This window comes from Rufibacter sp. DG15C (genome assembly GCF_001577755.1).
Classification (GTDB): Bacteria; Bacteroidota; Bacteroidia; order Cytophagales; family Hymenobacteraceae; genus Nibribacter.
In genome coordinates this window covers 1,668,502-1,783,844 of the sequence record NZ_CP010776.1, presented here as the reverse complement: position 1 = coordinate 1,783,844, position 115,343 = coordinate 1,668,502, and the positions used below count along the sequence as shown (strand labels likewise).

98 protein-coding genes and 1 tRNA gene (2 of these 99 only partly in view) are annotated in these 115,343 nt (G+C 50.7%); 44 read left to right on the top strand and 55 right to left on the bottom strand.

What is annotated here, in order from left to right; all coding sequences use genetic code 11:
- Positions 1-1,548: the 5' portion of a ferrous iron transport protein B gene (gene feoB / locus TH61_RS07585; protein ID WP_082780331.1), read on the bottom strand. 612 nt of this gene lie to the left of the window's left edge; 1,548 of the gene's 2,160 nt are visible here — the first part of the coding sequence; it begins with the start codon at positions 1,546-1,548; the stop codon falls past the left edge of the window.
- A gap of 3 nt (positions 1,549-1,551) precedes the next feature.
- Positions 1,552-1,785: a FeoA family protein gene (locus TH61_RS07580; RefSeq protein ID WP_066507943.1), complete on the bottom strand. Its 234-nt coding sequence runs from the start codon at positions 1,783-1,785 to the stop codon at positions 1,552-1,554.
- A gap of 165 nt (positions 1,786-1,950) precedes the next feature.
- On the opposite strand from TH61_RS07580, the gene TH61_RS07575 reads away from it, so the two are divergent.
- The 3 genes from TH61_RS07575 (at position 1,951) to TH61_RS07565 (ending at position 6,238) form a co-directional block, all read left to right on the top strand.
- Complete coding sequence (locus TH61_RS07575) at positions 1,951-2,697, top strand: Bax inhibitor-1/YccA family protein (RefSeq protein WP_071887808.1); 747 nt, start codon at positions 1,951-1,953, stop codon at positions 2,695-2,697.
- A 558-nt stretch (positions 2,698-3,255) separates the two neighbouring features.
- Positions 3,256-4,641 (top strand): SAM-dependent methyltransferase, encoded by a 1,386-nt coding sequence (locus TH61_RS07570; RefSeq protein WP_066507941.1) that lies wholly within the window; start codon positions 3,256-3,258, stop codon positions 4,639-4,641.
- A complete protein-coding gene (locus TH61_RS07565; protein WP_066507938.1) occupies positions 4,634-6,238 on the top strand; it encodes a hypothetical protein in 1,605 nt (534 codons plus the stop codon). The genes TH61_RS07570 and TH61_RS07565 overlap by 8 nt, the downstream gene beginning before the upstream one ends.
- A gap of 22 nt (positions 6,239-6,260) precedes the next feature.
- On the opposite strand, the gene TH61_RS07560 is transcribed toward TH61_RS07565, so the two are convergent.
- A complete protein-coding gene (locus TH61_RS07560; RefSeq protein WP_066507936.1) occupies positions 6,261-8,729 on the bottom strand; it encodes a bifunctional UDP-N-acetylmuramoyl-tripeptide:D-alanyl-D-alanine ligase/alanine racemase in 2,469 nt (822 codons plus the stop codon).
- A 245-nt stretch (positions 8,730-8,974) separates the two neighbouring features.
- Between TH61_RS07560 and TH61_RS07555 the strand changes: the two genes are divergently transcribed.
- Both TH61_RS07555 and TH61_RS07550 read left to right on the top strand, forming a co-directional pair.
- Complete coding sequence (locus TH61_RS07555) at positions 8,975-9,874, top strand: EamA family transporter (RefSeq protein WP_066512640.1); 900 nt, start codon at positions 8,975-8,977, stop codon at positions 9,872-9,874.
- Positions 9,875-9,974: 100 nt separating this feature from the next.
- On the top strand, positions 9,975-10,445 hold the full coding sequence (locus tag TH61_RS07550) for a hypothetical protein (RefSeq protein WP_066507934.1): 471 nt from the start codon (positions 9,975-9,977) through the stop codon (positions 10,443-10,445).
- A gap of 266 nt (positions 10,446-10,711) precedes the next feature.
- On the opposite strand, the gene TH61_RS07545 is transcribed toward TH61_RS07550, so the two are convergent.
- The 5 genes from TH61_RS07545 to TH61_RS07525 form a co-directional block, all read right to left on the bottom strand.
- Positions 10,712-11,206: a VOC family protein gene (locus TH61_RS07545; protein ID WP_066512638.1), complete on the bottom strand. Its 495-nt coding sequence runs from the start codon at positions 11,204-11,206 to the stop codon at positions 10,712-10,714.
- A gap of 170 nt (positions 11,207-11,376) precedes the next feature.
- Positions 11,377-11,946, bottom strand: coding sequence for a DUF2867 domain-containing protein (locus tag TH61_RS07540; protein ID WP_066507933.1), 570 nt, complete (start codon positions 11,944-11,946; stop codon positions 11,377-11,379).
- 61 nt (positions 11,947-12,007) lie between these two features.
- Complete coding sequence (locus TH61_RS07535) at positions 12,008-12,463, bottom strand: nuclear transport factor 2 family protein (protein ID WP_066507932.1); 456 nt, start codon at positions 12,461-12,463, stop codon at positions 12,008-12,010.
- Positions 12,464-12,586: 123 nt separating this feature from the next.
- A complete protein-coding gene (locus tag TH61_RS07530; RefSeq protein WP_071887807.1) occupies positions 12,587-15,202 on the bottom strand; it encodes a DUF5686 and carboxypeptidase regulatory-like domain-containing protein in 2,616 nt (871 codons plus the stop codon).
- 229 nt (positions 15,203-15,431) lie between these two features.
- The gene (locus tag TH61_RS07525) at positions 15,432-16,301 is read right to left on the bottom strand and encodes a DMT family transporter (RefSeq protein WP_231862319.1); all 870 of its coding nucleotides are present in this window, start codon (positions 16,299-16,301) and stop codon (positions 15,432-15,434) included.
- Positions 16,302-16,444: 143 nt separating this feature from the next.
- Here TH61_RS07525 and TH61_RS07520 point away from each other — a divergent pair, with 143 nt between their 5' ends.
- Positions 16,445-16,948 carry a regulatory protein RecX gene (locus TH61_RS07520; protein WP_231862318.1) on the top strand — a complete coding sequence of 168 codons (504 nt, stop codon included), beginning with the start codon at positions 16,445-16,447 and terminating at the stop codon, positions 16,946-16,948.
- Between the two features lie 178 nt (positions 16,949-17,126).
- Here TH61_RS07520 and TH61_RS07515 read toward each other — a convergent pair whose 3' ends face one another.
- The 5 genes from TH61_RS07515 to TH61_RS07495 all read right to left on the bottom strand — a co-directional run bounded on the left by TH61_RS07515 (position 17,127) and on the right by TH61_RS07495 (position 22,817).
- The gene (locus tag TH61_RS07515; RefSeq protein WP_066507928.1) at positions 17,127-17,765 is read right to left on the bottom strand and encodes a DUF4230 domain-containing protein; all 639 of its coding nucleotides are present in this window, start codon (positions 17,763-17,765) and stop codon (positions 17,127-17,129) included.
- A 518-nt stretch (positions 17,766-18,283) separates the two neighbouring features.
- Entirely contained in the window at positions 18,284-19,204 is a 921-nt protein-coding gene (locus TH61_RS07510; protein ID WP_066507926.1) for a 1-aminocyclopropane-1-carboxylate deaminase/D-cysteine desulfhydrase, read from the bottom strand.
- Between the two features lie 80 nt (positions 19,205-19,284).
- Complete coding sequence (locus TH61_RS07505) at positions 19,285-21,714, bottom strand: YfhO family protein (RefSeq protein ID WP_071887932.1); 2,430 nt, start codon at positions 21,712-21,714, stop codon at positions 19,285-19,287.
- A gap of 60 nt (positions 21,715-21,774) precedes the next feature.
- A complete protein-coding gene (locus TH61_RS07500) occupies positions 21,775-22,065 on the bottom strand; it encodes a DUF4834 family protein (RefSeq protein ID WP_066507924.1) in 291 nt (96 codons plus the stop codon).
- A gap of 2 nt (positions 22,066-22,067) precedes the next feature.
- Complete coding sequence (locus tag TH61_RS07495) at positions 22,068-22,817, bottom strand: FkbM family methyltransferase (protein ID WP_157600640.1); 750 nt, start codon at positions 22,815-22,817, stop codon at positions 22,068-22,070.
- A gap of 374 nt (positions 22,818-23,191) precedes the next feature.
- On the opposite strand from TH61_RS07495, the gene TH61_RS07490 reads away from it, so the two are divergent.
- From TH61_RS07490 to TH61_RS07480, 3 genes are all read left to right on the top strand, one after another.
- The gene (locus TH61_RS07490) at positions 23,192-24,601 is read left to right on the top strand and encodes a hypothetical protein (protein ID WP_066507918.1); all 1,410 of its coding nucleotides are present in this window, start codon (positions 23,192-23,194) and stop codon (positions 24,599-24,601) included.
- 264 nt (positions 24,602-24,865) lie between these two features.
- Positions 24,866-25,987, top strand: a complete 1,122-nt coding sequence (locus tag TH61_RS07485) for a serine hydrolase (RefSeq protein WP_066507916.1) — start codon at positions 24,866-24,868, stop codon at positions 25,985-25,987.
- Between the two features lie 95 nt (positions 25,988-26,082).
- Positions 26,083-26,694 (top strand): transposase, encoded by a 612-nt coding sequence (locus TH61_RS07480; RefSeq protein ID WP_066507915.1) that lies wholly within the window; start codon positions 26,083-26,085, stop codon positions 26,692-26,694.
- Between the two features lie 55 nt (positions 26,695-26,749).
- Here the strand turns inward: TH61_RS07480 and TH61_RS07475 are convergent, their stop codons facing one another.
- Entirely contained in the window at positions 26,750-27,796 is a 1,047-nt protein-coding gene (locus tag TH61_RS07475; protein WP_066507914.1) for an LLM class flavin-dependent oxidoreductase, read from the bottom strand.
- A gap of 280 nt (positions 27,797-28,076) precedes the next feature.
- Here TH61_RS07475 and TH61_RS07470 point away from each other — a divergent pair, with 280 nt between their 5' ends.
- The 3 genes from TH61_RS07470 (at position 28,077) to TH61_RS07460 (ending at position 31,439) form a co-directional block, all read left to right on the top strand.
- Positions 28,077-28,994, top strand: a complete 918-nt coding sequence (locus tag TH61_RS07470; RefSeq protein ID WP_066507913.1) for a pirin family protein — start codon at positions 28,077-28,079, stop codon at positions 28,992-28,994.
- 360 nt (positions 28,995-29,354) lie between these two features.
- On the top strand, positions 29,355-30,158 hold the full coding sequence (locus TH61_RS07465; RefSeq protein WP_066507911.1) for a helix-turn-helix domain-containing protein: 804 nt from the start codon (positions 29,355-29,357) through the stop codon (positions 30,156-30,158).
- Between the two features lie 462 nt (positions 30,159-30,620).
- A complete protein-coding gene (locus tag TH61_RS07460) occupies positions 30,621-31,439 on the top strand; it encodes a hypothetical protein (protein ID WP_066507910.1) in 819 nt (272 codons plus the stop codon).
- A 130-nt stretch (positions 31,440-31,569) separates the two neighbouring features.
- Here the strand turns inward: TH61_RS07460 and TH61_RS07455 are convergent, their stop codons facing one another.
- A complete protein-coding gene (locus TH61_RS07455) occupies positions 31,570-32,481 on the bottom strand; it encodes a hypothetical protein (RefSeq protein WP_066507909.1) in 912 nt (303 codons plus the stop codon).
- Between the two features lie 808 nt (positions 32,482-33,289).
- On the opposite strand from TH61_RS07455, the gene TH61_RS07450 reads away from it, so the two are divergent.
- The 6 genes from TH61_RS07450 to carB all read left to right on the top strand — a co-directional run bounded on the left by TH61_RS07450 (position 33,290) and on the right by carB (position 45,189).
- Complete coding sequence (locus TH61_RS07450) at positions 33,290-35,242, top strand: LTA synthase family protein (protein WP_157600638.1); 1,953 nt, start codon at positions 33,290-33,292, stop codon at positions 35,240-35,242.
- 149 nt (positions 35,243-35,391) lie between these two features.
- On the top strand, positions 35,392-36,606 hold the full coding sequence (locus tag TH61_RS07445; RefSeq protein WP_231862317.1) for an alpha/beta hydrolase: 1,215 nt from the start codon (positions 35,392-35,394) through the stop codon (positions 36,604-36,606).
- A 165-nt stretch (positions 36,607-36,771) separates the two neighbouring features.
- Positions 36,772-37,224 carry a MarR family winged helix-turn-helix transcriptional regulator gene (locus TH61_RS07440; protein ID WP_066507908.1) on the top strand — a complete coding sequence of 151 codons (453 nt, stop codon included), beginning with the start codon at positions 36,772-36,774 and terminating at the stop codon, positions 37,222-37,224.
- 59 nt (positions 37,225-37,283) lie between these two features.
- Positions 37,284-38,396, top strand: coding sequence for an alkene reductase (locus TH61_RS07435; protein ID WP_066507906.1), 1,113 nt, complete (start codon positions 37,284-37,286; stop codon positions 38,394-38,396).
- A 334-nt stretch (positions 38,397-38,730) separates the two neighbouring features.
- On the top strand, positions 38,731-41,691 hold the full coding sequence (locus TH61_RS07430) for an ATP-dependent DNA helicase (RefSeq protein WP_066507904.1): 2,961 nt from the start codon (positions 38,731-38,733) through the stop codon (positions 41,689-41,691).
- A 684-nt stretch (positions 41,692-42,375) separates the two neighbouring features.
- Positions 42,376-45,189, top strand: a complete 2,814-nt coding sequence (gene carB, locus TH61_RS07425; protein ID WP_066507903.1) for a carbamoyl-phosphate synthase large subunit — start codon at positions 42,376-42,378, stop codon at positions 45,187-45,189.
- 176 nt (positions 45,190-45,365) lie between these two features.
- Here the strand turns inward: carB and TH61_RS07420 are convergent, their stop codons facing one another.
- On the bottom strand, positions 45,366-46,787 hold the full coding sequence (locus TH61_RS07420) for an alanine/glycine:cation symporter family protein (RefSeq protein ID WP_369796931.1): 1,422 nt from the start codon (positions 46,785-46,787) through the stop codon (positions 45,366-45,368).
- A gap of 218 nt (positions 46,788-47,005) precedes the next feature.
- Positions 47,006-47,476, bottom strand: coding sequence for a thiol-disulfide oxidoreductase DCC family protein (locus TH61_RS07415; protein ID WP_231862316.1), 471 nt, complete (start codon positions 47,474-47,476; stop codon positions 47,006-47,008).
- Between the two features lie 126 nt (positions 47,477-47,602).
- Between TH61_RS07415 and TH61_RS17810 the strand changes: the two genes are divergently transcribed.
- The 3 genes from TH61_RS17810 (at position 47,603) to TH61_RS18230 (ending at position 49,922) form a co-directional block, all read left to right on the top strand.
- A complete protein-coding gene (locus TH61_RS17810) occupies positions 47,603-47,971 on the top strand; it encodes a hypothetical protein (RefSeq protein WP_157600636.1) in 369 nt (122 codons plus the stop codon).
- Positions 47,972-48,072: 101 nt separating this feature from the next.
- The gene (locus TH61_RS07405) at positions 48,073-49,584 is read left to right on the top strand and encodes an HTTM domain-containing protein (protein ID WP_066507901.1); all 1,512 of its coding nucleotides are present in this window, start codon (positions 48,073-48,075) and stop codon (positions 49,582-49,584) included.
- A 161-nt stretch (positions 49,585-49,745) separates the two neighbouring features.
- The gene (locus TH61_RS18230) at positions 49,746-49,922 is read left to right on the top strand and encodes a hypothetical protein (RefSeq protein ID WP_197464114.1); all 177 of its coding nucleotides are present in this window, start codon (positions 49,746-49,748) and stop codon (positions 49,920-49,922) included.
- A gap of 82 nt (positions 49,923-50,004) precedes the next feature.
- Here TH61_RS18230 and TH61_RS07395 read toward each other — a convergent pair whose 3' ends face one another.
- Positions 50,005-50,745: a hypothetical protein gene (locus TH61_RS07395; RefSeq protein WP_066507895.1), complete on the bottom strand. Its 741-nt coding sequence runs from the start codon at positions 50,743-50,745 to the stop codon at positions 50,005-50,007.
- 98 nt (positions 50,746-50,843) lie between these two features.
- Positions 50,844-51,392 (bottom strand): hypothetical protein, encoded by a 549-nt coding sequence (locus TH61_RS07390; protein ID WP_231862315.1) that lies wholly within the window; start codon positions 51,390-51,392, stop codon positions 50,844-50,846.
- Between the two features lie 216 nt (positions 51,393-51,608).
- Here TH61_RS07390 and TH61_RS07385 point away from each other — a divergent pair, with 216 nt between their 5' ends.
- Positions 51,609-52,985, top strand: a complete 1,377-nt coding sequence (locus tag TH61_RS07385; protein WP_066507894.1) for a DEAD/DEAH box helicase — start codon at positions 51,609-51,611, stop codon at positions 52,983-52,985.
- Between the two features lie 85 nt (positions 52,986-53,070).
- Here TH61_RS07385 and TH61_RS07380 read toward each other — a convergent pair whose 3' ends face one another.
- Positions 53,071-53,556 (bottom strand): hypothetical protein, encoded by a 486-nt coding sequence (locus tag TH61_RS07380; RefSeq protein WP_066507892.1) that lies wholly within the window; start codon positions 53,554-53,556, stop codon positions 53,071-53,073.
- 252 nt (positions 53,557-53,808) lie between these two features.
- Here TH61_RS07380 and TH61_RS07375 point away from each other — a divergent pair, with 252 nt between their 5' ends.
- Both TH61_RS07375 and TH61_RS07370 read left to right on the top strand, forming a co-directional pair.
- Positions 53,809-54,942: an AI-2E family transporter gene (locus TH61_RS07375; RefSeq protein WP_066507891.1), complete on the top strand. Its 1,134-nt coding sequence runs from the start codon at positions 53,809-53,811 to the stop codon at positions 54,940-54,942.
- A gap of 71 nt (positions 54,943-55,013) precedes the next feature.
- Positions 55,014-56,306, top strand: coding sequence for a M20/M25/M40 family metallo-hydrolase (locus TH61_RS07370; RefSeq protein ID WP_066507889.1), 1,293 nt, complete (start codon positions 55,014-55,016; stop codon positions 56,304-56,306).
- 540 nt (positions 56,307-56,846) lie between these two features.
- Here TH61_RS07370 and TH61_RS07365 read toward each other — a convergent pair.
- From TH61_RS07365 to TH61_RS07355, 3 genes are all read right to left on the bottom strand, one after another.
- Positions 56,847-57,614 carry an RDD family protein gene (locus TH61_RS07365; RefSeq protein WP_066507885.1) on the bottom strand — a complete coding sequence of 256 codons (768 nt, stop codon included), beginning with the start codon at positions 57,612-57,614 and terminating at the stop codon, positions 56,847-56,849.
- A 9-nt stretch (positions 57,615-57,623) separates the two neighbouring features.
- Positions 57,624-60,032 carry a TonB-dependent receptor domain-containing protein gene (locus TH61_RS07360; protein WP_066507884.1) on the bottom strand — a complete coding sequence of 803 codons (2,409 nt, stop codon included), beginning with the start codon at positions 60,030-60,032 and terminating at the stop codon, positions 57,624-57,626.
- A gap of 71 nt (positions 60,033-60,103) precedes the next feature.
- Positions 60,104-60,583, bottom strand: a complete 480-nt coding sequence (locus tag TH61_RS07355) for a GNAT family N-acetyltransferase (protein WP_066507879.1) — start codon at positions 60,581-60,583, stop codon at positions 60,104-60,106.
- A gap of 182 nt (positions 60,584-60,765) precedes the next feature.
- Here TH61_RS07355 and TH61_RS07350 point away from each other — a divergent pair, with 182 nt between their 5' ends.
- Positions 60,766-61,965, top strand: a complete 1,200-nt coding sequence (locus TH61_RS07350; protein WP_066512619.1) for a C40 family peptidase — start codon at positions 60,766-60,768, stop codon at positions 61,963-61,965.
- A 96-nt stretch (positions 61,966-62,061) separates the two neighbouring features.
- Here TH61_RS07350 and TH61_RS07345 read toward each other — a convergent pair whose 3' ends face one another.
- The gene (locus TH61_RS07345; protein ID WP_082780328.1) at positions 62,062-63,453 is read right to left on the bottom strand and encodes a D-alanyl-D-alanine carboxypeptidase/D-alanyl-D-alanine-endopeptidase; all 1,392 of its coding nucleotides are present in this window, start codon (positions 63,451-63,453) and stop codon (positions 62,062-62,064) included.
- 186 nt (positions 63,454-63,639) lie between these two features.
- On the opposite strand from TH61_RS07345, the gene TH61_RS07340 reads away from it, so the two are divergent.
- Together TH61_RS07340 and TH61_RS07335 are read left to right on the top strand one after the other, a co-directional pair.
- Entirely contained in the window at positions 63,640-64,701 is a 1,062-nt protein-coding gene (locus tag TH61_RS07340; RefSeq protein WP_066507877.1) for an LD-carboxypeptidase, read from the top strand.
- 88 nt (positions 64,702-64,789) lie between these two features.
- Positions 64,790-67,861: a glycoside hydrolase family 3 N-terminal domain-containing protein gene (locus tag TH61_RS07335; protein WP_066507875.1), complete on the top strand. Its 3,072-nt coding sequence runs from the start codon at positions 64,790-64,792 to the stop codon at positions 67,859-67,861.
- A 198-nt stretch (positions 67,862-68,059) separates the two neighbouring features.
- Here TH61_RS07335 and TH61_RS07330 read toward each other — a convergent pair whose 3' ends face one another.
- The 3 genes from TH61_RS07330 to TH61_RS07320 form a co-directional block, all read right to left on the bottom strand.
- On the bottom strand, positions 68,060-68,947 hold the full coding sequence (locus TH61_RS07330; protein WP_082780327.1) for a carboxypeptidase-like regulatory domain-containing protein: 888 nt from the start codon (positions 68,945-68,947) through the stop codon (positions 68,060-68,062).
- 103 nt (positions 68,948-69,050) lie between these two features.
- Positions 69,051-70,163, bottom strand: a complete 1,113-nt coding sequence (locus tag TH61_RS07325) for a DUF3616 domain-containing protein (RefSeq protein WP_066507872.1) — start codon at positions 70,161-70,163, stop codon at positions 69,051-69,053.
- A gap of 138 nt (positions 70,164-70,301) precedes the next feature.
- Positions 70,302-71,159: a hypothetical protein gene (locus TH61_RS07320; protein WP_066507870.1), complete on the bottom strand. Its 858-nt coding sequence runs from the start codon at positions 71,157-71,159 to the stop codon at positions 70,302-70,304.
- Between the two features lie 104 nt (positions 71,160-71,263).
- Between TH61_RS07320 and TH61_RS07315 the strand changes: the two genes are divergently transcribed.
- Together TH61_RS07315 and chrA are read left to right on the top strand one after the other, a co-directional pair.
- Positions 71,264-72,238, top strand: a complete 975-nt coding sequence (locus TH61_RS07315) for an isopenicillin N synthase family oxygenase (protein ID WP_066507868.1) — start codon at positions 71,264-71,266, stop codon at positions 72,236-72,238.
- Positions 72,239-72,339: 101 nt separating this feature from the next.
- Complete coding sequence (chrA, locus tag TH61_RS07310; protein WP_157600634.1) at positions 72,340-73,515, top strand: chromate efflux transporter; 1,176 nt, start codon at positions 72,340-72,342, stop codon at positions 73,513-73,515.
- 95 nt (positions 73,516-73,610) lie between these two features.
- On the opposite strand, the gene rfbA is transcribed toward chrA, so the two are convergent.
- From rfbA to prmC, 7 genes are all read right to left on the bottom strand, one after another.
- Positions 73,611-74,474: a glucose-1-phosphate thymidylyltransferase RfbA gene (gene rfbA / locus TH61_RS07305; protein WP_066507866.1), complete on the bottom strand. Its 864-nt coding sequence runs from the start codon at positions 74,472-74,474 to the stop codon at positions 73,611-73,613.
- 6 nt (positions 74,475-74,480) lie between these two features.
- Positions 74,481-75,488: an SDR family oxidoreductase gene (locus TH61_RS07300; protein ID WP_066507864.1), complete on the bottom strand. Its 1,008-nt coding sequence runs from the start codon at positions 75,486-75,488 to the stop codon at positions 74,481-74,483.
- Between the two features lie 136 nt (positions 75,489-75,624).
- Positions 75,625-76,671 (bottom strand): dTDP-glucose 4,6-dehydratase, encoded by a 1,047-nt coding sequence (gene rfbB, locus TH61_RS07295; protein WP_066507858.1) that lies wholly within the window; start codon positions 76,669-76,671, stop codon positions 75,625-75,627.
- Positions 76,672-76,685: 14 nt separating this feature from the next.
- On the bottom strand, positions 76,686-77,702 hold the full coding sequence (galE, locus tag TH61_RS07290) for a UDP-glucose 4-epimerase GalE (protein WP_066507856.1): 1,017 nt from the start codon (positions 77,700-77,702) through the stop codon (positions 76,686-76,688).
- Between the two features lie 9 nt (positions 77,703-77,711).
- Complete coding sequence (locus TH61_RS07285) at positions 77,712-79,001, bottom strand: nucleotide sugar dehydrogenase (protein ID WP_066507853.1); 1,290 nt, start codon at positions 78,999-79,001, stop codon at positions 77,712-77,714.
- Between the two features lie 11 nt (positions 79,002-79,012).
- Entirely contained in the window at positions 79,013-79,603 is a 591-nt protein-coding gene (locus TH61_RS07280) for an acyltransferase (RefSeq protein WP_066507851.1), read from the bottom strand.
- Positions 79,604-79,741: 138 nt separating this feature from the next.
- On the bottom strand, positions 79,742-80,596 hold the full coding sequence (prmC, locus tag TH61_RS07275) for a peptide chain release factor N(5)-glutamine methyltransferase (RefSeq protein ID WP_082780446.1): 855 nt from the start codon (positions 80,594-80,596) through the stop codon (positions 79,742-79,744).
- Between the two features lie 64 nt (positions 80,597-80,660).
- Between prmC and ribD the strand changes: the two genes are divergently transcribed.
- Positions 80,661-81,698, top strand: a complete 1,038-nt coding sequence (gene ribD, locus TH61_RS07270; protein WP_066507846.1) for a bifunctional diaminohydroxyphosphoribosylaminopyrimidine deaminase/5-amino-6-(5-phosphoribosylamino)uracil reductase RibD — start codon at positions 80,661-80,663, stop codon at positions 81,696-81,698.
- A gap of 189 nt (positions 81,699-81,887) precedes the next feature.
- Positions 81,888-82,370: a GAF domain-containing protein gene (locus TH61_RS07265; protein WP_066507844.1), complete on the top strand. Its 483-nt coding sequence runs from the start codon at positions 81,888-81,890 to the stop codon at positions 82,368-82,370.
- Between the two features lie 161 nt (positions 82,371-82,531).
- Here TH61_RS07265 and TH61_RS07260 read toward each other — a convergent pair whose 3' ends face one another.
- The 4 genes from TH61_RS07260 to TH61_RS07245 all read right to left on the bottom strand — a co-directional run bounded on the left by TH61_RS07260 (position 82,532) and on the right by TH61_RS07245 (position 86,536).
- Positions 82,532-83,197 carry a phosphatidylserine decarboxylase family protein gene (locus TH61_RS07260; protein ID WP_066507843.1) on the bottom strand — a complete coding sequence of 222 codons (666 nt, stop codon included), beginning with the start codon at positions 83,195-83,197 and terminating at the stop codon, positions 82,532-82,534.
- A 114-nt stretch (positions 83,198-83,311) separates the two neighbouring features.
- A complete protein-coding gene (locus TH61_RS07255; protein WP_066507841.1) occupies positions 83,312-84,586 on the bottom strand; it encodes a Glu/Leu/Phe/Val dehydrogenase in 1,275 nt (424 codons plus the stop codon).
- Between the two features lie 100 nt (positions 84,587-84,686).
- The gene (locus TH61_RS07250; protein ID WP_071887805.1) at positions 84,687-85,520 is read right to left on the bottom strand and encodes a phosphatidate cytidylyltransferase; all 834 of its coding nucleotides are present in this window, start codon (positions 85,518-85,520) and stop codon (positions 84,687-84,689) included.
- Between the two features lie 71 nt (positions 85,521-85,591).
- Complete coding sequence (locus tag TH61_RS07245; RefSeq protein WP_066507837.1) at positions 85,592-86,536, bottom strand: CPBP family intramembrane glutamic endopeptidase; 945 nt, start codon at positions 86,534-86,536, stop codon at positions 85,592-85,594.
- A gap of 56 nt (positions 86,537-86,592) precedes the next feature.
- On the opposite strand from TH61_RS07245, the gene dusB reads away from it, so the two are divergent.
- On the top strand, positions 86,593-87,597 hold the full coding sequence (gene dusB / locus TH61_RS07240; RefSeq protein ID WP_066507831.1) for a tRNA dihydrouridine synthase DusB: 1,005 nt from the start codon (positions 86,593-86,595) through the stop codon (positions 87,595-87,597).
- Positions 87,598-88,350: 753 nt separating this feature from the next.
- A complete protein-coding gene (locus TH61_RS07235; RefSeq protein ID WP_082780326.1) occupies positions 88,351-89,250 on the top strand; it encodes a DMT family transporter in 900 nt (299 codons plus the stop codon).
- 3 nt (positions 89,251-89,253) lie between these two features.
- Here TH61_RS07235 and TH61_RS07230 read toward each other — a convergent pair whose 3' ends face one another.
- Together TH61_RS07230 and TH61_RS07225 are read right to left on the bottom strand one after the other, a co-directional pair.
- On the bottom strand, positions 89,254-89,694 hold the full coding sequence (locus TH61_RS07230) for a hypothetical protein (protein WP_066507829.1): 441 nt from the start codon (positions 89,692-89,694) through the stop codon (positions 89,254-89,256).
- Between the two features lie 87 nt (positions 89,695-89,781).
- Complete coding sequence (locus tag TH61_RS07225) at positions 89,782-91,518, bottom strand: amino acid permease (protein ID WP_066512609.1); 1,737 nt, start codon at positions 91,516-91,518, stop codon at positions 89,782-89,784.
- Positions 91,519-91,822: 304 nt separating this feature from the next.
- On the opposite strand from TH61_RS07225, the gene TH61_RS07220 reads away from it, so the two are divergent.
- Together TH61_RS07220 and TH61_RS07215 are read left to right on the top strand one after the other, a co-directional pair.
- The gene (locus TH61_RS07220) at positions 91,823-92,248 is read left to right on the top strand and encodes a carboxypeptidase-like regulatory domain-containing protein (RefSeq protein WP_197464113.1); all 426 of its coding nucleotides are present in this window, start codon (positions 91,823-91,825) and stop codon (positions 92,246-92,248) included.
- Between the two features lie 59 nt (positions 92,249-92,307).
- Complete coding sequence (locus TH61_RS07215) at positions 92,308-93,057, top strand: carboxypeptidase-like regulatory domain-containing protein (protein ID WP_066507826.1); 750 nt, start codon at positions 92,308-92,310, stop codon at positions 93,055-93,057.
- Positions 93,058-93,100: 43 nt separating this feature from the next.
- Here TH61_RS07215 and TH61_RS07210 read toward each other — a convergent pair whose 3' ends face one another.
- Complete coding sequence (locus TH61_RS07210) at positions 93,101-94,288, bottom strand: HAMP domain-containing sensor histidine kinase (RefSeq protein WP_066507825.1); 1,188 nt, start codon at positions 94,286-94,288, stop codon at positions 93,101-93,103.
- Between the two features lie 204 nt (positions 94,289-94,492).
- Here TH61_RS07210 and hemA point away from each other — a divergent pair, with 204 nt between their 5' ends.
- Together hemA and TH61_RS07200 are read left to right on the top strand one after the other, a co-directional pair.
- Positions 94,493-95,767 carry a glutamyl-tRNA reductase gene (gene hemA, locus TH61_RS07205; RefSeq protein WP_066507821.1) on the top strand — a complete coding sequence of 425 codons (1,275 nt, stop codon included), beginning with the start codon at positions 94,493-94,495 and terminating at the stop codon, positions 95,765-95,767.
- A gap of 71 nt (positions 95,768-95,838) precedes the next feature.
- Positions 95,839-96,807 (top strand): phosphodiester glycosidase family protein, encoded by a 969-nt coding sequence (locus TH61_RS07200; RefSeq protein ID WP_082780324.1) that lies wholly within the window; start codon positions 95,839-95,841, stop codon positions 96,805-96,807.
- Positions 96,808-96,892: 85 nt separating this feature from the next.
- Here TH61_RS07200 and TH61_RS07195 read toward each other — a convergent pair whose 3' ends face one another.
- Complete coding sequence (locus TH61_RS07195; RefSeq protein ID WP_048921996.1) at positions 96,893-97,201, bottom strand: helix-turn-helix transcriptional regulator; 309 nt, start codon at positions 97,199-97,201, stop codon at positions 96,893-96,895.
- Positions 97,202-97,307: 106 nt separating this feature from the next.
- On the opposite strand from TH61_RS07195, the gene TH61_RS07190 reads away from it, so the two are divergent.
- Together TH61_RS07190 and TH61_RS07185 are read left to right on the top strand one after the other, a co-directional pair.
- Positions 97,308-98,381: an anhydro-N-acetylmuramic acid kinase gene (locus tag TH61_RS07190; RefSeq protein WP_066507818.1), complete on the top strand. Its 1,074-nt coding sequence runs from the start codon at positions 97,308-97,310 to the stop codon at positions 98,379-98,381.
- 152 nt (positions 98,382-98,533) lie between these two features.
- On the top strand, positions 98,534-99,760 hold the full coding sequence (locus tag TH61_RS07185; protein WP_066507816.1) for a Glu/Leu/Phe/Val dehydrogenase dimerization domain-containing protein: 1,227 nt from the start codon (positions 98,534-98,536) through the stop codon (positions 99,758-99,760).
- 507 nt (positions 99,761-100,267) lie between these two features.
- Here TH61_RS07185 and TH61_RS07180 read toward each other — a convergent pair.
- On the bottom strand, positions 100,268-100,627 hold the full coding sequence (locus tag TH61_RS07180; RefSeq protein ID WP_066507814.1) for a hypothetical protein: 360 nt from the start codon (positions 100,625-100,627) through the stop codon (positions 100,268-100,270).
- Positions 100,628-100,701: 74 nt separating this feature from the next.
- On the opposite strand from TH61_RS07180, the gene TH61_RS07175 reads away from it, so the two are divergent.
- Positions 100,702-101,817, top strand: a complete 1,116-nt coding sequence (locus TH61_RS07175) for a mechanosensitive ion channel family protein (RefSeq protein WP_066507810.1) — start codon at positions 100,702-100,704, stop codon at positions 101,815-101,817.
- Between the two features lie 498 nt (positions 101,818-102,315).
- Here TH61_RS07175 and TH61_RS07170 read toward each other — a convergent pair whose 3' ends face one another.
- On the bottom strand, positions 102,316-103,143 hold the full coding sequence (locus TH61_RS07170) for a TerB family tellurite resistance protein (protein WP_066507808.1): 828 nt from the start codon (positions 103,141-103,143) through the stop codon (positions 102,316-102,318).
- Between the two features lie 187 nt (positions 103,144-103,330).
- Here TH61_RS07170 and TH61_RS07165 point away from each other — a divergent pair, with 187 nt between their 5' ends.
- Entirely contained in the window at positions 103,331-104,314 is a 984-nt protein-coding gene (locus TH61_RS07165) for a YafY family protein (RefSeq protein ID WP_066507806.1), read from the top strand.
- On the opposite strand, the gene TH61_RS07160 is transcribed toward TH61_RS07165, so the two are convergent.
- The 7 genes from TH61_RS07160 to TH61_RS07130 form a co-directional block, all read right to left on the bottom strand.
- A complete protein-coding gene (locus tag TH61_RS07160; protein WP_066507804.1) occupies positions 104,311-104,532 on the bottom strand; it encodes a hypothetical protein in 222 nt (73 codons plus the stop codon). The two genes, TH61_RS07165 and TH61_RS07160, sit on opposite strands and share 4 nt — an antisense overlap.
- A 16-nt stretch (positions 104,533-104,548) precedes the next feature.
- Positions 104,549-105,031: a DinB family protein gene (locus tag TH61_RS07155; RefSeq protein ID WP_082780323.1), complete on the bottom strand. Its 483-nt coding sequence runs from the start codon at positions 105,029-105,031 to the stop codon at positions 104,549-104,551.
- A gap of 204 nt (positions 105,032-105,235) precedes the next feature.
- Positions 105,236-105,694: a hypothetical protein gene (locus tag TH61_RS07150; RefSeq protein WP_066507800.1), complete on the bottom strand. Its 459-nt coding sequence runs from the start codon at positions 105,692-105,694 to the stop codon at positions 105,236-105,238.
- A 26-nt stretch (positions 105,695-105,720) separates the two neighbouring features.
- A complete protein-coding gene (locus TH61_RS07145) occupies positions 105,721-106,890 on the bottom strand; it encodes a serine hydrolase (RefSeq protein ID WP_066507798.1) in 1,170 nt (389 codons plus the stop codon).
- A gap of 64 nt (positions 106,891-106,954) precedes the next feature.
- Positions 106,955-107,947: a hypothetical protein gene (locus tag TH61_RS07140; RefSeq protein ID WP_066507796.1), complete on the bottom strand. Its 993-nt coding sequence runs from the start codon at positions 107,945-107,947 to the stop codon at positions 106,955-106,957.
- A 189-nt stretch (positions 107,948-108,136) separates the two neighbouring features.
- Positions 108,137-110,656 (bottom strand): AsmA-like C-terminal region-containing protein, encoded by a 2,520-nt coding sequence (locus TH61_RS07135; RefSeq protein ID WP_071887927.1) that lies wholly within the window; start codon positions 110,654-110,656, stop codon positions 108,137-108,139.
- Positions 110,657-110,803: 147 nt separating this feature from the next.
- Positions 110,804-111,307, bottom strand: coding sequence for a hypothetical protein (locus tag TH61_RS07130; RefSeq protein WP_066507792.1), 504 nt, complete (start codon positions 111,305-111,307; stop codon positions 110,804-110,806).
- A gap of 167 nt (positions 111,308-111,474) precedes the next feature.
- On the opposite strand from TH61_RS07130, the gene TH61_RS07125 reads away from it, so the two are divergent.
- The 3 genes from TH61_RS07125 to TH61_RS07115 all read left to right on the top strand — a co-directional run bounded on the left by TH61_RS07125 (position 111,475) and on the right by TH61_RS07115 (position 113,203).
- Positions 111,475-111,549, top strand: a tRNA-Val gene (locus TH61_RS07125).
- A gap of 202 nt (positions 111,550-111,751) precedes the next feature.
- Positions 111,752-111,958: a hypothetical protein gene (locus TH61_RS07120; protein ID WP_066507791.1), complete on the top strand. Its 207-nt coding sequence runs from the start codon at positions 111,752-111,754 to the stop codon at positions 111,956-111,958.
- Positions 111,959-112,036: 78 nt separating this feature from the next.
- Entirely contained in the window at positions 112,037-113,203 is a 1,167-nt protein-coding gene (locus tag TH61_RS07115; protein WP_066507790.1) for a hypothetical protein, read from the top strand.
- Positions 113,204-113,266: 63 nt separating this feature from the next.
- Here the strand turns inward: TH61_RS07115 and coaE are convergent, their stop codons facing one another.
- The 4 genes from coaE to TH61_RS07095 form a co-directional block, all read right to left on the bottom strand.
- A complete protein-coding gene (gene coaE / locus TH61_RS07110; protein WP_066507788.1) occupies positions 113,267-113,881 on the bottom strand; it encodes a dephospho-CoA kinase in 615 nt (204 codons plus the stop codon).
- A 3-nt stretch (positions 113,882-113,884) separates the two neighbouring features.
- Positions 113,885-114,769, bottom strand: coding sequence for a hypothetical protein (locus TH61_RS07105; protein WP_157600632.1), 885 nt, complete (start codon positions 114,767-114,769; stop codon positions 113,885-113,887).
- A gap of 118 nt (positions 114,770-114,887) precedes the next feature.
- The gene (yajC, locus tag TH61_RS07100; RefSeq protein WP_066507785.1) at positions 114,888-115,217 is read right to left on the bottom strand and encodes a preprotein translocase subunit YajC; all 330 of its coding nucleotides are present in this window, start codon (positions 115,215-115,217) and stop codon (positions 114,888-114,890) included.
- 6 nt (positions 115,218-115,223) lie between these two features.
- Positions 115,224-115,343, bottom strand: partial view of a DUF1573 domain-containing protein gene (locus TH61_RS07095; RefSeq protein WP_066507783.1) — the final stretch only. It continues 429 nt past the right edge of the window; 120 of the gene's 549 nt are visible here — the last part of the coding sequence; its start codon lies off the right edge, out of view; its stop codon occupies positions 115,224-115,226.

Genomic DNA, 115,343 nt, shown 5'->3' with positions numbered 1-115,343 from the left:
CCAGCGCGGCATTTTGTAGGTAGGGAACTCCATGATGAAATAGCTGCGCTCTTTGGTGCGCAAGACCATTTTCATGAGCGCCGCCGAGAAAATAGCCGCCAGGAAGCCAATCAAATACAAGCCCATCAAAACAATGCCCTGCAAACTCAAGATGCCCAACACATAGGTTTCTGGCACCACCAGGGCAATCATGACGGTATAAATGGGCAGACGCGCCGAACAGCTCATGAGCGGCGTCACGAAGATGGTAATGAGGCGGTCTTTAAAGGAGTCAATGTTACGCGTGGCCATGATGGCCGGCACGGCGCAAGCCACACCTGAAATCAAAGGCACCACGCTTTTGCCGTTCAACCCGAACTTGCGCATAATCTTGTCCATCAGGAAGGTTACGCGGGCCATATAGCCAGACTCCTCTAGAATAGCGATGAAGGCGAACAGGATGGCAATCTGCGGCACGAACATGAGGACCCCACCCAGTCCGGCCAAGACGCCTTCGGTGAGGAGGTCAATCAAGGGGCCTTCTGCCTTGCCTTGAATCCAGGAATTCAGCGTGGCTATGCCCAAATCCAGCATGTCCATGGGGTAGCTGGCCCAGGCAAAGATGGCCTGGAACATCAAAAACAGCACGCCAAAGAAAATGAGGTAGCCGTAGACCTTGTGCGTCAAGATCTGGTCCAGCTTGTTGCTTTGTTTCTCGTTGTTTTCGGCTTTGGTGACCTGCATAGCGTCCAGGAGCATCTCATTGATGCGCACGTAACGGGCAATGGTCTCATTGGCCTGCAGGGTGTTGGATTTGAAATCGTATTTCTTGACCAGCTCGGCTATGTATTCCTTGTCATCCTCAGAGAGGAACGACAGCTTCTGGTACTGGTGCGCGTAGTGCAATGCTAGGTAGTCATTGCTTAGCTCAAAGTAGTAGCGTATCTGGCGCACCATCACCACCAAATCCTCCGGAATCTCAAAGAAAGAAGACGTGGACACCTGTAAAGGCTGGGACAAAAGAATCTTGAGGGCCGCGATGCCGCTGCCGTTGCGGGCGTTCATGGGCACCACGGGCACACCCAGTTCGCGCTGCAACTCTTCTATGTCAATGGAGATGCCGTGCTTCTCTGCCAGGTCCATCATGTTCAGGGCCAACACCGCAGGAATCTTCAAATCCGCGAGCTGGGTGAACAAAAGCAGGTTGCGCTTTAAGTTAGAGGCGTCTGCCGTGATAATGAGGGCGTCTGGGTAGAAGTCTGATTTCTTGTTGTGGAGCAGGTCAATGATGACCTTTTCATCCAAAGATTTAGGATAAAGGCTGTAGGTGCCAGGTAAGTCTATGACCTGCGCGCGCAGGTTGGGCGTCAAGTGCGAGATGCCTGTCTTCTTGTCTACCGTTACACCCGGAAAATTGCCCACCTTCTGGTTTAAGCCCGTCAATTGGTTGAAGAGCGAGGACTTTCCCGAGTTTGGATTCCCGATCAACGCAATTTTGGCGACGCGCTCTGGTGCGTCTGCAGAAATGGAGGAGGCAGCGGCGGGGGCCGGCGCAAGAACTTGAGACATAGACTAAGCCTTTAGCATGATAGTAGCAGCTTCGTCTAAACGCAGGGACAGGGTGTAATCGTTCACGATGATGGTAATGGGATCCCCCAGCGGAGCGCGGCTGTTCAGCTTCACTTTCTCACCAGGTATACAGCCCATCTCCAATAATTTAAGAGACATTTCGGGGTCATTTAAACAACAGATGACGCCGCTTTCTCCAATCTTCAAATCCCGAACGCTCTTTTGCTCGCTTTCCACCTGGTCTGCTTTTATTTAGACTTGTTATAAACAGTTGCAAGGTACTAGGTGTTCCGGTTGAATCCAAAAAAGATGCGCTCTTTCCGTATTAACTCCTGCTTTTGCAACACATAATTGTTTTTTGATGGGCATTTCTCTAAATTTCACCTAGATAAACCAAAAACTATGTCATTATTCAGCTCTAACAACCCAACCCTTAAAGAAGAAGCCTTTGTCTCTGCGGCAGGCACTGAGGACATTGCCGGTGCAGGCGTCATGACCTTGCAAGGCACCATCGCCAAGTCGGCCATCTTGTTTGCCGTGGTGGTGGCGTTTGCCCTGTTTTCATGGGAGTTCCTGCAGTTTGTGGGCGAGCCCTTACCGTTCATGATTGGCTTGCCGCTGGTAGGCTTGGGTCTGGTGTTCCTGATTTCGTTTAAAAAGCACCTGGCTGCCTACATTGCGCCTATCTACTGCGCCATTCAAGGTCTGTTCCTAGGTACCATCTCTGGCATCCTGGAGATTAGCTACCCGGGCATTGCCAACCAAGCCATGTTGCTCACCTTCACGGTATTTGGCGGCATGTTGCTTTTGTACAGCACCGGGGTTATCAGAGCCACCGAGCGTTTTAAGTCCATCATCATGACGGCCACCCTGGGCATCTTTGCCTATTACATGATTGCCTTGGTACTCGGGTTCTTTGGCATTGAGGTGGCCTTGATTCACAGCAGCGGTATGGCCGGTATCATCTTCAGTCTTTTGGTAGTGGTGATTGCCGCCATGAACCTGATTCTGGACTTTGACACCATTGAGCACGGAGCTGAAATTGGCGCACCTAAGTACATGGAATGGTATGCGGCCTTCGGCTTAATGGTTACCTTGATTTGGCTCTACCTGGAGATTCTGCGCCTGCTTTCTAAATTACGCAGATAATCAAATCTGCCTCTAAGTGGCCAACGTACATACAGTAGGACCAAATTTCTACTGCTATGCCCAAGACCAAGAAAGAACAGAAGAAGGAGGACCCTTGCTGGAAAGGCTATGAACAGGCCGGCATGAAAGACAAAGACGGCAAGCAAGTCCCCAATTGTATAAAGAAGAAGTAAACGAAGAAGCCTTGCCTTAACGGTCAAGGCTTCTTTTATTTTAAGCCGTTTTTGGCCTCATTTCCAGAAATGAGGCCAAAAACGGCTACTCTCCACTAAAGCGAATCGAATCATGTATTTACAAAGCTCCATGTTAGTATAAATCCATGTTAGTATAAAATAGACACACTACACATTAAATAAGATAATCTTTGTAATTTCACATCTTTCTCATTACTTCAAGTTACGCCTCTATGCTTTTATACATTGATCCAGGATCTGGCAGCATGCTATTCCAAATTTTGCTGGCAGGCTTACTAGGTGGTCTTTACGCGATTAAAGCCTTCTGGCGCCAAATAGTATCCTTCCTCAAAAGAGTATTCAAGAGGAATCCTTAACAAAAGCTATGCAGGCAGAAGCTTTAGGTGGGTCCTTCCGGGACCCTGATGGGTTTGTCTTCAATAATGAAGCAGGTATTTTTAGGCAGGTAAACCAGTCATATAAGCAAGAGTACCAGCACCTAATGGACTCTGGCCTTTACGCTGCCTGTATTCGCCAGCAATTTCTTATTCCGCACACAGTGACAGCCCTTGCTCCCATTAAGGAGGCTGGCCACCTTGTTATTCAGCCCGAGCAGATTCCTTTTATTTCTTACCCATATGAATGGAGTTTCAGTCAGCTAAAGGATGCCGCGCTTCTAACATTGCAAATTCAAGAGGAGGCTTTAAAACATGGCATGACATTGAAAGATGCATCATCCTATAATATCCAATTTCTGAGGGGCAAGCCTATTTTCATTGACACTCTGTCATTTGCTTTTTACCAAGAAGGCAAGCCATGGGCACCATATAAGCAATTTTGCGAGCATTTTTTAATACCGCTTGCTTTAATGACACACACAGAAACCTCCCTTAATAAATTACTACTAACAGACCTAGAAGGTATTCCATTAAGCCTAGGAAGTAAGCTTCTACCGCTGCATACCTATTTACGTTTTGGCTTACTTTTACACGTGCATCTTCATGCTATAGCCCAAAAAAGAGCCTTTTCAAATTTAACTGATCAGTATAAAGGCACTAACCGCGTCATGCCCAAGAATGCGCTCCTGCAACTTTTTAGGAGTTTAAGATCAACTATAAGATCACTCACATGGAAACCTAGCCAAACCTTGTGGGCTGATTATTATTCCCATACTAATTATCAAATTGCTGCTATGTCGCAGAAAGAACAGGCAGTGGAATTTTTACTAAACAACGTTAAGCCGGCAACTGTTTGGGATTTAGGATCAAACACAGGCAAATTCAGTAAAATTGCTGCTGCATCAGGTGCAGAGGTGATTGCCATGGATTTTGATATTGGGGCCACTGAGTTACATTATTTGCAAAACAAAGAGCAAAACTTGCAGAAAATCCTCCCATTGATAATGGATATCACGCAACCTAGTCCTGCAATAGGGTGGCGAAATAAGGAAAGAGCTTCTTTGACTGACCGTAGCAAACCAGAAATGATTTTGGCACTGGCACTTATACACCATTTAGCAATTAGCCGGAATATCCCTTTATTAGAAATAGCTTCTTATCTGGCAGAGCTTAGTTCCAACATTATTATAGAATTCATTCCCAAGTCAGATTCGCAAGTGAAACGACTTTTGATAAGCAGAGAAGATATTTTTCCCCAATACACCCAATCTGAATTTGAAAAGGCCTTCTCTACCAAATTTAGTATCCTAGAAAAAATAGCTCTACAAGACAGCGAACGCACCTTGTATTTAATGACACGCCATCATGCTTAAAGGAAAGTGGTTAATCCATCCTTTTTTAATAGGTATATTCCCAATACTTTTCCTGTATGCTTATAATATAAGCTTTATTCATATAAAGGAAATAATTCAACCTACTTTAGTCGTAATCGTTTGCACATTTCTTTTACTAATAATTGCCAAGGTTCTTTTTAAGTCTTGGAACAAAGCAGGCATTATAACAAGCATACTATTGCTTTTGTTTTTCTCCTACCAGGCTATCCATCTAAGATTAATTTATTGGTTTGGCGAAGAAAACATCAAGCAGAGTGTTTTAATCCCTGCTTTTGCAATTCTGATTATTACAATTGCGTATTTCCTTATTAAATCAAATAGTTCTTTTACCCGATTAACGAAAACTATTAATTTTTTTTCAATTCTACTAGTTCTATTACCTATTAGTCAGATAGTCTATTTACATATAAAAAGATCTACACTACATGCTTCTGAAGCAAAATATAAACCCTTAGTATGGAAGCATCGTCCATTATCAGAACAACGCCCTGATATAGTATATCTAATTTTAGATGGATATGGGCGAGCTGATATTTTAAAGAAAGATTACAAAGTCGAGATGGATGGATTTACTTCTTTTTTAGAAGATGAGGGCTTCTTTATTGCCACTGAAAGTAATTCAAATTATTCTAGAACTCCAGCCTCTTTAGCGTCTTCTTTAAATTTAGATTATATACAAAATTTAGCGGGTTATCATCCTCAACAGTCGTATAAGGAATTACATGAAGCTATTGAGCACGCTCGCTTACCCAGATGGTTAGCCTCAGAGAATTATAATTTATTTAGTTTTACTTCAGGTGTAATTAATAAAAGCATGCTTGATTTTGCAACTTTGATTTCACCTTTTAAGGCTACACCTCCCTTTGTAGAACTTTTAGTAAATCTTACTCCCCTCAAATTACTTGAAGACAATGCGCTGTTAAACAGCAAATACTCTTTTTTCAAAAGCATTTTTATCAAGTATCCTGTTCAAAAACCTGGACTAGGTCACTATAAAGAAACATTATATATCCTTGAACATCTACCAACCTATATTGGTCAAGATAAACCCTCCTTTGTATTTGCAGATGTTTTCATTGCTCATCCTCCCTTTGTTTTTAACAAAAATGGTAGTTATCATAAACCTCATCCTGTGATTCCCAACTTAGTTTTTGATGGAAACCTTTTTACTGATCTTCACCCAGAAGGAAAGAAAGCGTACATAGAAGGTTATCGTAATCAGGTAGAATATCTAAATCAAAAGCTTAAGGAAATGGTTCTTCACCTCAAACGTAAGATGACTAGGCCAACTATCATTATCTTGCAAGGAGATCATGGCCCTGGAGCCAATTATCATCAAAAGGATTATAACAAAACAAACCTCAAAGAAAGGTTTGGAATAATGAACGCTATATATGTTTCTAATCAGAATAAAGCGCTGTTTCCAAAGAACCTCACTCCAGTAAATACATTCAGAGTTTTATTAAATCATTATTTTAATTCTGATCTAAAGCTGTTACCCAACCGCCAGTTTTACTCTCCCATTAATGAACCGACGAATGTTGTAGAGGTAACTCATCTTGTGCAAGATCAATAGTCCGGCAGTTTCGCACTAAACACTACTCATTATAAAACACGCGCTTGACGCGGGTGCTTACGTTGGTGAGCAATTCATAGGGAATGGTACCAATGCGAATGGAAAGCTCCGTCAACGGCAGTTCCTTCCCGAAGACAATTACCTCTTCTCCCGCCTGCACGTCTACTCCGGTCACGTCTATCATGCACATATCCATGCAGATGTTGCCGATGATGGGCACGCGCTGTCCGTTCACCTGCACCTCGCCCACCCCGTTGCCAAACCGGCGGTCATAGCCGTCTGCGTAGCCAATGGCGATGGTGGCAGTGACTTTGTCTGTGTCAGCGATGCCCTTGCGGCTGTAACCCACGGTATCGCCTTTGGTCACGCGCTTTACTTGGGAGATGGTGGTCTTGAGCTGGCCCACGGTCTGCAGTCCCTCCTGCTCGGTGCCTGAGGACTCTATGCCGTACAGCCCGATGCCCAGCCTTACCATGTCAAAGGCGGCCACTTGCCCGAAGCGCACAATGCCCGCCGAGTTGAGGATGTGCTTGGTCACTTTATACCCCAAGTCACTTTCCACCTGCTGGGCCATTTGGGTAAACGCGGCAATCTGCTGCCGGGAGAAGTCATTGTACAGGGCCTCATCGGCGCCAGCCAGATGACTAAAGACGCTTTCTACCTGCACGTGCGGCACCTGCACCAGTACTTCCAAGGCATCTGCCAGCTCTGTCGGGTCAAAGCCTAGGCGGTGCATGCCGGTGTCCAGCTTTAAATGGATGCGGGGCGTTTTTGGGCTGTTTTCGGGGAAATAGTCTAAAAACCGATGCAAGAGGTCTGGTGAGTAAATCTCAGGCTCCAGGTTGAATTGTTGCATCTTTAAGAAGCTGTCTGCGCTGGGGTTCATGACCATGATGGGTAGCGTGATGCCGTGCTCCCGCAAGGCCACGCCCTCGTCTGTGTAGGCCACCGCCAGGTAATCCACTCTATGGAACTGCAACAGATTGGCAATCTCATAAGAACCCGCGCCGTACGCGAAGGCCTTCACCATCACCATGATTTTGGTCTGCGCCGACACTTTGGACCGGTAGAAGTTGAGGTTGTGCACCAGCGCGTCCAGGTTCACTTCCAGCACCGTGCCGTGCACCTGCTGTTGCAAGGCGGCCACCACCTTCTCAAACTGGAACACGCGCGCACCCTTCACTAGAATGGTCTCCTGCCTGAACGTCTCGGGCCGCAACTGACCCAGAAAAGAGTCCGTCCCGAAGTAGAACTCGCTCCCCGCCGGGAACAGGTGCTGGTTTCTACTGATTAAATCGCCAATGCCAATGACCCGGTCCACGCCGTGCGCCTTGACGTCATAGGCCACCTGCTGGTAGAGCGTCTTCTCGTCCAGACCGGCTTCCAGCAAATCTGAGAGAATTAAGGTCTTTCTTCCGCGGCGCGCTTGTTGGGCCAATACGTCCAGGGCAATCCTGAGGCCGGCCAGGTCATTGTTGTAGGTGTCATCAATGACGTAGCAGCCGTTGATGGCCTCTTTGCGCTCCAGGCGCATGGCCACGGGTGCCAGGCGCTCAAAGGGCGTGCTCAACTTTTCGGGTTGCAGGCCCAGGTACAGCAGGAGTGTGAGGCAGTGCAGAGCGTTCTCCAGAGAGGCGTCGTCGGTGAACGGAAGCGTCAAGGTATGCTCCTGGTCCTGATAGGTGTAGGCTATCTTGGTTTTGTGGGTAGAAGTAGACTTGATTTTCACCTGCACATCGGCGGCGTTTCCTTTCAGGCTCCAGGTGAAGCCCGGAAGGTGCTGGTGCTGGATGGTGTGGCGCACCAATTCCTGGTCGGCGCAGTAGATGAGTTGGGAGACGTCTTGGAATAAGAGCAGCTTCTCCTCCAGCTTCTGCTGGTCAGAGTCGAAGCCCCCACTGTGCGCCGAGCCCAGGTTGGTGAAAATGCCGATGGTAGGCTGAATGACCCGGGCCAGCTTCTCCATCTCGCCGGGCTCAGAGATGCCGGCCTCAAACACGCCAATGGTGTGCGTCTCATTAATCTGCCAGACAGAAAGCGGCACGCCAATCTGCGAGTTGTAGCTCCTGGGGCTTTTGACCACGCGCTCGGTGGGGCTCAACAACTGCGACAGCCACTCTTTGACAATGGTCTTGCCGTTGCTGCCCGTGATGCCCACCACCGGCAAATGGTATTGGCTTCTGTGGAAAGCGGCCACGTCTTGCAGGGCCTTCACGCCGCTGGTCACCAAGAGAATATTGGCCTCCTTGTGGTCAGGCACCTCGGCAAACGCTCCCAAGTCTTCCACCACAAACTGTCTGACGCCCTGTTCATACAGGCTGGCCACGTAGTCATGCCCGTCATGGAAATCCCCGCGTATGGCGAAGAACACTGACGTGGCGGCGTTGACCAGTTTGCGGCTGTCGGTGAGCAGGTGCTGGACCGGGTACAGCTGGGCCCATTGAACCACATATCCGCCGGTGGCCTGAGAAATTTCTTGAAGGGTGAGCATAGGCGTAACGTTAGTCAAAACCAAAGATACAAGAAGAAACAGGACCCGGAAGCGAGGTCAGAGGGGAGCACTCCGTTTCTTACCCTCTTAAGGGCTGGCAAGTTTCACCGCGGAGGGACAGCCTTGGTAAAACTTCTGCTGCAGCGGGCAGAACCGTTTTTGGGCTGTTTTCCAGAAAAGAGGCTAAAAACGAGCCGTTGTCTGGGGCAAGCCCTACCTTTGCACTTTCTAAAGAACGACCGTACGTGAAAGTGAATAAATATTATGGCGCCGCTATCAGTGCGTTTATCATCTGGGGCTTCATCCCGTTTCCCCTAAAAGCCTTAGCCGACTACCCCAGCAGTCAGATTCTGTATTTCAGGATTCTGGTCTCCGTCCTGACCTTGATTGTGGTGTCCTTGCTGACGCGCCGCCAGCAGTGGAAGGAGACCAAAGCCCTCTTCAAGGGTCACGCACCCAAGGAGAAGCGCAAATTCCTGGCCTTTACCCTGCTGGGCGGCTTGCTGCTCACGGTCAACTGGCTGGCCTTTATCTACGTGGTAAACCACGTGGACATCCAGACGGGCTCCTTTTCTTACCTGCTCTGCCCCATTCTCACGGCGGTGCTGGGCTTCTTGATTTTGAAGGAGCACCTGCGCGTCAACCAGTGGCTTTCCGTTGCCTTGAGTTTAATGAGCTGTCTCTTGGTGGGCACAGATTCGTTGACCAACCTGCTGTTTAGTTTGCTCATTGCCTCTTCATATGCGTTTTATTTGATTACCCAGCGCCTGCTCAAGGACTATGACAAGATTGTGCTGTTGACCCTGCAGTTGCTGTTGGCGTTTTGCATCATCGGGCCGAGTTACTCTTGGTTTGTAGGCGCCGAGGACGTGCCCATCACGGGGCATTTTGTGCGGCAGATTGTGCTCTTGAGCTGGGTGTTCACGGTCATTCCTTTGTTTCTGAACCTGTATGCGCTCAAAGAAATCAAGTCGGCGACTATTGGTATTTTGATGTACCTCAACCCCATCATCAACTTCACCATGGCCTTCGTGTATTTTAATGAAGTGACTAGTACCCAAAAAGTTATCGCCTACGCGGTCATCTTTTTGTCGGTGATTTTGTACAACCTGCCCATCGGGAAAAAGAAGGCGGCGGAGGCCTAAAAAATATTTGAAAATTTTTCTGAGCCCGTGCAACCAATCATCAGTTTGAGGGCTCTTCATAGTAAAGGCGCCCATCAGGGCACTTTTTAAGGAGATGTTTATGAGAAAAAGTCTTTGGTTGTTTGCCGGAATGTTAGCCATGGGTTGTACCCGGGCAGATGTTTCGCCGGGGACGGAAAAAGAGGGAACCTCCCCCAAGGTAACTTCTGGATCTGGCCAGACCGCGCAACTAAAACTTAAGCAGGTAGTCACGCTAAACCAGCTCTCTGTACAGCTTCAAAGCCTAGAAGACAGTAGATGCCCCATGAATGCCATGTGCATTAGACAAGGTTCTGCCGTAGCCACGCTAGAAGTAAAGGACGCCGCCGGCAACAGCAAGTCTCAGATTCTATATCTAGGCGAGAAGCTGCCAGCGCCCAATGACAGAGGAGACCGGGCCGCCGACTCAGTGGAAGTATCCCTGGGCCAGAAGAACTACCGCTTGATTCTCCACTCCGTGGAACCGTACCCCAACACTTCTGCTGTGCCAGAAGAGACGCAGACCATCTCTGTGACGGTACGTTCCCTTTAGTTTGTCTTTATCGAGTTTATTGATAGAGGGTTGTTTGAAAGAGGTGAGCCCGCGGTCAAGGACCGCGGGTTTCGCTTTTCTAACTGGTTCGGTTGGCGCGCTCTGTCTTTGAATTGGATTACCTATAAAACGAAGAGGCCCTGATGTTGTATCTACATCAGGGCCTCTTCGTTTTTGGTCCGTTTTCTGGGAATTAGTCCAAAAACGGCAATTTCATGGCTTGAGTGAAGACTACTTATTCTAGCTAAATCTTCCACAAGAACACACTAGCTCTCTATTTCCTTCAATAAACTAGCTAAGTCAAGAGGTTTGGTGTACATCTCCAAGGAGCCGTCTGGTTTAGAAGGCCACTGTTCTTTGGGTCTGTCCCAATATAACTCTACGCCGTTGCCGTCAGGATCATTAAGGTACAAAGCCTCAGAAACGCCATGGTCGCTGGCACCTGTCATGGGATATTTTGCTTGGCGCAGTCGGTCAAAGATTTGGGCGAGGTCTTTTCTGGTTGGGTACAGGATGGCCGTGTGGTACAAACCTACTCCTTCTTGGGCCGCGGGTGCTGCGCCCTTACTATGCCAAGTGTTTAAGCCTATGTGATGGTGATACCCGCCCGCCGAGATGAACGCCGCCTGGCTCCCGTACAGCGTGGTGACTTCAAACCCCAGTAGGTCACAGTAGAACGCAAGAGCCCTGTCTAAGTCTGACACCTTCAGGTGTACATGCCCAATGCGCGTCTGGGCGGGAACAATATATTTTTCAGCCATCTTGTCTTCACTTATGTGTTCGGAGGCCTCCTTTTGAAAGCCTGAGTCTTTCCATTTACGGTCAGGCAACAAAGGTGGGTGCGAGTGATAGAACCGGAAGCGCTTACTTCGCTGTCAACCTGAATGAAATTCTAGAAGTGCCATTCGAAAAGTGCGTGCTTGCCTCTGCTTCACGCCTGTTTGGCTAGTAGTGGCTTTGTGCTTTCCATGCGTTGCACCATCCTTTTTAGCAAGGTTTTGACGATGATTTTATGAAAAGGCCGGACTAGCATAAAATAAAACCGTCCGAAGCGGTTGTTAAAGGTGACGGCGGTGGTGATGCTTACCCGTTTCTTGCCATTGCCCTCTAGTAGGCTTTCCAGCAGAAGGGAGACTTTAAAGTTTAAGTGTCTGTCGTCTTCGCCTAAAACTACTTCTTGTGCTGTTTTGTCAAAGACCTTGAATAAGCCCAATCGTTGGCCGGGTTCAAAGGTGAAGGCCTCCGCTTGAGGTTTCCTGTCCTTTAAATGTTCAGGCGTTTTCAGGCCAATCCATCCCACCACTTTGTTTCTAATGGCAAACAACCCATTTATCCAGGTAGACCCGCTGGAGAAAAACATCTTCCCAACACTGGTTATATCAATGGTATCTTCCCTATCAAAGAAATAATGCTGGAAGCTGTCCATGTAGTCAAACAAAAAGTCTTCCTTTTTAAGGAGAGAGTGATCAGGGATTCTGCTGGAGTGGCCACTGCCTTTCATGGGCTATTCTGTTTTCTTGGGCACTAGTTGGTTGAGGGAGGCGCGTTTGTTTGCAGTGAGGTTATATGTCCAGGCACTCATTATTGGCGTGCCGTACGGTTAACTTCCAAGTGTTGTCCTTTTTCATCCAGATGTTGGTATATCTCCTTTTGAGTTTATTCCCCGCATTGGGCGCGCCTTTGGCAGGAACCACTTCTTCGTTGCCCATCACAATCACCATGTCTTTAAAGAACAAGAACTTCTCTGGGTAGCGTTGAAAGGAAGAATACCTTATCACCCCGCTTTTCATCAGCTTAAGAAGTTCAGCTTTTTCATTCACTATTCTATTGGTGGGGTGATTGACCGTCACCTGATCATCCATCAATTGGTCCAGGGCTTTGGCATCAGATGTAAAGATGGCCTTGGCGTGGGCTAAGTCAAGCTTTTCAATTTCTTGCCTAAGACTATCGGTCTCCTGCGCAATAGAAGAATAAGATAACAAGACCAACGCAAGGAAGAGGAAAACACGAGCCTTCATATGTAATTAGTATTTAGATACTTAGAATACGTGATTCTGCCAACTTCAATCTGAGACTTGCAAAAACTTAGCCCAAGTTGTTGCCGAACAAGACTGATATTTAAACGATGGGAAATTTAACTCTTAAAACCCAAACCCAACCCGTATCCCAGAACTCACCTTCTCCTTTTCCTGGAAGCCGGTGAAGAAATCTACGCGCAACACTTTAAACAAATGCTCCAGCCCCACGCCCAACTCCAGGTAATGGCCCGAGGCGTCTGTGTGCAGGTAGTTGACACTGCCTACTTCCTGCCATTTGAGTTTGCGCAGGAGCGGTACCTTGTTCAAGATGAAACCATTGAAGTGGTGACTGTAATGCGCTTCTACATAAGTGCGCTGGGTGCTATAGCGGTAGTAATCCAATAGTTGGAACCCGCTGAAGTCACCGGAAAGCAAGGTGCGGTTGCCTTCAAAGTGCTTGAAGTCCATGAAGTACATTTGCTTTTTGCGCCAGAACGTGCCTATGCTAGCCGAGTAATTGCTTGTTCCTAGTAGACCTAATGCCAACTCATCCCGTACGCCCAGGCTTACAAAATCATAATCCACGTCACTGCCTCCTAGGCCGTTCAACCCTTTGCGGTACTGCGCCGTGATGGTGGGCCACTTAGAACCGAGGTTGATTTTTCTATCTGGATGCGAGATGTACTCCTGCCCCGGCTTGTAGCTCAACACCACCGAGGCGGTGAGGGCCTCATGCTCCGGGAAAGCGGTAGAAGCTACCTCTGCATTGACAGGTTCATTAGGGGTAAATTCTTTGTGAGGACGGTCGCGCCAGTTATAGTCGGTGGTATTGAACAGCATCCTGCGCTGGGCGTAGTCCACTGTGAACGTAGCCTGCAGGCCATTTACTAGTTCGCGCTGGTGCCATAGCCGCAGGTAGTCGCGCTGGTAGAGCTTCTGCCAATTCTCTTCGGCTAGCAGGGTGTAGACCGTGTTGATGAAGGGCGTGATGGGGTCCTGCGCGTTGAACTGGCTTACAAAGCGCCCGGCCTCCACCCCCACCGACTGGCGTTTAATCAAATTATACTGGTAACTGGAGGCAATCTTCGCGTTGAATTTCTCATTACTGAAGCCATAGCGCACCGTGGGCGTGATGGAGTAGTTTCGTCCGTCCTCGAAGCGTTTGGTATAGCCCAAGCGCAGGTTGGCCACTAAGCCCTCCACGGTGTTGTATTGCCAGATGCGCGTGATAGGCTCCACAGTGTAAGAGGTGCGCTCAAACGAGTTTCGATAAGAGTAGCCCGTCAAGAAGACGTCTGCCAAGGAAAGCTTATTGTTCTTTCTATCTAAGGAGTCTTTGTAAGGCTTAGACTCCTTGACCACCTGAATGCTATCTTTCTCATGGTAGTCAGACACCTCCTCTTCTGTAAGCGGAACTGGACGTATCTCGTCCCAATAAGCGCTGTCGCGTTTGTTGGAGTTCTCCTCAATGGCCAGCACCTCTTTCTTCTTGAAAAAGGCATCATCGGGCACGCCGTTGGCAGGTACTTGGTCTTTCTTGGCTCTGGGCTGGCGCTTGTGTCTTTTCTCTGGCGCGGGAGGCACTACTACGGCAATAGGTTTCTCAGGCTCGATAACCGGAGCGGTGACAGTTGGTGCGGGTGCGGAAGGCTTCACAAACGAGGCAGGTTGCACACGGTATTTACTGTACACGGCGGTAAAATAACCGTTGCCTTTAAAGCCGTAACCTTCCACGTCAAACGTGAATTTCTGGGACTGCAACACCCATACGTTGCCCGGGGCGGGTGTGAACTGCTGGGTAATGCGCAAGGTGTCCACAAACTCAATCTGCTGGGCCTTGGTCACAAACAGGTTCAGGCTATGGATGCGGTACGAGTCGTCCACAATGTAAATGTAGCCGGTGAACACAGGGTCGTGCCGGCGCTTTGGCGTCACCTTGATGCGGTGCACCAGCTGGCCGTTGTTCTGGGCGCTTCCCATGAGCTCATAGTTGTAAAACAACAGGGCGTTGCCGGCCACCGGCGAGATAAAGCCCCGCTCGTTGATGCCGTTGGCTTTGATGAGGCTCTTGTAGAAATTGATGCTGAAATCTGAGGCGTTGTTGAAGCTGAAGGCCTTGCTGTTCCCGCTCACCTTAGACGAAATCATGCGCTCCCGCATCTTGTTGGGTTGCTTGAAATGCAACTCAGAGACAGACTCAGACAAGTAGATGATGCCCGGCTTCAGGCCCGCCGGCACTTTGATGATGCCCATCACCCGCTTGGGCACATTGATAAGGCGTTGCAGGCCTTTGATATACACATGCGCGCTGTAGGCTTCTACTTCTTTTAAGTGATACTCCCGCTTGGCAATGGCCTGGCGCATGATGCTGTAGGCCGGGTCTTTTCCGTCTCCGCTTATCCGCACCTCGCCCACGGCGTACACATCCTGCTCTAGCTGTACATTAAGTACCACCGGCTCTGGGGTGTCTTTGATTTCCACCGTCCGGCTCTGGCTTTTGTAGCCCACGTACTGGAACACCACCGTGTAAGTGCCCGGCTCTACGGTAAGCTGGTAATTGCCCTGCTCGTTGGTGGTGGACCCGATGGTGGTGCCTTTGATGTAGACCGTGGCAAAGCCCATCCCCTCGCCTTTTTCATCGGTTACCTTTCCTTTTAGAACACCAGCGTGCGCACTTGACAGCGCCAGCAAAGAAAAAAGCAATAACCAGAAGACTCTTGAAAGCAAAACGGTGGGCATAAACACGAAGCGTAAGAAAGAAACATGAAGACTACAGGAGGAACGCAGGAAAACAGGCTATCGGCATATCTAGTATTCAAAATACTTAATATTGTTTCCGTACCAATCCTGGCAACCGCTGAAAAACCTCCCTTGTTTTCTTCTTCTTAAAGATAAGCTAAAAGAGATTGCCAGGAGAAGCCAGCCCGACCGTTTTTGGCCTGTTTTCTGGAAAAGATGCCAAAAACGACTACGCGGTTGCCTGGGCTTCCAAGGCTTCTTTCTTGCGCAGACGCCGGCTGTACTCCATGTTGAGCAAGACGCCCACCAGCACCAAAGCAATGCCCAGATACGAGAACACGTCAAACACCTCCCCGAAGAGCAGGAACCCCAAGCCCAGCGCGTAGAAAATGCCTACGTAATTGAGGCTAGCCACGCGGGCCAACTCCTCGGCCTGGTAGGCTTTGGTCATGTAATACTGCGCCAACTGCGTGAAAATTCCCGTCAAGAACAGCCATACCCAGTCCATGCCCTGCGGGGGCACCCACTTGAAAAGACAAAACACCGCAGAAACCGGCAGGGCCACCAGCGGGAAGTAAAACACAATCACCATGGGGTGCTCGCGCGCGTTGAGCTTTCTAATGGAATTATACGACAAGCCCGACACGAACGCCCCGCCCACGCCCACTAGCAGGTAATAGGTAGAGATGCGCGTGTCCACGCCCTCAATCACCAGCACGCCCGCAAACGAAATCAAAAAGAACAGCCACTGCCAGGGGTGCACTTTCTCCTTCGCTATAAACACCCCCAACAGCGCCGTAAAAATGGGCGACAGGTACTGAATAGTCACCGCGCCAGCCAGCGGAATGTTCTGCAAGGTGGTAAAGTAGAGCATAAGTGCAATCACACCTGTAATGCCCCGGCCCACCAGAATAAGTTTGTTGCTTCCCCAAGGCGCCACGTTCATGTACCTAAGCGTGGCATAGCTCATAGCTAAGGATATGACCGACCGCACCAAAATAATTTCCATGGACGGCAGGTGGGGCAGGTATTTCACGCACACGTTCATCAAGGCAAAGAAGAACGTGGAGAGCAACATGTACTGGGCACCTTTGGTCATGAGGCAGGGGAATTAAGCAGGGCAAAGGTCGGGAGATTTACGGCAAAAGAAGTGCTTTCTACCAAGACATTTCTATTGCTTAACCGACCCCAAGGGTAAACTGTTTTTGCCTACTTTTGGTTAATAGAAAGGGATATTCCCGCTTGTATTTATTGGTTGCCGTGTTCACACCCAAGAAAAAGAAAGTCTACACCAAGAAAGAGGCCCTGCCCAAAATTGCGGCCTATTGCGCCTACCAAGAGCGCACCCAGAACGAGGTGCGCGCCAAACTGCTGGACTATGGACTGGGCTTGGAAGAAGCCGATGACCTGATTATCTACCTGACCCAGGAGAAGTTCCTGGACGAAGAGCGCTACGCCCAAGCCTACGTTCGGGGCAAGTACGGCCTCAAGCGCTGGGGCCGACGTAAAATCATGCAAGGCCTTAAAGCCAAACGCATCTCAGACTACTGCATCAAGAAAGGCCTCCAAGAAATTGACCCCGACAAATATTGGGAGAACCTGCTCCATTGGCTAGAGCGCAAGCACAAAACCGAAGGCGAGCGCAATCCCATGACCCGCAAGCAGAAAATCAACTACTTCCTGCAAAGCAAAGGCTACGAGCTAGACCTGATTAACGATGCCTGGAAGGAACTGGGGGTGGATTGATGTGCTATTTAGTTAATGTGCCGATGTGCTATTTTACTTTTGTCATCCTGAAAGGACTTGTAGGCGAGCTAGGGAGGCATTAGCTAAGTCCAAACTTCGTTTTTGGTCTATTCTACAGGAATTGAGCCAAAAAACAATAGATTTTACTCGAAGCTCATTCACTTACCAACCTGACTAATTATCGCTTTTTAGGAACTGGTGGAGCTTGCATGGTTTCTCTAGGCATGAGGTACACCTTCCGGCCGGTCATGTTCTCTAGCATGGGCTTCAGGATTTTCTCAGCGTTGATGGAGGTCTGCTTTAAAATACCGCTGTTCAGGGCCGCCTGCTTCACATTCTTCTCCGCAAATTTGTATCCCTCGTCCACCAGTTCGGCATCCTGAAAGTAGGTATTCTCCTTGCCAAAGACCTTGGATTCGGTGTGGTTCACGCGGTAATAGCAAATCTCGGGCGCAGGCAAGCTTATATGCAGGGCAGTATCTCCCAAGAACTGCAAGTCAGAAGGCTGAAGTTTTTGCAGATCAATACAGCCCACGGCCTCGCCTGAGACAATCAAGGCAACTTTAGAGTTGGGCAGAAACCGCGACACTTCCTTGCTATATTCCACCACGTCTTTGAAATTATAGCGCACCAGCTCCAGCTTTCCCATTTCCTCAATCTTAGTGAGAATGGTATTGTGCGTCACCTCCACCTCAACATCTCTTTTGCCGGCCAACAGTTCTTTAATAGAACCACTACAGGCGCGCCAGCCTAAGAAGGCCACTAAGAAAATCAAAATCCAGGGAATGAGCTTATGAAGCACGTACAGAAGTCGCATCAGATTAAGTTAAGTTCTAGCCAAGATAAGCGAAAACCACGCCGAAGGTTACATTTCTCTGTTTTCAGGCTGTTTTGGTGAAAACAGCCTGAAAACAGAGAAATGTAAAGGTTAGAAATTATGAATTAGAAATTGACGCATTTCGTCCCCCTTTGAAGGGGGTAGGGGGGAAGATTAAGGTTTTACAACTTGTAACCGCTTTAATGAAAGGAGGGAATCCTTTTCTACCATAATGCGATTTTCCACTTTTTTCAGCAGAAGTAAGTCATCCCCCTACCCCCTTCAAAGGGGGACGAAAAAGCTCCTACTCCATAACCTACACAACTCCACTTTGTCATCCTGAAAGGACCCTGTGGGCAAATTGTAATGGCCTCTCTCAAAAGCAAAGGATATGATTAACGAAGTAAGATGAAGGCAAATTATTCCATTGCCATCGCCCATCTGGTTCGTCCACAAGGTCCTTTCAGGATGACAGAAATTAAAGAGAGCTGTAAGTATTGGAAGAGTTTATTAGTTACTTAGCTCAACAAATCTTCAGTAGGCCATGCCAGTTTATACCGCTCCTTAAACCCTGTCCAGCCTTGCAAACCTCCAGTGTGTACCGCAATTATTATGGTGCCCCTAGCGAAGTAGTCTTTTTCAATCAAATCGAACACACCAAATAGCATCTTGCCCGTGTAGACGGGGTCCAGCAGAACCTGGTGCTGGCGGTAAAACGTTTCAATAAAGTCTAGCAGTTCTGGCGTCTGTTTGGCGTAGCCTCCAAAGTGATAAGCCGTCTGTAGTTCCCAGTTAGTATACCCTCGGCCAGAATAGGCCTGAACCCAATGCGCAACATCGGTTTTCAAAAAGTCACCGCCTTTCAAGGCCGGGAAGCCGATAACCTGTCCCGCTCCTTCAGCACCTGCAATGATGCCTGCCAAGGTGCCGCCCGTGCCAGAAGCCACGCAGAGCACATCCCAAGGTTCCTGTAGTTCGGTCACAATCTCGGTACAGCCTTTGACCGCCAAGAGATTCGTCCCGCCTTCGGGGAGCAAATACGGAGTGGGGATATCTGCCAGTAGCTCTGCCTGAAACGCAGGGTCGTCTTTGCGCCGGTAGTCTTCGCGGGAAAGGTAGCGGAGTTGCATACCGCATGCCGTGGCTTGCTGTAGGGTTGCATTAAGGGGTAAGGTTTCCTCCCCGCGTATGTAGCCGATGGTATTAAACCCGAACTCCTGCCCTGCCGAGGCCACGGCGGCAATGTGGTTAGAGAAAGCGCCGCCAAAGGTGACTAGCGTTTCTGTGTTTTGGACGCTTGCTTCCTGCAGGTTGTATTTGAGCTTTCGCCACTTATTGCCGGGGATGGAGGGGTGCAACAGGTCTTCGCGCAGTACAGCCAGGGTCACCTGTTTCTGGGTGAGCAAAGGGTGTGACAAGTACTGGAGCGGAGTGGTCATGGGTTTGGGATAGACGCAAGAATGCCCCGTTTTTGGCCTAATTCCTCAGAAACAGGCCAAAAACGGGGCACCTCATTGGGTTAAACCGTTTCTGGTTTCCTTCTTTTAAAGGTCACATACACGGCGCCAAACAGTCCTGCTAGCAAGAGCAGAGAGGAGATGAGCGACACGGTGTTACCCAAGGTATACTCTACCGGCTCAAACTTGAACTCAACTGTGTGCTTGCCGTTTGGAATAGGCATGGCGCGTAAAATGTAGTTTACTCTAAAGTGGTCTACCGGCTTGCCGTCCAGGTATGCTTGCCAGCCGTCTTTGTAGTAAATCTCAGAGAAGACCGCTACTCCGTCTTGGGTGGCTTCAGCGTCATATTTCAGGTAGTTGGGTTTGTACTCCGTGAGGGTCATGCGGGAGGCCGAGGCTCCGTACACATGCGGCTTCACGTTCGGGAATTTGGTTACGTCCACGATGGCCTCATTGCCTGGGTCAAAGGTTTTTAGGGTCTCCAGTTCCTCATCTGGTGAATTTACGGCGCGCACGGTCTGTACAAACCAGGCGTTGCCTAAGCTTCCCGGAATCTGCTGTACCGGCTGCTCTTCTTTGCCCGTGATGGCGTAACGGGTGTTCAGCATGTTCAAGACGTTCATGTTGCCTTGGGCAATGTGGTTCTCAATCACATCCTGATAACGGCGCAGTTTAGCGCCATGGTACCCGCCAATAGACTTGTGGAAGTAAGAGGTACGCGCGTCGTTGAACGGATTAGACACGTTGTACACGCGGTAGCTCAAAGACTTGTCGCGCAGAATGATTTCGTCTGCCGTGGTGGGCGTGAAATACGATTTGCTGTAATCTTTCTGGAAGTCTTTGTCGTTCAGATAACGCTTGTCTACGCCCCACAAATCCACCAGAATCAAGAAACCCACAATCAGCGTGGTCACAAGGGAAGACAGTTTGCGCTTGGTGAACATATATAGCGCACCACCGGCCAATAAGATGAATACCAAAGAACGAAGCGCATCTCCACGTAACATCGCTTGACGGTCGGCGCGGATGGCTTGTACCGGGTACTGGTACTGCAACAATTGTTGGTCAACCGGGGCCACGTAATCAAAAATGCCACTGAACACGAAGAAGAAGGCACAAATACCGCCCACAATGCCCAAGGCGATTAAGATTTTCTTCTGTAGTTCTTTTTGGTCAAGGGCCTCGTTCTGGATGACACGGCACAGGGCCAAGATAGCCAACAGCACCATGGTCACCTGCGCAATGACCAAGGCCATGCTCACCGCTCTGAACTTATTATAACCCGGAAGCGCGTCAAAGATGAAGTAGTTGAAACCGGCGAAGTTCTTACCCCACGCCAGGAACAATGACAGAATAGTCGCGCTTAACAACCACACCCACAAACGGCGCGGTGTTACCATCAAGCCTAGCACAAACAGGAAGCAGATGATAGCGCCCATGTACACGGGACCGCCCACAAACGACTGGTCTCCCCAGTAAAACGGCATAGAGGCCTCGCTCAACTGAGCGGCTGGCATGCCTGCCTGGCTCAAGGCGGCGTAGGTTTCTGAGTTCTTCTCCAAAGGACCTTGGCTGGCACCTCCGTAAAAGTTAGGAATGAGCAAGGTCATGCTCTCGCCAATGCCGTAGCTCCACTGGAACGCATATTCGCGGTCCAGGCCGGTGCTGGCTTCGTCTGGGTTCTGCTTCAGTTCTGAGGCCCCTCTGATGGAATATTGACCGTACTCGGCGGTAGTATAGATACGCCCGAAGCTCACGCCCGCGGCCAATAAAGCGCCGATGGCTAGGATGGCGGTACGCTTAAAGAAATCGGCTGTACGGCCTTCTTTGTACCAATGCACCAACTCCACAATGCCAAAGATGAGGACAATCAGGAGCAGGTAATACGTAATCTGCAAGTGATTCACGCGTATGTGCATGGTCAACCCGAAGGCGAACAGCGCCGCGCCCACCCAGAGGTTCTTTCGGTAGGCATGAATCAAGCCCGCCAATACCAACGGCAAGTAGGCAATGGCCAGTGATTTGGTGTTGTGCCCGGCTTCTAAGATGGCGAAGTTGTAAGACACAAACGTATAGGCAATGGCCCCTACCGCCGACAACATCGGGCGCAAGCCCAACACCGCAAACAAGATATAGGCACACAGCAACGTAATGAACACATTGGAAGCCACCAAAGGCAGACCCGCCGTGAAAATGTGGTGCACGTACTGGAACAAGTCACCCGAAAACTGCACGCTTATCAAGTAAGCCGGCATACCGCTGAACATGGAGTTGGTCCAGAGGGCTTCCTCGCCGGTGGCCTGGCGGTAGTCCGCTATCTCTTTGGCCCCGCCCTGAAACTGCACCACGTCATGTTGCATCAGGCTTTTGCCGTCAAAGAAAATGGGTGAGAAATAGGCTACCGTGAGTAGCAAGAAAAACAGAAGCACCAGCAGGTGCGGTAACAGATGGCGATTGAAGTTGAATTTCGCCGGTAAAAAAGAGGCCATAGCGTCTAATAGAAGAAAAAAGCCCGATGCAGAGAGCATCGGGCTTGAAAGATAATCAGTTTATTTTATTTCTTCATAATCCACGTACTCCCCGTCGGGGAAGTCTTTCTTCTGACGCACCTCTTCGGGCACGTAGTCTACCTTTATTTTACCGTTGCCGGGGCTGGCAGAGGCCGTGCCGTGCCCGTTGGCCTGGTAGGCGCGCTGTTGTTGGGCCTGGGCCTGGTACGTGAATTGTTGCGCCTTGCGCATCTGTTTCTGCACAAATAGTTTAAGCGCATACTTGATGATGTACGGCATAATAAACCGCAGTGCAAAACCGATGGCTAAAAGTATAAGGAAGGTTTTCAAGTCTAATTCTGGTTTGGTTTAAAGTAAAAGTCGCCGTCCTGGTAGCTGTCAATCTCATAGGGCGCACACGCAGATAACGTGCGTTGGGGGCTTAACGTGTATACGCCGTAGCCTAAACCGGTTAAAATCTCCACCACTTTCCGGCGGTTCTCAGCTCCGTTGAGTTCTGTCTGAATCAACGGCTTGTGCTTCTTTATAGTTTCCTGCAGGTGGACAAACACTTGGTGCTCATAGCCTTCCACGTCGCACTTGATAAAATGAAGTTGTTCCAAATCTGCGAACAGCTCATCTGGCACGCGCATCTCCACTTCATACGTTTGGGCATACTGCTCTTGCGCCGAGTTCGCAATTTTGGTCATGCCGTGGTGCACAAGCCCATCACGCAGGGGCGTGCCCATCTCAATGGTGGTGTTCTCCCCGCCCAGCGCGAACGGCAACAGCGTGAGGTTGTCTACCCCGCTGGCCCGCACATTGTCTTGCCAGATTCTACCAAACAAAGGCACCGGCTCCACGGCCAGCACTTGCCCCGTTGGACCCGCCAGCTTAGACAAGAAGGTAGAATAGTAGCCCAGGTTGGCGCCAATGTCCAGGCACGTATAGCCCGGCCGAATGATTCTGCGCAGGAAAAACAGTTCTGGGTATTTGGCCTGCCCTCTACCCGAGCCTACCATGATAATGTACATCCGGCTCACCAGACGCAGATAGCCCTCAAACCCGAGCGCCTTGACCAATAGTTTACGAAAGAATTTCACGGGGTAAAGTTCTGGATTCTACCGGGAGAAAACAAAGGGCGACGTTTTTGGCCTGTTTTGGCGGAAATGGGCGAAAAACGGAGATATGACAAATCCTCGAATCAAAATTATTCCATAGATTAACCGCCGGTACCACTCCCTTTCGTTGGTGTAAAAAGGTACATGGATTTCTATATCACAGATTACATATGGCAAAATTTCTTAGTCGTGTTCCAAGTTTTAGAAAAGTGGCATTAGCCTGTAAGCTGCTTTTAACACTTGCGATTCTACTACCTATTGCAAATAATTCTTTCGCACAGGTAAAAAAGCCTTTATTCCAGTACACGGTATCTTTTCCAAAGCCTGCCACCCACACCTACCATGTAGAACTGAAGATGGGTAAACTCCCCCAAGACACAATCCTGTTCAAGATGCCCAATTGGATGCCAGGCTACTACCAGCTTATGGACTATGCCAAGGCCGTTGAAAATCTAGTGATTAAAGATGAGAAGGGTCGAAACATCTCCTTAATCAAGGTCAGGAACAATGCCTGGCGCTTAACGGGCGTAAAGAACAAACCCTTGCTTTTATCTTATGACATCAAAACTGCTAAGCAGTTTGTGGCCAACAGCTATGTTGACAGCGCCCATGCATATCTTATCCCCGGCAACAGTTTTTTGTATGTAGATGGCTTTTTGAACACCCCTATATCTGTTTCTATCCAAAAGCCCGTCAACTGGAAGGATATTGCCACAGGCTTAGAACCTGTTAACGGAAAGACCACCGAATTTACTGCGTCAAACTTTGATATCCTATATGACTGCCCTGTCTTACTAGGCAACCTAGAAGAACTGCCTTCTTTTAATGTGGGTGAAGTGGAGCATCGGTTTATCGGTTACCAAATGGGTGAGTTTGACAAAGTAGCCTTTATGGGCAAACTCAAGAAGGTGGTGGAGGCGGCCGTTTCCGTGATGGGCGACATTCCTTTCAAGCAGTACACGTTTATTGGCATTGGGCCCGGTCAAGGCGGTATTGAGCATTTGAACAACACAACAGTCAGCTTTAGCGGCAAGTCCCTTAACACCGCAACAAGCACCAATAGAATGATGAATTTTCTGGCACATGAATACTTTCATCATTACAATGCAAAACGCATAAGGCCATTGGAATTGGGTCCGTTTGATTATGACCAAGGCAGCAAGACCAATTTGCTTTGGGTAAGTGAGGGGTTTACGGTGTACTATGACCACCTTATTGTAAAAAGAGCGGGCTTGATAGACGCAGAAACGCTTCTCTCTAACTTCAATGACAAGCTGAACGCAGTAGAAAACAACCCCGGCAAACGGCACCAGTCCTTGATCCAAGCCAGCTATAATACTTGGAAAGATGGCCCATTTGGCACCCAAGGAGAAGACCCTAATAAAACCATCTCATACTATGACAAAGGCCCGTTAGTAGGTTTATTACTTGATTTTGAGATACGACAAGCCACGCAGAATAAGAAGTCTTTAGATGATGTCATGCGAACGCTCTACTGGCAGTATTACAAAAAGGAGAGCCGCGGATTCACAGACGCCGAGTTCCAACAGACCTGTGAGACCATTGCAGGCAAATCATTGGCTACCATTTTTGAATATGTCTACACCACCAAAGAGTTAGACTATGCCACCTATCTGGGCTACGCAGGCTTTAAACTGGAATCCAAACCCACTGACGGCAAACAGGCTCAAAAAATAAAAATCACTCGTGAGGCAAATCCCACAGCTCAACAGAAAGCCATCTTACAATCTTGGTTGGGAGAATGACAAATGGCCAAAATCAAGTTAGTCCAAGAGCTCACAAGGTAAAAACTAGGTATACTATATTTAGTAATTGTATATGTGATAAGTCAGAAACTTCCTTTTATAAACAGAAACAACCTTCTTATCTTTAGAATCGGTTTCTTGTAGGTAGTAGCAGATATGGCATTTTTGAGAGAACAGAATCTTCGGCTGAGGAGCCTTGTAGCGGTGATGGGCTGTGTTTTTCTTTTTTCCTGTCAGGAGAAAGGAGAAACGAAGCGGTTTTCCTTGTGGGGAAAGAAGGAAGTACGGCAAACGGTTCCAGTACCGGCTTCATTCACGGCAGACAGTGTGCAGAAGCTGAGCCACCATTTAGACTCGGTGTTCAGGTATTTCCATAAGCGGAGAGGCTTTAACGGCACGGTGCTGGTGACCAAATATGACCAAGTGGTCTACAAAGGCGCCTTCGGGTACGCTGATTTCTACAAGAGAGACACGCTTACGCTTACAACTGCTTTTCAGTTGGCCTCGGTGTCTAAGCAATTCACGGCCGTGGCCATCATGATGCTTAAGGAAGAAGGTAAGCTGAGCTACGAGGACAGCGTACAGCAGTACATTCCAGACTTCCCGTACCACGGCATCACCATCAGAATGCTCCTTACCCATCGGTCAGGCCTGCCTAACTACACCTATTTCAGTGACAAGCTGTGGCCCAACCGCCAGGTGCCCATCACCAACAAAGACGTCTTGAACTTGATGGCCCAGCACAAGCCAATTGCGTACCTCAAACCCAATGCGCGTTTTAATTACAGCAACACCGGCTATAGCTTGCTGGCTTCTATTGTAGAGCAGGTGAGTGAGATGCCCTTCGCGGAGTTTGTGCAGAAGCGTATTTTCAAGCCTTTGGACATGACCAGCTCTTTTACCTACAGTACCAACATGGCGGTGCTCACTGGTAAAATAGCCACTGGCCATACCCGCTACCGCCAAAAACGCACCACCGACTACCTGGACACCGTGTTGGGCGACAAAGGCGTTTTCTCTACCGTAGAAGACCTCTACAAATGGGACCAGGCGTTGTACACTAACAAACTGGTATCTCCTGAAACGCTGGAAGAAGCTTACACCGGTACCTGGCTCAAAAAGAAACAGCATGAAGACTACGGCTTCGGGTGGCGCATAAAGCCTCTGGGGAACGGAGACACAGCCGTGTATCATGGTGGCCTTTGGCACGGCTTTTCTACTTATTTTCTGCGCAATCCCAAAGACCACAGTACCCTCATTGTCTTGAGCAACCTGCCCAACGGAAGCCTGAGCTACTTGAAGGACATTCGGGAGTTCTTATATCCAGCCACTACTGATAGCGCCAAGGCTCAGAACAAGGGAATGGTGGCAAGTGCTAAGAGGTAATTTCTGAAATACTTGAGAGACAAGGCAGTGCCTGGTCTCTACAACAAATTCTAATTTGTGCAGGTATTTATTGGAGGTTAAATTCCTTTAATGCCATGTCTGACAGATTCCGAGACACTTATAGAATTCCGTCTGCGCGTCTGCAAGATTGGGACTATGGGTGGAACGCGGCCTACTTTGTAACCATCTGCACAAAAGATAAACAACACTTCTTCGGGGAGGTTCAAGAAGGAGAAATGGTCTTGTCTGAGATTGGACAATTGGCTCAAGGATTTTGGGAAGAGATTCCAACCCATTTCCCATTTGTTTTATTAGACGCTTTTGTGGTCATGCCTAATCATGTGCATGGGATTGTTTCTATCAGCAAACCATTTGATGGGACTTCAGGTGGCAATGTAGAAATTGGCGATAAGGCAACTGGAGACGCATTGGAGACAAGGCAGTGCCTTGTCTCTACGAAACCAACGCCAGAACTATCTACCATTGGTCAACTGCGATTTCAGAACCAAGGCAAACATACATTGTCTACCATCATCGGCTCTTATAAATCAGCAGTGACAAAATCCGCGCGTCAAACCCATGCAGATTTTGCTTGGCAGTCTCGGTTTCATGACCATATCATTAGAGATGAGAAGGCACATAAAGAAATAGCCCATTACATTTTCCACAATCCTGAGAACTGGTACCAAGACGTATTCTATAAATAAACCGTAGAGACAACGGCAGCGCCTTGTCTCCCACGCATTCCTGATTGTTTCGCTGTTAAATCCCCTTCTTCTCCCCTACCGCCTTCCGCACCGCCGGGGCCACTACCGTTCCCAACAGCTCAATGGCGTGCATGACTTGCGCGTGGGGCATGGTGCCCACGCTGATGTGCAGCAGGAACCGGGTATTCCCGAACAACTCATACTCCCATAGAATCTTGTCAATCACCTGCTGCGGGCTGCCCACCAGCAGAGAACCCTCGGGGCTGCGCATGAGGTCATATTGTTCACGGCTCATACCCGACCACCCGCGCTCCTTGCCAATCTTGCCCATAAGGTAAGCGTAGGGACCGTAAAATTCATCGGCGGCTTTCTGGGAGTCATCGGCTATGTACCCATGCGAGTTGATGGCCAACTGTAGCTTTGGCACGTCATGCCCCGCTTTCTTGTAGGCTTGCTTGTAGAGGTCGGTGAAGGGGACAAACCGTTCAGGGCTGCCGCCAATAATGGCCAACGCCATGGGCAAGCCATATTCCGCGGCGCGTACCACTGAAGCCGGCGTGCCGCCCACCGCCACCCAGATGGGCAGCTCTGCCTGGTACGGTCTTGGGTACACGCCTAGGTTATGGATGGAGGGCCGGTGCTTGCCGGTCCAGGTCACCTTTTCGCTTTTGTTCAGTTGTACCAACAGGTCTAGCTTCTCAGAGAACAGCTCGTTGTAGTCATCCAAGTCCTGGCCGAACAGCGGGAACGACTCAATGAAGGAACCGCGGCCGGCCATAATCTCAGCACGGCCCTTGCTCAGCAAATCCACGTGCGCGAAATCCTGGAACACCCGCACTGGGTCATCTGAGCTCAGCACCGTCACGGCGCTGGACAGCTTGATGTTCTTGGTCTTGACGGCCGCCGCGGCCAGCACCACGGCCGGCGAAGAGACAATAAAATCTTCGCGGTGGTGCTCGCCAATGGAAAAGACGTCCAAGCCAACTTGGTCGGCTAGCTCAATCTCCTCCATAAGGTTGGCCATGCGCTCATGCAGTGGCAACAGCTTGCCCGTGGCCGGGTCTGGGGTATTCTCTACAAACGTGGTGATGCCTATTTCCATAAGGGATGGGTTCAAACGTGCGCGCTACAAAAGGGTACTATGGCTAACGGAACCGAAAGATAAAAGCTTCAGCCACGCAACACACATGCCCGTGGCACCATGGCTCCAAACCATACCAACTATCCACTAGATACCTGCCCAGAAGCAGCCAAAGGCCGTTTCCTTATACCAGACCGTTTTTAACCTCTTTTCACCAAAACAGCCCAAAAACGAAATCACTTTTTGAATGGAAATTCTGCTGCAAATCCGTTAATTTAAATACAAACCAATTAGAAGGACTATGCTGGATATTATCATTGAAGCTCGTAAAGCCTCCCTCGCCCCGGGCATGGACGTGCGGAGAATCCTTCCGTTTAGAATGCGCCGAATGGTAGGCCCGTTCATCTTCATGGACCATGCCGGCCCGGTAGACGTGCAACCGCCGCTGCAGCACAACCTGGACGTGTTGCCGCATCCGCATATTGGCTTGTCTACAGTAAGCTACTTGTTTGGCGGGCAGGTCACGCACAGAGACAGCCTAGGCGTGGAGCAGGTGATTCTGCCCGGCGAAGTAAACTGGATGACGGCAGGAAGCGGCATCTCGCACTCAGAGCGGTTTGAGGACCCCGCCACTTTGGCCGGCGGCAACCTGGAGATGATACAGACCTGGGTGGCCCTGCCCGAGAAAGACGAAGAGGCTGCGCCCGCTTTCCACAACTACAAACCAGACCAACTGCCCATCTTCACCGATACCGGCGTCTGGATGCGCCTCATTGCTGGTGATGCCTACGGCCTCAGGAACGATGTCAAAACCCATTCGCCGCTATTCTATTTGCATGTCCAGCTGGAAACCAATGCCCGTTTTGGCCTGCCCATGGAACACGCAGAGCGCGGTATCTACATTGCCAAGGGTAGTCTGGAGTTGGGCGGCAGAATTTATGGCGCCGGACAGATGCTGGTGTTCAACAAAGGCGTAGACCCAGTGTTGCTGGCCAAAGAACCCACTACCCTCATGCTCCTGGGCGGCGAGCCTTTGGGAGAGCGGCACATCTGGTGGAATTTTGTCTCCAGCCGAAAAGAGCGCATTGAGCAGGCCAAGGCAGACTGGAAGGAAGGACGCATCATCCTTCCGCCAAATGACAACCAGGAGTTTGTGCCCCTGCCTGATGACAAGTCCAAACCCGCCAGCAACGCCCCGGCCCCGCAGGCACTTTCTTAAGCAGCTATTAAATTCAACGTTATCGGCTTAATAAATAGAAGCGCTACTTTCTGGTATATCGAAAAATTTAAGGGCGGCAAAAATCAAGGAACGGGTGGGTATCTACTGGAAAAGCTTCGGCCTTTTACCTAATCAGCTGCGTTTTTGGCTTGTTTTCAGGAAAAAAGGCTAAAAACGGCCTGTCCGCAACTTCCATTGAAAACCGAATAGAGCCCCGCTCCCCTGCTGTAACCAACTCTATCTGTTGGCGTTACAAATAATGACACAGTGCGCACTGTCTTCTTTGCAAGGTAGGTTGATAACCGTAGGAGGTTGTCCAGGGGGTAAGCGAGCGTAGAGGGGTTGGTAAGAAATGTGGGCATGGGATTAACAATTACTAAGTATGCGCCGGCCACTGCGCTTCAATCTGTGGTAGACCATTATTGGGCAGGAACCAACACAGACACAGAGGGCACGCAAGCCCAAAGAGTTTTCCCGTCTAGCTACATTGAGGTGGTGCTGCCCTTGGGTCCTTCCAGAAAAGGCAAGAAAACAATGTCTGGACCCGCTGTGGGCGAAGTGGGCTTTTGGACGGTGCCGCATGCCTTGCCTACTTCAGAGAGCAAAGAATGGTTTGGCATCTGCTTCAACCCAGAGGCCTTGCCGGGGGTGTTTGGGTTGTCTGCGTCTGAGTTGCTCAACCATGCGGGCTCTTGCCAGAAAGAACTGGATGCGTCTTTTTCAACCTTCTGTCGGTCATTGAGCCAGGCCACCACCAACTCTGAGCGGGTGCGCCTGACAGATGCCTATCTAACTACCTTTCTACAAACTGCAGCGCCCAAACCAGAAGCCACTTCTTATGTGCAGACCGCCGCTAGGCTTATCAGGCTCCAGAAATGCCATGTGAGCGTAGAGGGTTTGAGCCAGAACCTGTGCATTGGCATGCGGCAATTGGAGCGCGCCTTTAAAAAAGACCTGGGGCTGACTCCCAAAACCTATATGCGCCTGAGCCGGCTCAGCTCTGTGCTGCAACTCATCTCCCAAAACCCCAACTTACCACTGGCGCAGCTTTCTTACCTGGGTGGCTACTCAGACCAGGCCCATTTTAACCGCGAGTTCAAACGAATGACCGGCGTGGTACCTTCTAAGTATGTGGCGCATCCGCAGGAGTTTCTAACTTTTTAAAAGCGAACTAGCCTGTTACATTTTTCTATAAAACGCGTTTTTGGCCTGTTTTCTAAGAATTAGGCCAAAAACGGAAGCGGGGCTTTGGCTGGGTCTGCAACTAGTTTTTTAACTGGTAGAATGTCGGGTTTGTGCAAGACTTTTCTTGGTGGTGCAGATACCTTTGGCCCCATTCCTTAGTACACGCGCCAGCTGCTATCCTACTGCCTTTCTGTGCAAAAGACGCCCCGTCTCCTTTGCACGCTGTAATGCGTGCTAGAAAAGGATATGCCAAGAGAAGCGGTACACGCTCACCATTGCGCTATACCCTGTCCTTGTTGCCTCCTTCATAACTGCCAACCATTTGCTTGGGCTGGCAGAGGTCACTTATTTCATTTTCCTTGAGAGATAGCCCCACCGGTCCCGTTCCCTCGGGTTTCAAGTACTGTTTTCTTTTCTAACAACAACCTAATCCTTCTTTCTATGAAAAACATATTCGCGCGGGCAAAAACCATTTTTCTGGCGCCTCTCCTTTTCACGTTGTTCTTCTTTGCTGGCTGTGAGTCGCAAGAAGACGTAGCTCCTAGCAACCTCAACCAGAACCTGGCCAAGGGCATATCTTCTACCTATTACGGTCCTACCACCATGCTGTGGGGCGGCACCGTGCGCACGTGGGTAGAGATGATGAACGGCCACCCCACCGCCATGGGCATGGAGATTTCAGAGGAAACCTTGCAGAACCTGCCTCACATGCCCGGTGAGTATTTCCTGAAGCTGCCTGGCCAACTGCACGCCACTGGCATCAAGGCCATTTCCATTGGCTGGAACCCCGAGGGACATGAGCCAGACGGTGTTTACACCCTGCCGCACTTTGACTTCCACTTTTACATGATCAACCAGAACCAGATCATGAAAATTGCTGGCGGCCTAGATGAGGGTGCTTATGATTTGATGGAGCGGGGCGTACTGCCGGCCACTTATGTCTTTGGCCCGGCGCCGTTTGCCGTGCCGCACATGGGCGTACACTGGTCAGACATCACCTCACCAGAGTTCTCACCGGCTGGCTTCTCCAAAACCTTTATCTATGGGTCTAACCAGGACAAGGTTACCTTCTTTGAGCCGATGATCACGCTAGCCTATATGCAGAGCCTTATGGATGACATGCCGGTTTGGTCTAACATACCACAGTTGAACATTGTGGAGGACCCTGGCTACTACCCAACCTCCTATACCCTGGAGTATGACGCTGACCGCGGCGTGTACATCCTTGCCTTGACCGGCCTCACCTTCCGGAACAAATAATCACGCTTGCCCAAATGTAAAAAGCCCTTCTCCAAGTTTTGGAGAAGGGCTTTTTTATGCTGTTGACACTTTCTGGCAAGAGTCGTTTTTGGCCTGTTTCCCAGAAAAGAAGCTAAAAATGAATGGGTAGTTATCTGCCTACTTTTCCCTGGCCCAGACCAATCTGCACGCCAATGGACGGTATGATGGAGATACCGGAGAAGTCCTCGGTTTCGCCTTTCAACAACTCATAGGTACCGTATTTCTGGTAGAACATGGACAGGGACGGCAACAGGTAAATGCGCTTGGCCCCCACCTTGGCGTTCACAAACAGCCCATAAGACGCGAAATCCTGCTTTCTGGTGAGGCCCTCCAGTTTAACCGCTTTGCCGCCGCCTACTTTCTCATACAGCTTGCCCGGTACTAAGCCATATTCCACAAACGTGTGGTTGTACGCCACCCCGAAGGAGATATTCCCGAACTCCTCATCTGGCCCAAACGACCGGCTGAACGTCAAGGGCACCAACACGTCTTTTCTGGCGGCCTTAAACTCCAGCACCGAGCTCAGCTTGTTCAAAAACAGTTTGTCAAAGATGTCTGAGTTCTGGCCCGCGTACTGTACGCCCACACTGCCATACCATCTTTCGGCGCCCGCGTTGGTGCCCGCTTCTGGCCCTAAAAACTGGTAATTGGCATCCAGCACGTGCACGCCAGAGGCGTACTTATAGCCCACGTCTACTCGTGGCAAGACACCATAGCGCACATAAAAATCAAAGGTGGGGCCCACTGGGTCTAGCGAATAGGCAATGGCGGCTTTGGTGGCAGATTTTACCAGCCCGTCATAGTACACAGAGTCGCGGTTGGCCAGGGCTACAATGGCGTCCTCGGTGACGTCTTTCAACTGCCCGATAGGCTCAGAGGCTATATTCCCCCCAAAGTTAGCGCCAGCCTTGAACTGCCCGTGCGGTGTCACGCGCCCCGAATGGATGATGGACCTGGGTGCGGTACAGCTGGTCACGGCCAACAAGCCTACTACTGCAAGTTGTATTTGCCACGAAGCCATTTTCGCTACGTCCGTTAGTTTCTTTACAAAAGGGAATGTCATTGTATCTGAGATTAGAAGAAGTCGTTGAAAGGAAAGCGTTTTCTGGGTGTTGCGGGAAGGTTGCTTTTTGCTTTGTTCAAAGCAGGACAAAGATACACCGCTTCTCCCCTATCTGGTCATGTAAAATAACATTCCCTTGAAATGGGTTTGCGGTAGTGCTTTCTAGGAGTAATGCTTGTTTTTCAGAATCTATCTTGCCGTTAAAGAGGCTTGACTGCATCTAAGCCGCCGTTGTTGGTGTTCTCACCAACGACCTAGACTGCCTCCTAAGCTATAGTGATTTTTATAACCGTTTTTGTGCACGCAGTTGGGTGTTCCTGAGAAGGTTCTTTCTTCCGGTGCCCTTATGCCGCCTCGTTTCATCTTGTCCGCCAAGCGCTCGCGGCCGCAGGGCCCCGTCTTCCCGCCTCGCGCTGTACCAGCTTGTCTCTTCTGCGTAGCATCGCCTTTGACCGGCCAACCAATCCTGCCTTGTTCAACCGCCGTCTTGTCAGAGGTGGCAACCTGCTTAGGCGACTCGCCGGAAAGACTGGATTAGGTGCCAGTAGTATGGCCTTTACTATTTGGATTCCCCCTTGAGGGGCGCGAAAGGGGGTGTTAACTCGAGTGAATAAATAAATCAAATAACAATTGACAATTAGCAATCAACAACCAGTAATTCATTTTCAGGCTGTTTCCCAGAAAACGGCCCAAAAATGAAGCGACGGGTAAGACATTTCTATAAGTGCCGGGGTATGCCTAATTTTGCGGTTCTTGATTTTACTCCATGATGAAATTCTTAAGGCCTAGGCCGTTGCGGGAAAGTGTGTATGCGGCCTTGCTGCTCTCGCTGGGGCTGGCCATGCTGTTCTATACTATTTGCCGGGTTCTGTTCTTTGTGTTTAACCAAGGCTTCTTTGAGGAAACGTCGTTCTCAGACTTGCTGTATTTGATGCTGGCGGGCTTGCAGTTTGACCTCTCGGCGGTGTTGTACACCAACGCACTGTTTCTGGTGCTCATGATTCTGCCGTTCCCGTTCAGATACCATCCTGTCTATAGAAAGGTGGTGAAATGGGTGTTTTTGGTGTGCAATGCCATCGGGATAGCTTTTAACAGCATTGACTTTGTATACTATCGCTTCACACTGCGGCGTACCACGGCCAGCGTGGTGCAGGAGTTCGGGAATGAGAACTGGGGTAAGTTTGCGACTAGCTTTCTAGTGGACTTCTGGTACGTACCCGTGATCTGGATTGCGCTGGTAGTGGCCTTGGCTTGGCTGTACAACCGCATTGAGTTGGTTCGGCCCAAGAACCTCAACCCTTGGTATTACTATCCATGGCACACGGCGCTTATGTTGCTGACGGTGGGTTTGACCATTGTGGCCATTAGAGGCGGCATTCGGCACAGTACGCGGCCTATCACCTTGAGCAACGCAGGTCAGTACGTGGAGCGTCCGCAGGAGATGTACATCGTGCTCAACACGCCCTTTTCGGTCATCAGAACGCTCAACAAACCTACCTACCAGAAGATTACGCACTACCAGGAACCCGAGCTGTCACAGCTGTTCAATCCTATTCATCAGCCGGCGGACAGCGGGCAGTTCACGCCTAAGAACGTGGTGGTGATTATTTTAGAGAGCTTCGGGAAGGAGGCCATTGGCGGCTACAACCAGCACCTGGAAGACGGCAAATACACGGGCTTCACGCCGTTTATAGACTCCTTGATGACGCAGAGCAAGGTCTACTGGAACTCGTTCGCCAACGGAAGGCGGTCCATTGACGCGCTGCCCAGCGTGCTCACGGGTATTCCCAGCGTGCAGGAGCCCTTTGTGCTCACACAGTACGTCAGCAACACCTTGCCAAGTTTGCCGCGCACCCTGCGGGAGAAAGGCTACCAGACCTCGTTCTTCCATGGCGCACCCAACGGCTCCATGGGCTTTGACGCGCTCATGAATTTGATGGGTGTGGAGCAGTATTACGGCATGACGGAGTATGGCAAGCCCGAGGACTTTGACGGCATGTGGGGCATCTGGGATGAGGAGTTTCTGCAGTTCATGGCGGGCAAGCTGAGCACGTTTAGGGAGCCGTTCATGAGCGCGGTGTTTACCACCACTTCGCACCACCCGTACCGGATACCGGACCGCTACAAAGGCAAATTCAAGAAGGGACCGTATGAGATTTTTGAGTGTATAGGCTATTCAGACATGGCCCTGCGCAAATTCTTTGAGACGGCCAGCAAAGCGCCTTGGTTCAAGAACACCTTGTTTGTGATTACGGCAGACCATTCGGCCACGTACACCTATTACCCAGAATACCAGACGGCCTGGGGAAACTTTGCCGTGCCCATCATGTTTTACGCGCCCGGTGACCCTGGTTTTAGAGGCGTGGAGAAAGACCGCGTGGTACAGCAACTGGACATCATGCCCACGGTGCTGGGCTACCTCAAGTATGACAAGCCCTACTTCTCCTTCGGGAAGAACATGTTGAACCCCACCGAGGGCAATTTTGCCGTGAACTACCAGGGCGGCTATCAATGGACCGAGGGCGAGTATCTGCTGCAGCATGACGGTGCCAACGCCTTGGGTCTTTTCAATTACCGCGAGGACAAGTTCCTTAAAAAGGACTTGAAGGGCACCCTGCCTGAGATTCAGACGCCCATGGAGCGTAAGCTCAAAGCCTTTATCCAGCAGTACAACAACCGAATGGTGGATAACAAACTGACGGTCAACAGCAGCAAGTAACCTACTTTCTTTTTTTGGCTGTTTCTCAGAAATCAGCCCGAAAACGAAGGCGTTTCTTGAAGCAAATCTGCCTTTCTACAAAGGTCTCTAAACAAGTGCCTCTTTCTCAGTGTTTACCGTAGATACAAACATCATTCTACCTGAACATTATGAAAAAAAACCTATCAACTACTTTCGCCTTGCCCTTCTGGAAGTCGGGTTGGGCAACCCTTGCGCTTGGCGCCATTTTATTCACCGCCTGTGAACCCAAACGCACGGTAGACAGTGAAGCCGGCGCACGTGACGAGGCCAAAGACGCCGCAGGCATGGACACCGAAATACTTCCTGCGGATACCGGTTCCCAGGCAGTGACCACAGACACCAGCATGGTACGCCTGAAACCAACCGGTCCTAAACCAGCCTGGGGTTCTACTATCACGCCGCCCATGCAGGCCGTCATGGAGAAACTGGCGAGCTACGGGTCCAAACCTATTCCGCAGTTGACGGCCGCCCAGGCCAGAACCAATCCTACGCCCACCACTGCGGTCATGGACCTGATGAGGGAAAATAACATTAAGATGCCGCCCAGCAAGGTAGATACCGTGGGCAAGATGATTCCGGTGCAGGGTGGGCAGATTCATGCGCGCGTCTACACGCCTAAAACCGGCAAGTCGTCGTATCCGGTCATTGTCTACTACCACGGCGGGGGCTGGGTCATTGCCGATTTGAACACCTATGACGGTTCTGCCAGAGGCTTAGCCGAGCAAGCCGATGCCATTGTGGTATCCGTGGCCTACCGCCAGGCGCCTGAGCATAAATACCCAACGGCCCACAACGACGCCTTTGCCGCCTACAAATGGGCACTGGCCAATGCCGCCTCCATGAAAGGCGACCCTAAGAAAGTGGCTGTTGTGGGGGAAAGCGCCGGAGGCAACCTGGCCGCCGCCGTGAGCATGATGGCCCGCGACCAGAAAGTACAGATGCCGGTGCATCAGTTGCTGGTCTACCCCATTGCCAGCTACAACACCACCTCGCCGTCTTACCAGAAATACGCCAAGGCCAAGCCGCTGGACAAGCCCATGATGGAGTGGTTCTTCAAACAGTATTTGAACAGCCCAGCAGATGGCAAGAAGCCTTGGATTGACCTGGTGAACGCCAACCTGAAAGGCCTTCCGCCCACCACCATCGTGGCGGCTGAGATTGACCCTCTGGCCTCTGAGGGACAGACCCTGAACGACAAGCTGAAAGCCGCCGGCGTGGAGACCGACTATCAGAAATATGATGGCGTCACGCATGAGTTCTTCGGGATGGCTACCGTACTGCCCGAGGCCAAGAACGCCCAGGCCCAGGCTGGCATGGCGCTCAAGCAAGCCTTCAACAAATAAGCCATTTTTAAGCTAAATCCTGGAAAACAGGCCAAAAACGCTTCGGCGGGGTTGGCCTGTTTTCTTTGGTAGGCCCTAGTAAATAATCTGACTTTCTTTCTGGTTTCTGAAACCATACCAGCACAACAATTGTATATACAATAGTTATAGTTACTTTTGCAACAGATGAACCTGGAAGACGAAATAAAACAGAAATCCTTTACCAGTCCGTATCACCGGATGGCCGTGAACATCATGTTCACCGGTAACTGGCTGCACAAGGAGTTGGCGAGCACGGTACGTCCGTTCGGGGTTTCTTTGCAACAGCACAACGTATTGTCCATTCTGCGGGGCCAGCACCCAAATCCGTGCATGTTGGGCGTCATCCAAGAACGCATGCTGGACCGTGAGTCCAATGCCACACGCCTGGTAGACAAGCTTTTGGAGAAAGGGTTAGTTAGCCGTTGCCAGTGCCCTGACAACCGGCGCAAGGTGGACATTGTGATTACCGAGAAAGGTTTGGAGCTCTTGAAGCAGATTGATTCTGTGATTAAGGACTTCCAAAGCAGATTCGGGCATTTGACCGAAGAGGAAGCAACCCTATTGGGCAACCTGCTGGACAAAGTGCGCCAACGCTAATATTTTTTTATCCATATACTTGTATACACAACTTTTGTTCGTACATAAATTTTAACAAAATGAATACCCAACCGCTTTTAACCCCATACAAATCAGATTTCCTGGACCTACGCAACCGCCTGGTGATGGCGCCCATGACGCGTAGCCGTTCTACCAACCCAGAGAACGTAGCTACAGAATTGACCGCCAAATACTATGCGCAGCGTGCCAGTGCCGGTTTGATTGTTTCTGAAGGGACGCCAATCAGTGCCAAGGCCATTGGCTACATCAACGTGCCGGGCATTTACACAGACGCGCAGGTAGAAGGCTGGAAACTGGTCACTGACGCCGTGCACGCCAAAGGCGGAAAAATCTTCGCCCAGTTATGGCACGTGGGCCGCATGTCGCACCCAGACTTTCATAACGGCGAGTTGCCGGTAGCGCCGTCGGCGGTGAACCCCAATGACAAAGCCTATACCCCGCAGGGTTTCAAAGACACCGTAACGCCCAGAGCGCTGGAAACGTTTGAGGTGAAAGCCATTGTGCAGGACTTCAAGAACGCCGCCGCCAACGCTGTGAAAGCAGGGTTTGACGGCGTGGAGATTCACGCTTCTAACGGCTACCTGTTGCACCAGTTCTTCAACAGCCAGACCAACGTGCGTACCGACGAATACGGCGGGTCTGTAGAGAACCGCGCCCGCATTCTGTTTGAGGTGCTGGATGCCGTGAAAGAAGTCATTGACCTGAGCAAAGTAGGCGTTCGTCTGAACCCTTCCATGCACGGCGGCTTCGGGATTGAATTGACAGAGGACGCCCCTGAGCAGTTTGAGTACATCATCTCTAAACTGAACGACTATTCCCTGGCCTACCTGCACCTGACAGAAGCCGGTGCCAAAGCCCGCGAATTGCCCCACGCCATCAAAGAGGTGGCCCAGCATTTCAGAGGAATTTACAAGGGCACGCTGGTGACCAACGGCGGCTACACGCAGGAGAGCGGCAACAAGGTCATTGAGGCAGGCCACGCAGATTTAGTGGCCTACGGCGTGCCGTACATTGGCAACCCAGACTTGGTAGAGCGCTTCGCGCAGCACGCACCCTTGAACCAGGCAGACCCTAACACCTTTTATAGCCCAACCGGCGAAAAAGGCTACACAGATTATCCTGCTTTGGCAGAACTCTCTGAGACTAAATAAGTACATACCTATATCACTGCATATATAAGAAAAGGCCGCGCTGTTAGTGCGGCCTTTTTGTTTTTGGCCTCTTTTCCAGAAAACAGGCTGAAAACGAAAGTAGTATCATCGTCCTTATGTAGGCTAAATAAATAACACACCTAATGTCATCCTGAAAGGACCTTGTGAGCGAACTAGAAAAGCGGTTAGGAAATGCTATAACAGCATGCCCACCAAGACCCTTTCAGGAGGATAAAGAAGTAGATGTCTATTTTTCTCTTTTCCCGCTCTTGCTCATTTCATTAGCAGTCAGATAATCCGTAATTTTAAGGCTGTGTTTGAGACTGAGGCGTCCATGAGTTCCCCTTCCCCATCTTTTGCAGTTGTGCACCTGTTTTCTACCGGCTCCTACAGCCGGAAGCAGGGCTTGCTGCAGGTGGGAATTCTGTCCTTGCACAGAGGCCAGAGCATGCTGAAGGAGTGGTTCATCAACCCAGAGGTGGAGTTCGGGCGGAGCGCCTACCAGCAGTCCAAAATAAGTAAGGAGCAGGCCAAAAACGCGGAGACCTGGGCCGAGCAAAAAGAAGAAATCCAAGCCTACCTAAGCACCTTCACGCACGTCTTTTACTTTCAGGAACGCCATGAGCAGGCTTGGCTCAAGCACCACGTGGTGGCGTACATGGACCATCCGCCGGTCCTCGCAGATTTGGCCTTGCTGTCGTCGTATTTTCTGCCGCACTTGAATTTGATGGAGATGGCAGATCTAGTGGCCTTATCCAGCGCGGCGCAGAAAAAACCGGCCTCCCTTCCCATGCACGGGGCCTTGGCTGCCTTGCACGACCAGCTCTACCGGCTCATAGAAGTCCTGCTGCAAAACATTGCCAGCACCCCGGAAAACGAGCAAGGCCAGCCTACGCTCTTCATGCAGTTATTGAGCCAGGTGTTGGCTTTGGGGTCCTTGCACACGGCCAGCGCGTGGCGGGCCTTGCTGGTGGCTACTGAGTCTGTGGAAGCAATGGAGTCACCTAACATGGCCTGGCTCACCCCGCCTGCTACGGTAGAGACGCCAGTCTTGCCTTTCCATTTGCGAAGTCTGTTTACTAAATGGTTGCCCACGGTGCCCGAAGCGCCCACAGTCAAACCAAGACCGGACATTCTTCCGCCTAACAACAAGAACATTCAGGATGCTTTGCAGGCCTGGTACCACCGGTATGACTTGCCGGAGCGCTACCCGCAGATGCAGTACTCCTTGTTCTGCAACAAGGCCATTGCGGGCAAAGGAACCTTCGCGGCAGAGGCCGGGACCGGCACCGGCAAAACCATGGGCTACCTCATTGCCGCCGCTGAGCTTCTGCGCCTGAACCCCGGCCGGAAAGTAGTGGTGGCCACGGCTACCAAAAATCTGCAGGAACAGATTGTACAAGGCGAGATTCCAAGACTGCGCTTCAAAGAAGGTTTGCACGCGCACCTACGCCCGGCCATTGTCAAAGGCAAGAACAACTACCTGTGCCTGTCTGCCTTGCTCAACATTTATGACGAGCTGGTGGTGCAGGGCAAAGGCTACATCAAGGAAGGGTTGAGCTGGCTGTACCTGGTCATGCGCGTATACTATACCCAGGGCGAGATTGAAGAGATTCCGCAGAACATACGGGCAGTCTTGCCAGATACGTCCAGGTTGTTAGCCGAGGCCAACGCCCAGGAAGTCTGCGTACCCCAGCTGTGCCATGAGCCAGCCAAGTGCACGTATGCCCGTCACATGGAGCTGGCCTACGCCGCCGATATCATCGTGACCAACCACCACAAGCTATTGCAGTTCCCACCCAAGCTCACCGAGCTCATCAAGCACTGCATCATTGATGAGGCCGACCAGTTCCCCGACAATGCCCGCCACGCCTTGAGCACCGGCTTCAACCTAGGCATGCTGGAGGCGCGTTTGTTGCGTCCTTTGCTGGGCACCAACATGCGCAAGGGCTTCCTGGACGTGGTAGGCGACCGCGTGCTCAAAGGCTTCGAGACCGAGACGGCCTTGCTGGTCATGGACGAGATTGACTCCATCTACCGCGACTGCCAGACTGTGAAAGAAAGCAGCGACCGCTTGCAGGCCTTGCCCATTCCGAACGGCGAACAGCGCTGGCAGGAAGACGTGTCTTTTGAGGAAAAAGGCAGGTGGGTGACCAGAAACTACAGCGCAGATATTGAACAGACCTTACAGGAATTGCGCACGGCCATTCAGTTTGTGGCTGGCAAGCTGGAACGCATCCACAAGTTCCTCAAAAAGCCCGATGACAAGACCTACGGCCGACTAGAGACCTACCGGGAGAAAGCCGCTGAGTTCGCGGACACCCTGCAAAAAATCACCAGTGACTTCCCTAGCCGAAAATGGATTCATGTGCTGGAGAAAGGCAGTCAGTATTGGGCCGTGAGCAAGGTGCCGTACTATCTGCAATATGAGATGGAGACCTTGCAACAGGCCTATCCAAGTTTGCTCTTCACCTCGGCCACACTGTACGTAGCCAGTTCCACGCAATACTTCCGGAACCAGCTAGGCCGAGCCGAGCCTTTTGATAAAGAGATTCGGCAGTTGTCGCCGTTCAACTATGAACAGCAGGAACAGGTGCAGGCCGTGGTACCCGCCTTCATTCCATGTTTTGACTACAAGATGCCGCCCGCTGAGAAACAGGCTTGGCACCAGACCGCCATGGAGACCCTGCTTAAATGCATTGTAGCTTTGAACGGCAGAACCCTGGTGCTCTTCACCAGCCGAAGAGACATGGACGCCGCCTATAACTGGCTCCATACTAGATTGCCGGCCTATGACATTGAACTGCTCCGGCAGGAAGGCACCAGCCTCTGGGAGATTCGGCGGTTCCGGCAAGAGGAGCATTCCGTGTTACTGGGGTTAGACCGCATGTGGTCGGGCGTGGATTTTCCGGGGGTGACGCTGTCGCAGGTGATTGTCTTTAGGTTGCCCAATCCGTCCATCAGCAACCCGTTGGTGGCGCACCGCAAAGAAGTGGAAGGCGGTATGTTCTGGGGCAAGTTCTATTATCCAGCCAGTCAGCATAAGTTGCGGCAGGGCTTCGGGCGTTTGGTGCGCCGGGAGAAGGACAAAGGCGCGTTCGTGATTCTGGATTCCAGGGTGGTGCATTCCTCTACCATGAACCACTTCAGGACCGAGTTGCCTGTGGAGATTGTGCCCTTCCAAACTGAGAATGAGTTGCAGACGTGGCTGCTGGAGGATTTGCTTCCTTCCTTGAAGCTGTATTCAGAATGGGAGCGCCGGCAGGTTTCCTTGAATCCGTCAGTAGAGCCGTAGTCAGTTCCCAGGCACATCGTTCTTGACTTGTTTTGCGGAAAAGAGGCTAAAAACAGCTTGCCTTTTCAATCTAAAATGACGCAACCCTCTCCCCATACTTGCCCTTGCCAAACGCAGATTCTCCCCTTGAGGATTGCCCAAACGAGAGTTTGAGGCAGCGAGCGGTAGCTCTGTAGAGGGGTGTTTACAATTGCCTTTTTATTCCACACACAAACATTTTCATTTGCTTCGTAAGCATTGAAAGTAATGATTCTGTACTTCTACCTCTTACAGAGAAAACTATATAAATTGGTTATTGCAGGGACAAGGCAGTGCCTTACCTCTTGCGCATCAACTTCTTTGCTGGAATTAAGCTGCTGATGTAAACACCCCTCTACAGAGCTACCGCTCGCTGCCTCAAACTCTCGTTTGGGCAATCATCAAGGGGAGAATCTGTGCATAGCCAGCCCTTCTTAGTTGCCTAGATTACATTTATCGAAATCCGTTTTTAGCCTATTTCCCAGAAAACAGACGAAAAACAGCGGCAACACACCCTTTTGGAAAGGCTCCTTCAGCGTAGCTTCCATCATAGTCAAACCACGCCAGCAGAATTATTTTAGCCAGAAAACGCAGGTTTCCTCACTTTTTCCGGGGGTATTAAAGTTTCTCCGTTAACTTTGGGCAATTTATACATACCCCATTGCCATGCCCAAAGATCAATCCATCAAGTCTGTCTTAATCATTGGTTCTGGTCCTATTGTCATTGGACAAGCCTGTGAATTTGACTACTCCGGCTCGCAAGCCGCCCGTTCTCTGCGCGAGGAAGGGATTGAGGTCACCCTCATCAACTCCAACCCGGCCACCATCATGACCGACTCCATCACGGCAGACAACGTCTACCTGTTACCGCTGGAGAAAAAGTCGATTGTGCAGATTCTGGAAAAGCATAGGATTGACGCGGTGCTGCCTACCATGGGAGGACAGACCGCGCTGAACCTGGCCATTGACTGTGACAAAGCCGGTATCTGGAAAAAATACGGCGTGAGGATGATTGGCGTAGACATTGGCGCCATTGAGACCACTGAGGACCGTGAGAAATTCCGTCTTTTGATGATTGAGCTGGACGTGAATGTCTGCAAAGGCCACACCGCCACCTCGTTCCTAGAGGGCAAGGAGATTGCCCAGGAGATTGGCTTCCCGCTGGTGATACGTCCGTCGTTCACCTTGGGCGGAACCGGTGGTGGCTTTGTGAACACCCCAGAGGAGTTTGACGCCGCCTTGACCCGCGGCCTGCATGCCTCTCCCACCCACGAGGTACTGGTAGAGCAAAGCATCATGGGCTGGAAGGAATACGAGCTGGAGCTGTTGCGCGACAACATCGGCAACATCATCATCATCTGCTCCATTGAGAACTTTGACCCGATGGGCATACACACCGGAGACTCCATCACGGTGGCCCCGGCCATGACCCTGCCAGACACGGTCTACCAGCGCATGCGCGATTTGGCCATCAAGATGATGAACGGCATCGGGCAGTTTGCCGGCGGTTGTAACGTGCAGTTCTCGGTGAACCCAGAAGATGACACCATCATCGCCATTGAGATTAACCCGCGCGTGAGCCGCTCCTCGGCACTGGCCTCCAAAGCCACGGGTTATCCAATTGCCAAAGTAGCCGCCAAACTGGCCATTGGCTATAACTTAGATGAATTGCAGAATTCCATCACCAAGACCACCTCGGCGTTCTTTGAGCCCGCACTGGACTACGTGATTGTGAAGATACCGCGCTGGAACTTTGACAAGTTCAAGGGCGCCAACAAAACGCTGGGCTTGCAGATGAAGTCTGTAGGCGAGGTGATGGGCATTGGACGGACGTTCCAGGAGGCTTTGCAGAAGGCCTGCCAAAGCCTGGAGATTAAGCGCAACGGACTGGGCGCCGATGGCAAGGAGAAAACCAACTATGACCAGCTCATGGACAGTCTGGCCAACCCTAGCTGGGACCGCCTGTTCACCATCAAAGACGCCATGAAGTTTGGCGTAGCCTCCAGCACCATCCATAAAGTAACCAAGATTGACCCGTGGTTTTTGCAGCAGATTGAAGAGCTGGAACTTACTGAGCGCGAAATCCTGAAATACCACATTGACAACATCCCGGCAGACCTCATGCGCACCGCCAAGGTGAAAGGCTTCGCCGACAGGCAGCTGGCCTACCTGCTGCGTTGCAAGGAGAGCGAAGTGCACGACAAGCGCACCAGCATGGGCATTACCCGCGTGTTCAAGATGGTGGACACCTGCGCCGCCGAGTTTGAGGCCCAGACGCCGTACTTCTACAGCACCTTTGACGGCGAGAACGAGAGTATTCCTTCTGACCGCAAAAAGGTGGTAGTGCTGGGTTCGGGCCCTAACCGCATTGGCCAAGGCATTGAGTTTGACTACTCGTGCGTGCACGGCGTGTTGGCCGCCCGCGAATGTGGCTATGAGACCATCATGATTAACTGTAACCCAGAGACGGTGTCTACAGACTTTGACATCTCTGACAAGCTCTACTTTGAGCCGGTGTTCTGGGAGCACATCTATGACATCATTCTGCATGAGAAACCAGAAGGTGTGATTGTCCAATTAGGCGGACAGACCGCCTTGAAACTGGCCGAGAAACTGACCCGCTTCGGGATTAAAATCATGGGTACCACCTATGAGAGCCTGGACTTAGCCGAAGACCGCGGCGCCTTCTCTACCCTGTTAAAAGACAACGACATCCCATACCCGCCGTTCGCGAGCGTGACCTCCGCTGAGGAAGCCTTGGAAGTGTGCAAGGATCTGAAGTTCCCGCTCTTGGTGCGCCCTAGCTACGTGTTGGGTGGCCAGAACATGAAAATTGTCATCAACGAGAAAGAACTAGAGGCGCAGGTACTGGACATCTTAAAAGACAGCCCGGGCAACCATGTACTCCTAGACCATTTCCTGGACCGCGCCATTGAAGCCGAAGCCGATGCGATTTGTGACGGCGAGAACGTGCAGATTCTGGGCATCATGGAGCATATTGAGCCGGCCGGTATTCACTCAGGAGACTCGTATGCGGTGCTTCCGCCGTTTGACCTGAGCGAGAACGTGATGAACCAGATACGCGAGTACACCAAGAAGATTGCCCTGGCACTCAACACGGTGGGCCTCATCAACATCCAGTTCGCCATCAAGAACGAGATTGTCTACATCATTGAAGCCAACCCGCGCGCCAGCCGCACGGTGCCGTTCATTGCCAAAGCCTACGGCGAGCCGTATGTGAACTGGGCCGCCAAAGTGATGCTGGGCGCCAACAAGGTCACAGACTTTACCTTCAACCCGAAGCTGGACGGCTACGCCATCAAGGTGCCGGTCTTCTCGCACAGCAAGTTCCCGGAAGTAAACAAGGAGCTTGGACCCGAGATGAAATCTACCGGTGAGGCCATCTACTTCATTGACAACCTGGAGGACGACTATTTCACTAAGATTTACTCTGAACGCAACCTGTACCTGAGTAAGTAATTTGTGCGTTGCACGATAATCAAAACAGAAAGGCCGCCCCATAATGGAGCGGCCTTTCTGTTTTAGTAATAATTCAACTGTAGAGACCAGGCACTGCTTTGTCTTTGGCAGGCATTTCCTTCTAGTCCGGTTTTGGCCTACTTTCCAGAAATCAGGCCAAAACCGGAATTTTAAACCTAGGCCTTCTGCTTCTTGGTAGGCACTACTTGTTTCTGCTCAAACTCCTCAATTTCTCCCCTCTGCAGCCTACCTAAATACTCACTGGAGGCGGCCAGAACTTTAGGCGCCAAGACTAAGGCGCAGGTCATGGTAGGAATGGCCATGAGTGCGAAGGCAGTGTCTACTAAATTAATCACTGAGGTGAGCGTCACCACTGATCCGATGATGATGGTGAGGATGTAGAAGTAGTCGTAGAAACGGCGGTACTTAAACCCGAACAGGTAGGTAAAGCACTTGGAGCCGTAGTAGCAGTAAGAGAACAGGGCCGTAAACGCAAAAATAAACACGCAGATCACCAGAAGATACTTGCCTACGTGCGGCATGGCGGCACCAAAGGCCTCTGAGGTCATAGAGACCCCGTTGCCCGTGTTGGTGTCCCAGACACCAGTCACCAGAATAGCCAGGCCGGTCATGGTACATACCACAATGGTGTCAATGAAAGGTTCCCACATAGCCACCAGGCCTTCACGCACGGGCTCATTGTTCCGGGACTCGCCGTGCATCATGTCGGCGGTGCCAATTCCGGCTTCATTGGAGAAAGAGGCGCGGCGGGCACCCATGATGATGATTTGAATCACAGAGCCTCCCAGCACGGCTTTGCCAGTGAACGCGTCTTCAAAGATGAGGGCGAACATGCCAGGCACCGCCTCCAGGTTAGAAAACACAATGTAAATCACCGACCCCGAGAATAACACCACCATAAACGGCACCAGTTTGGTAGCCACCGCGGCAATCCGCTTTAAGCCTCCAAACAGAATAATGGACACCAGAAATGCGAAGGCCATGCCCATCAAAAGGTTAGAGACAAACAGGTTCTCCTCTCCCACCACTCCACTGGGTTTTAAGAGGACATCGGTTAAAATCTGCGTCAGCTGGTTGGCCTGAAATAGCGGCAAGGTGCCAAACAGACCGGCACCGGCAAACAGGATGGACAAGGGCTTCCATTTCTTGCCTAATCCTTCGGTCACTATGTACATGGGCCCGCCCTCTACCTCGCCTAGTTCATTGCGGCCCCGGTACATGATGGCGAGCGTGCAGGTAAAGAACTTGGTGGCCATACCCACCAGGGCGCTTATCCACATCCAGAACAAGACGCCCGGTCCGCCCATGGCAATGCCCACGGCCACGCCACTGATACTGCCCATGCCAATGGTAGACGCCAAAGCGCCGGCCATGGCCTCAAAAGGGGTGATCTGTCCGGCGGCATTAGGGTCTTGGTATTTGCCCCGTATCACCGCAATGGAATGTTTCAACATCCTGAACGGCACCAACCGGCTGTAGAGCATGAGAAACAACCCGCCTCCCATCAATAAAATCAACAAAGGCATTCCCCAGGCCAGACTGCTGGCCTCGGCTAAAAAAGCATCTATTTTTTGCACGTGAATTCTGTTAAATAAGTAAAGCCGCTTTAGAAAGCAGGGCGCAAAAGTAAGCGCCGTTTTTGACTTATTTTCATGAAACGAGGCGAAAAACTAAAATCTCTATAGATTTAGTAGAGATTGTAAAATCAGTAACAAAACATCCCTTTTGCTATTCCAAGCAAATAACCAGAGTAACTCACTGAGGGAGAAAATCTTATAAGTTTTCAAGTAAACATTCAGGAGAGAAAACGTGCTTTTAACTCAGGGGTAGGCAGTAGGCAGCTTTCCTGTTGACCAAACCACCGGTAGCGGTTTCTGGATACAAAGTCATACACGGCATCTCGTAGAAAGGAAGGCACTACTACCAAGGCGTACGTCCAGGACCAGGCTCCATGCAAGCGGCGGGCAATGCGCAGCGCGGCGGTGGACTGCTTATAAAGCCTCCCGTCCTCCAGAAGCAGCACCGTCTGGAAGTTCTGGGTGTGCAGGCCGTGCTCTTTTAGGATCTGCTGCCCTAGTTCAGATTGCAAGGCGGCAAAATGGAAACGGCCTGCGGGGTCATGTTGAATGACAAACTGTACAAATCCGTTACAAAGGTTGCAGACGCCGTCAAACAGGATGGTGGTGGGCAGGGAAGCTTGCATAGAAAAAGGTAAGAGAACCTGCGGGAAATACGCATTGCCCCGGGCTTGGTTGAGTTCTTCCAAAGAACCGACTTTTTGGGCAAAGAATAAATTTCAGATAAAATATAGCACCTTTCTGAGAATAGGTCGTAAAAGAGGATTCGTAACCTAAAACCAAATCAACATTATACACTTAACCTGTCAAAGACTATGAAAAAGACATTTTTAAACGTGTTCGCAGCAGTCGCTTTTGTAGCCGCTTCAGCACTTACTTCTTGCTCTGGAAGCACTGAAACCACTACAGACACAACCTCTACAGATATGTCTACTGAGACTGGTACTACAGACGGCACCACTACGGGTACCACTAGCACCACCACCGGTACTACTACAGGAACAACCACAGGCACTACAACTGGTACCACTACGGGTACTACCACCGGTACTACTACTGGAACCACAACAGGAACTACCACTGGTACAACTACCGGCACAACTGGTACCACTACAGGCACTACTACTGGTACCACCACCGGCACTACTACTGGAACCACCACTGGTACTACTACTGGTCGCTAAGCACTCCCTGTTCTGTTAAAGAACACTTTGCATAAAGCAGAAAAGGCAAAGCCGTTTGGTTTTGCCTTTTCCATTTCCTGCCACGCTACCTCCTATTGACCATGCACCTTCTACAGCAGTATTTGCACCGTGTGTTTTACGCTGATACCCGCGCCCTGTCCCTTATGCGCATTTGGGTGGCCAGCGTCCTGCTTCTAGACATCCTCACCCGGGTCACCGACCTAGAGGCCCATTATTCCAACATGGGCATTCTGCCCCTGCACACCCTGCACGCCAACGCCTGGAACCAGTACTACTTCTCCCTTCACACGCTGAGCGGCCTATGGCAGTTCCAAGCGGTGTTGTTTGCCATTGCGGCGGCAGCGGCCATAAGTCTAATGTTAGGCTATAAAACGCGCTGGGCTACGGTCATCTCCTGGCTTCTACTGCTGTCCATTCAAAACAGGAACCCGCTCATCACCCAGTCCGGTGATAGTCTTTTGCGCATGCTCTTGTTCTGGGGAATGTTCCTGCCTTGGCACCGCCATTATTCCCTGGATGCAAGAAAAGCCCTAAAAACAGAACCAGCTCCAGTTTCTACCTTCTACTTCAGTGCCGCTACGTTTGCCTACCTCTTGCAGGTGGCTTGGGTATATGTGTTCACCGCCCTGCTCAAGTCGGGACCCGAGTGGACGACCACCGGCACGGCCTTGTACTACGCCCTCAGCATTGACCAGATCTTAATGCCGGGCGGCCGCGTGCTGTACCAGTACCCAGAGCTCATGAAGTTCCTGACGCACGCCACCATGTTTGTGGAGTTGTGGTTGCCGTTTGTCTTACTCATCCCCTGGAAGAATACGTGGTTTAGGATGGTGTTCATTCTGGCCATTGTTGGCTTGCACATTGGCATCAGTCTAACCTTGTTTGTAGGCTTGTTCTACCTCATCAGCATCTCGGCGGTGATTGGCTTGCTGCCTACGCCCGTCATGGATTTTCTGGATAGAAGGCTCTGGCTGGGTTATGCCAAAATACAGCGGCGCTGGAGCGCGGCCACCCAGCAGTGGAGGTCGCCGGTTAGGGTGCAGGTGCAGTGGGAATCACCAAGGTGGGCGCGCAACTTTCCTATCATTGCGCTGCGCGAAGTCTTGGTCTTAACTGCCGTGGTCATTGCCTTCTGGTGGAACGTAGACACCCTCAACAAACCAAACCTAGTCAAACTGCCTGAATCTACCCAGCAAGTGGCCTTGGTGCTGCGGCTGGACCAGAACTGGAGCATGTTTGCCCCCAACGTGTTCAAAGACGATGGCTGGTACGTGCTGGAGGGCATCAACCTGAAGGACAAAAAAGTAGACCTCAACCAACAGGGCAAGGAGCCAGACACCATCAAGCCGGCCAGCGTAGTAAGCCTTTTTAAGAATGACCGTTGGCGCAAGTACTCAGAGAACTACCTCTTTGCGCCCAACGCCTTCATGCGCCCTTACTACTGCTTTTACCTCCTGCGCCGCTGGAACGAGACCCACGTTGGCGATGAGAAGATTGACGAACTTTCCATTGTCTACATGAAGGAAACCACCCTACCCAACTACAAAACCAAACCCCTTCAGCGCGAAGTCCTCTGCCACTGCAAACCTTAGTTTGGAGACACAAGATGTAAGACGCAAGACATAAGATTTTCTTGTCGTGCTATATTAAAAGTCTTACATCTTGTGTCTTGCGTCTTGTGTCTCTTTTCTAAACTGATTTCGTATACAACAGCTAGATGTGTTTTTCAATTTTAACCAGAAAGGAGGAAACCATGCCACAAGGAGATAAATCTGCCTACACCGACAAACAGAAGCGGCAGGCCCAGCATATTGAGGAAAGCTACGAGAAGAAAGGTCTTTCTGAAGACGAAGCCGAAAAACGCGCCTGGGCTACCGTGAACAAACATGACGGCGGCGGTAAGAAAAGCGGCTCCGGAAAAAAGAGCTAAGCTTTTTGCAGCATATCATGGAAAACCCGTTTTGGGCCTGATTTCTCAGAAACAAGCCAAAAACGGGTTTCTTGTTTACAGACTACTTAATATTAGGAAACGGAAGCCTATAAGACAGACTGAATTTCTTGCCGTTAATTTCTACCGCCTGTTTCTCTTTAAGGGATTTAGACAGTTTCAAAAAGCTTTCAAATTGGGCTATGGGCAGGTAGATGCTGTATAACTCCTCGTTTCTGCTCACGGTATCAGGGCTTTTCAAGTCGGGCCAGGTGGCAGGCCACTGGGCGGCTTTCTCCTTAGAGTGGCTATAGTCTGTGACCAATACTTCTATTTTCTCTGGCATCCATGGCGTGGCCTTTGCATGTGAGAAGCTTCTGAGGTAATCATACACGGTTAAGAAAGCTTTGGGCGTAGCAGACCGCGCCTCATCGTTTCTCAGGTTGCCATACACTCTGTACGTTCTGGTGGTATCAAAATTCAAGATAAGCTCATTGGTGGGCTGGTCTGTGGCGCCATTGGCTTCCATAAAAGAGGGTAGTTTCAAGAGGCTATCTGAGAAACCCATCTTGTAAATCTCGGCTTGCGTTTCTTCCTTGCTCAGGCTCAAAGTAAAGTACCTCACCTGTCTGTTTTCAACCTTCTTGTAGATGATTTGCCCGTTTTCATACAACACAAAGGTGGGCACATCAGACCCGATGACCATGAGCCAAGGATCCACTTCGGTGAGCACTACCATAGGCACTCCATACTCCTCATTGTAGGTTTGGGCAAATGTAAAACTGGTCAAAAAAAGGAGGAAGCTGGTTAGCAGTGTCTTGCCCATAGGTGTTTAAATAAAGCGCGTGCTCAAGGCTACTAATAAAAGCAAAAAGGGCTGAACTTTGGCAAAGTCCAGCCCTTGGGTATCAGAAATACTTTTTGCTACACCCGCACTTTTCTTAAACTAGCCGCTACTGCAGCAGACACCAAGCCCGCAAACAAGTAGTAGCCAATGGTGAGGGCTTGGGTTTCACGGGTTCTGTTGCTAGGCGCAGTGCCTAACCCCATAGGACCGGGTAACAAGACCCCTCCTAGACCAGCGGCCGCGCCCAAAATGGTGCCTTTGGCCAAGGCCTTTTTACCGCCACCCACTAAGCTATAGTACAAACCATTAGAAATGATGTCGCCTACCATAGACCAGGTGTGCAGCTTGTCGTCATTGGGCGGCGTCTGGCCGGCGTAGCGCATGCCTTTGGCAATGGCGCGCATGCCCAGTACGTCCATGCGCGGGGCGTTGGGATAGAACCGGCGCACGGTCTCATGCACCAGCGTCACGGCTACGGCGCCGGCCAAGCCACTCAGACCCGCGCGCACCCATTTGCTCATGCGTTTCTTCTTGGGCTTCTTGGTGGTTTTGGTTCGTTTATTTTTGGTTTGAGCAGGTTCCATGGTTTCATTCTGGGTGCCTCTCAAGGTTAGTCGCTTTGCCATAGTTTCTTAGATTTTCTTCCCTCCTTTTAACCTGTTTTCTGTGTGAAGGTTGCCTGTCCTTGCATGAAAGCCATATCGTTTTTGGCCTGTTTTAGCCAAAAGGGGCCAAAAACGGAAACTGAATCTTTTTGCGTACTTTTGTGTCATACATCCGGCGGCGGGCACATAGCCCACGCCTTTTTTATTTAGGCCGAACACTGGCCATTTCCATTCAGAATGACATTCTCAGATCTTAATTTAATTGAGCCTCTTTTGCAAGCGTTGCACGAAGAAGGCTATACCCATCCCACGCCCATTCAAGAACAAGCCATCCCGCCTATCTTGAACGGAGATGACATCTTAGGCTGCGCCCAAACCGGAACCGGTAAAACTGCCGCCTTCAGCTTGCCGTTGTTGCAGCGTTTGCACGAAGCAGGACCGGCGCACCCAGCCAAAGCCATCAGAGCCTTGATCCTGACGCCTACGCGTGAGCTGGCCTTGCAAATTGGCGAGAGCATTGCCGCCTACGGCCGGTATACCAATATTAAGCACACCGTGATTTTTGGCGGCGTGGGCCAGACCCCGCAGGTAGAACAAATCCGGAGAGGTGTTGACATAGTCGTAGCCACTCCCGGCCGTCTGTTAGATTTAATGAACCAGGGCCTGCTTTCCATTAAGCACCTGGAAACGTTTATCTTAGACGAGGCTGACCGCATGCTAGACATGGGCTTTATCCATGACGTGCGCAAAGTGATTGCCCAGATCCCGGCCAAGCGCCAGACGCTGTTGTTCTCGGCTACCATGCCCCAGGAAATCCAGAAGCTGTCTAGCAGCGTACTGCGGGACCCGGTGTATGTAGAAGTGACGCCCGTTTCCAGTACCGCTGAGAAGATTGCCCAGAAAGTGTACTTCGTGGATAAGACCGCCAAGCGTGCTTTGTTAAGACATTTACTGGAGACCGGTGATATCTCCCGTGCCCTGGTATTCTCCCGCACCAAACACGGCGCCGATAGAATTGCCAAGGACTTGGCCAAAGCCGGCATCTCGGCGCAAGCCATTCACGGTGACAAAGCCCAGAGCACAAGAGTAAAAGCCCTGACCCAGTTCAAGAACAACGAGCTGCGCGCCCTGGTAGCCACAGACATTGCCGCCCGCGGTATTGACGTGGATGACCTGACGCACGTGATCAACATTGACCTGCCCAATGAGCCCGAAACCTACGTGCACCGCATTGGCCGTACAGGCAGAGCGGGCGCCGAAGGGTTGGCCCTTTCTTTCTGTGATGACACTGAGCTGCCATACCTACGCGACATTGAGCGCCTGACCAAGCAGACCATTGAGATTGATGAAGAGCACCCGTTCCACATTGATTACAAGAAGCTCCCCTTGACTGGCGGAAAGTCTACGGACAAAATTGCCAAAGCCGGCAACGGCGGCGGTGGTAACCGAGGCTTCAGACAACCGCAGGCGGGCAGACCACAGTCCTCACGCAAGCCAAAGCCATCAGGTAGTGGTGGAAGTGCAGCGGGCGGCGGTAGCGCCTCTGGCGGTGGCGGAAACAGAGACAGACGCTCTGGTTCTGGTGGCGGTGGCCGCAGATCTGGCGGAAGGTAATTCTCCTCATCACCCCATACTAAAACAAAGAAGCCGGACACAATGCGTGTCCGGCTTCTTTGTTTACAGGAAAAAGCGTTTCTGCTTATCTTCCTGACTTGTTGCGGTTCTTATTGGCTTTTCCTTGGCCAACCCATCCGCTAGACTTGGCTGCCCAGTAGCTGGCGCCTAAGGCTAAGGCTGCACCGCCTACTACTTTTTGAGTAGTGGTTAGGCCACCGTAAGAACGTGACACAGTAGAACCGAAGTCTTTCACGGCCTGTGGCACCTGGATGTTGCTTAATGAGCTGGTGATGCTGCCCAAGATGCCGCTGCTCTGCTGACCTTGACGGTCTTGCTGCTGACGGTCCTGCTGCTGGCCACGGCCGCTGAACTGGCTTTGCTGCTGTGCGCTAGGGCTCTGTTGGCTTTGGCTCTGTGAAGTATAGCTAGGTTGTCCCTGCTGCTGGCTGCTGGCAGAAGCGTTTTGGCTTCTTGACTGTGCAGAAGAAGTATTTTGGTTGCTAGCTGATGGATTATTTTGCGAAGAGGCAGAAGACTGTTGTCCTGCTTGGTTGGTTCTGTTTTCCATAGTATTAAAGTAAGTTAAGTGGTACTAAAAATTTCGTTCTATCATTGGCTTCCCTTGCGGGCAACCGAATCTATTTTATCGTGAAACCGCCTGAATGGTTGCGTTCCTTTATGATTTAACCCATATTTTTTCAAAAATTATATTTCAGCTTGGAATCCTTTAACGCCTTGCTGGCCGGCAAAAATACACGTCATCGTTTTTAAGCTACTTTCCGTAAAATAGGGCAAAAACAATATATACCTATTTAACAGTATGCTGCAAGACACCCCTACTTCGCCCTCAGACAAAGCCTCTGTCTCTTTTGTACACAAGTTGTTGCTCACCGCCTTGGTGGTCATTCTGCTGGTGGTTTTACATACCGTCATGAAGATAGCATTCCATGTGCTGCTGGTGTTTTTTGCGGCGGTCCTGTTTGGCATTTTGCTGCACGGCTTAAGCAGTTGGCTCCACCGGAAAACCAGAATGCACTACCACTGGGCGCTGGGTTTAGTTTGTTTGCTGATAGTGGGACTGGCGGCTGGCGCGTTCATGGCACTAGGGCCTAGCCTTGCCGAACAGGGGCAAGAATTGAGAGAGAAGCTGCCAGACGTTTTGCAGAAACTAGAAGCCAAGGTAAAAACCCTGCCCATGGGCGACCAGATCATCAGGCAGCTGCCCACGCAGGAAGAGTTGATGAACAGCAAAGGCGCCTCGTTTAAAAATGCCATCGCCTTGTTCTCTTCTTCCTTGGGTGCGCTGGCTAACGTCTTGATTGTGCTGGTGATTGGTATTTACCTGGCGTCCTCACCGCAGGAGTCAGCGAGTGGTATTGTACGGCTGGTTCCCAAAGCCCACAGGCCGCGGGCGCGTGAGGTGGTGCACGTATTGCGGTTCACGCTCTGGGGCTGGCTCAAAGGCACCTTGCTGGCCATGCTGGTGATTGGTACCCTTACTTCTATTGGCTTGATGATCATTGGCGTACCGCTGGCCTTGTTGTTGGGCGTGTTTGCCGGATTGCTGGAGTTTGTGCCCAACATTGGTCCGTTCATAGCCAGCGCGCCCGCCATTTTGCTAGCCTTGGTAGAAGACCCTAACAAAGCCCTGACGGTGGTGATTTTCTTCATCGCCATTCAAAGCCTGGAAGGTTACGTGCTCACACCGCTGGTCCAGAAACACATCATTGACCTGCCGCCGGTGCTCACCATCATGGGCCAGGTCTTGATGGGCATTATTGCCGGGCCGTGGGGTCTGCTCCTGGCTGTGCCCATGGTGGCGGTCATCATGGTGCTGGTGAAAATGCTCTACATAGAAGACGTGCTGGAGGATAGAAGCATTGAGGTGAAGGGTGAAGAAGACGCTATTGCCCAGGAAGAACACCGGCCCACGCCTCCAGAGGAACAAGAGTAAATCGTTTTTGGCCTGTTTTTCAGAAAAAAAGCCTAAACTTAGGTTACCAAATTTCAGCATACACACCAACTATGACCTCAAAGAAAACCTTCGCCTTGTGTCTGGCCTTGCTGCCCCTGGGCAGTGCCTTCGCGCAGAAGCACATTGTCCAGAAAGACGTAGAGCGCATCATCAAGACCCTGGCCCATGATGACATGATGGGCCGCAAGACCTTTACGCCCGGCATAGAAAAAGCCGCTGATTTTATCTCTGCTGAATTCAAGAGCATTGGCCTCACTCCTCTGGCCGGTGACACGGACTACAAGCAGGAGTTTAAGATGTACACGCTCACTTCTGAGAAAGCAGACATTGAGATTGACGGCACCCAGGTAAAGCCAGAGGCCTTCTTTTACAGCACCACGCACCAGAAGATTGAGTGGGAAGACAAAGCCCCCCAGCCCATTGTGATTGGCGAGGCCGATGATTTTAGAGCCGCCATTAACAAGGCGCGCCGTTCTACCAAAGACGCCATGATTCTGGTACACCCTAAGCACCAGGAGATGTTCAACCGCTACGCCGGTTTCTTTAAGCAAGCGTCGCCGGTGGCAGAGCTAGGAAAAGGCCCTACCTTGATTTTCGTGCTTACAGACAAGGCCCAGATTTCTTCTTTTGACATTGAAATCAAGAACAAGGTCAATGAGATGTCACTGGCCAACGTGGCCGGCATGATCCCTGGCAAGCGCGCCAACGAGTACGTGGTCTTCTCTGGCCATTATGACCATATTGGCATTAGCAAACCCGTAGCCGGGGACTCTATTGCCAACGGCGCCGATGACGACGCTTCTGGCACCACCGCCGTGATTACCCTGGCCAAGCACTTCAAGAAACAAGGCAAGCCTGAGCGCACCCTTATTTTTGTGGCCTTCACCGCCGAGGAGATTGGCGGCTTCGGGTCGCAGCACTTCTCCAAGCAGTTGAACCCAGACGAGATTGTGGCCATGTTCAACATTGAGATGATCGGCAAAGGCTCCAAGTTTGGCCCTAACACCGCCTACATCACGGGCTTTGACAAATCAGACTTCGGGACGTTGTTGCAGCAGGCCGTGAAAGGCACCGCCTACAGCTTCCACCCAGACCCGTATCCAAAGGAGAATCTGTTCTACCGCTCAGACAATGCCACCCTGGCCCGCCTTGGCGTACCGGCCCACACCATCTCCTCCGTGCAGATTGACCAGGATAAGCTCTACCACTCTGTGGATGACGAGGTAGAAAGCCTGGACCTGGCCCACATGACCAATATGATCAAAGCCGTGGCCTTAGGTGCGAAGGACTTTGTAGCCGGCAAGAAAACGCCTAAGCGCGTTGACAAGGCTCAGGTGCAGTAGTCTTTAAGATGCTAGACGTTAGAATTTAGATTTTAGACACAGGACATAAGTCACAAGATTCAAGATTTTTAGAGCTTCCGTTTTTGGCCTGTTTTTGAGAAAGTAGGCCAAAAACGGAAGCTCTTCTTTTATATGCATCTGTGGTAGAGGAAAGCACTCCTAGAATCTGCGTACGCTGCAAGTTCTTCTGGTGTTAGCCTTTTGCCTTTCCTCTTTTCTTATCTCCTCTTTTGTCATCCTGAAAGGACCTTGTGAACAAACTAGCTAAGCGATGGAGTAAACGCTATTACAGCTTGCCCACAAGTTCCTTTCAGGATGACAATTGTTGTTATTGTTGTTGTTGTTGTTGTTGTTGTTGTTGTTGTGCTAGTTTCCGTTACTCGCTGTATTCCTTCCCACCTAACAGGTCCTTTTTGCCATTACATAAAAAACCTCACAAGCGTTAAACAGCTGTGAGGTTTCTATAGTGGATTTCGTTTTTGGCTTGTTTTACTGAAATCAGGCTAAAAACGGGACACGGGGAAAGTACTCTGCAACTTTCTAATTTTCTATTTCTTCTACTTCCCAACCGTGGTTGGCGTCTTTGGTTAAGTAGACCTGTACATTTACATCACGCTCCTTCCCCTTCACGTGTATTTGTAACTGGCCTTCTCCATAGCCATTTTTTATACTAATATTACCACTGGGCATCCAACCATAGCCTATAATTCCGCCCGTCTCTTTTTGCAATTCTTTGTCCTGCTCTATGCCATCAATGGCTGTTTTGTAAGCATCAGAGCTTTTTATGGCCACGCCCACAAACATTAAAATGAAGAAGCAAAAGGCAAAGCATGCTCCAATCAAAGGCAACATTCGTTTCCACTGGGCAGGCTTTTCTGGGTCAATAAGGACAACTGAATTGGTCACTCTATCTCCTATCCTCCTTTTTCCTTGACTGGCCAATAATACCAGAGCCTCAATGGGCCAAATAATCAGAAACAAGTTTCTAACAAACAAACTACCTAGAGATGGAACCTCTGTGGTATCATGGTTTTTCCTGATCATTAATCCCATGCTCCATTTACCAAGGCTTCTTCCTTTTATAGAATCCTTCAGAAAATAGAGTATAAAACCAGGCACAAGAACTAAACTCAAGAGTGTAGAAATATCTGGGCGCTCATTCAAAAAATCTGGACCAATACCTAAAAAGGTTAATGCCACCAAAAGGGAAGTAATGACAAAATGATCTATTAGAAAAGCGATTATTCTCCTGGCTCTAGGAGCCAGCTTTACGGGCTGGCCTTTCATTTCTGCTGTTTGAGTTATCATTATTTTACTCTAAAAATTACTCCGCAACGTCAACACGAAATTCCTACCGGGAGAACTTACACCAGAAGCATAGACGCGGTAGAACTGGTCCAGAATATTCTCCAGCGCAGCCTGAACCTGTAGCTTAGGATGAAACTGGTACGAGGTGCGCAGGTTCAAGGTGTACCATGCCGGAACGCCCTGCGGAGTAGCATACTGCAAGTTGTCTTCGCCTACGGGGTTGTAGTCTTCCAGGCGTTTCCAGCCGTTGTACTGCACAAAAAATTCAGACCTGAACTTAGGCAGAGTCAAATACAAACTAGTCTTCCCGAACACCGGCGCAATGTGGTCCAGCGGAATCTCGCTAGCCTCGGCTTGGATGCGGCCGTAGGTGTAGGTAAGCGTGGAAGCCAGTCTGAAGGCCTGCGTCACGTCGGCTGAGAGGCTTCCTGAGAACCCGTAGATGTAGGCTTTGTTGGCGTTCACATTGGCGGTTACGCGACTCACTTGGCCGTTGTACTCAATCTCGGGCTGACCATTGTACAGGAAGGGTTGCGTGGTGATGGCGTCACGGTACCAGGTATAGAAACCGGTTCCCTCCAGATGTATGTTCTGCTGGATGGTCTTGCCAAGGGTGAGCTCTGTGTTGTAAGTGTATTCTGGTTTCAAGTCAGCGTTAGGGACTACTACTTGCCCAGCCACTGATTCAAACACCTTGGCTAAGTCATCCACGTTAGGCGCTCTAAAACCAGAGGAGACCACGGCCGCCAGTCGCCAGTCATGCCCCGGCTGAAACACCAGTCCCAGGTTACCATTCAGGGCGGTGTTCTTCTGGCTCACCTCGTCAAACGGGAAATTGAAGAACCGCTTATCGGTGAAATCGGCGTTCAGTTCTACGCGGCTAATACGAATGCCGTCAGACAGAATCCAGCGCGGGCTGATTTCCCAGGTGTGGGTAAAGTAGGCGGCGGCAGAGCGCATGTCAGAACCACCGCTCGGGTAGCGGGTGTCCAGGGCAGAGCGTTCGCCAGTGTCTATGTGTTCGCCGTACGCGCGGGATTGCACGTCATTGTAGGTACCCTCCAGACCGTAGCGCAACTCATGCTCGCCCAGCAAACGGCTGGCGTCTACGTTCAGGGTAAAGATGTCCACGTGCTCTTTGCGGTGCTGCAGCAAAGTCTTCCCGAAGCTGCGGTTGTTCCGGCTCTCAGCAATGCTTTGGTAGGCCAGCGTGGTGCGCAGGTTCTCCAGCCAGCCTGTTCCTTTGGTGGCAACCGTGTACGCGGCCATGAGGCGCTCCTGCGGACCGTAGTACCACTGGGCACTTTTCACAATGCCTTTACCGTCCACCTCGGTTAAGCGGTCATACCTGGGAATATTGGATGAGGTGGAATATTGAAGGTTCAAGACATGTGACGTACTAGGGCTGGCTTGGAACAGCACTTTCTGCAAGACGTCATACTGCTGGTAGCCGCTCTGCTTCTGCACATTGATGTTGTCATTGGGCACCATCACATCTTTTCCATCGACGCGTTCGGCATAGAATGGTCTAAGTCCCCAGTTCCCGTAGAACGGATTTCGCTTCGCGCCCTGGCGCAGGTCGTCAAAGTCTGAAATGGTAAGGCTGGTCAAACTTCCCCAGCGCTGCCCACCGAAGGCCACGTCTACGTGCGCGGTTTTCTCTTGATTGGCGGTGGAATAGCGGGTATAGGCATTGCCGGTGAACCTGGTCTGCCCAACGCTGTCAGATAAGACCGGGTTCTTGGTATAGAAATGCACCACTCCGCCCAAGGCATCTGAGCCGTACACCACCGAGCCCGGCCCGAACACCACTTCTACTTTCTCCAGGGCGGCATTGTCTACGGTAATCACGTTCTGCAGGTGGCCGCCGCGGTAAATGGCGTTGTTCAGGCGCACCCCGTCCATCACCATCAAGACCTTGTTGGCCTCAAAGCCACGCAGAATGGGGCTGCCGCCGCCGGCCTGGCTTTTCTGCACCAACACCTGGCCGCTTTGCTGCAACACGTCTGCCGTGGTCTGGTTGTTCTGGAAGGCTAGCTCGCGGGATTTCAACACCTGAATCTGCTGGGGCACATCGGCGCGCTTCTCTTCAAACTTGCTGGCAGACACCACCACCTCATTGAGAGAATAGCTTCTCTCTGAAAGCAAGACGCGGTACTGCATGGTCTTTAACTGACTCACCGCCAAAGTGCGCGGCTGGTAATCTGAGCGCTCAAACCGAAGGCTGTCTGATGGCCGGAACTCGTCTAGCCTGAACCGTCCTCTGCTGTCGGTTTGCACGGTGCCGCCGCCCGTGGTGGGCACCACGCTCACTCCTACCAGCGGGGTTAGATTACTTTTATCCTGCACTACGGCGGTCTGCGCCTGCACTGCCACCGGTAGCGCGAACACCACCAGCAGCTGAACTATTTTTTTCATGAAACTTGAAGAGGAAAACTGATTTAAAAACTGTCATGACACTTGCCCGTGCCATCTCTCAAATGTAAGTATTAGAGCGGCATTTCCATCTTGATGTCGGCGCGTTTGTAGTCTTGGCTGTCAATGGGCACTTCCACGAAACCCAACCGATGGTACAGGTGAATAGCGGTCTCCAGTTTGCGGTTAGAGACCAGCATCAAGGTTTTACCGCCCAGTTCTCTGGCTTTCATAATGGCGGCTTCGCCTAGCTTGCGGCCAATCTTGAGGCCCTGCGCCTTGTCCGTGACGGCCATCTTGGCCAGCTCAAAGGTGTCGTTCTCCATTTTGATGAGCGCGCAGGTGCCCACAATCTCGCCGTTGTATTCGGCCATGAGAATGTGCCCGCCTTTCTGGATGATGTAGCTGTCTGGATTGCCCAGGGATTTGTGGTCTAGTTCTTCCATCTCAAAGTAGCGCTCAATCCAGGCTTGGTTCAGGTCTTTGAAATGGGTGGCGTGCGCGGGGGTATAGTCTATGATGTGGACGGTATCTTGTGCCGGGGCGCTGGTCATGCTGTGTTTCGTTTAAGATTATTTACAAAGATAAGCAATGCCCACATGCCGTTTTTGCCCTCATTTCCGGAAAATAAGCCAAAAACGGCAGCCCTTCCCAGAACTTGGATTGGCAACTGCCTGTTGAAGACAAAGCCTACTTTTTGCAGAGAGAACCTGTATCTTTAGGAATCCATGTTTGTATGATGAAGAACAGCCCCCTTTTATATCTTCTGGTGTTTCTGATGGCCTGCGCCACCGCCAAAACACCGCCGTCAGAAACTACGTCTGCGCCTTCGCCCTTGATGCCGCACATTGAGGCCGTGCGCCAGCAGTTTGCGCCCGACAAACGCACCGTTCTGTTTCAAGTGAGCCCCAACGGCCAAGTACTGCGCGGCGAGACCAACACGCCCGCCGCCAAAGCCGCCCTGCTGGCCCGCCTGACCTCGGCGGGTATTCCGTTCCAAGACAGCATTCAGGTATTGCCCGAGGCTAGTCTCCAGGGAAAGCATTTTGCCGTGGTTACGCTGTCAGTGGCCAACCTGAGAAGTGAACCCAAACACCCCGCCGAACTGGCCACGCAGGCCACCATGGGCACGCCCCTGAACGTCTACAAATACAAAGACGGTTGGTACCTGGTGCAGACCCCAGACAAATACCTGTCTTGGGTAGACGCGGCCGGCATCAAGCTCTTGGACGCCGCCGGCTTTGCAAGCTGGCAGCAGAAAGAGAAACTGCTCTACACGCAATTGTTTGGCTTTGCCCAGGCCTCGGCGCAGCCGCAGAGCGCCACGGTTTCTGACTTGGTGTACGGCGATGTGTTAGCTCTGAAAAATAAGACCAAAGACTTTTACGAAGTAGAATTCCCCGATGGCCGCACCGGTTTTGTGCCGGTGGCAGATGCGGTCTTGTATAAGGATTGGGTGGCTTCGCGGCAGCCTTCTGAGGAAAATCTGGTAGCCTCTGCCAAGCGGTTGATGGGCTTGCCGTATCTGTGGGGAGGCACCTCTTTGAAAGGCGTGGATTGCAGCGGCTTCACCAAGACGGTCTATTTCATGAACGGCCTGGTTTTGCCACGTGACGCCTCACAGCAGGTACATGTGGGGGAACTGCTGGACACCCAAAACGGCTTCCAGAACCTGCGCCCCGGCGATTTACTGTTCTTCGGGGTGCCGGCCAAGGATGGGAAGGCTGAGCGCGTGGTGCACGTGGGCATGTGGATTGGCAACCATGAGTTCATCCACTCGGCGGGCCGCGTGCGCATTAGTAGCATGGACCCCAAAGCCGCCAACTTTGACGCTTATGAACTGAACCGTTTCCTGCGTGCCAAACGCATTCCGGCCCAGGCCGCGCTCCAAGACCTGCGCACCTCGGCTTTGTATGAAGCGCCTGCCGTGAAGTAAAGAGAACTCCTTGAGCATAACACACAAAAGCCGTTTTTGGCCTGATTCCCAGGAATCAGGCCAAAAACGGCTTTTTAGTTTTCAGCGGAACGCGGTCTAGTATTTCTCGTGCACTTCGGTCATGATGCGCACCATCTCATTCCTGATTTCTATGGAGGTGGCGCTGTAGTTGTTGTTCATGAAACTGAAGAGCAACAGCTTGCCGCTTTTGGTTTTGATGTAACCGCTCTGGTTGTGCACATGGGACAGCGTCCCGGACTTCCCGAAGACGAAGGGCACCGCCGCCTGGTAAATGGATTTGAAGGTGCCGGGCTGTCCGCCAGTGGCCATAAGTGTCAGCAAGCGCTCTGTGGGTCTTTCCTGCTGTAACTTCTTCAAGAGCGCAATGATGCTGCGCGGTGTAAACATATTCTTCACCGACAAGCCCGAGCCGTCCACCCAGATAGGCGCGTCGGGCAAATCAGCCAAATAGGTTTTGGTGGCATGCTGGATGCCCCGCTCCACCGAAAGCGTATCTGACAGCGTGCCGGAGCAAAGGGCCATCAACTGCTCTGCAAACAAGTTGTCACTCACTTGCATCATGCGCTTGAGCACGGTGTCAGCTGGCAATCCATAAAACGTCTGCCCGCCCTTCGGCAAGGCCCGTTGTTTCAACAGCGTCACCGACCGCTTCAAGGTGTCCGCCAACAGTTTCACGGTCATGTCTGGCGAGGGAATGAACGGCACTTCCACCGAGAAACTGGCAGGCGCGTGCCGAGGGAAATACTGGAAATCATTGCTTCGCCAGGCCCTCACAAACTCATCTTTATTTACGTTGCGGGCCGTGTCTGTTTTTGTGGAGGCCTTGAAGCGCTTGGGCGTCACCGAGTAAGAAGCTACGCCTGCCTTCTTCACGAACTTGACCACGTTCCCATGGATGGGAAAAACGCTTCTTTCGGGTTGGTAGTAGTAGTTGTAGTCGTCCCAAGACCAGTTGGGCGCGAAGGGCTCGCTCTCAAACGGTGCCTCCAGGTAATACAGTTTCTCTTTGCGGTTCTTCAGGAAATCATAGGCCAGGGAGTTCTTCACATCCATGTGCGTGAAGGTAGGGTCACCAGTTCCCCAGAAGATAAGCGAATCACCGCGCACTACATACTTCAAGGCCGGAATAGAATCCCCCAGCATTTTAAGGCTGGCGTAGAACGTGAACAGCTTAGTATTGGAGGCAGGCACAAAGTACTTGTCAGCGTTGTGCTCTACCACCATCTGCTTGAGCTCGGGATCATACAAGGCAAAGCCCACAAACCGGTTCTTCAAAGCTTCAGAAGCTAAGACCTGCCGTTTGATTTCAGCGGGTCCGTAGGGAGGCGGTGTGGGCACAGCCGGGGTCACTGCGGCGGGAGCGCTCTCTATGGCAGAGGCAGGCTTGCTAGTGGAGCAGCCCATCACCGCCCAGAGGCTTAGCACCGGCAACAGTTTATTAAATGCTTTGGGGAAGTATAAAGACATGGTTCTTGAATTTGCCAAGGTAAGTACCTTAAAAATTCTGGATGGGTAAAGCACCGCGGTAAAAAAATCGTTTTTAGGCTGAAATCTGGAAACCAGGCCAAAAACGAATGGCAAGAAAATACCCGGTAAAAACTGGGTGCTACGGGCAAACTGCTTATTTTCAGGTTCGCAAATTTTGTAGAGCTTATGACGTTCCGTTCGCGCCGCGAGGTGTTGGCTTCCCTTTCCCTGGCAGCCGCCTCTTTTCCCCTGCTGGGTTTTTCTTCTTCTGATTCTAAGACGGTTGATAAGAGCCCCAAGACCATTTTGCCCCCGCGCCTGAAACCCAATGATACCGTGGGCCTGATTTGTCCGGCGGGCGCGGCATTCAGCAAGGAAAAGGTGCAGATTACGGTAGAGTCTCTGGAGGCCTTGGGCCTGAAGGTAAAGCTGGGCAAGCATGTCTTTGACCGGTTCGGGTACTTGGCCGGCACCGATCAGGCCCGCGCCGAGGACGTGAACGCCATGTTCGCGGACAAAAGCGTGCAGGGCATCTTGGCCATTCATGGCGGTTGGGGCTGCGCACGCCTGTTGCCTCTGTTGGACTACAAGACCATTCAGCGTAACCCGAAGGCCTTTATTGGCTATTCAGACATTACCTCGCTGCTGCTGGCCATCACTGCCAAGACCGGCCTAGTGACCTTCCACGGCCCAGTGGGTTCTGCCACCTGGAACAAGTTCTCCGTGGATTCCTTCAAGCAAGTGCTGTTTGACGGCGCGCCGGCCCTGTTTGAGAACCCCAAGGAACTAGGCGACAACCTGGCCTTGACCAAAGACCGCATCACCACCATCACCCCGGGCACGACCAAAGGCAGATTGGTGGGCGGTAACCTGACCGTGCTTACCTCCATTATTGGCTCTGAGTACCTACCCAACTGGAAGGACGCCATCCTGTTTCTGGAAGATACCAATGAGAATGTGTACCGGGTAGACCGCATGCTCACGCAGTTAAAGCTGGCGGGCGTGCTACACCAGGTGAGCGGCGTGGTGTTTGGCAAGTGCAGCGACTGTGAGCCTGGCAACAATAGCTACGGCTCCCTTACCTTGGAGGAAGTTTTGGAACAGCACCTGCAACCTTTAAAAGTACCAGTTTACAGCGGAGCCATGATTGGCCACATCACCCACAAATTTACCATACCCGTGGGCGCCGAGGCAGAAATTAACGCCACCAATGGCACTATTCAACTGCTAAACGGCGTTGTGGTGTAACTTGCAGGCCACTGTTTTATCCTTTTATGAGAAAAACAGGTTATCTTGCAGGTTAATCACCGCTCACACACCCTACAATTGCTTCGTCTTGAAAAAGTATAGTTTACGCCCCCTGTTTCTGTTTCTGTTTTTCTTACTGGCTACTGGCTCTCTAGAGGCCCAGACCCGCAAAAAAGCCCCGGCTAAAAAGGCACCTGCCAAGAAAACAGCTACTGCCAAATCTGCCACTCCCAAAAAACCAGCCGTTCCGGCGTTCAACCCGAAGACCGACCCTCCCTTTCTGGGCGGCAACAACCGCTGGGTGGACTCGGTGTTCAAGACCCTGAGCCCTGAGGAACGGATTGCGCAATTGATCATGATTCCGGTGTACTCTAACAAGAACCAGGCACACGTGGACTCTATCTCCAGGCTCATCAACACTTATAAAGTGGGTGGCTTGATTTTCTTTCAGGGCGGACCGGTGCGGCAGGCGCACATGACCAACCGCTACCAGAAGGAAAGTAAGGTGCCTTTGATGGTGTCTATTGACGGCGAGTGGGGCTTGGGGATGCGTTTGGACAGTACCATCAAGTTCCCGTACCAGATGGCTTTGGGCGGCATTGAGAATGAGAAACTTATTTATGACATGGGCGCCGAAATTGCGCGTCAGTGCCGTAGGCTGGGCATTCACGTGAACTTTGCGCCGGTGATTGACGTGAATAACAACGCTAACAACCCAGTGATTGGCTTCCGGTCGTTTGGCGAGGATAAACACAACGTGACCCGCAAGGCATTGGCCTACGTGAAGGGCATGCAAGACAACCAGGTGCTGGCCAACGCCAAGCACTTCCCCGGCCACGGCGACACCAACGTGGACTCGCATTATGGCCTGCCGGTGCTTCATTTCTCCAAGCAACGCTTAGATTCAGTGGAGTTGTACCCGTTCAGAGAACTGATGAAAAACGGCTTGGGCAGCTTGATGGTCGCGCACATGAACATCCCCGTGCTGGACAACACCAAAGACCTAGCCTCTACCCTTTCTAAGCCCATTGTGTGGGGATTGCTCAAGCAAGAGATGGGTTACAAAGGACTGGTCTTCACAGATGCCATGAACATGCAGGCTGTTGCCAAGTATTACGCGCCGGGCGTGGTAGACGTGAAAGCCCTGTTGGCCGGCAATGACATGCTCCTCAATACCATGGATGTAAAAAACACCATTGAAGAGGTGAAGAAAGCCATCGTCAACAAAGAAATCACGCAGGCTGAGATTGACCTGCGTTGCAAGAAAGTGCTGGCTGCCAAACAGTGGTTGGGCTTAGACAACATCAAACCCATTGAGACCAAGAACCTCATTGCGGACCTGAACAACCCGTACGCCAACTACCTCAACAACCAGCTGACCGAGGCCTCGCTGACCCTGCTCAGAAACAAGAACAAAATCTTGCCTTTGCAGGGCTTGGACACCTTGAAGATTGCCACGCTGGCCGTGGGCACCACCCAGGAAACCGACTTCCAGAAAGGCCTGGCGCGCTATACCAAAGTAGACAACTTCTACCTGCCCTCCACTAGCTCCATTGCAGACCTACTGAAGCTGAAAGACCAACTAAAGGACTATAACCTGGTGATTGCCGGTGTGCACAAACTGCAATTGAAAGCCGGAAGCAGCAATTTTGGCATCACCGCCGAGATGAACCTCTTCCTGAAAGACCTCATCCGAAGCAAGCGCACCATTGTGGGCGTATTCGGTAACGTGTACAGCTTGGCCAAGTTTGAGGATATTGAACGCGCCGACGCCGTGGTGGCCGGTTACCAGGAGAATGACATCACCCAAGACCTAGCCGCGCAGCTGATTTTTGGCGGCATTGGCGCCAAAGGCAAATTGCCGGTGACACTTTCCAGCGCCTTTAAAGTAGGTGACGGCCTTAAGACTGAAACTGGCTTTAGACTGGCTTATACCTACCCAGAGGCCGTGGGCCTCAAGAGCCAGGATTTGGCCGGCATTGACTCTTTAATGGCGCAGGCAATAAGAGAGAAAGCCACACCCGGTGGACAGGTTTTGGTCGCAAAAAACGGAAAGGTGATTTATAACAAATCCTTCGGGTACCATACCTATGAGAACAAGACGCCGGTGCAGAATACAGACTTGTATGACTTGGCTTCGGTGACTAAGATTACCACCTCTCTGGCGGCCTACATGCGCTTGCACGGCCAGGGACGCTTTGACGTGGACAAGACCCTGGGCGAGTATCTGCCGCTCATGAAGGAGTCTAACAAAGACAACCTGCGCTTTAGGGATGTCTTGACGCACCAAGCCCGCCTCAAATCCTGGATTCCGTTCTGGAAGGATGCCGTCAAGCACAACGGTGAACTGAAGAGCCATGTCTTTAAACCAGACTCATCAGAGAAGTACCCGTACCGCGTGGCCCAGAACCTGTTCATTAGAAAAGATTACGCTGAGGAGAAGATTTACGAGGAGATAAAAGACTCGCCGCTCAACGAGAAGCTGGGTTACGTGTACAGTGACCTGTCCTTCATTCTGGCGCCGCTGGTAGTCCAGAAGATTACCGGCCAGGACTTTGAGACCTATTTGAAAGACAGCATTTACCGTCCGCTGGGCGCCAATACATTGACGTTCAATCCTTACAAATTGTACCCGTTGTCGCGCATTGTGCCCACGGAGTATGACTCCCTGTTCAGGAAGCAGTTGTTGCATGGCACCGTCCATGACGAGGGCGCCGCTATGCTAGGTGGTGTCAGTGGACACGCCGGCTTGTTCGGGAATGCCAACGACGTAGCCAAGGTGATGCAACTGTATTTGAACGACGGTATTTATGCCGGCAAGCGTTTGATTGCGAACCACGTGGTGAGCACCTTCAGCAAATGTCAGTTCTGCCCGGACAATTACCGCGCCCTGGGCTTCGACCGTCCTTCCAAGCCTGGCACCCCTAACGGGAACGCCGCGCCAAGCGCGCCTATTGAAAGCTTCGGGCACACGGGCTTTACGGGCATTTACACCTGGGTAGACCCAGTGAACAGACTAGTGTATGTGTTCACCTCTAACCGCGTGTACCCTACCCGTGAGAACAGCAAACTGAGCCAACTCAACACCCGCACCAACATCATGCAGGTGGTCTATGACGCCATGGAAAAAGCGAAGAAGAAAGACACGCCGGGCAAGTAGACGCTAGATAGTAGACGTTAGATTATAGACATTCAAAAAGGCCACGCTGAATTAGTCAGCGTGGCCTTTTTCATGGATATCTTTTTTGGCTTGTTTTCCGGAAATCAGGCTAAAAACGACTTTTTTAGTTCACTTACCGAGTCCTTTCAGGATGACAAAATAAGGAGGAGCAATGCAACGGTTATATTATCCCATCGGTTAGTTACTCAACGTCAGCTGGAAATGAGGGGAAGCTTGGGTGATGCCGTCGCCGTCTTTCTCGTCGGTGGATCGCCATTTGCCCTGGTCGTAAATCCAGCCGTTGCGTTTCTGGCTGGGCGACGGGCCGTAGGTCCTGAGGCTGGGTTCATAGGCCACGTTGCCTTTTAGCTTTTGGCCCGTTTCTGCGTCTACCCGTTCATAGATGTTCTCCTTGAGAATGAGCCACTCAAAGGCGATGAACATGCCCGTCTTGGGAATCTGCACATCATAGAGGCTCACGTCTACCGTCACTTTCTGCACGCCTTTCCCGGCTTCTACCACCAAGGGCACCGGCAATAAATCTGCGCCGGGCGCGCCGTCTGCGCCCATTTGGTAGAGATGCACCTTGAACTTGGCTTTCTTGATGTTGCTGAGCGTGACCAGGGCCACCTCATCCAGAAAAGGAGTGGCGGCAAACGCAGGCTGGTACGGAATATACTGCGCCACAATCCAGGGCGTGCCGTTGCTACTAAAAGCAAACTCGGTGCGGTCACTCAACTGATTCACCACCTTCTTGTCTCTGGGCGTGTTCTTCTTGACCACCACTTCCTTGAGCGTGGTCTGCACGGGCACCAGTTGTACCGTCATGGCTCCTGATTGCGCGGCAACTTTGGTTCGGTCATAGCCCAGACAGGAAACCATCAGGGTTTTGCCGGCGGTGGCGTTGCTAAAGGAGAACTTGCCAGACTCGTCTGAGGTGGTGCCCAGGTTTTCGTTCTCTACCCAGATGTTGGCGTAGGGCACCGGCTTCCCGGTGGCTTGGTCTATCACCACTCCCTTCACCTGCCCGAAGACAGTTCCAGACAAAAGACACAGGACGAAGACCAGAAACCCAAGTGGCCGCATACGTGATTTAGTTTAGGATGTAAGGTAAAAGCAGATCCGTCGTTTTTGGCCTGATTTCCAGGAAACAGCCCAAAAACGACGGACCTGGATAAGGTGAAGCCGGTTATTTTACTTTGGCTACTGAGAAGACGTCGGCCACCACATTGTCTTCGCCTACTTTGCGCGCATCTGTAGGGCTGTCGAAGACCACGAGCAGGTGGTTCTCGTCAAAAATGGCCAGGCCCTCGGCTTTGTCTTTGCCGGTGGTTTCGCCGCTTCCGTGGGGAACGTCAAAGAGATGCTCCAGCTCCTTGAGGTGAACGATCTGCTCTTCGCCTTTGGTATGCAGCATGGCGTCTGGCCAGCGGTACACGGCAATGACGCCGTCCAAATCCATGGTAGGACCGGCCAGGATGTAGAGGTCGTTGTTCTGGATCCTGAGTTCGCGCACGCCCTTGCCGCTGGCATGAATGAAATGCTTCTTGTAGGGTTTTCCCGTCTCCTTGAACGTAGCCAGCTGCAACACGCCCTCGTGCTTGGTTTCCTCTAGTTTCAGTTCCAGGACCATGGCCCAGCCCCGTACCACCGGCCCCCGCAAGCCCACAAACACGCGGTTCTCATGCATGGCCAAGCCTTCAATGTCAAAGCCGTTGTCCTTGCCCGGTATCTTCAGGAAGTCTTTGATATGCGGGTCATCCTGGATGGCGTCCATGAGCTGGTTGCTGTCCTTGTCGCCTTTGAGCTGCGCCGCGCGCAGCACCTCGCCGGGTGTGTTAGGGTCTGGGCACTCCCGGCACAGGCTGAAAACCCCGTCCTTGTCTTTGGTCAGGGGGATTCTGGCAATGATGTACCGGTTGGGGTCTGCCGCGACTTTGGCCAAACGCTTGATCTGCTTTTTAAAGGACTCGTCCTTGCGCGGCTTCTTGCGCTTTAAACTATGCGAGCCTACAATCCAGAGGTAGCCACCAGACTCGCCCAAGCCTTCAATGTCCACCTCAGAGTTCTTGCCGTCGGGCAGGTCCAGGTACTCAGACAAGTCAAAGTGGGTATGCTCCCCGAAGGTGTTCTCGCCGGTCTTCTTCAGGCGCTCCAGAGACGTGCGCTCGTCACAGCTCACCCAGAGGTAGTCGCCGGTGCGCAGCACGGTTGAGAGGCCGTCGCGCACGTGCTTGCCATCTGCGTTGACGCTCTGCTTGGGGTCAAACTGAAGCTCAAGGGGAAAGGATTGGTTTTTCATAGGTTTATTAGGTACTAATGTGAACGGCGGTAGTATACGTTGTAGCTATTTGGTTTTGGCTTCTTGTCCAGAAAACAGGCCAAAAACAAAAAGGCAGTCCGTTCTCAGACTGCCTTTTTGTTTGTATGGGCGCGGAGCTTATTGCATCAACGTGATTTTGCGCTCTACGGTATTGAATGGACCAGGAATCACCTGACCCTGGCTGTTGATCAACTCCAGCTTGAAGGTGTTCTCGCCCATGGGCAAGCCTTCTACCAGGTACGGCAACCACTGGTCCAGGATAAACTCGTTGCCGTTGATGGTGGCGCGCACCTTGTTTCCGTCTTTGTTGAGAGTGGTGTTCACCAGATAGAAATCCAGCATCACTTTCTTGGTGTCGGCGCCTTTGTACTCGCCTTTAGGGCGGCTGTAGAACAGGTGCTGGGCGCTCTCGTCAAACTTGGTGGCGTTGGCTGCGGCGTTGCCCACGTTGATCACGCGCAGGTCATAGGCGTCCTGGTGCTTGATGCTCTCATGGTACGAGCGCGACAGGAACGAAAGCACCACGTGCTGGCCCGGCTTGATGGCCTTCTTGAAGCTTGGCTTGTAGTGCGCCGTGTAAGGCTCGTTGTCCACAATGTTATGGATGTGCTGGCCTTCTTTAGAGTTGGCGTGCTCATGCGTGCCTGCGTCTGAGGTCTGCTGCGTGAGCTGGAAGTTCTTCACCTCATAGGTGAACTGGGTAGAATCGCCGGTTACCTTGGCGTTTTTCTCGGGCTGTTTCAGCTCCAGATCGGCGTCCGGGAAGTCAACCGAGTTGCTGTAGGAGTATACCTTCAAACCGCCTTTCTCCATGGGCGTGCCCATGGTGCCGTTATGCTGCACTGCAGACGCGGTGTCATGCGCAACGGTGTGCTCTTCGGTGGTGGTGGTTTCAGTGGTGGTTTTTTTCTCGCTGCAGGCAGAGGCCATAAGCATAGCCGCGATGGCTACAAAAGACAAGTGTTTCTTTTTCATAGTACAATAGTTTTCGTATAACTCAGGAGAATGTTTCAAAGATAGAAATTTTGTAACTTGCCCAGCTATAAACACCCTTTTCAAGAACCGTTTATCAATTTCATATGAACGATAAGTTATTAGAGGAAATCCCCTCATTAGACCTAGCCGATTTCACCTCTGGCGACCCTGCCCGCAAGGCGGCGTTTGTAAAAGCCATGGGAGACGCGCACCAGAACATAGGCTTTGTGGCCCTTAAGAACCACGGCCTGAGCGATGACCTGACCGAGCGTCTGTATGCGGCCATCAAGAAGTTCTTCGCGCTGCCCGATGACGTGAAGCAGAAATACGAGGTGCCTGAGCTGGCCGGCCAGCGCGGCTACGTGGGCAAAGGGAAAGAGCATGCCAAAGGCCGCAACACCGGTGACTTGAAAGAGTTCTACCACGTGGGCCAGGAGGTAACCGACAATGACCCTATCAAGGAAGAGTACCCAGACAACATCTGGCCTGAAGAGGTACCTGAGTTCAAAGAGGTAGCCCTGGACGCCTACCGGCGCCTGGAGTCTGCCGGCAAGCAGGTTTTGAAGGCCTTGGCTATCTACCTGGGTTTGTCTGAAGACTACTTTGACGCCAAAGTGCACAACGGCAACAGCATCCTGCGCCCTATCCACTACTTCCCTATTGAGAACCCAGATGCGGTTCCGGCTGACGCCGTACGTGCCGCTGAGCACGGGGACATCAACCTGATTACCTTGTTGATGGGTGCCTCTGCTGACGGTCTGCAGGTGCTGCGCCGCGACGGTAAGTGGATTCCTATCACCGCCCTACCCGAGCAAGTGATTGTGAACGTAGGCGACATGCTGTCCCGTCACACCAACAACAAGCTAAAGTCCACCATCCACCGCGTGGTGAACCCGCCGCGTGAGCTGATGAACACGTCCCGCTTCTCTATCCCGTTCTTCATGCACCCTCGTTCAGAGATGGACTTGACCTGCCTGGAAGGTTGTATTGACGAGCAGAACCCTAAGCAGTTTCCAGACATCACCGCGGGTGATTTCTTGAATGAGCGTTTGGTAGAGCTTGGCCTGAAGAAGAAATAATTCAGTTTTTTTAGCAATTTAGAAAGGAGCCTTACGGGCTCCTTTCGTTTTTATGCCTATTTTTAGAAAACAGCCCAAAAACGACTTCTAACGCTACTCTGTTGCGCCCTCGTAATTACATCTTCTTAAAGGACGTGGCCTATCTGGCCATCACCGCGTATGGAGGGCCGCAGGCGCACATTGCCATGATGATGCGGCTCCTGGTGGAGAAGCGCAACTACATTGATGAGAAGGAGCTCATGGAGCTCAACGCCCTGTGTCAGATTCTGCCCGGCCCTTCGTCCACGCAGACCATTACGGCCATAGGCTTTAAAGTGGGCGGCCCTAATCTGGCGTATCTTACCCTCCTAGTTTGGATTCTGCCCGCGGCCTTGATTATGACGGCTGCGGCTTTGGCCATCTCCATTCTGGGTGACCAAGGCGCCCCGCTGGGGTTTACCCGGTTCATTCAGCCCATGGCGGTTGGGTTTGTAGCCTTTGCCGCCTGGAAGATAAGCTCCAAGGTAGTGTTCACCAAAGGGGGCATTGTCATCATGGTCTTCTCCGCCATTCTGGCGTTCTTTTTCCGGTCGCCGTGGGTGTTTCCTTTGCTGCTCCTGATTGGCGGAAGTCTGACGGCCCTGCGCTTCCAGAAACAGCCTATCCTCAAGAAGGAGCCTATGCACGTAGAATGGGCTAATTTCCTGCTGTTCATTGGGGTGTTGGTGGCGGCGGCCTTGCTGGGTAGGTTTACTCAGTTTAGGGCGGTATTGCTCTTTGAGAACTTCTACCGGAACGGCAGCCTCATTTTTGGCGGCGGCCAGGTGCTGATTCCCGTGATGTACACCGAGTTTGTGGAGTTCAAGGAATACCTCACCTCAAAGGAATTCCTCTCTGGCTTTGCCTTGGTACAAGCCCTGCCCGGCCCGGTCTTTTCTTTCTGCACCTACATTGGCGCCCTGTCCATGCGCGATTATGGCATGTTAGGACTGCTGTTGGGCGCCTTTGTGTCTACGGTGGCCATCTTTTTACCCGGCACGTTTTTGATTTTCTTTGTGATTCGGTTTTGGGAGGAGCTGCGCAAGTACCGCGTCATTCAAGCCTCACTGGAAGGCATCAATGCCGTGGGTTCTGGCATGGTCTGCGCCGCTGCCATCATGCTGTACCACCCCATTGAGAACACACCTTACAACTTCGGGCTGGTGGTAGTCACATTCGCACTCCTGCTCTGGACCAAGATTCCTTCCCCGCTCCTCATTCTAACTGGACTCATCGTGGGCTTTATCTTTCCGGGGTAAGCGCCGTTTTTGGCCTGTTTTCACCAACTAGGCCAAAACCGAAAGAGCCGACACTTTAAAAAGTGCCGGCTCTTTCGGTTTAAGAATGCTTGTATCTAGTGTTTCAAGATGTTTAATAGGTAATCCCCGTAGCCGCTCTTGCGCAAAGGCTCGGCTACGCGCTGCAACTGCTCGGCATTGATGAAGCCCATGCGGTAGGCTATTTCCTCAATAGCACCAATCTTCAAGCCTTGACGCTCTTCAATCACCTGCACAAACGTGGCCGCCTGCATGAGAGATTGAATAGTGCCTGTATCTAACCAGGCGGTTCCTCTACCTATTACTCCAACTTTAAGAGTACCTCTACGAAGGTACTCCTTATTTATATCCGTGATTTCGTATTCACCTCTTGGACTTGGCTCTAATTTTTTAGCAATCTCGATGACACTGTTATTGTAGAAATATAGACCTGGCACCGCATAATTTGATTTTGGCTTTACAGGTTTCTCCTCAATTGATACGGCATTATAATCTGCATCAAACTCAACAACCCCGTAACGTTCAGGATCATGGACATGATATGCATAAACTACTCCACCTTCAGGATCACTATTTGATTTCAGGAGTGGAATCATGCCTGATCCATAAAATATGTTATCCCCTAGAATTAAAGCAACACTATCATTCCCTACAAAATCTTCACCGATTACAAATGCTTGAGCTAGTCCATTAGGAACCTCCTGCACCGCATATTGAAAGTTACAGCCAATCTGGCTCCCATCGCCTAAGAGGCGCTCAAACATGGGCAAATCATGCGGGGTGGAGATGATGAGAATATCTTTAATTCCCGCTAACATCAAGGTAGATAGCGGGTAATAAATCATGGGTTTGTCATACACCGGCATTAATTGCTTGCTCACCGCCAAGGTTAATGGGTGTAATCTGGTGCCTGAGCCACCGGCTAGGATAATTCCTTTCATGATGTCTTATTTCTGGTTGTAGATAAAGTCCTGGTTGTCTTTGAACCAAGCCAAAGTCTTTTGTAGACCTTCCTGAATTCTGATTTGCGGATCATAGCCCAAAAGACGCTTGGCCTTGGAGATATCCGCTAGGCTGTCCCTAATATCGCCAGCTCGTTCTGGACCATATTCTGGGGTAATATCCACACCGGCCTCATCTTTCAAGATATTGAACAGGTCATTCAAAGAAGTTCGGTCGCCTACCGCAATGTTATAGACTTGGTTAATGGCCTCAGGATTCTCTATCAAAGCGGCTCTGATGTTGGCCTCCACGCAGTTTTCCACGAAGGTAAAGTCTCGGGTCTGTTCTCCGTCCCCGTTCATTCTAGGCGATTTGCCATTCATCACCGCGTCAATAAACAAAGGAATCACGGCGGCATACGCGCCATTCGGGTCCTGTCTAGGCCCAAAGATATTGAAATACCGCAGTCCAATAATCTCCATGCCATAGGTCTTGCCAAACACATCGGCGTACAGTTCATTGGCATACTTGGTCACCGCGTACGGTGAAAGCGGCTTCCCGATTACGTCTTCTACTTTGGGTAGCGATTTGCTGTCACCGTAGGTAGAGGAAGAGGCCGCGTATACAAAGCGTTTCACGTTCTGCTCTTTGGTGGCCATGAGCATATTCACGAATCCGCCTACGTTCACCTCATTAGATGTTACCGGGTCTTTCACACTTCTCGGCACTGAACCCAGGGCGGCTTGGTGTAAGACCACGTCCATCCCTTCGCAGGCTTTCATGCAGTCTTCCAGGTTCCGGATGTCGCCTTCCAAGACCTCTAACCGCTCATTGCCTTCAAACGCTCTCAGGTTTTTATGGAAGCCGTTGGAGTAGTTGTCCAAGACGCGCACCTTTTTAGCATTGTACTTTAATAGATATTCCACCAGATTGGAGCCGATGAAGCCCGCGCCGCCGGTCACTAGAAAAGAAGTTTGCTCTAATGAGCCAGTATGAAAAGGATGATTGTACACAGATGGAGAATTAAATAAGAATTAATTATAGGTGTTTAACAAGCTCGGGTGAACTACATATTTGAGCCTAAGTAGTTAAACAAACTTCCGTTTTTAACCTATTTCCTAAGAATCAGGTTAAAAACGGAAGCTGATGTTAGCGATTATATTGCTCTTGATAATAGGTTTGGTAGTTGCCAGAGGTGACATTGGTGAGCCACTCTTCATTTTGCAGGTACCAGTCTACTGTTTTCTCTAAGCCCTCCTCAAAGGTGACGGACGGCGCCCAACCCAACTCATTCATGATTTTTGAAGAATCGATGGCATAACGCAGGTCATGGCCTGCTCTGTCTGTCACGAAGGTGATGAGCTGGCGGGAAGTGCCTAGCTCACGGCCAAGCTTCTGGTCCATAATGTCACACAGCAGATGAATGAGGTCAATGTTGCGCCACTCGTTTACTCCGCCAATGTTATAGGTTTCGCCTAACACTCCTTTATGGAAGACATCGTCAATGGCCCTGGCATGGTCAATCACATACAGCCAGTCTCTAATGTTCTCGCCTTTGCCATACACTGGCACCGGTTTCATGTTCTTGATGTTGTTTAGCGCCAGCGGAATCAGCTTCTCAGGAAAGTGGTTCGGACCGTAGTTGTTGGAGCAGTTAGAGATTTTAACTGGCAAACCATAGGTATGATAGTAGGCTCTTACAAAATGGTCTGAACTTGCTTTGGAGGCAGAATAAGGAGACCGGGGGTCATATTTGGTCTCCTCGGTAAACATTCCTTCCTCGCCTAGAGAGCCGTAGACTTCATCAGTAGAGATATGGTAGAATGTTTTGCCTGTATAGTCAATCTTCCAGAGCTCTTTGGCGGCATGCAGCAGGTTGCAGGTACCGTTGACGTTGGTGCGTACAAAGGCCATGGGGTCTGTGATAGACCGATCCACGTGCGATTCTGCAGCCAAGTGCATCACGGCATCAAACTGATGCTCTTGAAAAAGACTGTTGATGTATTCCTGGTCGGTGATGTCTCCTTTGATGAAAGTATAGTTGGGAGCATCTTCAATATCAGTCAGATTTTGCAGGTTACCCGCATACGTCAACTTATCCAAGTTGAAGATTTGATAGTGAGGGTACTTGTTGACAAACAACCGCACTACGTGCGAACCAATAAATCCTGCTCCTCCTGTGATTAATACTTTCATTCTTTCTTAGATATTTACTTTCCTAATTGTTGTTGCCACTTCCATGAGCTAGCCAAACTCTCCTCTAGAGAGAGCGAGGTTTTAAACCCTAATTCTTGGGTGGCCTTGGTCACATCCGCATAAATGGCCGGGACATCACCAGCTCTACGTGGTCCTGTTTTATAAGGGAAAGGTTTGCCCGTTGCTTTCTCAAAGGCTTTTACCACCTCCAGCACGCTGCTTCCTTTGCCAGTGCCAATATTGAAGACCTCAAAAGCGGCAGGTTCTTCTTTCTCTAACCGTTTGATGGCCGCTACGTGTGCTTTGGCCAAGTCAACCACATGGACATAGTCTCTGATGCAGCTTCCGTCTGGGGTGTCGTAGTCCGTGCCATACACGGTAAGGCTGTCTCTTAACCCAGCGGCGGTCTGCGTGATGAACGGCACTAGGTTGTTTGGAATGCCTAAGGGAAGTTCACCAATCAACGCTGACTCATGGGCACCAATCGGGTTAAAATACCGTAGGGCAATGGTTCTAAGCGAAATTCCGCTGGCGGCTACGTCTCTTAAGATTTCCTCGTCTATCTTTTTGGTGTTCCCGTAAGGAGAGTTGGCTTTCTGGGTAGGCGTCTCTTCGGTGACCGGTAACTTCTCAGGAATGCCATACACGGTGCAGGATGAGGAAAATACAAGACGCGTCACCTTGTTGGCTTCCATCACTTGCAAAAGCGTCACCAAGCCGGCCACGTTGTTGTGGTAGTATTTTAACGGCTCTGCCACCGACTCACCCACAGCCTTAAAAGCAGCGAAGTGGATAACCCCGGCAATGTCACCTTCTTTGGTGAAAACCTCTTGCAGGGCTTTAGCGTCTGTGCAGTCAACTTTATGACAAACTACCTCATGCCCCAAGATGCCAGCGATGCCTTTCAACACACGCTCCTCTGAGTTGCTGAAGTTGTCAACTATAATGGGCGTGTAGCCAGCATGCACCAACTCAACCACCGTATGGGAGCCTATGTAGCCCGCCCCGCCTGTAACAAGTATTTTACTCATGTTTCTTTCTTATAGACTCCAGTAAGGCAGAGAGTTGATCTTACCACGATAGATTCCCTTCAAATCAATCACAATGGGATGATCAGTGGAAATGCTCTTGAAGTATGTCTCGTCCAAGCCCAAATAATCTTTATGATTTACCGCCACCACGATTGCGTCATAGTCGTTGGTTGGGTTCTGGGTCAAGGCGAAGCCGTACTCATGTTTCAACTCCTCAGAATCAGCATATGGGTCTACTACGTCCACCTGTACCCCGAAGCTCTTCAGCTCGTTGATGACATCTGCCACTTTAGAGTTACGGATGTCTTCCACGTTCTCCTTGAAAGTAGCGCCCATCACCAAAACTTTGGCTTTGGAGATGGCCTTTCCTTCTTTGATCATCATCTTGATGGCTTTGCTGGCCACATAAGCGCCCATCCCGTCGTTGATGGTACGACCGCTCAAGATAATCTTGGAGTCATAACCCAGAGCTTTCGCTTTGTAGGTCAAATAATATGGGTCCACGCCAATGCAGTGACCACCCACCAGACCCGGGAAGAATTTTAAGAAGTTCCACTTAGTGCCAGAGGCTTCCAACACCTCATAGGTATTGATGTTCATTCTGTCAAAGATGATGGACAACTCATTCATCAAGGCGATGTTCACATCGCGCTGGGTGTTCTCAATGATCTTGGCCGCCTCGGCTACCTTGATGGAAGACGCACGGTGCACGCCTGCCTCAATCACCAGCTCATATACCTTAGCCACTACATCCAATGACTCAGCGTCACAGCCAGAAACTACTTTCACGATCTTGGTTAGCGTATGCTCTTTGTCGCCTGGATTGATGCGTTCCGGAGAGTAGCCTACTTTAAAGTCTGAATGAAACTTCAAGCCAGACTCGCGCTCCAACACTGGAATGCAATCCTCTTCAGTACAACCTGGATACACAGTAGACTCATATACCACGTAGTCCCCTGCCTTCAATACTTTGCCTACCGTAGAAGAAGCGCCTAAAAGCGGCTTCAAATCAGGAAGCGCATAGGCATCAATGGGAGTAGGAACTGCCACAATGAAGAAGCGAGCTTCACGTAGCACCTCTAAGTCATGTGTGAAGGTGATATCGGTGCCTTCAAACGCAGACGCCTCTAGCTCTCCGCTTGGGTCAATGTTGTTGCGCATCATCTCTACACGCTTCTCATTGATATCAAACCCAATCACACTGATCTTTTTGGCGAACTCCAACGCAATGGGGAGTCCCACATATCCTAATCCGATTACTGCTAGTTTGGCCTCTTTGTTAAGTAGTTGCTGATACACAAGTATTCTATTTAAATGGATAACTTTGTTACTGTATTATTTTCTATCTGGTAGACCTCTCCCGTCTCAGGGCAGGTGGCCTTAGATTCTTCGTTGAAAGCAAGCTTGTGGCCTGCCTCGCTCACCCAGCCGTGCTGCTTGGACGGGTTTCCGTACACCAAGGCATATGGCGGCACGTCTTTGGTGACCACGGCGCCGGCGCCAATCAAGGCATAGGCACCAATAGTGTTTCCGCAGACAATGGTGGCATTAGCCCCAATACTGGCACCTTTCTGCACTAGTGTCTTTTGGTACTCGCCTCTTCTGTTGATGGCACTTCTAGGGTTCAACACATTGGTAAAGACCATAGAGGGCCCTAGGAACACATCATCCTCGCAGACCACCCCACTGTACACAGACACATTGTTCTGAATCTTTACATTCTCCCCTAAAACCACGTCTGGTGATATGACCACGTTCTGCCCAATGTTACAGCGCTTGCCAATGGTGCATTTAGGCATGATGTGGGAGAAATGCCAGATTTTTGTGCCCTCGCCAATGATACAGCCTTCATCAAGGACGGCAGTTGCATGGGCGAAATAGGATGGGGAAGTATCTGACATCAGTTAAAAGGACCCTAGAGAATCAGGCTACCTACGGACAAACCTGACAAAAGGATATCATTATTTTTAATTGGCAAAGGTACAGTATTTATAATAATTCCCCCATGCCCTGTTGAAAGCGCAGAAAAGGCCTGTTGGCTAAACGTAAGAAGCGGTTACGAATCTATCTTTCCCGCGTAAATCTTTTCCCGATTTTATTTCTTGGTAGCCCAAACCCTCAAGCATGGTCGCAGTCTCCTTGGCGTACCGCTCATTAATCTCAAAGAAAAGTTTTCCCTGGGGCTTCAACAGCAACTGCGCTACCTTGGCAATGCGCCGATAGAACAGCAAAGGGTCATGGTTGGGCACAAACAAAGCCAGGTGCGGCTCAAAGGCCAGCACGTTCTCCCGCATCAGCTCTTTTTCGTCTTCCAGCACATACGGTGGATTACTAATGATAGCATCTAAAGAATGAGAGTCTAATGCTGGTATCTCCTGCAAGATGTCCTGCTGCAGCCATTGGACGCTAGCCTCCAATTGGTGCCCATTCTGCTGGGCTATGCCTAGAGCCTCAGGTGAGACATCCAACCCCCAGACCTGGGCGGTGGGCAGCTCTAAGGACAAGGTGATGGGAATGCAGCCACTACCGGTACCAATGTCCAGCAGCCTAGCTTCTGGATTGAGCTTGTACGCCTGAATGACCATCTGTACCAGTTCCTCGGTTTCTGGCCTAGGGATTAGAACTGCCGGGGAAACCTGAAACTCGCGGCCGTAAAAGGAAGCCTCGCCTAAGACATACTGCACAGGTTCTTGTTGGAGCAATCTTGGCAGATAGCCATTGACCTGCTCTTGTAACTCAATAGACGCTTCAGAAAACCGGTGCTGGAGCAACTCAAACCGAGAGCATTTCAACTCATGCTGCAACACCCACTCAGCGATGGTTCTGGCCTCATGGGCCTCATAGACCGTTTCCAGATGCGTAGTGAGCGATTGAAGGAGCTGCTGAAGAATCATGCTTTTGCCAGTTTTGGGCAATTTCTGAAAAAACACCCGATATTCGGCACATCAACGAAGGCTTATGGAAACGGTAGACGAGAAATTCATGCAACGCGCGCTTGACTTGGCGCTTTTAGGCGAAGGCTACGCCCGGCCTAACCCTATGGTAGGCTGCGTGATTATGCATGAAGAGAACATCATCGGCGAAGGCTGGCACCAACAATACGGCGGACCGCACGCCGAGGTCAACGCCATCAACAGCGTACAGGACAAAAGCCTGCTGCAGCACAGCCGCGTGTACGTGACCTTGGAGCCCTGCTCTCATTACGGCAAGACGCCTCCCTGCGCCGACCTACTCATTCAACACGGCGTAAAAGACGTGGTCATCTGCAACACAGATCCCAACCCGCTAGTGGCCGGGCGTGGCATCCAGAAACTAAAAGACGCGGGTTGTGCTGTAGTGACTGGTATTTTAGAAGAAAAAGGACTGGAAGTGAACAAACGTTTCTTCACCTTCCAGACCCAGAAGCGTCCCTACCTAGTTTTAAAATGGGCCGAATCGGCCGACGGATTCATTGCCCTACCCCAGCACCAAGCCTGTCAAATCTCGGGGGTGATCTCCCTGAAACTGGTGCACAAATGGCGCACCCAGGAGCAGGCCATTCTGGTAGGCACGCGCACCGCCCTGCATGACAACCCCACTTTAAACGTCCGGCACTGGGCTGGCCCCTCGCCGCTCAGGATTACCATTGACAAGCACCTGCAACTCCCCACTACGCATCATATTTTAGACAATTCCCATCCCACTTGGGTATACACCTTTGAGCAAAAGCAAAGCCAATCGCAGACGCATTTTGTGACACTTTCCGAAGATGTGGATGTGCTTGGCAAGATGATGCAGGATCTGTACCAGCGTCAGGTGCAGTCTGTGTTGGTAGAAGGCGGCACGACTTTATTAGAGTCTTTTATTGAAAAGGGGCTTTGGGACGAGATCAGGGTTTTCAAGTCTCCCAAATATTTACATGATGGCATAGCCGGCCCGCAACTCCCAAATCTTGTTTTCACTTTTAAAGAGAGAATTGGCGAGGACGAACTGACCATCTACCGTAATCACTTTTAAGCATCCGTTTTTGGCCTATTTCCTAGAAAACAGGCCAAAAACGATGAGTTTCCTTTACTCTACCGCGTTACAGTTGTGACAGGAAACTCCAGAGGCTACCTTTGCATCTCAATGAATCCTGAAGGCTATGCTATTTTAACGTTAGCACGTTAGCACCTCAGCACATTCACTCATAAGAAAATTAAACTCATGGCAGAGAATCTATTAATAGACGCAAGCCTCAGCAAAGAGGAGAAATATAAAGCATTACTACCACAGATTGAAGCGCTTGTAGGCCCGGAGACAGATTTGATCGCCAACCTAGCCAACACCATGGCGGCCTTGCGCCAAGGCTTCGGATTCTTCTGGGTAGGCGCGTATTTGGTGAAGGACGGCGAATTGGTGCTAGGACCGTTTCAGGGACCGGTGGCCTGCACGCGCATTCCGTTCCACAAAGGCGTGTGCGGCGCCTGCTACACCCGACAGGAGACGTTGGTAGTGTCAGACGTGGAAGCCTTCCCGGGACACATTGCCTGCAGCTCAGAATCTAAGTCTGAAATTGTGGTACCGGTCATCAAAAACGGCGAAGTGAAAATGGTCCTAGACGTAGACAGCGACCGCCTCAATGACTTCGATGAGGTAGACCAGAAATACTTGGAGCAATTGATGAAACTAGCCGAGAACTGGTTCTAATTTGGTATCGCGTAGCGAGTACTAGGTAGCAGGACCTTCGTTTTTAGCCTGATTCCTGGAAAACAAGCCAAAAACGAAACTTCTATAAAATCAGAAGCGGCTCCTTTCATGAAAGGAGCCGCTTCTGATTTTATAGAAATCTAGTAAATTGTATTTCCAACTTACACTGTGGTTTTCAATTGAGCAATGACGGTCTGGCCGCCTTTGGTCTTCTGACCTAGCTGCACTTTCACCTCGGTGTCCAAGGGTACAAAAATGTCTACCCGTGATCCGAACTTGATGAAACCGAACTCCTCACCCTGGTTGACTTCGTCTCCTTCTGTCACGTACCACACTATGCGGCGGGCCATGGCGCCGGCAATCTGACGGAACAACACCTCGGGGCCAGCCAATGATTCTACCACCGTGGTGGTGCGTTCATTCTTGGTGCTGGACTTTGGGTGCCACGCCACCAGGTAATTGCCCGGGTGGTATTTAAAGTATTTCACCACGCCAGAAACCGGGTTGCGGGTAATGTGCACGTTGATAGGCGACATGAAAATGGAGATCTGCTTGCGCATGCCTTGGAAGTACTCAGGCTCCTCCACATCCTCAATCACCACTACCTTCCCATCGGCGGGGGCGATGACCAAGTCCTCATGCAACAGCAGGTTGCGGTACGGGCTCCGGAAGAACTGGAGGATCAACAGAAAGACAATGGCAGAGGCACCGGTGAAAATCCAGTTAAAGGTGAGGTTGCTGTTAAAGTAATAAAGTACCAGGTTAACGACCAACAAGCCGAGCAAGGTAAAGAACAGAATCTTTCGTCCTTCTTTGTGAATTTTCATGTACTCCTTTTAGATAGTTACAGCAAAAATATAAAAAAACCGCCTCCTATCTACAAAGACGGGAAGCGGTTTCTTAAGTTTTATAAATTTTTACCCGCTAAGGGCCTGGGCGTCTTAGAATCCGCCGCGGAATTTATAGGTCTGGGCCACTTTGTCAATAGCCACAATGTACGCGGCAATACGCATTGGCACGTTGTATTTCTGCGACGCGTTGTAAACCTTGTTGAAGGCCTCGGTCATGATGCGCTCAGAACGCTCGGTCACCATGTCCAGGCTCCACTTGTAACCCATGCGGTTCTGCACCCACTCAAAGTAAGACACCGTCACCCCGCCAGAGTTGGCCAGGATGTCTGGCACTACCATGATGCCTTTCTCATTGATGATGCGGTCTGCGTTGGCAGACGTTGGTCCGTTGGCGCCTTCTACAATCAGCTTGGCCTGGATCTTATCTGCGTTGTGCACGGTGATCACGTCTTCTACCGCGGCTGGCACCAGAATATCTACTTTAGACGTCAACAGGTCATCATTGCTGATTTTCTGCGCGCCGGCGTAGCCTTCCAGTCTACCGTTGTGAGCGTTTTTGTACAAGATGGCCTCGTCAATGTTGATGCCGTTGTCGTTCCAATAAGCACCACTCACGTCACTCACGCCCAAGATCTTCACGCCGCGCTCAGACAACAGTTTAGCCGCCCAAGAACCTACGTTCCCGAAGCCTTGCACCGCCGCCGTAGACTGGTACGGGTCCATGCCCAGTTTCTCCATGGCCGCCATGGCAGACACCATCACGCCACGGCCTGTAGCCTCCACACGGCCCAATGAACCACCTAATACCAATGGTTTACCCGTCACTACAGAGTTCACGGTCATGCCTTTGGTCTTGGAGTACTCATCCATCAACCACGCCATTTCTCTTGGGCCGGTACCCATGTCTGGCGCAGGAATATCCTGGTCAGGGCCAAAGGTATCAATCAAGGCAACGGTATAGGCACGGGTTAAGCGCTCTAGTTCACCAGCAGACATGGTGCTAGGATCACAGATGATACCACCTTTGGCACCACCATACGGAATATCCACCACGGCGCATTTCCAGGTCATCCAGGCGGCAAGGGCTTTCACCTCGTCCAAAAACACACCCATATCATAACGGATACCGCCTTTAGAAGGGCCCAAGATGGTAGAGTGTACTACTCTGAAGCCTTCAAACACCCGGATGCTGCCATCATCCATGGTCACGGGCAGGTTCACAATCACCTGACGGGCTGGCGATTTTAATACGTTATAGGTCTCATCATCTAGTCCAAGTGCTTCAGCAGCAATGTTGAAACGGGACATCATAGACTCAAATGGGCTCTCTTTGTCCTTTATAGGGGCAGGTTCTTTATAGGCCATATTATCAATTTTATAATTCTGGATACTATTAGGGTCGCAAAATTAGAAGTTTTTTAACGCAAAGCCAGAAATCAATGCGCTATTCAGTATTTGTTCTTGCTTAACGGACTAACTCCAAAAAGGCTACCAAAAAAGGCACTACTAAAATCAAGCTGTCAAAGCGGTCCAAAATACCACCGTGGCCTGGTATCAACGTACCGGAGTCCTTCACGTCCAGGCTTCTTTTCAGCATAGATTCCACCAGATCGCCCAGCACGCCAAACACTGATACCAGCGCTCCCACGCCCAGCCATTGTGCCAGGGTCAGGTCCTCAAAGTACAGAGACAGCACATAGGCCACCACCAGAGAAAGAATGACGCCGCCTACCCAGCCTTCCCAGGTTTTGCCCGGCGATATTCTAGGAAACAGCTTGTGCTTGCCAAACGACTTGCCTGCTATGTACGCGCCAGTGTCTGAGGACCAGATCAAAAGCATGACGCCCAAGATGATCTGCCAGCTGTAACGGTCTGGCAGAAAGGCCAGCACGTGAAGCATACTAAACGGCGCGGCAATGTAGAGCACGCCCGTAAGCGTCAAGGCGATGTTGGTGAACGGTTGTTCTTTCTTGCGGTACAGTTCGGCTACCAAGACCAGCAGCATGACCGGCGGCAACAGGAACAGCCAGTCACTGCTTAGCTGGTCCTGCTTGATCAGGAAGCACAGCACGTACAGTCCCACGCCTAACAAAAGACCCATGGCGCGGTTCGGCTGAAACCCTTTTACAGAAAGAAGCCGGTAGAATTCTAAGAGACCCAGCACCGTCAAAGCTAGAAACAGCAGAAAGAAGGTCCACTCACTAAAGTAAATGCCTCCTACAAAAAGAGCGGCGCCCGCGGCCCCGGCCCAAATGCGCTGTTGCAGGTTGCTGGAAGGTTTCTTGGTTGGTATCTCCATAGAATTTGGATAGGCGTTGTACGGCCTGCGTGATGGATGTTTCGTTTTTGGGCTGTTTTCTGGAAAAGAGGCTAAAAACGGTCTTCGTTTACTGCCGGATGCGCCACTTGGTTGTATCCTTTGTGCAAGACATATAAAACCAGGCCGCTAATCACCACGGAGCCTAAAGACCAATACCACGGCATGGCCTCCGTAGATTCTACCTTTACATCTACCTGCCCTTGCTGGTGCAGGTACAAAAAGAGCAGCGTAAAACCGTTATTCATGAAGTGGCCCACAATAGGCACCCAGATGTTTTTAGACCAGTAATACAGGTAGCCCAGCACCATGCCCAGCGCCATGCGCGGGAACAGACCGTAAAACTGAAAGTGGATGGCGCCAAAGATGAACGATGCCACCAAAATGCCCACGTGTGGGTTCTTGAACCACCTAATCAACTCCTGCTGCAAAACGCCTCTAAACAAAAGCTCCTCACAGATGGCTGGCAGCACCGCAATAATCACCATCCCGAAGAGTAGTGACCCAATCGTATCAAACTTAGTCAGGTACTCCGTCAAGACTTTTAGTTGCTCTTCCTTGGCTTTCATGCCCGCCTCCATCTCCTTCAAAAACTCCGGAAACTGAAAATTCACATTCCATTCAATCAACCAACTGTTGGCGGGCATAATCAAGATGATGAGCACCGCGCTCAATAAAAGGGCGTTGAACGGCACTTGGGGTTTGGGCGAAAGATACTCGCCCACGTTGCCTTTGTTGAATTTGATGAAGGCCAAGGCGCCTAGGGCAAACCCGCAGACCATGGTCACGCCCTGGTAAACTAACAGCGCCTGACGTCCCTCGGGGTAATCCGTAGGGCTTTGCAAGAGCTGTTGCATTTCTACTATGCCATACCCAAAAAGAACTTTCACCAGCACCATGGACAGGAACATGCCCACAAAAAAGCCTGCAATGACAAAAGCCGTCAACAACAGAAGAGCGGTCAAAGGATGCAGACGCGATGAGATGAAACCTTTCATATAGGCGGTGTGGTTTACTTGACGTAAATTTACGCGAAATTATTAAACTGTTCCACGTGGTAAAAATTGGCAAGATAGAGCTTCCGGACTTTCCGTTGTTGCTGGCTCCTATGGAGGATGTGAGTGATCCGCCGTTTAGGGCCGTGTGCAAGGCCAACGGCGCCGACCTGATGTACACCGAGTTCATCTCTTCGGAAGGGCTCATCAGGGACGCCGCCAAAAGCCGTCAGAAGCTAGACATATTTGATTACGAGCGCCCCATCGGCATCCAGATTTTCGGGTCTGAGATTGAGGCTATGCGCGAGTCGGCCGCTATTTCTGCCGCTGTGGGCCCAGATTTGATAGACATCAACTACGGCTGCCCGGTCAAGAACGTAGCCTGCAAAGGCGCCGGTGCAGCTCTCCTACGTGACATTCCCAAGATGGTGGCCATGACCTCTGCCATTGTCAAAGCCGTGGAGCCGTTTGGTTTGCCGGTGACGGTGAAGACGCGCCTGGGCTGGGACGACTCTACCAAGAACGTGGAGGAAGTAGCCGAGCGTCTGCAGGACATCGGGTGCCAGGCCCTGACCGTGCACGGCCGCACGCGCGTGCAGATGTACAAAGGCGAGGCCGACTGGACCCTCATCCGAAAAATCAAGGAAAACCCGCGCATTAAGATTCCCATCTTCGGGAACGGCGACATTGACACCCCGCAGAAAGCGGTGGAATACAAAGAAAAATACGGCGTAGACGGTGTCATGATTGGCCGTGCGTCTATTGGCTACCCCTGGATTTTCAGGGAAATCAAGCACTTCCAGCAAACCGGTGAGTTATTGGCCCCGCCTACCATCCAGGAACGCATTGACATGTGCAAAATGCACTTTGACCGAAGCCTGGAGTGGAAAGGCCTCAAACTGGGCATCTTTGAGATGCGCCGCCACTACGCCAACTACTTCAGAGGTTTGCCTAACGTGAAAAGCTACCGCATGCGCTTGGTGCAGACCGAGGACCCAGCTGAGATCTACGCCATCTTAGATGAGATTGCCAACACGCTGGAATACGCCGAAATGGAGTCCTGAGTCTTGAGTCATTCATAAATACCATAAGAAGGCCTCGAAGATAATTCTTTGAGGCCTTCTCGTTTTTAGCCAGTTTTCATGAAAGGAGGCAAAAACGGCATCATTCTACCCAGCGCATGCAAGCATTGCAACCTCTCCCACCGCAGTCCGCCTGCCCTTGACCGAGGGCAAAGAGACTGGTCAATCTAAGTCTCTTTGCCTGAGGGAGAAAGTAGTGGCTTGTCAACTGGCAGAGGCGTAAGCCCACCATGAAACAGATAGCTTCTCACGGTGCGCCTCTGTGAGCCCTCGCCCTGTTTGAGCGGTCAGCGAGTTCGGGGGCTCTTGATTCTTTTGGTCCCTTTTCTCATCAAGGAGAAAAGGGACAAACGCGGGCAGAAAGTAAAATCAGAGAAGATTGGTAGGGACGGGGTTGGGTGGCAGATACGGAAAGTATTATCTGCTTGTATAAACACCCCTCTTCGCTCCCCTCAAGGGGAGAATCTGCGTTCATTCAACCGCCTGTCTAGTTTGCTACCAAGATCCTTTCAGGATGACAATAGGGGGTAGGAAAATCAACCACAGGAATAGAAAGAGTACAATAGGAAAGCCTGAACGATAAACGAAGCAGAAACTCAAAAGACTTCGGTTGCGCGAAGCCCCTACGAGTGTCTACACTAGCATCCCATTTTCAGCCTGTTTTCCAGAAAGTAGCCCGAAAACGGAAAAGCTTCTTCTATCTTTGCCATCTTACTTCCATCCTCCTCACGCACCGTGACCACAAAAGATACCACCGCACCTACTTCTACCCCGCTCCTAGCCTGGATTATCCTGTTTGGCTTGGCCCTCATCTGGGGCACGTCTTTTATCCTTATTAAGAAAGGGCTGGAAGTGTACAGTTCAGATGAGTTGGGCGCCATTAGAATCACCATTGCCACGGTGTCCTTGCTGCCATTCGCGTTGAGAGGTTTGAAAGCGCCTACGCGTCAGCAGTGGAAGTTTTTACTCTTCAGCGGGCTCATTGGCAACCTGATTCCGGCTTTTCTCTTTGCCTACGCAGAGACGCAGCTGGCCAGCGGCCTGGCGGGGGTGTTGAATTCTTTGACGGCCTTGTTCACGCTCATCATCGGGGCCATTTTCTTTCAGCAGAAGATTACCGCTTTGCGCGTGACGGGCATTGTGATTGGGATTGTGGGCACGGCCGTATTGATTTTCTCAGGTAGTGCGGAGGAGAATTCGTCCAATGGGTTCTATGGCTTGTACGTGGTGCTGGCCACCATCATGTACGGCGGAAGCCTCAACATCATCAAACACAAACTGGTGGGGTTATCGGCTATCACCATGGCGAGCCTGGCTTTACTGACCGTGGGACCCATTGCCTTTGTGTACCTGTGCACGACAGATGCTTTCCATAAATTGAACACGGTACCGCAGGCCTGGGAGGCCTTGGGCTATATAGGGCTGCTCGCCATTTTCAGTACGGCCATTGGGCTGGTGCTCTACAACAAGCTCATCCACATGACAGGCACCTTGTTTGCCAGCACCTCTACCTATCTTATGCCCATTGTAGCTTTGATTTGGGGTGTGGCCGATGGAGAAACCATCCACCTGATGCACTATGTGGGCATGACGGTGATTCTAGCCGGGGTGCTGTTGGTGAACCGGGCTAAGTAGGACTTAACTGTCTTCTTGAGCGGAAGATATGTTTTTGTGCAGCCTTAACCATTCTATGGCTTCCAGCTCAGACACGAAGAGGTGAATCTTCACCACCTCACTAAAGTTAGCGAGTTTCTCAAAGCCCACGGTTTCCCGCAAATGGGCGTAATGCGTGGGCGAAACCAGATACGCGAAATAGCCTGTGCGCTGAAGACGCTCCACCACATTCCCGTAAAACTCCTCCAGAATCCAGGTCTCATCCTCTGGCGTGGCACCGCCCCTTCCGCGCAAATCAAACAGCCAAAGGTTGGCCTTTACCTCTTCGGCGAAGTCCAGGGCCTGCAGGTATCCCTGACGCAACAACGCAGAACCCACCTGTTTAGACCAGCGCAGGAACAGAATGCCCATGTCCTTCCGGAAGGTGAGTTGCAAATGGCTTTCGGGGAGGTCCTTTTCAATCACTAGTTAGCAGGTTCAAATGTAAACTGGTCTGCCCTGCGCGTTTACAGCGCCCAAGGCAGACCAATAGTTTATTAAAAGTAGAAACGGTTACGCTTTGACAGCCAGCTTGCTGTGCTTGTGGCTATAGCCGAAGTAAATAGCCAGACCAATTAACAGCCAGATAGAGAACAATAGCCAGTTATTGACGCCCAATTGGGTCATCAAATACAGGTTGGTCAACAGGCCCAGCACCGGCAACAGAGAAAGCTGCTTCATAAAGGACACCCATGCTAACAGCACACAGGCAATCAGGAACACAATCATTGGGATTTGGTGCTTGAAGTCCTCATACCCGCCTTCGCCTCCTACAGCCGTCCAGAATTCATCAATGGCAGTACGGTTATACATAAGCACTAAAACGCCTAACACAGCCAAAATCAACGGCACATAGTAACGGCCGTTCATGTAAGGCACTTTAAAGCGGGCGTCTGAGGTACCGCGCGGATCAATGATCAAGATACCGCCGCATACCAAGGCAAACGCGAACAAGGTTCCAATACTTGTCAGGTCAATTACCAGGTCCATGTTCAACAACAACGCCGGCACACCCACAAAGAAACCAGTTACTAAGGTAGAGAACGAAGGCGTTCTGAAACGCGGATGCACTTTGGAGAATACCGGAGGTAAGAGACCGTCTCTAGACATAGCCATCCAGATGCGGGGCTGTCCAATCTGGAACACCAATAGCACAGAAGCCATAGCAAAAATTGCGCTTACCGCTACCACGCCAGCCAGCCAATCCACTCCTACTTTGGTGAACACATAGGCTAATGGGTCACCCACTGCTAATTCTGTATAAGGCACCATTCCGGTCAAGACCAGCGTGATGATCACATATAAAACAGTACAGATGACCAGCGCATAGAGCATGGCCCTCGGCAAGTCGCGCTGTGGATTTTTACATTCTTCGGCGGTGGTACTGATGGCGTCAAACCCAATGTAGGCGAAGAACACAGCAGACACGCCTTTTAAGACACCGCCAATGCCGTTTGGTGCAAACGGGCTCCAGTTGGCAGGCTCTACGTAGAAAATACCTACGGCAATCACCACCAACACCACGGCCATCTTCAAGATAACCAACAGGTTAGAAGCGTTCTTAGATTCTTTGATACCAATATAAACCAGCGTGGTTACCAAGGCATTGATCATAAACGCCGGAAGGTCAATCACCAGTTTACCACCCAGAAAATTAGGGGCCGACTGCCACGTTTTGTACGCCTCTAAAGTAGCTGGATCTGCGGCCGAAGCAGGCTGTCCCGACGCCAGTAAGTCTAACACCGCCTGGTGGCCAATGTAAGCGCTCTGGGTGCCCATGGTAAGCCAGGCAGGCATGTCTAACCCAACGCCGCTCAGGAGTCCGGTAAAGTAATCGCTCCAGGAGATGGCCACCACAATGTTCCCCACGGTGTATTCCATGATAAGCGCCCAACCAATAATCCAGGCCGCCAGCTCACCGAAAGACGTGTAGGCGTACGTGTAGGCAGAACCGCTCACCGGAATAGTGGCCGCAAACTGCGCATAGCACAGCGCCGAGAACGCACAGGCAATAGCCGTGAAAACAAACAACATAGATACCGCCGGACCGCCTTCAAAACTGGCATTGCCAATAGTACTGAAGATACCGGCTCCAATAATGGCGGCAATCCCCAGCGAGGTTAAGTCGCGTACGGTTAGGTTGCGCTCCAACCCTTCCTCCACAGTGCCCGGGTGGACAGCCACATCGGCGGGAGGCGTGTGTAATAAGGCCGTCAAACTCTTGCGACGGAAAAGGCTCTTTAGACTCACTTTGTTTGTTTGGTGTAGGTTTTGGAGGTGAAATTTAGTCAAAATATTCAGAACTGTTGAAGCTTGCGTATATTTAGACATAGCTATATGTCTCATGCCTAGCCAACGCCTCACCGTTTCTATCCCCCAGCCCTGCCACAAGGCCTGGCACACTATGACCCCGCAGGGACAGGGACGCATTTTCGGCAGGTTCAGAAAAGACCAGATTGAGAATGAGTTAGTGACGGCGGCTTCTGCTATTCAGAAGAGACTGATATGTCGGGTATTAATATTAGCGTTGGGATTATCTATATGGCTAAGCGCTATGACAGTGGAAGCTAAGGACTCTCAGCCGCCCTATACATTCTTGGCTTTCTTGGCAACAGAAACTGCATCTACAGATAGCATTAAAGTGCTGAAAGGAACAGTACTTGATTCAGCATCCAAAGAACCGATGCCAGGTGTGTCACTCTATTGGAAAGGAACCTCTATTGGTGTATCGACCAATGCAGAAGGCAAATTCAACCTTGTAGTTCCAGAAAATCAAATACCTATTCCACAAATTCTGGTAGTTACTTACATTGGCTATTTAAAACAAGAAATTTCCCTGGAAGACCTTCTGACCAATCAAAACCCAGTCATTGGCTTATCCCCTGATTTGATTTCAAGAGTAGAAATAGTGGTTACTGCCATCTGTGCAGAAAAACCTGGATTCAAAAAGGTACTTTCAAGCCCAAAGAAAAAGGAGTAGCTCTTTCAATAATTCAGTTTTTCGCCTAATTTCCAGAAAACAGCCCAAAAACAGCCTGTATGTTTAAAAGCCGTCTCACCGTCACAGTTCCTGAACCTTGCCACGAGGATTGGAACGCTATGACGCGCCAAGACGAAGGACGGTTCTGCCACAATTGCCAGAAGACAGTGGTGGACTTTACCTCCATGACAGATGCTGAAGTGGTGCGCTGGCTGACGAAGCAGGAAGGAAACACTTGCGGTCGGTTCACAGAAAAGCAATTAGCCAGAGAACTTGTCGCAACTAAAGCTTCTGCCCAAAGCTGGACGTGGCGGGCAGTGGCTTTGGGACTTTCTGCCTGGTTGAGCACTAAAACGGCGGAGGCTCAAACTAAAAATAATACTCCTACTACTCACGAAAGTCTATTCACAACTCTTGGGGTACAGCCTCAGGATAAGAATACACTTCCAACTCAAGACAGTATCATTACTATAAAAGGCCAAGTTTTGGATGCCCAAACAAAAGAAGAAATACCGGGGGTATATATTCAACTTAAAGGCAGTACAATTGCTGTACCTTCTGATGCAAAGGGTAAATTCGTAATGAATATTCCTAATAGCGACAGACTCAATCAAGGAGTGGTCGTATTTAGCTTTATTGGGTATAAAACTCAAGAGAGAAGTTTAGCAGACCTGATGAAACAAGAAATGGCAATCATTTCGATAGGAGTTGACGAAAACGTATTATCAGGAGAAGTAATCATAGTCGGTGGCTCCTTTTGGCGTACCCCTCGCAAATTGTATTACAGAGTCCGCAACCTCTTCCACTAATCCGTTTTTGGCCTCTTTTCACCAAAACAAGCTAAAAAACGGCTTACCTATTCAAGACCATTCTAAAGGTGGTACCCTTCCCCACTTCTGAGTTCTTCACGAAGAGCCTCCCCTGGTGGTAGTTCTCAATAATACGTCTGGCTAGGGCCAAGCCCAAGCCCCATCCACGCTTTTTGGTGGTAAAGCCCGGCACGAAGACTTCCTCCTGCTTGGTCTTCGGGATGCCCTTGCCCGTGTCCTGGATATCTAGCGCGATGGCATTCTTGGTGTTGCTCTTGGTGATGCGGAGCGTGATACTGCCTTTGCCGTCCATAGCATCTACGGCGTTCTTGCAGATGTTTTCAATCACCCACTCAAACAGCGGGATGTTGACCTTGGCGGTCGTCTCCTCGGGGAACTCAGACTCTATATAAAAGGCCACCTTCTGGGACACGCGGTTGCGCAGGTAGCCAATGGCGTTCTCCACCACCTTTTTCAAAGGCTCGTCTTTTAAAATAGGCACCGACCCAATGTTGGAGAAACGCTCGGTGATAATCTCCAGCCGTCGCACATCCTTGCCTAGCTCCTCTACAATGGGCTCGTTGTCAAAACGCGGGCTCCCTTTCATGTACTCATACCACGCCATGAGCGAGGAAAGCGGGGTGCCCAACTGGTGAGCCGTCTCTTTGGCCAGGCCCACCCACACGCGGTTCTGCTCGGCCTTGCGCGAGTAACTGAAGGCATAGTAGGCAATCAAGGACAAACACGCGATGACCGTGAGTTGCACATAAGGGTAGTAGCGCAACTGGGTGAGCAGTTCAGAGTCCTTGTAGAAAATGTAGTTTTTGAACACGCCCGGCTCCTCCACCACAATGGGCTTGTGCTGAAGCTTCATCTTGGCAATTTCACGGCGCAGGAGGTTATTTTCGCGCTTTTTTGAAATCTTTCCGGGCAGGGTGAGGTTCTTATAAGCGATGGGTTCCTCGTTCTCATCTGTGAGAATCACGGGCACCGAGCGGTTGGCGTCAATGATTTCCTCCTGAATAAAAACCAGGTTTCCGCTGTTGATGTCGGCGTTGTTCATGTACCGTAACCCTTTGGCGTACAAGTCAATGAGCTGTTGTTCGCGCTCAGACAACTTAGCCACCAGAAGGTTGGTATAAATCACGGTAGAAGCGCCAATGACCAGGGCGACGGTCATGATGAGGAGCTTAATCCGGGCTTTTTTAGAATAAATGGAGGTTGGAATCATGTACAAAGCAACGCTTCAGGAGATACGCCCGTCCTGTGAGAGGGTTATGCCCAGAGCAATTTAAGCATACTCTTAACGAAGATAGCAGAAGAAGCGTCTACCCGCGCTAATTTTGAATGACTATAAATAAAGGAAATATTAAAAGAATAAGGTTTCATCTTAACTATTGCGATTGTAATTTTGCGTGCTATTTTAAAGTGCCGTATGTTCCAAAACTTTAGAGCCGTCAGTCTTTCCTATAAAAAAGCGCCTTTAGACATAAGGGAGCTTATCGCGTTGGATGAGGGGTCGTGCCGACAGTTCCTGCAAACGCTCAAAACATACATCCAAGCTACTGACATCCTTGTACTTTCCACGTGCAACCGCACGGAGGTTTACTATACCGCTGACTCTGACTACAGCCACGAGATTGTGAAGCTGTTGGGCATCAGCAAGGGAATCCAGAACATTTCACAGTACCTGGACTACTTCACCATTGTCAATGAGCACGCAGACGCCGTTCTGCATCTGTTCAACGTGGCCATGGGCCTAGAGGCACAAGTGGTAGGTGACATGCAAATCTCCAACCAGGTAAAGCAAGCCTACCAGTGGAGCGCAGACAATGAGGCCGCCGGCCCGTTCCTGCACCGCTTGTTGCACACCATCTTCTTTACCAACAAGCGCGTAGTGCAAGAGACATCGTTCCGTGACGGAGCCGCCTCTACTTCTTACGCTGCCCTGGAACTGGTAGAAAGCCTGACCGCCGAAGTAGCCAACCCTAAAATCTTAGTAGTTGGCCTAGGCGAGATTGGCGCCGATGTGTGCCGTCACTTGAAAGACTCAGAATTCCAGAACGTAAAAATCTCTAACCGTACCCAGGCCAAGGCCCAAATCCTGGCAGATGAGTGCGGACTGGAAGTAGTTCCGTTTGAGAATCTGGTAGAAGCCATGAAAGAGGCCGATGTCATTATCTCTTCGGTGGCCCGCGATGAGCCATTCTTCACCAAAGAAATGGTGAGCCGTCTGGACGTCTTGACCTACAAGTTCTTCATTGACCTGAGCGTACCACGAAGTGTAGAGCCAGAAGTAGAAAGTGTACCGGGTGTGTTGCTTTACAACATTGACACCATCCAGAACAAAGCCTCTGATGCCCTGCAACGCCGCCTAGAGTCTGTACCGCACGTGAAGCAGATTATCACAGAGTCCATTGCTTCTTTTGAGGACTGGAGCAAAGAGATGAACGTCTCCCCTACTATCCAGAAACTGAAGAACGCCTTGGAGACCATCCGTCAGGAGGAGATGGCCCGTTACATGAAGAAGGTTTCTGCTGAGGAAGCCAAGCACATTGACGACATCACCAAGTCCATGATGCAGAAAATCATCAAGTTGCCAGTACTTCAATTGAAAGCCGCCTGCAAACGCGGTGAGGCTGAGACCCTGATTGACGTCTTGACTGACCTGTTTGACTTAGAAAAACAATCTGCAGAGGCCAATCACTAAGCCAACGCAAACCTTATTAATAGAGCGGGACTTTCTTTACAGAGAGTCCCGCTTTCGTTTATATTGGCCTCATGAAAAAGTTGCTCCCTATTCTTTTCGCTCTTCTAATCTCTATACCAAGCTGGGCACAGGTTACCTGGGTACCGTCAATAGAGCACCAACAAGGGTTGCCAGCCTCGGTCAAGGTATTTTCAACCACAGATTCATTAGACGGCAAACCTTTCAAGGCCTATTATTTGCTAGCAGATTTAAAAGACCCGAAGCTGGAAATTGAAACCAGAGTAGGCAATGGCAAGCGCTATACACCCAAACAGTATTATAATCAGGAAGCTGGCCAGGTTCTAGCCGTGGTAAACACTACCTTCTTTTCCTTCGCAGACAACAGTAACTTGAATCTGGTTATCAATAACGGGAAAGTGCTGGCGGCGCAAGCATCTGTCAAACGCAAAAACCCCAAGGGTAATGACACCCTCACCTACCATCCTACCACGGGCGCCATTGGCTTCTTTAAGAAAGGGAGAGCTGATGTGGCATGGGCCTATACCCTAGGTAAGAAAAAGAAACCTGTAGAACTGTCTGCACCTTACCCTACAAAAATAGGAGACCTGCCTGCTCCGGCACCTTCAAAACGCAATGTACCCGGCATGAGGCGCTGGAAGCCCCGCACAGCCGTGGCCGGAGGACCGGTTTTAGTACAGAATGGGCAGATGCACATAACGGCAGAAGAAGAAATGCGCGGCGGGGCCAGCTTTAGAGGGCTAAATCCGCGCACGGCTATGGGCTATACACCAAACAACCAATTGATTATTCTGGTGGTAGAAGGCCGCAACAAGGGCGTAGCCGAAGGCGCCACCCTAGACCAACTGGCCCAACTCATGATAGATTTGGGTAGTCAGGAAGCAGTGAACTTAGATGGCGGCGGCTCTAGTGCCCTCTTTATAAAAGGCAGGGACACCATAAAGCCATCAGACAAGGAAGGCCAGCGCCCTGTGCCAGCAGTGCTGGTACTCAAGTACAAAGAATCTGGCGGCAAAAAATAAAACCGTTTCTAGCCTACACTTACTGCAGACTGGAAACGGTTCCAGGGGGTACTTACTTGACAGATTTACTTACGCCGGAGAAAGATTACAGATCACCGCAACATTCCTCCAGGCAGTCAATCACATCAATCAGCTTAGGGATGGAAAGGGAATAATAGATTTTGGTGCCCACCTTAAAGGAAGAAAGAACTCCCTTGTCTTTCAAGGTAATCAAATGCTGTGAGGCAATGGCCTGAGGCAAATCCAAATAGTTATAGATCTCCGTCACGGTCATTTTGTCTTCCTTACCCAGAAGATCCACAATGGCCAACCTTTTAGGATGCGCCAACACCTTCAGCATGGACGCCGCCTTATCTATCTTCTTAGATTCAACTCTGGATAATAAACTTTTCATAAGGGACACACTTACCAGTACTACAATTAGCGCTACTACACGCCTTTAAACCCGCCAAATCCCCTCCAGTTTTTGACGGCACCTGAACATTACGTTACTTTAACGCATGGCGACTTACCATGTTATAGGAATAATGTCAGGCACCTCCCTTGACGGAGTTGACTTAGCTTATTGCAGATTTACGTATAATGAAAAGAATTGGATATATAAAATCCTTAATACTGAAACACTTCCATATACAGATGTTTGGTTGAAGCGTCTTTCAACGCTCACAGAAGCCAGCGCCGCTGAAATAATAGCCACTGACAGGGCCTACGGACGTTATTTGGGCGAGTTGGCAAAAAACTTCGTGGAGGCCAATAATCTTTCGGTGGATTTTGTCTCTTCGCACGGCCACACCATTTTTCACCAGCCCCAGCTGGACATCACGTTCCAGGTAGGAAGCGGCGCCTACCTGGCCGCCGCCGCCGGCCGGCCCGTGGTCTGTGACTTCAGGACTCTGGACATTGCCTTGGGCGGACAAGGCGCTCCGCTGGTGCCCATCGGGGACAAGCTTCTCTTCTCAGATTATGATTTCTGCCTGAATTTGGGTGGCATCTCCAACATCTCCCAGGAAGGGCCAGACCGCCGCGTGGCCTTTGACATCTCGTGCTGCAACATGCTCCTGAACCCACTGGCCGAGGAACTGGGCTTTGCCTATGACCGGAATGGGGAACTGGCCAGACAAGGACAGTTCCAGCCAGACTTGTTTGAGAAGCTCAATGAGGCTGCTTATTTCTCCGCGGCCTATCCAAAATCCATCGGCAAGGAGTGGGCCGACGAGAACAGCCTAAAAGTCCTGAGCCATTCCAAAGCGTCTACTCAAGACAAACTGAACACCGCCTGTCACCACATCGGCTACCAGGTGGCCCAGGCAGTGAAACAGCACGCTTCCCAAGCCCATGGCAGATTGTTGTTGACCGGCGGCGGGGCCTTCAACGGCTTTCTGGTGGAGCAGATTCAACATTACCTGGGGCCTGCGTTTGAAGTGGTGGTGCCGGAACCGGAGCTGGTTAATTTCAAGGAAGCGCTCATTTTCGCGTTTTTGGGCGTATTGCGCTGGCGGCAGGAAACCAACTGCCTGAAGAGCGTGACAGGTGCCAGCCAGGACAACTGCGGCGGCGCCATCTACTGGATGTAATTCGTTTTTGACCTTATTTCCAAAAAACAGGCTAAAAACGGCTAGGTCTTTCAAGGACAATAGAATTATTCTGGTTTTTATTATTCTGCTAAGGAGGAACGCTCGTTAAATCCTACCTTTGCGCCATCATCAAAAACCAACACTTCATTTCTATGAAAGACTTACTGGCCAAATTTGAGACGAAACGTCCTGAGATTGTTTTTGAGTGGAAAGACGCTGAAACCGAGGCCGAAGGCTGGGTGGTCATCAACTCCCTGAGAGGCGGCGCGGCCGGTGGTGGAACCCGCATGCGCAAAGGCCTGGACAAGCGCGAAGTGGAGTCTCTGGCCAAAACCATGGAAGTGAAGTTCACCGTTTCGGGCCCGGCCATTGGCGGCGCCAAATCAGGCATCAACTTTGACCCGGCAGACCCTAGAAAGAAAGGCGTATTGGAGCGCTGGTACAAAGCGGTGTTCCCTTTATTGAAGAACTACTACGGAACCGGCGGCGACCTCAACGTGGACGAAATCCATGAGGTAATCCCCATGACCGAGGAATACGGCCTGTGGCACCCGCAGGAAGGCATTGTGAACGGCCACTTCAAAGCCACCGAACCGCAGAAAATCAACAAGTTGGGCCAACTGCGCCAGGGCGTGAGCAAGGTGATTGAGGACCCCAACTATTCTCCTTCCCTGAGCCGCAAATACAACATCGCAGACATGATTACGGGGTATGGCGTGGCCGAGGCCGTTCGTCATTACTACCAAATCTGGGGCGGTGAGCTGCAAGGCAAACGCGCCATCATCCAGGGCTGGGGCAACGTAGGCGCCGCCGCCGCCTATTATTTGGCGTCTGAAGGCGTGAAGATTGTGGGCATCATAGACCGCGCGGGTGGTTTGATTAACCCAGAAGGCTTCTCCTTTGACGAAATCAAAGACCTGTTCCTCAACCGCCGCGGCAACACGCTGTACGCAGAAAACCTTTTGTCTTTTGACGATACCAACGCCCGCATCTGGGATTTAGAGTCTGAGATTTTCATCCCGGCGGCCGCCTCCAGACTGGTGACCAAAGAGCAGGTGGAGCGCATGTTGCAGCACGGCCTAGAGGTGATTTCCAGCGGTGCCAACGTACCGTTCCAGGACCCTGAAATCTTCTTCGGGCCGACGGGTGAGTTTGCCGACCAGCACGTGTCTGTCATCCCCGACTTTATTGCCAACTGCGGCATGGCCCGCGTATTTGCCTACTTGATGGAGCAGGACGTGGAGATTACGGATGAAGCCATCTTCACCGACATCTCCCGCACCATTGGCCAGGCCCTGGAGAAAACCCACGCCCGCCACCCAGAGAAAACCGAGATAGCCAAAACCTCTTTCGAGATTGCCTTGAGCCAGTTGTTGTAAGTAAAACCCAACGAATCAACTACACTTATACTCCCCCTATTGTCATCCTGAAAGGATCTTGTCGGCAAGCTGTAGTAGCGAGTGCTAAGTGCAAAGAGCCTACTGTCGTTTTTGGCCTGTTTTCTGGGAAAGAGGCCAAAAACGACAACTATCCTCTCGCAAGCTTATAGCTTGTGGGTAAACATGAGACAAGTTTAAAAACTTGCGGAAAGGAACTGGTTATAAAAGCAAGTTGAAAACTTGCCAGCATGGTTAGCTCCAAGCTACAAGCTTGAAGCAGGAAATAGGAAAGCGTTTAGTCATAGCCTATTTAGCTGGCCCACAAGATCCTTTCAGGATGACAATAGGAGAAACGGTTAGGGTGATAGGTTGAATAGCAGGGATAGAAAGAAGGAGATAAAGCGAGAATAGTAAACCAGAAAAGAAATAAAATAAAATCAACACAAAAAAGCCTCTGCTTCTCACAAGGAGCAGAGGCTTTTTTTTACTATTGAGGACTCGGCAGAACTAAATCGCCTTGAATCCCATGGCCAATAACTTGGCTTCGTCTTCTTTCTTCACCTGCACCTTTAAAACTCTTCCGCTGGCACAGGTACAGGCCATACACATGGCACCATCATTCACCTTGTTAAGGGAAATATCCAGGACAGTTATTCCCTGCTTCTGCAGATACTCTTTTATGTACTGCACCTTGTCTTGGTTGCTGTTGCCGTATCCCCAAGGATCGGCGCACTGGGTTTCCTGGTAAGACAGCCATTTGGTTTGGGCTTCTTCTGGCCACTCTAATTTGCCGTCAGGACCTTGGCAGGCTATGTTCAGAAACAGCCCGAAGCCAATCAAAAGCAGTGATAAAATTTTCCGTTTCATAGATTAATGTCCATTTTTACTTTATTGACCCCGCTAGCGGCCCGTTGGTTGCAAGCGCCTTGAAATTTACATCCATGAAGGAACAACTTCAGAACATACTTGACCAAGTCTTTTTAGGGAACAGCGTGGAGCAGTATTTCCTGTTCATCGGGATTATGCTCTGCGGTTTCCTGTTCAAGGAAATCCTCTCTAAATTACTCACTTCCATCCTGTTCAGGGTGATGGTCAAGCGCTTTTCTTCTGAGGTGACCAAAGAAGAGTTCAGACGTCTGCTGGTAGTACCGCTGGAAGTGCTGACGTTTCTGGTCTTCCTGTACATCGCCTTTGACCGCCTCAACTACCCGCCAGAACTAGGCTTGCCTGCCAAGGATGAACTGGGCCTCAAGCGTGTCTTGCAACGCATTTACAGCATCTTCCTGATCTTCTCGCTCACCTGGGTAGTCATGCGCCTGGTTGATTTTGCGGGCCTGATCTTCTCTAAGCGTGCTGCCAAGACCCAATCCAAACTGGATGACCAGCTAGTCCCGTTCTTCGTGGATTTCATTAAGGTGATTGTGGTCATCATTGGCTTTTTTGTAATGCTGGGCACAGTCTTCAAGGTGAACGTAGCGGGCTTGGTGGCTGGTCTGGGAGTGGGTGGTTTGGCCATTGCCTTCGCGGCCAAAGAAAGCCTGGAGAACCTGCTGGCCTCCTTCACCATCTTTTTGGACCACCCGTTTGTGGTAGGCGACCTGGTGCAGGTAGGTGAAGTGACGGGCACCATTGAGAAGATCGGGTTCAGGAGCACGCGCATACGCACCATGGAGAAAAGCTACGTGACCCTCCCCAACAAGCACATGATTGACAAGCCGCTGGACAACCTCACCCTTCGCACGTTCCGGCGGGTTAAGTTTGACATCACGCTCACCTACAGCACCACCTCCCAGCAGATTAAAAGCATTGTCCAGGACATCCAGTATTTCATAGACCACTACCCCCGCACCAACCAGGACGGCCGCGTGCGTTTCATGAACCTGGGACCTCACTCCAAAGACGTGATGGTGCTCTATTTTATTGACACCATTGACTGGGATGAGTACGTGAACATCAAAGAGGAAATCAACTACAAGATTGTAGAGATTGTAGAGCAACACGGCGCCGAGTTTGCGTTCCCAACGCAGACGGTGTACATGAAGCAGGAAACGGACTAACAAAAATGAATTTGATTTCAATATGGCCACAGAGTTGAGAAAAGAAGAGTCTATGTTATACCCTTACATTATTAAGCTTTGGCTTTTTAGTGTAGCGTTTATAGCTCCTTTATTACTAGTTGGAATCGAAATATTTGACAATGATTTAAAGATTTTACCAATCATTCATCTCTTCATAATATTAGGATTAAGCTTATCATTACCCACCCTATTCTTATGTCATTTGGCATATAGCTTTCTAAAAAGTAAAGCCATCCCATCATTATTACTTAGAGTATACATCTGCCTAATATCAATAGTGGGAGTAATAGTGACTTTTTACATCTTAGGTATAACTTCCAATATCCTAGGGGTTTATTCAGCGAGTATCATAATAGCCAGTTCAGTTCTTCCTTTAGACAGAAGGTAAAGTGCAGTAGCCCATAAATCAAAATCCCCGTTTTCGGGCTGTTTTACAGAAAACAAGCCAAAAACGGGGATTCATTTACTCACGCAGTATTACCAACCAGTTCCGCCGCCTCTGCGGCCACCGCCTAAAATACCGCCCAACAGGCCACCTAACCCACCAGAACCCATGCCGCCGTAGCGGCTACGTCCAGCTAGACCGCCCAGGATAGAAGCCATTGAACCTAGACCTCCTGTACGACCTCCACCGTACATACCGCCTCTGCTCATCATGCCGCCGCCCAGCAGACCTCCTAAGAGTCCGCCTAGGCCACCGCCCATGCCACCCATCATACCGCCACCCATGCCCATGCTCCTACCGCCTTTCCGGCGCATCATGCCAGAGATGACCATAGGCGCCAAGATGCCCAGCATGCCCGTCACCATACCCGGAGAGATGCCAGACTTCTTGAACATATCGCCAAAGCCGCTTTTGTTCAGGAAGGATTGCGAGGTTGGGTCTTCGCCCTGTTGCTGAGCCTGGTTGGCTTTGTCTACAAACTGGTCCAGGATACTGAACTGCTTCTGGTCAATGCCCAGGTACTGGCCAATTTCGCCAATGCGTTGCTGTTCCTCAGGTGAGTATTCGCCGTCAGACTTCGCGAAGCTGATGAGATCTGTCACAAAAGAGAAGCGCAGGTCGCTGGCCTTTAGCACGTCCAGGCACTTTTGCAGGCTTATCTGGGAAGGGTTCTTGGCAATGGACTCTACCTCCTGCTCCAAGCTGGCCGGCAGCTCGGCGGCCTCGCCTAGCAAACGCAAGAAAGTCAGCTCGTCTTCGGTGACGGTTCCGTCTGCCGAGGCAATGGTGGCCAGCGCGCCTAGATAGGCACCTTTCTCTTGATCTGAATAGTTTTTAAGTAATGTGGTCTCTTCGGTCATAGTCGTTCAGTTTGCAATAGTATAGAGCCTTATGAACGAAGCACTTAAAAACGAGTTGGCGTTTTTGGCCTCATTTCTGGAAAACACCCCAAAAACGGCAACGTTATAATAATTGCTAAGGACCCGCTCTTCCGGCTACATGCTACTCTGATTTTTGGTAAGTTTAACAAGCCAACGCCTCTAGATTATGGACAATGAAGCCCTCAACCGTTTTGACCGCATCGTGGCCATGTTGCAGCATTTGCAGTCAGGCCGCACAGTCAAAGCCCAGGAACTGGCCGACCGCTTTCAGGTAAGCCTGCGCACCGTGTACCGCGACATCCGGTCCCTGGAAGCCTCAGGCGTGCCCGTCACCGGCGAGGCAGGCGTGGGTTACTCCTTACTGGAAGGTTACCGCTTGCCGCCCGTCATGTTCACCCATGAAGAAGCCGGCAGTTTTGTAGCGGCAGAGAAGCTGATGCAGAAGTTCAGCGACAAAGCATTAGGCGCGCATTTTGAGTCTGCCATGTACAAAGTTAAATCTGTGCTGCGGGGCAGTGCCAAAGACCGGGTGGCAACACTTGAAGCTCAGATTTGGGTAGACGCCTCTACCCAGCTTTTCAATCAGCACACCCCCCATGCTCTGGATGTGCTATTGGATAGTATGGCCGAGAAAAAGCAGGTGGCTATGCAGTACCAGGCCTTCAGTTCTGAGGAACCTACTGAGCGCCTCATAGAGCCCGTGGGCTTGTTCCATGAAAACAATTTTTGGTACATCATGGGCTACTGTCACCTGCGTGCAGATTACCGGCAGTTCAGGACAGACCGCATGCTGCAGATAAAATTAACGGACCGCCCCTTTAGCAAAGAGCACGGTCCGTTATCTGATTATAGAAAGCCGAAAGCCCTTTCTGAGAAAATGAAAGTGGTCTTACGGGTAGAGAAGCAATTTGCAAAGTACATCCAGACCAGCCGCACGTATTACGGGTTCACCTCTGAAAAACCAGACGGCGACTACGTGGTGATGACCTTCCTGACAGAGCCCCACTGCGAAGGCTTTGCCAGGTGGTTCCTCATGTTCGGGGACTGCGCCCAGATTCTGGAGCCTGAAAGCCTGAAAGAACAAGTAAGCGACATCATTGCCAAGGTGCAGGCTTCTTTACAAGTTACACCTGAACCCGTTCTGATTTAGTCCTCCAGTTCGGCGCATAGAAAACCCGCCTGTTGCATCCTGTCAATAATAACGGAGGGCGTTACAGCCAGGGCTTCTACTCTCAGGATATGGTCACAATCCTCCAAGTCAAAGTTCCAGCGTTCTGTGGGCGTGAGCAGTTGATTTAGCAGAGGCGCCACCTGCTTTACGCCTTTGTCTGTAAGCACCGACGTCTTGAATACCAGCACGGTTCTCATAACTGTTATTGTAGGCTTATCTCTCATAGAAGTTTGGAGGCGTTACGCCCAGTGCCCGCAGGTACACATAGCCCTGCCCGCGGTGGTGAATCTCATTGTCTATGTAGTAAAGCACGGTAGAAATCACGGTTCCCTCATAGGCGCCAAACGCCAGAATTGTCTCTTTAAACTTTTGGTCTGGGATAAGGCCCCAGTCTTGGTCCATGGCCGTGGTTTGGGCATCCCAAAGGGCCAGTAGTTCTTCTTTGCTGTTAGCTTGGTATAATTCTTCACTGAGTTGTGGCACGGTACCGTCTGCTATTTGCTTTACTCCGGGTGCGGCCAGCATCAGTAGTTCCTGCACCATTTTGTAGAACGTTCGCATACCGCCAATAGAAAATTCAAACAGGTCTTTCTCTGGGAACGCCTCTATGACTCTTCTGGTGAGGCCGCGGTGTCCTTGCCAGTGGGCCAGCAGGTCTTTAGAGGAAATAATGGATGTGATGGTTGTGGTGGTCATAGTTTCCATAGGTCTTGGGGTTAATGGTTTAACGATGGACCAAAAGTACCCTCCCCCAGTGACAACAGTCTGTCAGTAGCCTACAGGAAAATTTAAAGAGAATGAATTGGGCGGAGTAAGTTGCTTGTAGATTTTTGGATTGGAAAATACAGACTCCGTTTTTGACCTATTTCCCAGGAAACAAGCTAAAAACGCCAGCTAGGATTACTCGTCTCGGGTTGCTTTTGAATTGGTTAATTTCTCAAGCTTTGCAATTATTTCCCTGTCAAAACGATTTTCAATCCTTTCTCTCTCGTCTTCAGCCAAATCGTTTTCAATGAACCATTTACCGTTCTTGAAGACTGATCGGATGGACATGACCGTCACTCTGGAGTTTCCTTGATAAGAAACGAAATACATTTCTTCTGGGCTTCCCTTCAAATAGAAATTGGTGTTTTCAAAGAAACCATAAGTTCCTTCAATACTGGCGGCTGTTGGTTTCCATTTCTCAGGAATCTTATGGCTTTCCAACGAATTCATTGCCACTAACATCTCCTCAATGCTAACCTGAAACTTCCTGTCCTCAAAGGAGCCCAAAGTACCTGCGCCAATAGTACAAGATGTAACACCGGCAGTGACCATTAAGCATATGGCAAATAACTTAGTTAGATATTTATTAGGCATCAAGGCAATGGTAAATGCTTTTATAATTACTTCACCGCCGCCAGAATACGCTTAAAGAACTCATTGCCGTTGGTCTGGTGCCAGCGCCATACTACCACAATGTCATGCTCGGGGTCTACCCAAATGGTATTGGAACCGGCACCCAGGGCGGCGTAGCTGGTAGCGGGCGCGGCTGGCCATTGTTTTTTCTGGGTGTTGAGCCACCAGAGGTATCCGTAGTCGGGACCGTGCGGGCCAGGCGTAAGCGCTTGCTGTATCCACTTTTCAGAGACCAGCTGCTTGTTTTTCCATTTGCCCTTGCGCAGAAACAGGTACCCGAAGCGGGCCTCATCTCTTGTATTAATCCAGAGACCGCCGCCCCAGCGGGTACCACCGCTCACGCTGGGCAGTTGTTTGCCGTCTACGTCCACATAAGAGTTTTTATAGGGAAGGTACTGCCACGTATTGGACGCACCGATGGGGTTCATGATCTGCTCTTTCAGGACCTCGGGCAGGGGTTTCTTCCAGAGGCGTAGCAAGGACAAAGACAGCCGGTTGATGCGCACGTCATTGTACTCATAAAAAGTGCCGGGCTCTTGCAAGGCGCGCGGCTTGCGTTCGCCGCTTCCAAATTCCTCTTTGCCCACAAAGGTGTGGCTCTTCCCAAAAAGCTCTCCCTCCCACTCGCTGGTCTGCTGGGCATGGTGGTGCCAGGTTACTTTTCTGTTGTGCTCAGAGTCATAGCCACCGTCTTTGATGTAATTGGCCACCGGGTCCTGCACGTCCTTAATTATGCCTTTGTCCACGGTGATGCCCAGAATGGTAGACAAGAAGCTTTTGGCGATGCTGTAGGTAGGGTCAGCGCGTTGGGTGTCTCCCCACTCCGCCACAATGTAGCCGTTCTTTAAGATGATGCCGTTGGTAGCCGCCCGGTCATTGGGAATAGGCCCCAGCAACTTCCCGAAGACCTGTTCCTGATCAGAGAAATCCTTCGGCCGCTTAGTCTCCTGCGTCTGCGCATACGCCACTGCCTGCGCCAACAATTCCGCGTCCATGCCCACCTCCTCGGGCTTTCTGGTTTCCCAATTGTCACCGGAGCCGGGGTAATAAACTTTGGCGGTTGAGCCGGCAGATTGGGAAGTTGTGCTGGAATTGGATTGGCAGGCAATTACTCCTGCTAGCAGGAAAGGCAGGAAACGGTGGAGAGATTTTTTCATAGTATTTATTACCAGTTAAGCTAAAAAGCGCTTGAATGACTTCTTGGTGTAGTTGCCATATATTTTACTTTTTTATCATCAGTTCGGCATTCTGTATCCAAGCAACTAAATATGGGTTTTTAGACGATTTCCTTTTAAACACCATTAGAAAAGGTTTGTCAAAAACGAGCCTTTTGGGCTTGGGCAGATTCTCAACGGTCTCAGTTACTAGGCCGATTTCTGCCTCGCTTTCTACCTTGGCACCAGTATGGTCAAGGAAAAGGGCGATTCGTTGGTAGGCTTTCAGGACATCAAATTCCTGTCCGTCTATCGCAACCATGTTGCCAACAATAGAGTGGTAGTTCTTTTCTAAGTTGAAGGCGATAATCGGGACGCTTAAGGTATCATACTCCGCAAAATGATACCTCCAGTTCGCTTTATCTAGTTTCTTAGATTTAGTACTCTTTTTTATTTCCTTATTCAGAACCTTGATAAGATCCCCAAGCGCCTCCCCCGTTAACTTTGGTGAGGTGAACAAAAGAATCTCATGGTCCTCAGCCCTGGTATTCAGCCTAATGGCGAATTCATCCTTGTTACGGTAAAACAAGATCTCAGCTTGTGAGCCAGCCTTCTGGTTGGCACCATTGAAACCGAAAGACTCAACCGGGGTAGAACCGAAGATCAATTTACTATTGCCTTTGTCGAAAGCAAGTTCGAACGGGAGAGACTTGGCGAACTCGGATTTTGCTATTACCGAATTCCCTTGAAAGGTGAGCTGGTTCCCTATGTACTCTGGGGCTAAGGAGTTCTTGAATAAGGGCGATTGATTAATAAGCCGTAACTGCCTGAATCCTGGTCCTATAACAACACTCTTTGAGTTCTTCTTAATTTCATTCCAGGCATACAGAAAAGTGGAGCAATATATTTGGTTTTTATCCCTATCAATCCTTTGTTCCAAGGTGGGGACTAAATCAGTACCTCCCAGTTTGGAGACTTCGATAGCTTCTGGGTAATCTTTCCCATCCTTACATCCTGCAAGGAGGCAAACTATTATTATGATTCGTATTATGGACTGCATATGCAAGGTAATTACTGGCGCTAGCCTCTAACTGTAAACATTATATAGTCTGATGTTTATGCATCACCCAAAGATTCTGATTCAATAATAAATGCAGGAGTTAATCATTCCTATTAAAGCACTAGCTACAATATTCGTTTGAGCCTTTCTGTTTTCAGCCTATTTCCCAGAAACCAGCCCAAAAACGACTTAAAAATCAAAGTACTCGGTGGCGGGTTTGACAGTCTTCTTCTCTTCTTTCTTTTTTCCCTGGAAGAGTTCTTTCAGTTCCTGCTTTTCGGTTTTGAGGTCTGCCGCTATTTTGGTTTTGACGCGCTCCTGGTCATAGGCTACTTTAAAGTTGCCCTCTTTACCTTTGATGGTGAGGAACAGGTTGGGGCTGGCCGTTGTGGTGGTGGCGATGATGCCAAAGCGTTCGTCTTTGTCGCGTTTGGCTTTGGTGGCACCTGACAGTGGAATCTTGAGCTTGTAGTCCATCTGCTGGTCAAAGGTGTGCATGCCAGACAGCGTGATATTGTTGAACCGGCTGGTGCTGGACTTGATTTCCATCTCTGGAATGTAGATGGTGCGGTTCTGAATGTAGAAATTGTTCTTGATTTCTGAGAAGCGCAAGTTGGCCAGCTCGTTCCGGTTAATGAAAATGCTCATCTTTTGCATGGGCGCCCAGTTAAGCAACTGCCCGTTGCGCAGGGTGGTGGCAATCTCAGCTTGCATGAGGCCTGGCCGCGCGTTAAGGTTATGGTCAAAAAACAGCTCAGAGTTGATCTGGGCTGTCAAGGTGCCGTGCAAATGCCGCTGGGTGATAAAGGCCTGCCCGAAGTTCTCAAACGCATAGAACAGGCTGTCTACCTTAATGTCCTGGATGTGCGCCGTAGAGTTGATTTTGATGAGCGGCTGACGCGCATCTACGCTTCCCTTTACTTGAAAGCGGCCACCCACCACCTGCATGGCAATATTGGGCGAAGAGATGACCTGGTTCTTTAAAAGAACGTTGCCCTGCAGTTGCTTGGCTCTAAACCGTCTGAATTTTAAACTGCTCACCGCCGCGTTGATGTCCAACTCTAGATTGGCGGGCATGTTCAAGGCATACCCATACGCATCAACCTTGCCTGAGGGCCGCTTGACCGGCGGAGCGGTGGTAGAGGCAGCCAGCAACTGGTCTAGGTTAAGGTAACGGGTAGAGAAGTCTGCCTCTACGCGCAGGCGTTGCTTGTCCAAGAACAAGTAGCCCAGCATGTTTTTAAGGAAGCCGTTCACCAGAAAGTCTGTGTCGCCAATCTTACCTTTGAGGCCAGAGATGGCCACGTCATTCTTACGCACTTGGAACGTTCCCTGCATGCCTTTGAACGGCAATGGGTGTTGCCTGAACTGCAGACTCACGTTTTGCAACTGCACCTCGCCGGAGGTCTTGATGCTGGGTCCGCTGGGATTGGCTTTGAACGCGCGCAGGTTCCCGGCAAAAGCAAAATTGACCAAAGCACGGCCACTTCCATTTTTGACGTCTTTTACCGGAAACAGGCCAAAAACGTGCGCCACGTCCAAGTCTGCCTTCAGCTGGGCCTGTACGTCTGGGTCCTTAAAGTTCTTGTATACAAACTCCCCCGAGAGTGGCTTGCCGCGCAATTGGCCTTTGATGTTGCGCAAGGCTACTGTAGACGACTGGCTGTTGCGCTGGGTACCGTTGGTAAAGCTTCCGGCAAAGCTCACCTGCTCCAGCTTCTCTTTGTACTCTGGATGAAAGAAGGATGCCCCGCGGCACCCGAAGCTCACCTGAATAAACGGATTCTTCTGCGCGGACGTCTCGCCTTTCACGGTGCCTTTAAAATAGACGTCACCCTCGCTTTGGTATTGGGCAAACGCTTTGGTAACGTGACGCGGCAACAAGGCTACTAAGGATTGTATGTCTGTGTTCTTCCCTTCTAGGTTCAAGTCTAGCTGCGTCTCATGGGCGTAGTCTATGGTGCCGGCAAACTGGTACTGTCCTTTGCCCACCCGTAGTTCAGAAGAGGCTAGGGTTACGTGATTGCGCTCTGTATCTAGGGCTATTTGGCTACCCAGCGTGATTTCCTTTTGTTGTAGGTACTCATCCCCCGCAATCAGGATGGTATTCACCCGGGCATTGCCTTTGAGTTGAATGGTCACCACGGGTTCCTGCATCGTGAGCGCGGCATTCATCAAATGCGCCTGGACGTCATAGTGTTGCTTGGCGGGCGCATCTTCATAGAGCACGCGTACTTTACGCAGTGTGATGCCCTGTAGGTCAAAGGAGAGCTTGTCGGTTTGGCTGGTGTCTGCAGATTGGTAGAAGCGGTAGTTGACCTCGCCGTTGGGCAGGACTTTTACGCGCACCTCGCCTTCTTCTAAGTAGATTTCTCTGATGCGGTATTCGCCCCAGAGAAAGTCCCAGAGACTGAAGGTGCTGTGTATGTTTTTAAGCTTGGCCAGTGGAGCGGTGCTGCCTTTGAGGGCTTCGGTGATTTCTACGTTTTGGAGCGTGATGGCCACCTGCGGGAATTTCTCCCAAAGCGATACTTCTATCTTCTCAACAGCCACTTTGGTTTTGATGTGCTTGTTGGCCTCCGCTACAAACAGCTGAATGATCTTGTCCTGGTAGAGATAGATAGTGCCGGCCGCCAGTCCTAATACTAGAACCAGCCCTCCCAGAGACCAAAGGAAATACCGCGCTATCTTTTTTCTTCTTCCTACCACGTTCAATCAAGCAGACGTTAAAGATACGGACGCAAACCCTAGGCACCAAGCGCCGCAGGCCAAGGCAAGACAATAGCAGATTAGGAAGGTAGAATCCAGGCAACGACGGCATTCCTCACTGCCCGGATTCTACCTTTTATTTAGAAACTAGTTGAACATAGTAGCCACGCCGGCCACTCCTAATCCAAAGACAATGATCAGGCCGTAGAAACCAAGAATCACCGCCGTCAAAACCCCCATGAACTTGAACAGGGACTTCAGGTTTTCAAAGGAAGACTCTACCAACCCTTCGTCTTTTGCCCGAAGGCCAGTTTGCATTCTGGTGGAGAACTTGTAGAGGTATAGCACCGGAAAGAAATATAACACCGCAAACAACAGGTAAAATACCGCAAAGAAAGCGCCCATGGCTCCTGCCAGCGGATTAGCCGCGCCGCCGTTGGCCTCCATGGAGGAATTCATGACCGCGCCCATAAACGAGCCACCGAAGATTCCCAGCAGGATCAGAAAGCCAATCATCACAAACCCCACAATGGCCAGGAATTTACCCCATTTGGCCGTGGCGTACAGAAAATTCATGACCTGGGGGCTAAGGGTAATACCAGTTGAGTTGGATGCAGGTTGAGCGGGTTCAGCGTAAAGGTTTTCGTCCATAAAATTTTTAAAGGGTTAACGTATTGAGTTTAAATATATAAAACCTTTCAGAGACGCTTCCAGAAAAATATTTCACACTTTTTTATGAGTCCTATTTGGAAGATTCGATTTCACCCCCCATATTTGCATCATCAAACGGGGACAATTGGTCACCGAAACCCAAAGAAGGGGTGTTAGCTCAGCTGGTTCAGAGCATCTGCCTTACAAGCAGAGGGTCGCTGGTTCGAATCCAGCACGCCCCACACTTCAAAAGCCTTACCTACCCGGTAAGGCTTTTTTGTTTTATATAGTTTTTGCTATATCTTAACGTCTCCCTCTCTAGCCTCCATTCCTCCACAGGGCTCTAACTTTCTGTTTACTTTCTTGTTATCTTTTTACCAGTGTCTTTTTGGACAAGCAAAACGGCGTTGGCACTTCCTTTATCACCTTTCACAGACAAACACCATGGAAGAGAACACCCAAATTTTAATAGACCAAGGCTGGCAGATTGGCTCAGTGCCCATGTATTTTCTGGGCTTTGACATCTCTTGGCTAGTCATGAAAGAAGCGTTCATTAGCCCGTATGACCGCAAGGCCTATAATTTCAATGAGGCTATGCACATTGAGATGCTAGTACATCCGCACCAATCCATTATCTCGCGCGTGGCGTAAACAACGTTCCTGGGTCAGAAAAGAGGACACTTCTGTGGCAATTGCGTAATTTGGGGCCGCACAAGATTCCCATGCGCTATGCACCTACAAGAAGTTACGTCTGCCGCCCATATACGCTCCTTCCTGGACTCGCCTACTGCCTTGTACAAGGACCACCCTAATTGGATCAGGCCCCTGGACAATGACATTGAGAAGACGTTTGACCCCAAGCGCAACCCTAACTTTAAAGACGGCGCTGCCATTAGGTGGATTCTGCTAGACGACCGTGGCCAGACCATTGGCCGGGTAGCAGCTTTTGTGAACGGCAAGACCAAGACGGCGTCTGAGTACGTGACCGGCGGCATGGGCTTCTTTGAGTGCATCCAGGACCAGGCGGCCGCCAATATGTTGTTTGATGCCTGTAAGGATTGGTTGATGGCCCAAGGCATGGAAGCCATGGACGGCCCCATCAACTTTGGCGAGCGCGACCGCTTCTGGGGATTGCTGGTAGATGGTTTCACAGAGCCCAACTACGGCATGTTCTACCACCCGCCGTATTACCAAGAGCTGTTTGAGAACTACGGCTTTCAAGTCTACTTTAAGCAGTACACCTACCGCCGCGACCCAGAACACAAACTCAGTGACAAGGTAATTCAACGGGCTGCCATCATAGAAAGCGATCCTGCCATTTCCTTTCAGCACGTCTCCAAAAAGAACATGGAGAAGCTCACCAGGGAGTTTTTGGAAGTCTATAACAAAGCATGGGCGGGACACTCCGGCCTTAATGAGATGACCCTAGACAAAGCCAGGAAGCTCATCAACAGCATGAAACCAGTCATGGATGAGAAACTCATCTACTTTGCCTACCACCATGACCAGCCCGTTTCTTTCTTTATCATGCTACCCGAGCTCAACCAGATGTTCAAGCACCTTAACGGCAAGCTGGACTGGCTGGGCAAGCTTAAATTCCTCTATTACCGCTGGCGCTACAACAATACCCCGCATAAAAAAGCGCTGGGACTGATCTTCGGCGTCGTGCCTGAGTTTCAGGGCAAGGGCATTGACAGCTACATGTCCGTAAAATCCCAGAAGGCTGTGTTGGCCCAAGGCGTAGGTGAAGTAGAAATGAACTGGATAGGCGACTTTAACCCGAAGATGATGATGGTGGTGCGAGGACTAGAGGCGGTCATCTACAAAACCCACATCACCTACCGCAAGATTTTTGACACAACCAAGCCATTCAAACGCTACCCCATCATCAAATAAGGCTTCGTTTTTGGCTTGTTTTCTGGGAATTAGGCCAAAAACGGAATTTGTTTGGGTCAGGAACTACTGGACGGGCTTGGCTTCTGAGGCCAAGGCCAGAAAGGTTTGATGGAGTTGTATTACTTGGGGCAGTACCAGTTGTTGGTCATCGTTGTAAATCACGAACTGAGACCGCTGCAGACGCTCTTCCTCTGAGAGCTGCTTGTGCATGATGGCTTCAACTTCCTGCGCAGTGCGCTGCGTGTCTCTGGCCAAGGTTCTGCGCTGGCGCAGGACTACGGGCGCTGAGACCGTGAGCACATGGTCCACCTGCGTGTAAGCATTGGACTCAAACATCAGGGCGGCTTCTTTTAGAATGTAAGGTGCGTCTGAGTGATTTTCCAGCCAGCGGAAGAAGTCTTTGCGTACCTGAGGATGCACCAGGACGTTGAGTTTGGTGAGCTCCTCTTTGTCATGGAAGGCCTTTTGCGCCAGATACGGCCTGTTGAGTTGGCCTTGGGCATCAAACGTCTCATCCCCGAAGGTGGCAATCAGTCCCTCGCGCAGCTCTGGGTCACAATTCATCACCCATTTGGCCCGGGCGTCTGAGTCATATACCGGCACACCCAGCAATTGAAAGCAACGGCAGACAATGCTTTTGCCTGACCCAATACCGCCGGTTATGCCAATCTTGAGCATCTGCTATAGCGCTGTTAAAGAGATCTTCACCTTGCCCGGCGCAATGGTCACCTGGCGCGCTCCTTCGGGCTTTTGGGTCAACGCGGGCACAATGGTAGAGTCTGTGGCATTGTAACGGGCATAGTCCAAGGTCACCTGGAACTGGTCCAACTGCAACTTGCCTCTGTTTCTGGGGTGGTAGCCGTACTTCACTTTCACAGGTCCGTTCACATAGCGCAAACGGTACTTGGGCGGGAAATTCTTGAGCACGGGTTGTACTACCAATTCCTGTTTTTCCAGTGGTATCACTTGAAACTGCACTTTGGCTTTGCGTACGTTTGCCTTCACCAGATCGGTAAAGTCATGCATCAAGAGCATGTTCCCCTTAAAGGGGGCACTGTAAGGTGAGTCTGGCACTGCCAATGGATAAGGACTGGGGAACAGATTGATGATCTGCAGAGGGCCTGTGAACGTGATGGAATCTGGCGTAATGGCCAGGTTGCCACCATACGTAAAGCCGGGGCTCATCTTCAGCTTAGTTGTATCTACTCCCAGCGGAACCTTGCGGGTACCAATGCGGTCAAAGTCAAAGTAGAGGGTGTCTGTGGCCACGTAGTTCAACTCCAAGCCGTCCAGGGCATTGGCAATGGCCGGCCGAAGCGCGTAGCCAGGCATCTGCTTCACATAGGGCAAGCCTCTAATGGAGAGTTCGGCGGGTTTCACCTTAAACATGAGGCTTTTGCGCAGCAGCTTCCATCCTTTGCCGGTCACGCTGATCATCACCTCTTCGGGGAGGGGCTTTACCGGTACCAGCTGGCGCTGGTCATAGACAAACTGGATGGGGTATGAGATGCGGGCAATGTAACTCTTGTTCAAAGAGTTGAGCACCCAAAAGGTGGTGGCTGCCAAAAAACAAAGCAAAACCACTCTCCAGTACCGTTTCTGTTTGGGAGAAAACGGCCTTACTAACCAGAGGAGGGCTTGCTTTGTCTTGTTTAATGGCAAAATAGATGTTTTATGAAAAGAATTAAGCGGCAGTTTCTGCGGTAGGCTTGTTCACGCGGCTGGTTGCCTCCACGGCTACCGCCGATTTGTCAAACTTCAGCTTAATGCCTTTGTCTACCTCAATCCAGACGGTGTCCTCATCAATGCTGAGCAACCGGCCGTGCAGGCCACCAATGGTGACCACGTTCATCCCCTTCTTCAGTTCGTCTCTGAACTTCTTCTGGTCTTTGGCCTTTTTCTGCTGGGGCCTGATCATGAAGAAATAAAACACCAGAATAATCACCCCGAAGAACAGGATGTTAGAAAGTCCACCAGCCCCTAGCGGGCTGGCTTGTAAAAGTATCGTCAACATCAGAGATTAGTTTGTACGCACCGGGCCTGCAGCACCAGCCTGCGGCACAGTACCCACAATGTTGGTCTTGATTAACAATTGATTTACCTGCGGATCTGTGTTGGCGGTAATGGTGATCTGCTTAGA

What these genes read in the sequence shown, in the direction of transcription:
- carB (WP_066507903.1), top strand. Translation starts at nt 42,376, where the DNA reads ATGCCCAAAGATCAATCCATCAAGTCTGTCTTAATCATTGGTTCTGGT.
- TH61_RS07380 (WP_066507892.1), bottom strand. Translation starts at nt 53,556, where the DNA reads ATGGAAAACAGAACCAACCAAGCAGGACAACAGTCTTCTGCCTCTTCG.
- TH61_RS07350 (WP_066512619.1), top strand. Translation starts at nt 60,766, where the DNA reads ATGATGAAGAACAGCCCCCTTTTATATCTTCTGGTGTTTCTGATGGCC.
- TH61_RS07255 (WP_066507841.1), bottom strand. Translation starts at nt 84,586, where the DNA reads ATGGCCTATAAAGAACCTGCCCCTATAAAGGACAAAGAGAGCCCATTT.
- TH61_RS07435 (WP_066507906.1), top strand. Translation starts at nt 37,284, where the DNA reads ATGAATACCCAACCGCTTTTAACCCCATACAAATCAGATTTCCTGGAC.
- TH61_RS18230 (WP_197464114.1), top strand. Translation starts at nt 49,746, where the DNA reads ATGCCACAAGGAGATAAATCTGCCTACACCGACAAACAGAAGCGGCAG.
- TH61_RS07185 (WP_066507816.1), top strand. Translation starts at nt 98,534, where the DNA reads ATGAAAGACTTACTGGCCAAATTTGAGACGAAACGTCCTGAGATTGTT.
- TH61_RS07540 (WP_066507933.1), bottom strand. Translation starts at nt 11,946, where the DNA reads ATGAAAGGCAGTGGCCACTCCAGCAGAATCCCTGATCACTCTCTCCTT.
- TH61_RS07525 (WP_231862319.1), bottom strand. Translation starts at nt 16,301, where the DNA reads ATGACCAAAGGTGCCCAGTACATGTTGCTCTCCACGTTCTTCTTTGCC.
- TH61_RS07160 (WP_066507804.1), bottom strand. Translation starts at nt 104,532, where the DNA reads ATGAGAACCGTGCTGGTATTCAAGACGTCGGTGCTTACAGACAAAGGC.
- TH61_RS07140 (WP_066507796.1), bottom strand. Translation starts at nt 107,947, where the DNA reads ATGCAGTCCATAATACGAATCATAATAATAGTTTGCCTCCTTGCAGGA.
- TH61_RS07250 (WP_071887805.1), bottom strand. Translation starts at nt 85,520, where the DNA reads ATGGAGATACCAACCAAGAAACCTTCCAGCAACCTGCAACAGCGCATT.
- TH61_RS07170 (WP_066507808.1), bottom strand. Translation starts at nt 103,143, where the DNA reads ATGACCGAAGAGACCACATTACTTAAAAACTATTCAGATCAAGAGAAA.
- TH61_RS07550 (WP_066507934.1), top strand. Translation starts at nt 9,975, where the DNA reads ATGAGAAAAAGTCTTTGGTTGTTTGCCGGAATGTTAGCCATGGGTTGT.
- TH61_RS07120 (WP_066507791.1), top strand. Translation starts at nt 111,752, where the DNA reads ATGGAAGAGAACACCCAAATTTTAATAGACCAAGGCTGGCAGATTGGC.
- TH61_RS07480 (WP_066507915.1), top strand. Translation starts at nt 26,083, where the DNA reads ATGTCTGACAGATTCCGAGACACTTATAGAATTCCGTCTGCGCGTCTG.
- TH61_RS07145 (WP_066507798.1), bottom strand. Translation starts at nt 106,890, where the DNA reads ATGAAAAAATCTCTCCACCGTTTCCTGCCTTTCCTGCTAGCAGGAGTA.
- TH61_RS07215 (WP_066507826.1), top strand. Translation starts at nt 92,308, where the DNA reads ATGTTTAAAAGCCGTCTCACCGTCACAGTTCCTGAACCTTGCCACGAG.
- TH61_RS07545 (WP_066512638.1), bottom strand. Translation starts at nt 11,206, where the DNA reads ATGGCTGAAAAATATATTGTTCCCGCCCAGACGCGCATTGGGCATGTA.
- TH61_RS07455 (WP_066507909.1), bottom strand. Translation starts at nt 32,481, where the DNA reads ATGGCTTCGTGGCAAATACAACTTGCAGTAGTAGGCTTGTTGGCCGTG.
- TH61_RS07265 (WP_066507844.1), top strand. Translation starts at nt 81,888, where the DNA reads ATGGCAGAGAATCTATTAATAGACGCAAGCCTCAGCAAAGAGGAGAAA.
- rfbB (WP_066507858.1), bottom strand. Translation starts at nt 76,671, where the DNA reads ATGAAAGTATTAATCACAGGAGGAGCAGGATTTATTGGTTCGCACGTA.
- TH61_RS07315 (WP_066507868.1), top strand. Translation starts at nt 71,264, where the DNA reads ATGAACGATAAGTTATTAGAGGAAATCCCCTCATTAGACCTAGCCGAT.
- TH61_RS07130 (WP_066507792.1), bottom strand. Translation starts at nt 111,307, where the DNA reads ATGGACGAAAACCTTTACGCTGAACCCGCTCAACCTGCATCCAACTCA.
- TH61_RS07375 (WP_066507891.1), top strand. Translation starts at nt 53,809, where the DNA reads ATGCTGCAAGACACCCCTACTTCGCCCTCAGACAAAGCCTCTGTCTCT.
- TH61_RS07490 (WP_066507918.1), top strand. Translation starts at nt 23,192, where the DNA reads ATGGGTAAACTCCCCCAAGACACAATCCTGTTCAAGATGCCCAATTGG.
- TH61_RS07260 (WP_066507843.1), bottom strand. Translation starts at nt 83,197, where the DNA reads ATGAAAATTCACAAAGAAGGACGAAAGATTCTGTTCTTTACCTTGCTC.
- TH61_RS07355 (WP_066507879.1), bottom strand. Translation starts at nt 60,583, where the DNA reads ATGACCAGCGCCCCGGCACAAGATACCGTCCACATCATAGACTATACC.
- TH61_RS07565 (WP_066507938.1), top strand. Translation starts at nt 4,634, where the DNA reads ATGCTTAAAGGAAAGTGGTTAATCCATCCTTTTTTAATAGGTATATTC.
- yajC (WP_066507785.1), bottom strand. Translation starts at nt 115,217, where the DNA reads ATGTTGACGATACTTTTACAAGCCAGCCCGCTAGGGGCTGGTGGACTT.
- ribD (WP_066507846.1), top strand. Translation starts at nt 80,661, where the DNA reads ATGGAAACGGTAGACGAGAAATTCATGCAACGCGCGCTTGACTTGGCG.
- TH61_RS07190 (WP_066507818.1), top strand. Translation starts at nt 97,308, where the DNA reads ATGGCGACTTACCATGTTATAGGAATAATGTCAGGCACCTCCCTTGAC.
- TH61_RS07330 (WP_082780327.1), bottom strand. Translation starts at nt 68,947, where the DNA reads ATGCGGCCACTTGGGTTTCTGGTCTTCGTCCTGTGTCTTTTGTCTGGA.
- TH61_RS07340 (WP_066507877.1), top strand. Translation starts at nt 63,640, where the DNA reads ATGACGTTCCGTTCGCGCCGCGAGGTGTTGGCTTCCCTTTCCCTGGCA.
- TH61_RS07440 (WP_066507908.1), top strand. Translation starts at nt 36,772, where the DNA reads ATGAACCTGGAAGACGAAATAAAACAGAAATCCTTTACCAGTCCGTAT.
- TH61_RS07570 (WP_066507941.1), top strand. Translation starts at nt 3,256, where the DNA reads ATGCAGGCAGAAGCTTTAGGTGGGTCCTTCCGGGACCCTGATGGGTTT.
- TH61_RS07405 (WP_066507901.1), top strand. Translation starts at nt 48,073, where the DNA reads ATGCACCTTCTACAGCAGTATTTGCACCGTGTGTTTTACGCTGATACC.
- TH61_RS07180 (WP_066507814.1), bottom strand. Translation starts at nt 100,627, where the DNA reads ATGAAACGGAAAATTTTATCACTGCTTTTGATTGGCTTCGGGCTGTTT.
- hemA (WP_066507821.1), top strand. Translation starts at nt 94,493, where the DNA reads ATGTTCCAAAACTTTAGAGCCGTCAGTCTTTCCTATAAAAAAGCGCCT.
- TH61_RS07245 (WP_066507837.1), bottom strand. Translation starts at nt 86,536, where the DNA reads ATGAAAGGTTTCATCTCATCGCGTCTGCATCCTTTGACCGCTCTTCTG.
- TH61_RS07395 (WP_066507895.1), bottom strand. Translation starts at nt 50,745, where the DNA reads ATGGGCAAGACACTGCTAACCAGCTTCCTCCTTTTTTTGACCAGTTTT.
- TH61_RS07515 (WP_066507928.1), bottom strand. Translation starts at nt 17,765, where the DNA reads ATGCGACTTCTGTACGTGCTTCATAAGCTCATTCCCTGGATTTTGATT.
- TH61_RS07195 (WP_048921996.1), bottom strand. Translation starts at nt 97,201, where the DNA reads ATGAAAAGTTTATTATCCAGAGTTGAATCTAAGAAGATAGATAAGGCG.
- TH61_RS17810 (WP_157600636.1), top strand. Translation starts at nt 47,603, where the DNA reads ATGAAAAAGACATTTTTAAACGTGTTCGCAGCAGTCGCTTTTGTAGCC.
- TH61_RS07510 (WP_066507926.1), bottom strand. Translation starts at nt 19,204, where the DNA reads ATGACCACTCCGCTCCAGTACTTGTCACACCCTTTGCTCACCCAGAAA.
- TH61_RS07210 (WP_066507825.1), bottom strand. Translation starts at nt 94,288, where the DNA reads ATGATTCCAACCTCCATTTATTCTAAAAAAGCCCGGATTAAGCTCCTC.
- galE (WP_066507856.1), bottom strand. Translation starts at nt 77,702, where the DNA reads ATGAGTAAAATACTTGTTACAGGCGGGGCGGGCTACATAGGCTCCCAT.
- TH61_RS07220 (WP_197464113.1), top strand. Translation starts at nt 91,823, where the DNA reads ATGACAGTGGAAGCTAAGGACTCTCAGCCGCCCTATACATTCTTGGCT.
- TH61_RS07465 (WP_066507911.1), top strand. Translation starts at nt 29,355, where the DNA reads ATGGGATTAACAATTACTAAGTATGCGCCGGCCACTGCGCTTCAATCT.
- TH61_RS07535 (WP_066507932.1), bottom strand. Translation starts at nt 12,463, where the DNA reads ATGAAGGCTCGTGTTTTCCTCTTCCTTGCGTTGGTCTTGTTATCTTAT.
- TH61_RS07575 (WP_071887808.1), top strand. Translation starts at nt 1,951, where the DNA reads ATGTCATTATTCAGCTCTAACAACCCAACCCTTAAAGAAGAAGCCTTT.
- TH61_RS07450 (WP_157600638.1), top strand. Translation starts at nt 33,290, where the DNA reads ATGATGAAATTCTTAAGGCCTAGGCCGTTGCGGGAAAGTGTGTATGCG.
- TH61_RS07370 (WP_066507889.1), top strand. Translation starts at nt 55,014, where the DNA reads ATGACCTCAAAGAAAACCTTCGCCTTGTGTCTGGCCTTGCTGCCCCTG.
- TH61_RS07345 (WP_082780328.1), bottom strand. Translation starts at nt 63,453, where the DNA reads ATGTCTTTATACTTCCCCAAAGCATTTAATAAACTGTTGCCGGTGCTA.
- TH61_RS07325 (WP_066507872.1), bottom strand. Translation starts at nt 70,163, where the DNA reads ATGAAAAACCAATCCTTTCCCCTTGAGCTTCAGTTTGACCCCAAGCAG.
- TH61_RS07165 (WP_066507806.1), top strand. Translation starts at nt 103,331, where the DNA reads ATGGACAATGAAGCCCTCAACCGTTTTGACCGCATCGTGGCCATGTTG.
- rfbA (WP_066507866.1), bottom strand. Translation starts at nt 74,474, where the DNA reads ATGAAAGGAATTATCCTAGCCGGTGGCTCAGGCACCAGATTACACCCA.
- TH61_RS07320 (WP_066507870.1), bottom strand. Translation starts at nt 71,159, where the DNA reads ATGAAAAAGAAACACTTGTCTTTTGTAGCCATCGCGGCTATGCTTATG.
- TH61_RS07150 (WP_066507800.1), bottom strand. Translation starts at nt 105,694, where the DNA reads ATGCCTAATAAATATCTAACTAAGTTATTTGCCATATGCTTAATGGTC.
- TH61_RS07365 (WP_066507885.1), bottom strand. Translation starts at nt 57,614, where the DNA reads ATGATAACTCAAACAGCAGAAATGAAAGGCCAGCCCGTAAAGCTGGCT.
- TH61_RS07430 (WP_066507904.1), top strand. Translation starts at nt 38,731, where the DNA reads ATGAGTTCCCCTTCCCCATCTTTTGCAGTTGTGCACCTGTTTTCTACC.
- TH61_RS07175 (WP_066507810.1), top strand. Translation starts at nt 100,702, where the DNA reads ATGAAGGAACAACTTCAGAACATACTTGACCAAGTCTTTTTAGGGAAC.
- TH61_RS07475 (WP_066507914.1), bottom strand. Translation starts at nt 27,796, where the DNA reads ATGGAAATAGGCATCACCACGTTTGTAGAGAATACCCCAGACCCGGCC.
- coaE (WP_066507788.1), bottom strand. Translation starts at nt 113,881, where the DNA reads ATGCTCAAGATTGGCATAACCGGCGGTATTGGGTCAGGCAAAAGCATT.
- TH61_RS07115 (WP_066507790.1), top strand. Translation starts at nt 112,037, where the DNA reads ATGCACCTACAAGAAGTTACGTCTGCCGCCCATATACGCTCCTTCCTG.
- TH61_RS07445 (WP_231862317.1), top strand. Translation starts at nt 35,392, where the DNA reads ATGAAAAAAAACCTATCAACTACTTTCGCCTTGCCCTTCTGGAAGTCG.
- TH61_RS07200 (WP_082780324.1), top strand. Translation starts at nt 95,839, where the DNA reads ATGAAAAAGTTGCTCCCTATTCTTTTCGCTCTTCTAATCTCTATACCA.
- TH61_RS07470 (WP_066507913.1), top strand. Translation starts at nt 28,077, where the DNA reads ATGCTGGATATTATCATTGAAGCTCGTAAAGCCTCCCTCGCCCCGGGC.
- TH61_RS07385 (WP_066507894.1), top strand. Translation starts at nt 51,609, where the DNA reads ATGACATTCTCAGATCTTAATTTAATTGAGCCTCTTTTGCAAGCGTTG.
- prmC (WP_082780446.1), bottom strand. Translation starts at nt 80,596, where the DNA reads ATGATTCTTCAGCAGCTCCTTCAATCGCTCACTACGCATCTGGAAACG.
- TH61_RS07460 (WP_066507910.1), top strand. Translation starts at nt 30,621, where the DNA reads ATGAAAAACATATTCGCGCGGGCAAAAACCATTTTTCTGGCGCCTCTC.
- TH61_RS07530 (WP_071887807.1), bottom strand. Translation starts at nt 15,202, where the DNA reads ATGCCCACCGTTTTGCTTTCAAGAGTCTTCTGGTTATTGCTTTTTTCT.
- TH61_RS07360 (WP_066507884.1), bottom strand. Translation starts at nt 60,032, where the DNA reads ATGAAAAAAATAGTTCAGCTGCTGGTGGTGTTCGCGCTACCGGTGGCA.
- TH61_RS07505 (WP_071887932.1), bottom strand. Translation starts at nt 21,714, where the DNA reads ATGGCCTCTTTTTTACCGGCGAAATTCAACTTCAATCGCCATCTGTTA.
- TH61_RS07560 (WP_066507936.1), bottom strand. Translation starts at nt 8,729, where the DNA reads ATGCTCACCCTTCAAGAAATTTCTCAGGCCACCGGCGGATATGTGGTT.
- TH61_RS07280 (WP_066507851.1), bottom strand. Translation starts at nt 79,603, where the DNA reads ATGTCAGATACTTCCCCATCCTATTTCGCCCATGCAACTGCCGTCCTT.
- TH61_RS07390 (WP_231862315.1), bottom strand. Translation starts at nt 51,392, where the DNA reads ATGGCAAAGCGACTAACCTTGAGAGGCACCCAGAATGAAACCATGGAA.
- TH61_RS07155 (WP_082780323.1), bottom strand. Translation starts at nt 105,031, where the DNA reads ATGACCACCACAACCATCACATCCATTATTTCCTCTAAAGACCTGCTG.